Here is a 115,343-nt window from a genome sequence, read left to right as displayed (position 1 = left end):
TTCAATGGCAACCTTAGCGGTTTCAAAGGGCTTTCAAGGTTTATTCATACACCTTATCACCCGGACAAAGAACAGGCAATTGTTTTTAAGGATAGGGAAAACCCATGGCCTGAAATCTATGAAGAAATCACCAACAGAGACTTTGATTCCGATATTCAGTACTTGGCTATTTATATAAGTCCTATTTCCAAGAGTGTTCCGGATAAGTCTCGCAGACTGGTTTATTACAAGCTCAAGGAATTATTAATCAAAAAAGGGGTATCATCTCAGGTAATAGACCCTGACAAAGTGCTTACCAACGACAAGTATCATTTCAGCTTGCCAAACATCGCAATTGCCATTCTCGCAAAGCTCAATGGCACTCCGTGGAGGTTGGACACAAAGCTGAAGAATGAATTGATTGTTGGAGTCGGAGCATTCAAGCACACAGAAGTTGACATCCAATATATCGGCAGTGCTTTCAGTTTCTCCAATACAGGAAAATTTAACCGCTTTGAATGCTTTCAGAAAGACCAAACAAAAGAGTTGGCAGGTTCCATTCTCAGAGCAGTTAAGGATTATGTCAGCGTAAATTCAGAAATCAGTCGCTTAATCATCCACTTCTACAAGGAAATGAATAAAGATGAGGTTGAGCCGATTGAAAAAGGATTGAAGGATTTAAAGCTGAAAATCCCCGTCTTTATCGTAGCAATCAACAAAACAGAATCCTCCGATATTGTTGCCTTCGATATGGGTTGGAAAGATTTGATGCCTGTAAGCGGTACGTTCATCAAATTGAGCTACAATCGATTTTTGCTTTTCAATAATACCAGGTACCCTGATTCGGAATTTAATTCCCATGACGGTTACTCTTTCCCTGTCAAACTGAAAATCAGTTGCTCAAATCCTGAATTGGTGGATGATTACAAAACAGTCAAAGAGCTTATCGATCAAGTGTATCAATTCAGTCGCATGTACTGGAAATCAGTAAGACAACAAAATTTGCCCGTAACAATCAAGTACCCTGAAATGGTGGCAGAAATGCTCCCCTACTTTGAAGGCAACGAGATTCCTGATTACGGAAAAGACAATCTTTGGTTTTTATGAACACCTCACTAGAAGAAAAACTTAGAAAGAAATCCATTAAACCAACGGCCATGCGCCTTTTGGTTTTACAAACCTTAATGGAGCAAAATCGTGCTTTAAGTTTGAATGAAATTGAAGTACTTTTCGAGAATGCTGATAAGTCAACCATATTCAGAACGCTCAAAACATTTCAAGAAAACTACTTGGTACACAGAATCAATGACGGTAGCGGAGCAATCAAGTATGCCCTTTGTGATGATGATTGTATTTGCAGTTTAAAAGATAACCACATCCATTTCCTATGTACTAAATGTGAAAAAACATATTGCCTAAAGGATACCCCTATTGCAACTCCAACTTTACCGAATGGCTTTAAAGCAAACTTTGCCAATTATCTGATTGAAGGCATTTGTTCGGCATGTGCCTAAACTTTGCAATGGCATTGCACTCCCTTTTAGGTAAGTTTGCGGCTGATGAAATTATTTACCTGCATGTTAGTTGGAATTATCTTGATTTTATCAATTACTCCCATAGTAGGTGTTCATTGTAATGTTTCAAATTGGACAACTAATATTGAGATAAATTCAGATCAAGAAGATATTGAAACTGAAGGGGACGAAACTTGCCCCCTCCTTTGCGGTTGCCAATGTGGCCATAGATACCTGATTTCTATTACCAGCAGCAGAATGGTTAGCAATCCGGTTCTAGTTAATAATATAAAGTTCCCAGAAACTTACAGCGAGGGCACTTCTTTTGACTTAATTCATTCTATCTGGCATCCTCCAAAAATTTCTTAACAAGTTATTGATATGCTTTAACCATAGGCTATTAACCCTATGGTTTAACAGCTATTGGTTATCGAACTACAATATCAATAATCATTGATCTCAAACCTTATTATATATCACAGAAGGTCAGGTCATTCATTCAACTAACATTTACCTATGTTAAAAGCATTGGAGCTTTTTCATTCAAAAAGCCTGATAAAAAGTAAAATATGATCAATCAGATAATATCATTCTCAATAAAGAATAAGCTAATTATAGGCTTGCTTACCATTGCCCTCATTGTTGGAGGAATATGGAGCATGACCCAGGTACCGCTTGATGCTGTGCCTGACATTACCAATAACCAGGTACAGGTTATCACACAAGCACCCAATTTGGGTACCGAGGATATAGAACAGTTTGTTACTTACCCGATAGAAGTGGCTGTATCTAATCTGCCTGGGGTCATAGAAATTAGATCCATATCCAGGTTCGGCCTTTCAGTAGTGACCATTGTCTTTGAAGACGACATGGGAACCTATTTGCCGCGACAGCTGGTGAGTGAAAAACTCACTGAATTAAAAGAAGAAATACCCGAAGGATTCGGGAAAACCTCTATGGGGCCTATTACTACCGGTTTAGGAGAAGTATATCAATATACCTTAAAAGTTGATTCCGCTTTTAAGGGCAAATACAGCATTAGTGATCTGCGCACCATGCAAGATTGGATTGTACAACGACAGATGGCAATGGTGCCGGGAGTAATAGAGGTTAATGCCATCGGAGGGACTATAAAGCAATATGAAGTGGCGGTCAATCCCGATGAACTTAAAGCCATTGGCTTAACGATTACAGACATATTTGAAGCGTTGGAGCTCAATAATGAGAATACAGGCGGAGCCTATATAGAGAAAAACCACCAAGCCAATTTTATCCGTGGAGAGGGATTAGCCCGAAGCCTCTCGGATATTGAAAAAATTGTTGTAAAGACGGTAGATGGTATTCCCATTCAAATTAAAGATGTGGCTAAAGTCCAGTATGGTTCAGCGGTTCGATATGGTGCACTAACACAGGACGGAGAAGGAGAAGTGGTTGGAGGTCTTGTAATGATGCTCAAAGGTGCAAATTCCAATGAAGTGGTTGAAAATGTAAAGGAGCGAATGGCACAAATTCAGCAGTCATTACCTGAAGGGGTTGTTATAGAACCGATCCTTGACAGAAGCGAGTTAATTTCTGATACAACTGGTACAGTGGCCACTAACCTTATTGAAGGAGCGTTGATCGTAATATTTGTGTTGGTTTTCCTGCTTGGCAACTGGCGTGGTGGATTGATTGTGGCTTCAACTATTCCATTGTCCTTGCTCTTTGCCTTCATTCTTATGAATATTTTTGACGTATGGGCCAATCTGATGAGCCTTGGGGCAATTGACTTTGGAATAATAGTCGATGGAGCGGTGATCATTGTAGAGGGCACGGTTTTCTTCCTGTATCAGCGGATGCGAAAGGGAAAGGAAATCAACGCCAAAGAGCGTGACGAGACTACTTACACAGCTTCAAGCAAAATGATGAATGCTGCCTTCTTCGGCCAACTCATCATTCTCATTGTTTTCATACCCATACTCTTTCTAGAAGGTGTGGAAGGTAAAATGTTTAAACCCATGGCTTTCACATTCATGTTTGCCATGATGGGTGCCATGATCCTTTGCCTTACTTATGTGCCTATGATTTCCAGTCTTTTTATTCGAGTCCCCCAAAAAGAGAAAAAATCATGGGGCGATAAGATTGTTATTTGGCTGGAAGATAAATATGAAAAAGCACTGGGTGGTGTCCTAAAAAGAACCGCAATTATCATCGGCTCTTCGGTAGTCCTTTTTGCCCTGGCTATTTTCACTTTTACCCGAATGGGTGGTGAGTTCATCCCACAGCTCGATGAAGGGGATATTGCTTTTCATGCTATCCTTAAACCCGGCAGTTCCCTTTCAGAAACTATCGAAACTACTACCAAAATAGAGCGGATCGTAAAATCCAATTTCCCGGAGGTAGAAAAAATCGTGAGCCGAATTGGAGTTGCAGAAGTCCCAACCGATCCCATGCCTTTTGACTTTGCAGATGTTTTTGTGATTCTCAAACCTGAAGATGAATGGGTCTCTGCTAGTTCAAAAGAGGAGCTTGTTGAGAAAATGAAGGAAAAGGTCAGCCTGATTCCTGGTGTAAATTTTGAATTTACGCAGCCCATAGAAATGCGCTTTAATGAGTTGCTCGAAGGCGTCCGGGAAGATGTAGCCATTAAATTGTATGGGGAGGATATAAGTATACTGGCAGAAAAAGCACAGGAAGTTTCTGAAATAATAGAAGGAACTCAGGGCATCGGGGACATGCGTGTGGAGGCGACAACCGGTCTCCCACAGATAACAATCAAGTATGAAAGAGACGAGCTTGCGCAATATGGAATGAATATAAGTTATATCAACAACCTAATCCAAACTGCTTTTGCGGGCGGCAAAGCCGGAGTGATCTTTGAAGGTGAAAAACGTTTTGATCTGGTGGTACGCCTGGATTCGGCACATCGTACCAATATAGATGATCTTAAGAACTTATACATTAACACACCTAATGGCACACAGATACCTTTAAGAGAAGTAGCCAATATCAGCTATGAACCCGGTCCAATGCAGATCAGCCGGGACAATACGAACAGGAGGATTTATGTGGGAGTAAACGTACGTGGCAGGGACGTAAAGTCATTGGTACAGGAAATTCAGCAAAAGCTAAACAATCAGTTAGAGCTGCCTGCAGGATATTACATCAGGTATGGAGGGGCTTTCGAAAACCTTGAAAGGGCAACCGCCCGCTTAAAGGTTGTAGTACCTATTGCTTTGGCATTGATCTTCATCCTGATCTTTTTCGCATTGCGCTCTTTTAAGCAAACGGCCATGATCTACATCGCCATTCCCTTAGCAGCTATTGGTGGTGTATTTTCACTTTGGCTCAGGGACATGCCTTTCAGTATATCGGCAGGGATTGGGTTTATCGTCCTTTTTGGGGTAGCTGTTCTTAATGGATTGGTATTGATCAGTGGATGGAACAAACTTAAAGAAGAAGGGGTAACTGATTTGGGCGAGCGGATAAGACAAGGGGCCAGGCGCAGGATTCGGCCTATTATGCTGACTGCATTAACAGATGTACTTGGTTTTTTACCAATGGCCATTTCCACCTCTGCAGGTGCTGAAGTACAAAGGCCACTGGCCACAGTAGTTATTGGGGGAATGATAAGCGCAACCTTATTGACACTTTTTGTTTTGCCAATTCTGTACCGGTGGACAGAAACCCGGTCTTTCACGCCATCAATTGGCAAGAGTGCGGTTATTGTATTGTTGATCGGTGGGTTTAGCATGTTCGCTGTGCCTTTAAAAGCACAGCAGGCAGATAGCCTGCCTGCTATTACCATAGAAGAAGCGGTAAATAAGGCCATAGCCAATTATCCAAAAATAAAGTCCGCAAGATTGAAGATAGAACAGCAAGAAACCCTTAAAAAAACAGCTTGGAATTTAGGTAACACACAGATATTTACTGAAGGCGAAGAGATCGAAAAAAAAAGCGGCCGGGGCGTTTACACCACCATTGGTATACAGCAGCAGAACATAGATATTTTTAGTATAGCTCCCAAGTTGAAGGTTCAAAAGCAAAAAGTGGTTTTAGCGGAAGCAGCTTTGAACCTCAGTGAACTTGAGCTAATGCAACAGGTAAAACAAGCTTACGCTGCAGCTTACATTGCAAGAAAGAACCTGGAACTATATAATCAATTAGATTCGGTTTACCAGGAATTTCAAAAGGCAGCGCAGATCCGCTATGAAGTGGAAGAAACCTCCAGGCTCGCTTATTTGGCAGCAAGCAATCAGGTGAAACAGGTAACCCTGCAAAAAGAACAGATGGAATATGAATATATCACTGCTGTGGGCAAGCTTAACCTTTGGCTGGTGAGTGATACCTTATACACTGTTACCTCTTCCGGACAAGAGTCTTTAACTATGCCTCTCCTGTTAAATGATTCGATAAGTACCCATCCCATTCTTCAAATAGCATTACAACAGATCAAGGTGACGGATGCAGAAAGAAAGGCCGCTATAGCAAACCTCCTGCCAAAGTTAAACGCTCAGTATGGAGCTCAGAAGATAGAAGGGCAATCAGGATTTTATCAGTTCCGGATTGGTGTTTCCATTCCTTTGTCCTTTTTACCACAACAAGGCAGGCTACAATCTGCTAAAATCCAACAGCAGATCGCAGAGCAGGAATACCGACAGACACAGTTTGAGTTGCAGGCAGGATACCAATCGCTGCTGCAGCAATATCGGAAATGGCTGGCCTCCTGGCGTTTTTATGAAGACGAAGCCTTGCCACTGGCCCGTGAGCAAAGGCAGGGAGCTGTTCTGGCTTACAAAGAAGGGGCGATTGATTATGTCTCTTTTATTCAAAATCTGAAGGAAGCCGTGCAGGTAGAAGTAAAGGCACAGGAAGCCCTGAATCAATACCTGGAATCAAAGTTTCAATTGGAGTACTATCTCAATACATCTAACAAATAAAAAGCATAAAAATGAAATTTAATATAACGCAATTTATAATAGTCCTCGCTGCAGTTGCTTTCACCGTGGCCTGTGGTGGAAAAGAAGAATCAGGTGAAAAAGAAGCCGCCCATCACGAACACGAAGAAGGTAGTGAAATTGTAGAACTGTCCGCTGAGCAATTTGAAGCACTGGATATGAAAGTGGATACACTGCCACTTAAAAATCTCTCCTCAATGGTGCAGGCCAATGGCCAACTGAAAGTGCCGCCTCAAAATGAAGCTACCGTAACGGCCATTATCGGGGCCAATGTTTCTTCCATAAAAGTGATCGAGGGAGATGAGGTAAAGAAAGGGCAGGTATTGGCTTACCTCACGCATCCAAACCTCACCCGCTTGCAAGGCGATTATTTGGAAACCTGGAATAACCTCCAGTTCCTGGAGCAGGATTATCAGCGACAGAAAAGGCTTTATGAAGAAGAAGTGGGCTCAGGCAAAGCTTTTCAACAAACACAAGCCGACTATCGCTCCACCCAGGGAATGGTAAAAAGCCTGGAATCCCAATTGCGCCAGTTCGGGATGAACCCTGTCCGGATCAAGGAAGGCAATTTTTATGACCAGGTGCCGGTAATAAGCCCGATTGATGGTTCAATAGTAAGCGTAGAAGTTAGAACAGGTCAGTTTGTACAGCCTGAAAAAGTTCTTTTTGAAATTGTAAACATTGACCACATCCTTGCAGAACTTATGATCTTTGAAAAAGATGTGCACAAGGTAAAAGAAGGTCAACGGGTAAGGTTTACTGTAGAGACTTTACCAGGAAAAGAACTTTACGCTGAGATATACTCCGTAGGCAAAAAATTTGAGCAAGATCCCAAGGCGGTACGCGTACATGCAGAGATTGAAAACAAGAGCGGCAATCTAATACCTGGCATGTATATCAAAGGTCAGGTACTAACCGACAGCGCGGAAACGTATGCGCTGCCTGAAAGTGCAATCATACGTGAAGGGGATCAATTCCTCGCTTTCCTGGCCGAACGGAAAACAGAAGGCGAAAGCGGGCGCTGGATTTTTACCCCAATAGAAGTAGTAACAGGCATCTCAAGCAATGGGTGGATAGCAGTGAAGTTCCTTCAGGAAATTCCGGCCGGGGCATTGTTTGCTATGAACAATGCCTACTACCTGATTTCCGAAATGAAAAAGGGGGAAACAGGAGATGACGACTGATAGCTTAAAAGGTAGTACAACATTAAACGAGTAAAGTAATGGCAAATCAAAAAAAAGGGATCACAAAGGCCTGTCAGGAATAAAAGACAATATTCTGTGGCTGCTCGTGGATACAGTTATAACCTTAAAGCAAGGAAAAAATGCAATCGAAAAAAGACAAAAAAATCGCTTTGCCGAAATGGTGAATTACGCACGGGCTAACTCACCATACTATCGTGAATTATACAAACACTTGCCAGTGCATGTTGAAGATACGAAGCTGTTACCCGTTACAAATAAAAAGGAGTTAATGGAGCATTTTAATGATTTTGTTACAGATACAGAGGTAACCCTCGAAAAGGTTCAGGTTTTTGTTGATAAGCCGGAGTTCATCGGAGAGTATTTCTTAGACAAATACACGGTGGCCACTACTTCCGGAACTACAGGAAAGAAGGGAATATTCCTGATTGATGAGAGAAGCTTCAAAGTAGCGGGCGCTCTTGGATTTCGCACTTTGAGTTCCTGGCTGAGTTTTAGTGACCTCCTTCGCATTCTCAAAGGTCGAGGACGTTTAGCTATGGTAAATGCTATGGGCGGCCATTTTGCTTCGGCAATAGCTGCTGTGCGCTTACAAAAGAAACGTAGCAAAAGATTCCTTGTCTTACCTGTAAGTATGCCTATGCATGAAATGGTGGAAAAACTAAATCAATTTCAACCCATCCTTCTTGCTCCTTATGCAAGTATGGGTTCACTTCTTGCCAGCGAACAGGAAGCAGGACGCTTGCATATTAATCCGGCACTTATCGTACTTTCCGCAGAAGGCGTTCCTGAAAGAGAGTTCGTGCGTATTTCTGAAGCATTTAAAGCAAAAGTATATGATAGCTATGCCGCTACTGAGTGCCCTTTTCTAAGTTATAGATGCAGATATGGCTGGCTGCATGTTGACAGTGATTGGGTAGTGGTTGAACCTGTTGATAAAGACTACAAGCCCGTTTCTCCTGGGAAACAGTCGTACACGGTACTGATAAGCAATCTTGCTAATAAAATACAGCCCATACTTCGCTATGATCTTGGAGATAGTGTTTTGCAGAAGCCCGAACCCTGTAAGTGTGGTAACCCGCTTCCGGCTATTCGTGTACAAGGCCGCTCTTCTGATGTGCTTACTTTTCCTAAGGATGGAGAAAAAGTAACTATTGCGCCTTTGGCATTCAGCGCTGTAGCTGCACATATTTCCGGAATTGATTTGTTCCAGCTTGTGCAGACCAGTCCGACAAATCTCCGTGTACGTCTGAAGCTTTCGGCAGGTGCAGAACCTGAGCTGGTTTGGCAAAAAGTACTCGCAGAGCTAACTGGTGCGCTAAAAGAGAATAGACTTGATAACATCACCCTGGAACAAGCTGAAGAACTGCCTGAACAGACATCCGGTGGCAAGTACAGGGAGGTCATACCATTAAAAAACATTTAAAACACCGCTTGATAGTTTTTAAATCAACGTAGGAATTAAGCTAAAACTTTAGGATGATGCAAAGGACAATATTCAAAATCCAAAAAATGGACTGCCCAAGTGAGGAGCAAATGGTGAGAATGAAACTTCAAAATTTTGAACAGATAAAAACTCTTGAATTTGATATTCCCAACCGAAAATTAGACGTATATCATAGCGGAAACCCAGAGCTGATTTTATCGGCTTTGGAAACACTAAATCTTAATACCACATTGATTTCAACCGAAGAAACCAATGCAACTATTGAAGCAGACACCAACAAAAGCCAACGGAAAGTACTTTGGATAGTCCTAATAATAAATTTCGTTTTCTTTGGATTGGAAATGCTGTTCGGTATTTTTTCCAATTCAATGGGATTAATAGCAGACAGTTTAGATATGCTTGCCGACAGCATTGTTTACGCATTAGCCTTATTCGCTGTAGGTGGAACAATCGCCTTAAAAAATAACATTGCCAAATTTGCAGGTTACTTTCAAATAATTTTAGCAATTATTGGCTTTGTAGAAGTCATCAGGCGTTTTATCGGAATAGAAGCGATGCCCGATTTTAAAACAATGATTGTTGTTTCTGTTCTGGCATTAATTGCAAACGTATTTTGTCTTTACCTCTTGCAAAAGCACAAAAGTAAAGAAGCCCATATGCAAGCGAGTATGATTTTCACTTCAAATGATGTAATCATTAACACAGGAGTAATAACAGCAGGACTTTTAGTGAATTGGCTCAATTCATCCTATCCTGACTTAATCATAGGAGCAATTGTATTTATCATTGTAGCAAGGGGAGCATACAGAATATTACAACTTGCTAAATAGCCAACCCTCATAAGCACACCCATTTTGCAGCCACTCAATTCTACCCACGAACCAAAGCTGCATAAAGAGTGTGCTTATTTCCAACCCCAAAAAATTGAATTAAAAAATTTCCTTCCTTTCTGAAAATAAAAAAATACCGAGCAATAGCAGGGCTAAAGTCTAATTTGATTTTACCTCCCCACCCTTTTGCCATTGGTGGTATTGTTTTCGCCTTCGTAATGCGAGGAGCAGTCAGGATTTTGAAATTTGCGTATTAGATTTTCCATAACCCTCCCTGCACCCATGTGCTTCCAGTAGGTTCATTCCGTTCGTTCGTGCCTCACTCTCTTCATTCACCCACTTCCAGCACCGCACAGCAAGAGTAGCCCGTTATTCCATTCCGCTACGCTGCATTCCATACCGTGCCACACTTGCTTTTCCCAGCGCACACCCCAACGCAGGTAAAGCGGTGTTCGTCAGTCGTTCCGTTTTGTTCCGCAAAAACATATCTGCAAGGGTGTAATAAACTCCCGGAGTTTATGCCGATTTTTATCGGTGGTCGCCCTTGCATATACCGTTCACTTACCAGTTCGTTTGCGCTCCAGTAGGTGCTCACTCACTGCCGTTCACTTGTTTTGCTTCACACACTCTCTCCATCCTCACTCGCAGCTATTTCATCCCCCCAAACCCCTTCTAAGGTGTTCGCTACTCTCACAATATTTTTTATTGGGGGTCTGCCGCTGCTTATTGTTTTTGCTCGCCTGCGGGTCGCTGCGGGCTGATCGGGCTGTCATGCTTTTTGCTTTCTGCCATGTGCCTCCAGTCGCTTCATTTCAGTCACTCGTTCCTCATTCCTTTCATTCAGCCACTTTCAGCACCGCACACAAGAGTAGCTCATTCACTACACTACACGAGCTAACGCAAAGTCATTCCGCAATCTGCCTGCAATTCTCCTTCAATGTATTTGTATGGCAATTGAAATCTACAAATACTCCCCATGCTATTGCAGTCAGTTATTGCTCCATTCCTTCCCAACAATCGTTTCGTTTCGTTCAATCGCTACCCTTGCCTTTGCCGACCCTGATGCAAAAAATCACGCCAGCCATGCCGTAAACGGTAGGCGTCTGCCGCCCTCATTCTTCGGGCTTTTGCAGCCACCACCCTTGCTCCGCTCGCAGGCGGCTCGCAGAAATGGCTTCGCCTTGGTTTACCTGCGTTCACACACCTATCGTAATGAAGCTTATCTCTGATTGATATATTTAAGTATTTGCTTAAATATTAAACTCCTTTTCCTTTCTTTGTATTTATTTAAGTAATCTCTTAAATACGATTCTATATGACGAAAACTTGTATTAGGGTTTATGCTGATGAACAACAGATCAAACAGTGTAAGACAGCCATTGAAACAGTAGATGATGAAGTAATCCGAATAGCAAGGGCACTCAACCTTGCTGGTAATGAAGTGCGCCTAAAAATTCTGTTTCTATTGGACAAGGAATCCAAAATGTGTCCATGTGATCTTAGCGATATTCTGGATATGACAGTTCCTGCAATTTCTCAGCATTTGAGAAAGCTCAAAGATGCAGGGCTGGTTGAAACAAACAAAGTAGGTCAAACAATATTCTACTCTATTTCCGAATCCAACAACCTCATTCTAAATCCAATATTGGAGCTATTAACATCAGAAAAAGAATCAACAATATGACGAACAAGAAATCAAGCTCATTAGTAATTACAAGCGTATTGACGGCTATTAGTGCATCACTTTGTTGCATTACACCAGTGTTGGCACTACTTGCAGGTTCAAGTGGAGTAGCTGCAACATTTTCTTGGTTAGAACCTTTTCGCCCTTGGTTGATTGGAATAACAGTAGTCGTTTTAGCATTTGCATGGTATCAGAAATTGAGGCCAAGAACGGAGGAAGAAATTGCCTGCGTTTGTGATGAAGAAAAGCCCTCTTTTTGGCAGTCAAAGAAATTCCTTGGTATAGTGACGGTATTTGCAGCGATCATGCTTGCATTCCCTTATTACTCAGATACTTTTTACCCCAAAACCAAACTATCAGAATCAGAAAATGTCAATTTCGAATCAACCTACGAAATCAATATTGTTGGAATGACCTGTACGGGATGCGAAGAACATGTAAAACTTGAAATTGGTAAGCTTCCTGGTATTTTAGGATTAGAGGTTTCTTATGAAAAAGCAAATGCAGTGGTAATGTTTGATGAATCTAAAACAGACATTGAGCAAGTAAAATCAGCTGTTAACAAAACAGGTTACAAAGTAGAATCGGTAAACAAATCAAAATGAGTGAAGTAGTCCTTAAATCAACAATTACTTGTCCTAAATGTGGACATGAGAAAGAAGAAACCATGCCTACAGATGCGTGTCAGTATTTCTATGAGTGCGAAAATTGTATGGAGATACTTAAACCGTTACAAGGTGATTGTTGCGTTTACTGCTCTTATGGTACAGTGGCATGCCCACCAATCCAAGAAGGTGGTAACAGTTCATGCTGTCGGTAAATCAGACAATAAATAACTCAAACATAAAGCAAAGTTACAGGCGTGCGGATGCGAGAGCTGCAAGGGTTCGCTACGCCTGTTTGGTAAAAAAATCTCCACCCTACGGGTAGTATTTTTTTCCCACAGCCCTTGCATCAATCGCACCGTCCTGTTGTGTGAGGGCATTATGTTTAAGTTATTATTCAGAGTCCGTTTCGGCAGCCGGTGGTTGTTGGCGGGCGTTCGCACCTCAGGTCATCCGTTCCATGCAGGCATTCAGCGTTGTGGCATCACAGATTATACGCTTCGTGTCTTTTGGTTCGAGTTGTGCCTTTCAGAGCTTCCTTTTTAGGGGGCTCTTTTTTTTACTCGTTAAGGGAAAATTTTAAAAAGAGAAAAGCAAAGATAGGCGGGTTCGCACATGCCCACCGCACTTTCGGACAGTCAAGGTCAAGCCCTACGGGTTTTGGAAAAAATCTCCACCCTGCGGGTAGTATTTTTCTCAAAAACCTTGACAGCCGAGCCTCACCCGCCTGAAAGACAGCTTTCTCTTTTCTTTTTTTCCCTTTTTTCTTTTCTCTTTTAAAAAAATCTATGCGAAATGGAGCGAAGCGTAATTCGCGAACACCATTGATAATAAACAATGAAGTGAGCAATCGCAGCGAGCAAAACTTTAATGGCTCACTGTATGAAATCGTTTCGTATCAAAACACACCGACTGGAAAGCAGCTACCAACAGCCGCACTTCTTTATCCTGAATAAAGGATTGAACAGCGGGAAACCGCTCAACAACGCTTGCCCGAATTGCTTTGTTTGCCTCACCGACAACCAAGAGGACAGGGAATTTCTCTTTTGGCTTTGCTTTGGATTGTGGAGGTCAAAATCATTTCACTATCTCCTGAAAGGCTCCGTGATTCCATTTGTGACTATTGATGAAATCCGAAAGCTGATCCGGGAAAGCTCTACCAAAGCAAGCTGCAAAGCTCAGGCATTTCAAAAGGCAATTCACGCCCTTCAACTACTCGATACCAACGAGCAAAAAATCAAGGTCACACTAAAGATGATTGATACTGCCAGACAAGCCATATTTTATGACATGATGAAAGAAACAGGCGCAGGGTAACTTCCTGCCCTGCCAAAAGAACAGGATAACAAAAGCAAAATAAAGCACACAAACGCAACAGCAACCAAGAGAGAACTACTGCCTAATTCTTGAAGTAATTTAGTTGGCGAAGGGCAAATCCATGGTAAGTCCGTGTCAAGTCCAAGCAAATGTTTAACCCTCAAAAAATCGTAAAGAGATGGGAAAAATTAATCAAGGTATTCTCGGTGGTGTCTCAGGACAGGTTGGGAATGTAATCGGTGGAACTTGGAAGGGCATCGATTACCTGCGCATCAAACCTTCCAGTGTAGCGAACCCAAGAACTGAAGGTCAGGTTGACCAACGTTCTAAATTCTCAACTGTCTTGCAGTTCTTGCAACCAATGACAGATTTCCTGAGAGTCGGTTTCAAGTTGTATGCAAACCGTATGACCCAATTCAATGCGGCCATGTCTTACAACCTGAACAATGCAGTTACCGGAGCTTATCCAAACTTCATGATTGACTATGCAAGTGCATTGGTTACTCGTGGTAACTTAACAGGTGCGGCAAACGGTGCAGCCACTTCTCCAAGTGCTGGAAACGTAGAAGCAACCTGGACAGACAACTCCGATAGTGGAAGTGCAAGAGCGACAGACAAAGCTCTGATTGTTCTTTTGAACACTACCCGAGGGGAAGCAGTGTTCACCACTGCGGGACCAGCAAGGTCTGCCGGATCAGCGACCATTCCAGTGCCTTCTGAGTACTCAGGAGAAGACGTTGAAGTCTTCTTAGGTTTTGTATCAGAAGACGGAACTAAAGTCGCCAACAGCGTTTATTTAGGCTCTGTAACAGTTGCGTAAAGCGATTGGTGTTTTCCTTGAAAACCGCTTCCTTTGTGAAGCGGTTTTTTTATGCCCGTACCCCTCGATTTTTCCTTTATTATCGCTTAGTTTGACATTCCTAAGCGTTTTTTGTTGCTAATACGTTTCTACCATTTTAGCAACATATTGAAATACAGTAAGTTAAATGCAATTAAAATATTTTGTATCGGAAAGTAAATTAACCACAGATAAACGCTGATAAACACAGATATTGAATTTTTTAACTGCTGATGATTGGGGATGAATAAGGATTTGGATTTTAACCACTGATGAATTAGGATGAACACGGATTTGGGTTTTAAATTCTTTTACCAAAATTTTACAACATCTCAGTTGATTTTGAAAACCCATCGACCCAGAATGGGCAATTTATTTATAGCAAAGCGATCAATGGACCCACACCCTCTACCCTGAATAGGTCGTATATTTTCGCAATATTGTTCGACTCCCTTAGTGGTCGGCAGGTTCATCAATCTAATTTTTTTCTAAAATTCCTCCCCTATACCTTGCTCTGGCCTTAAAATTTCCCAATGGAAAATTTTTTAATGTCCATCCCCTTTTCAGCTTATATGATTATCCGCTTGTATACAAGTAGGGGCAAATGCTCGCAATAACAAGTCTATCAAAGAGTTTTTTACCAAAGTATCTTCGGTTTAGTTTATAACAGAATTCATTGAGATAGTTTTGAAGCATCTTTTCTGAAACCATATGGTACTTCTGTAAATCCCTTTTAAGGTTGCTTATTGCTATATGTGCCCATTTGAGGTTGAACTTGCCCTCTTTTGTGGAAGATAATTCGCTCACGTGAACATCGATACAATCTTCTAGGTTAGCATAAGTCGTACTTTCATCAGTTTGGAGCACGGCTTTTTTGTCAATCAGTCCTTTTATCAGTTTTTCGGCTGTTTTTGCCTTCAAGTTATCTATTTTGACCATCTTGAAATATCTGCAGCTTTTGTCCTTTTCTCCAGTAATTAGGTCTTCAAGAATAGATGATTCAGCCATAACAGCGACAGTAGCTTGTTTTTGGCTTCCACGGCCTTTCTTCAGCTTCGTCTTTTCCGAAGATTTTGTTGCCTTGCTTACAAAAGCCTCATCATATTCAACCATATCTTCTAGTTTATATTGGCTGTCACGTTTACCCATTGCTTCCCGGAGCTTGTGATACAGTCTGAAAACAGTCTCGTATCTGCTATGACCCATCTGCCTCTGTAGTTCAAGGCAGCTAAATCCCTTCTTGGTTGCGCTTACAAGAGTCATTGCAAGCAACCAAGTCCTCAATGGTAACTTGCTGTTTTCCATAATAGTACCATTTTTCAGTCCTGTCCTAAATTTACAATGTTTACATTGGAACATATTGAGAGAATTAAGCCAGTAGTGATCCTTGGAATTACAATTCTTGCAAATGACACCTTCTCTTTCCCTTTGTTCCTTCAAGTAATGGATGCAACTTGCCTCATCAGGATATCTTTCATTGAATTGTAGAATATTCATGGCCTTCTTATTTATTTACAGCCAATTAAACACTTACAATTCAGCCCTGAAAGTTATTGACACTTATTGTCAAAGTATAAAATTTGCCCACTTGTATGTAGGCGGATATTCATATCAGCTTAATTCATAATTCATGATAGATTCGAAAAAATCGATATTTTAGGAGTTACTATTTTCTTTGCCATCTCTAAACCTTATTCAAACCAGATCCAATGTCACTAAAACCAAATTTATTCCTTGCCTTTTTTGTTTTTTTCTTAACCTCCTGCCGCCTATAGTCGCCCAACTGAAGGACAATCATTTGACCCTGGATTATCCAGGGAACATTCAGTTGACCCTCAAATTTGAAGAAAAACCTTCCCCTTCTCAGCTTTGAAATCTTGGAAGCCAAAGGTTTTGACTCCATGGAACTTATCGTCTGGGGCCCCATACCTACCAATATCAACAAGATCATCGGTGAAACTGTCGGGGTAGTCCGTGGGGAGGAATTCGCGATTGGCATACAAGCCCTGAACCCCAAAACGCTTGGAGGTTTTCCATGGCTGGGAAATGATACTACTCCCCAGTTGGATATTTTTGAACAGGATGATTATTCTGATTTGAATGGGGCAGGCAAAAGGGAAACCCTTTACCAGATTTGTCCAGCTTATTGCAGGATTTTAACTGGAATTTGGTTTAGCTTAAGAATTCTTTCGTGGATTTCATATAAAAGTAAGGTCATTAATATTTGATAATTTTAGTGATTTTAGGCATGTAGGACCAAAAAAAATCTGCTCCGCTCTTTTCAATAAAAACAATAACAAATTAAGCTTTGGAAATGTGACATTGGGCACAAATCCAAATAGTTTCACGTAGTATTTTAGTCCGAATTTTCTTAATTTAAATCTATGGAATTAGACATTCAGGTAATCATTGTTTTAGGCATATTGGTTGCCACCGTCATCATGATGGTGTTTGAAATATTTAGGATTGACGTGGTGGCCATTATTACGATGCTGGCCTTAGGTTGGTCTGGTATTCTTACCACAGATGAAATGCTCAAAGGCTTTTCGAGTAACGCTGTAATCTCTATGATAGCCGTTATGATTTTAGGCTATGGAATTACCACAACCGGGGTTATGGAAAAGTTTTCAGAGTTTATCTTGAAAAAAGTTGGTAACGATAAAAACAAAATAATTGGTCTGATATCATCGGCTGTAGGTACCCTTTCTGCATTTATGCAAAACATTGGGGCAGCGGCGCTCTTTCTTCCGGGCACTATTGAAATTTCAAGAAAGACAAAGATTCCTATTTCGCAATTGGTCATGCCTTTGGGTTTTGCGGCCATTTTGGGAGGATCACTCACTATGGTGGGTTCCGGTCACCTGATACTTATCAATGATTTACTGAAAGCTGCAGACCTGGAACCCTATGGGCTTTTTGCTGTGACGCCTATCGGCGCTGTGCTTTTGATTGCTGGTATTCTCTATTTTTTCATTTTGGGAAATGTAGTGCTTCCATCTGTCAGTGGTGCTGGTGCTAAAAAATCCGCCCAGGAAAAGTTGATGGAAACACTTCGCCTTTCTAAGCATATCTGGTATTTATCCATTCAAAAAGACAGTCCCTTGGTGGGATTGACAGCTGAAAGTTCAGGTATTTGGAAAAATTTCCATGTCAATATCATAGCACTTTCTCAAGGACAGGATATCATTTATGCGCCATGGCGAGAAACTGCCTTTCAGGCTGGGCAGATTTTGGCCCTTTTGGGAAAGGAAAATGATGTCAAGGCTTTGGCAGAGGCTTTTGGACTTAAGGCAGAATCTGCCCCTTCCCTGTTCAATAGACTTGACAAGCCCGAAGATTCAGGTTTTGCCGAAGTTATTTTGCCTGCCAGTTCAGAGATCATTGGAAAAAGCCTAAGAGAATATGGTTTCAGAAGGCGTTTTGCACTGGAGCCTTTGCAAATATTTCATAACGGAGAAGAAATAAAAGGTGATTTTTCTGACCATATTTTCCAGCAAGGGGATACATTGATAGTTTATGGTCTTTGGGACAATATCAGGATTTTAAAAGACCAGTCTGACCTTATTGTAGCTACCCCGATTGAGGCGGAACCCAAAAACCAATCCAAAACCGTTCCCGCAGTTGCCAGTTTTGCTCTTGGCATCTTTTTGACTTTTGTAGGTGTGCCGATAGCTCTTGCATTCCTTACAGGTGCATTGGCCATGATTCTTTCCAGGGTTATCAGCATCCAACAGGCTTATGATGCCATTGATTGGAAAGTAGTGTTTCTTTTGGCAGGTTTGATTCCACTGGGCATTGCCATGCAGAAAACGGGGGCAGCTTATTTTCTTGCTGAAAATGTGATGGGACTGATCGAAGGACAATCTCCTCTCCTATTGGTGATTGCCATCACTGTTCTTGCTACCGTATTTTCATTGTTTATGTCAAACGTGGGTGCAGTTGTAGTTTTGGCACCTTTGGTAATCGGTATGGCTGAGATTGCAGGACTAGACCCAAGGCCCTTGACGTTGTTGGCTGCGGTAAGTGTCTCCAATTCTTTTGTTCTTCCAACCCATCAGGTAAATGCCCTGATGATGTCAACAGGAGGTTATAAAAACAAGGATTACATCAAAGCTGGCAGTGGTATGACTGTACTGTTTCTGGTGCTGACCGTAATTGTATTTTATTTCTTCTATCTGTAAACAAGTAAAATCACTAACAAAGGCTGTTTTTTCCTTGCGTTCAATTTTTTAAAGGAACATGAATCAGGATGGAAAAAACAGCCTTTTTTTCTATCTGCTTTTGACTCCCTAACAAGAGGTCAAATGTCTAATCATTGATTTTTGCAAAAAAATCCCTTTTAAGACTGTTCCTTGAAAATTTAGACCACTCAGCAAATAAAAGCCTTCTTTAAGAACAATTGGGCTTTTCTTTGTCTTTAGATATTCAGAGATGATTATCCGCTGGAAATCGTTCTGACATCCTAAAGTTAAACCAATTAAAATCAATGAAATACCTCTTCTTTTTTGTGCTGTTGTGCGGGATTCAGGTCCAGTTGTTTGCCCAAAGTTTTTCAATTAAAGGAACTGTTTTGGAAGAGGGAAAAAAAGAATCCATGCCTTTTGTGAATGTCCTTTTGCTGTCCTCCTCTGACTCTTCTCAAGTCGGAGGTACTGTAACTGATATAGATGGTCGTTTTGAATTGTCGGGTATCCGAAGAGGTGAGTACCTTTTGAAAATCCAATTCATGGGCTACAGGGATTACTTCCAGGCCATTCAGGCAAGCTCAAATTTGGATTTGGGCAATTTGTTCATCATTGAAGAGGCAACAGACTTGAATGAGGTAGTGATTGAGGCAAGAAGGTCTACCGGCATGCAAAAGGGCGACACTACCCAATTCAATGCAGATGCATTCAAAACAATGAAAGATGCCAGTGCCCAGGCATTAATTGAAAAACTTCCGGGTATCAGTTCAGAAAATGGGATACTGCAGGCCCAAGGTGAAAATATTGCCCAAATTTTAGTTGATGGTAAGCCCTTCTTTGGAACTGATGTCACGGCGGCATTGCAAAATATACCCGCGGAAATGATTGACCGCATTGAGATTTTTGACCAAAAGTCAGAAAAGGCACAATTGAGCGGATTTGATGATGGCGAAAGGCTAAAGACGATCAATATTATTACCAAACCTAATAGAAGAAAAGGTCAATTTGGAAAAACGACTGCGGGTTATGGTTCGGATGAGCGATACCTTGCCGGTGCCAGTGTCAATGTCTTTGATGAAGATACACGGCTCACCTTTACCGGTTTGAGCAATAACGTGAACATTCTCAACTATTCCAGCGATCCCAATGTACAATCCAATGAGACACCCCAACAAGGCGTGATCACTACCAATTTAATTGGTGCCAATTATACCGATATGTGGGGGGAAAAAATAAAAGTTACCGGTAGCTATATTTATACGGTTACAGAAAATGTTGGATTGGAAAGTAGGTTTAGGGATTTTGTAACTTCTGATCAATCCAACAAATTTTACACTGAAAACAGCAGGGATGTCCGAATCAACCGAAGACATCAAGCTGACCTTCGATTGGAATACAATATCAATGAAAGGAATAGGATTTTATATATTCCCCGATTCTCCGCAAGATTTGAAAATGAAAATTCAGGTTTCTTTGGTGAAACGTCCAATGGAATTAACCTTATCAACACTGTTGAAAATAGCCGTATTGGAAGATATGAAGATTTTGACCTGTTCAATAGGTTTTTTTACAGCCATAAGTTCAAAAAGCCAGGAAGGAATTTTACTGCAAGGTTGAATTTTAGCAATGGCTGGAATTTGGATAATTCAGAAAGGAATGCCATCAATACTTTCTTTGAGGAAAATGGAGAAAATGTGGAAATCCTGAATCAGGTAACCAACAGGGACAGAAGGGGAAATTCCTGGAATACCAGGTTTTCCTACACTGAACCTATTGGAAAAAAAGGGCAAATGGAACTGGAGTATTCTGTAGGAAACAGGAAAAATGATTCCGAACAATTACTTTTTAATGTACTTTCTGAATCAGGACAAACAGATGTCCTCGCTTTGGATACTGCTTTAAGTAACTCTTTTTTGAGTAACTACCTCACCCATGAATTTGAGCTGGGTTATCAATATCAAACGGAAAAACTCAAGGTTCAGGCTGAATTGGAATATCAAGATGCCAGTTTAAAAAATGATCAATTCTTTCCTGTTAATGAGGTGTTGAACAGACGTTTCCAAAATGCCTTGCCTACGATGCGACTGGAGTATAAGTTTTCACCAAAAACCAATATCCAGCTGGATTATGATACCTGGACCAACGAGCCGCAGGTTTGGCAACTTCAGCAGGCCATCAATAACAACAATCCTCTCCAATTACGCACAGGAAATCCTGATCTTGATCAGGCCTACACTAATCAGGTTCGTATGAGGTTCAGAGGCAATCACCCTGACAAAGACAGAAACTGGTTCATATTTGCACAAGGCCGATTGACCAATAACTTCATAGCCAACAGTATTTTGATTGCCGATGAGCCGGTGGAAGTTGCTGAAGGAGTAGTATTGCAGCAAGGTGCTCAGTTAAACAGGCCTGTGAACCTTGATGGCTTTAAAGACCTAAGGTCTTGGATGAGTTATGGTTTTCCTTTGGGTTTTATGAAATCCAATTTCAATATCAATGCCGGATTGGGGATTACCCAGCGTCCAGGTCAGATTAATGATCAGATTGGATTTAACAATTCCAACCGAATCAGTACAGGTTTTAACCTCAGCAGCAATATCAGTGAAAATATTGATTTCAACATCTGGTCCAGGTCTTCGTTTAACAATGTCAGAAACACACTCAATTCCAACCTGAACTCGGAATTTTTCCAACAGCGGATGAGGGTTAATTTCAACTGGATTATCTGGAACGGTATCATCTACAGGCTTGATCTAAACCATCAGATCAACAGTGGCCTCGCAGCCGGATTTGACACCAATTTCACTTTGGTCAACATGAGCTTGGGTAAAAAAATCTTCAACAACCAAAGAGGTGAAATTTCTATCATGGCTTATGATATTTTAGGACAGAATGCCAATGTAAGAAGAAATATCACTGAGACTTTTGTGGAAGACTTCCAGTCAAATGTTCTTCAGCAATACGTCATGGTAAGCTTTACTTACAATCTTAGAAGGTTTAGTAAAGGTATGGATGAAAAAGCGTATAATGATATGTATTCAGAGAATTGATGGGTTCAGTTCGAATTTATTTTTTCAAGCCCAACTCTTCTCTAATTCCTGGAACAACATGCTAATACATCCAAATCTCCGCTGTACTTAACCCAGATTGCAGCTATCCGCCTGTAAGTAGCTGTAATCTGGGTATTTCTGTTTTTTTGAGTTCAAGTTTGTGTACTACGGATTTTCTTTTTGTAAACGGTTGGTATTTGGTCTGAAGGATGTCGTAGATTTCTTTTAGGTTTTTGTTTGGAACTGTACACTTGCGTGTGGTAATGACTTTATCATAGGTGTTTTTCCCTGAAGTAGTGATGGCCTTTTGTGTGTTTCCTATTCTCACTATTTCACCCCAGCAGCTTTTTATTCCCTTCTGCTTGAGCTGGTACCTCACTGTATTGACTATCCAATATGCAAGGATTCCCAGATGTAGATGTGCCATGGTGGCATCATCGTTTTTATGGTAAATCGGTCTAAGATCCAGATCGGTTTTTAGTGTACGGAAGGCATTCTCTATTTCCCTGATAGTGTTATAGATATTCCAGATGATGTACTCCTCCTGCACGTTCAGGTTTGTCCGTAAAAAATAGATGCCCAGATTATCAGCTTTTGCCTGCTCCCGTTCCGGGTTTTTCTTCCATGACATTGCTGTCGCCTGTTCTGTTTTAGGGTCACTTTCAACAGTGATCTCATAATAATACTGGACTGATGGATACTTTTCTTTGGCCCTCCCGATGCGCTGGTGGACTTTATCGGTTTTTTTCACTCCTCCCTTGCTGTTGAGGGCATGCTGTATTTTTTGCAGTTCCTGTTCAAACCTTTGTTCGAACTGTAGCTTCATGCCTTCCTCTTTCTTCTCTTTGGAAGGGCTTTTGACTTCCAAATAATAGTCTGTGTTTTTTTCTGTGGACACGGCTCTGAGTCTGATGTTCTGCTTTGATTTTGTTTCCAGCAGAGTTGTAAGCCTGTCGGGCACATAGCTATAATCCTTGAGTTTTGTCCTGCTTACACAGAGGTAGCTGTATCCTTTGCTCTGGATAAGATGCAGGTTTTCTTCGGTGGCTATGCCTGCATCGAGTACCACTACCGCAGGTCCTGTACAGGTGTGGACGGAAAGCTTTTCAATCATTGCAGCAAGTGTGTTGCAGTCTGCTATGTTTCCTTCCAGGATAGAGGAGTACTTGATAAACCCTTCCACATTCACTACCAGTGCCAGCACAACAAGTTTTGCGTCTTTTCTTTTTTCCTTGCTCCTCCCGTATTGTGCCAGCTTACTGTTCGGTTTTTCTCCCTCAAAGTAGGTGTTGGTCAGATCATAAAGGATGATCTTATCCTGTAGATCAAAGAGTTCATTGGTACGTTTGGAAAGGTGCTTTTCGAGTGAATCTTTGACTTTGTATAGCTCAAGCGCACTTTTGTACAGCTTGTCCTTGGTTATTTTATCCATATCATAGCCCGTAAGCTCACAGACTGCCGAGTTTTCCTTTATCCAACGGACAGTTTTGAGTTCGGAAGCGGGGTATACCGCACGGGATACAACCTGTGTGGCTGCAAGACTTGCATCTTCGGCGCTGAATCCCGCCGAAAGTAATAAAGGTGTAAGCTGCAGCTTCTCCCATGTCTGGAAAGCAATATTCTCTGCTCCTATTTCTCTGGCATTACTGTGCTGGATGGTATCCATATCCACCATCCGTGACAGTTGCTGTTCCGATTTGATATCCAGCTTCTTGGAAGACACGATCCGACTCCAGAAGTCTTCAACATAGCGTCTGACGATTGGATCTTCCTCCAGGTCAAAAAGAGAAGCCTTGTGCTCATACTTCTCAGTAAGGTGTTTCTGTATTTTGTTGAGCTGCTCGGGCGCAGCATCCTCCATGAAACCTATATTCAGGATAGTGCGATGACACACCCTGTTGTCAGCATTACGGTAACTTTCCACCAGCCGGTAGTATCCGCTGAGTCTTCCCGAATCGGGATGTTTACGTAAAGAGAACTTGAAATACATGGTGTAAAGTACTGGTATTGAACCCCAAGATGCAATACCCCTTGTGTACTACAAACCAAAAAATGGCATTATACAGCCCGTAGAAAAAAAATCACGTAGGGGGGTACGGGTAATCGGAGCTAAAAAAAAGAAAATTTCCCGAAATTTTCTTTTTTAACCCCTAAAAGCTGCAATCTGGGTTAATACTTGGTACAATGTAAATGGTACTTGGTACAATAAAAATCTATCAAAGCCTGTATGCCTGTCTGACAAAAAGCTTCCAGCTTCCCTTTTCTTTTTTCCAAACCAGACAATTTCCGATACGCACTGGATTGACTTCTCCTGCGGCATTTATTCCCTTGGCTGTAAAAATATGGCGTACCACAGCCACATTTCCTGAAACGGTGATCGTCTGGTTTTCGGCCTTTATTTCTTTAAGTTTGACGGGTTTTCCACTCATAATTTCTTCGACAAACTCTGCTTTGTTCTGAATGATGCCAGAAGAATGGCCATAGCTTAAATCATCTGAAAGCAAAGTTACCAATGAAGCTTTGTCAGCTTTCATCATGGAATCAAAAAGGCTTGCCACAGCATGTTCTACTTTCTTTGACTCAGTATTGGAATTATAATTCCAAATAAAGGCTGTGAAGCTCAATAGTACGGATGATAAAAGAATTATTGGGGTTTTCATAGTTTATGTCTTGGTTTGGGTGGGTCATTTAACAGGTTTGCGGTGCCAATAAGAAGCAAGAACTGATCCGGTAATATTCATCAAAGGGCCAAAAACTGCCGGGGCAAGACCTACGGTAGCTATTCTTGCCATTTCTTTGGCAATTCCGGAGGCAAGGCCTGCGTTTTGCATGCCAACTTCCAATGAGATGGTTCTGCAATCACTCTCATTCATACCCAATAACTTGGCAGCCCAATAGCCCAGGGTATAGCCGGCCAGGTTATGCAGGGTTACAAAGAAGATCAGAAGCAATCCAATATCAAGTAAACTGTCCCTTCCTGCCGCTGTAATAATTACAATGATAAAAGCGATGCCGATCATGGATACCAGGGGCATGGCATCATCCAGCCATTTCACTTTACCACTGAAAAACTTATTGAATATTAAACCTGCTCCTATCGGTATGATGACTATTTTAACAATGTCCAGCATCATTTTCCAGACATTGACTTCCACAAACTCTCCAGCTAAAAATCCCATCAAAACAGGGGTGATAAATGGGGCCAACATGGTAGTAATTGCCGTGATGGTAATGGATAAGGCCAAATTGGCTTTGGCGAGGTAACTCATGACATTGGAAGCCATACCACTGGGTGAACAACCGATAAGGATCATGCCTGCTGCGATTTCAGGAGGGAATCCACTGGTCTTGGCCAAGGTATAACCGATTAAGGGCATGATTGAGAATTGACATAAAACTCCAATCAATACTCCTTTGGGCATTTTGACCACTCCCTTGAAATCGGATAAACTCATGGAGGTTCCCATGCCAAACATGATTATCTGCAATAAGGGCACTATCAGGCCACTGAGTTTGTAATCCCCAATTTGGACAAAATTATCAGGATAAAACATGGCCGCTGTTACAGCAGCAAAAATCAAAATGGTATAAGTATAGCCCTTTAAATTTTCCTTGGATCTTATACCGATGGCTAGTGTGATCAGGAATGCCACCCAAAATGGACCGGATGAAGGAAGGTCCATCAAATACCAGAAAATCAATCCCAAAATGAAAAAGGCTAAGGTAAGGAATACAGCGGATGAATAGATTTTATTTTTCAAAATGATTGTCCTTTTAGTTTTGATACAAATAGACTTACATTATTGATTTGAATAGCGGTCAAATCTGGTGCAAAAGACAAGAAAATTCCCAGGCAGTTATACTGCCCGGGATCTTTTTATTAACTCCAGGTACGGTCCCAAGATCTTTTCTCATCCCACTCGGTAGTCGGAGCAAAATAACTGGTATCGGATTTGTTCAGGTGCTGCTTCACGACTTCATCGTTCAGTTCTATACCTAAACCTGGAGCGGTCAAAGGTACATTGGCATATCCTTTTTCAATCATTTTGCCTCCCCAGGTGGTTTTGACCAAATCCTCCCACCATGGAAGATCTACAGAGTGGTGTTCCAGGGAAAGGAAATTCTGGGTTGCTGCTGCACAATGTACATTTGCCATAAATGACACTGGAGTTCCGGCTTGGTGCATGGCCATGGCGATACCGAATTCTTCGGCATAATCCCCTATCCTTTTGGTCTCCAATAAACCTCCTGAACTTGCAAGGTCAGGATGCACAATATCCACTGCATGGTTGTGGATGAGGTCTTTGAAGTTTTCCAGCAAATAAATGTCCTCTCCTGTTAAGGTTGGGGTTTCCAATGCTTCGGTGATGGTTTTATGTTGCTGCCAATATTGCCAGGGCACCATATCTTCCAGCCATGCTAATCTGTATTTTTCAAGTGCCTTGCCTAAACGGATACAGTTATTCATGTCAATATGCCCATAATGGTCGGTTGAAATCGGGATTTCCCAGCCAACCATATTCCGGACAGCTTCTACCCTTTTAGCCAATTCCTCCAGTCCTTTTTCAGTGATCTGAATACCTGTAAAAGGGTGCTTTGTATTGGAATAAGACATATAACCTCCCTGGTAGGCATTGGATCCTTGTTTCATGATTTCAGGATTTACCAAGCAACCAGGAATATTGATGATATCCCTGATAGAGACATCCATTTTCAGCCAGGTATATCCCTGCACTTCGGTTCTGTATTTGATTCTTTCCTGTTGTTCTTTAGGATTGTTTCCTTCAGGTGTATCTGCGTATAACCTGACTTTGTCCCTGTATCTTCCCCCCAAAAGCTGCCAGGCAGGAACATTGTATGCTTTTCCGCAAAGGTCCCAAAGGGCCATTTCTACGGCACAGACACCACCCGCCTGCCTTCCTTGTCCACCAAACTGCTTGATAATTTTGAAAACCCTTTCCACATTACAGGGATTTTCTCCCAAAATCCTGCTTTTCAGCATCAGGGCATACCTGGGATCCGCTCCATCCCTCACCTCCCCCAGGCCATAAATTCCCTGATTGGTATCGATACGGATTATGGCTGTCCGGCCCAACACTGAAGTTACGCAATACCTCATATCCGTGATTTTAAGATCGGAAGGGTTGGAATGGCGGTTGATGTTGGAGGTAGTCTCTGCAAGGGTATCACTTAGGGAAAGCCCCATCAATGCAGACAATGAAATACCTCCCAAAGCGGTTTTTTTCAGAAAATCCCTTCTATTGTCCAGTGTTTTGGGATTATCTATTTCAGCTTGCCTTTCTGTGGCATATTCCTGTTCTCTTCTTTTGTTGTCTTCAATTACTTGTTTTAAATAGGATTTCATGGTTATTTATGGTTAATGTTGAATGGGTTTAGGTTGATGTACTGTCTTTTTTAAGAATATCAGTCCTTTGAAAAAGATTTCTTACCAGTTCCTGTCTTTCAGGAAATTATCCAGTTCCTGCCGGGACATGGGTAGGTCTTTTTTGTTATTGAGCCAGTCGAGAAAATCTTTCACAATAGGTTCAGACCACCGGCTATCAATTTCTCCGGCTGTGTATTTTCCTTCTTTCAGCCTTTGGATGCCAAATTGGTCTCTGAGCATGATAAACTCAGCATTGATCACCAGGTCTGCCAATAAATGGGCAGGGATAAATATTACACCGAATTTATTGGCCAAAACTGCATCACCAGGTAATACTGAAGCCCTTCCTATTCTAATGGGATAGTTGATGGTGGTCAGCATCATTTGTTGGATAAAAGAAGGATCATGTCCTTTGATCCAGCCATTGAATCCTTCAATTTCAGAAAGTCCGGCCATATCGCGTACGGAACCATAAAATACGACTCCTCTTTTGGATTTGGCATAGATGGCGTTACCAAGGTTGTCCCCAATTAGAGTTCCGTCCACTATTTTGGCATAACTGTCCGCCACATAGATATCGCCTTCTACTAGGACATCAATGGGCCATGAATTGGTGCCACCGGCCTGAACCCTGCCTTCATTTTTTCCAATTTCCCTGACAAGATCATTCATATCGGGACGCAAAGGCATATATTGAGCCGTTACTGCTCTACCTGTCATTACCCTCTCATCATCGATAATGATCCAGTCATTTTCAAATTGATTGTGATAGCCTTTGTTCCTTAAGAAGCCCCAAGCTTCTTCCATGGATACCTTTTCCAACCTTTTCAGTAAGCCATCAGGCACTTTTGGCCTTCCGTCAGGAAAACGTTCCCCTGTCCATTGGGAGGTTAGCATTTTGATTTGATCTGCTGTCGGAGAAATTTGTTGGGCCTGCAGGACTACTGGGCAAACAGAGGCCAGGATAAATGCGAGAAATAAATTTTTTTTGAGCATAATGGTTAATTTCGGGTTAAACTTGATTATACAACAGCACCTGATGGATTGAAATTATTTTCAATTATTTCAATCTGATGATGGTGTCTGACTTTATTCGAAAAACGGAACACCTGGAACCGCGTACTTTCTCATGCCTTCTTCATTGATTTCTACCCCAATTCCGGGTTTTTCGGAAACAGTAATGAAGCTGTTTTCTGTCCTTGGGCCATCATAGGTCACGATATCCTTCCACAGCTGATCCGTATCCATATAAATCTGCCATTCCAGGATCTGGAAATTGGGAACAGAGGCACAAACATGGCACGCTGCCATAGCGCCTAAGAAAGAAGCCACCATATGGGGAGAAAAGGGCACGTAGTAGAGATTGGCCAGATTGGCAATTCTTTGGGCCTCACCCAAACCTCCGCACTTTTGAACATCGGGCATTATAATATCCACCGCTGATTCGGACAACAATCTGGTAAATCCATAAGCCAGGTAAATATTCTCACCGGTACAAATGGGGGTGGAAGTCTGGGAAGTGATGGATTTATACACCTCTGGATTATCGGCCGGGATGGGTTCTTCCAGCCACATGAGATTCAAAGGCTCATACATTTTGGCCATTTTTAAGCCGGTCACCGCATCGTACCTTCCATGCATGTCCACACAAATATCTATTCTCGGACCAACAGCTTCCCTAACTGCAGCAATGGCATTGTACATCCTGTCAATTTCTGCCGGACTTGCAGTCCAGTTGAACCTGTCATATTTATTGGGGTCTCTCGCATCATCCACATCGAATTTCACCGCATTGTAACCCCGGGCTACTGCATCTTTTGCAGCCACGGCATAATCATTGGGAGTGGGATTCGTTGAGGTATAAAGTGCCGTATCACAATACACCCGGATTTTATCCCTGAATTTTCCTCCCAACAACTGATATACCGGGACGCCAAAAACTTTTCCAGTAATGTCCCATAAAGCAGTCTCAATTGCGGTCAAGACCGCTACATATACACCTGATTGTGCACCTCCAAAGAATGCTCCTTTTCGGAGTTGTTCAGCCAAACGGTTGGGATTCAATGGGCTTTGGCCTTTGATCTGATTTCCCAATCTTTTGACCAAATGGTAAGTGCCATGAATGGCATCCACTGCTTCTCCACAGCCCCATACATCCTGATTGGTATAGATTTTTACATACAATGCACCCCTGACATAACCACATTTGACATCTGTGATTTTGAGGTCAGAGGGATTGGAATATGGCCGCTGCCTTGATACAGCAGCGCTTAATTCTTGGCCAAATGTTGACAAAAAAGCTCCTCCAGTGAGCCCTGCCACCAGTCCTTTTTGTATGAATGATCTTCTTGTATCTTTTCCTTTCATTATTGTTTTTTTTGGATTTTCTAAAATATTTATGTATTTCAAAATGACGGGGCGTCCTTAACAGCATATTTCTTGATAGCCTCTTCATTTGGCGTTACCCCGATGCCTGGTTTGTCGGTGAGATGAATAAAACCATTTTTGATTATAGGGGCTTCCAATATCAGTTCATCCCACTGTTTCCATTTGGAAAACCAATGGAATTCAAGACAAAGAAAATTTGAAAATGAAGCGCAACAATGACAGGCTGCCATTGCGCCAAAAGGAGACGCTACCATATGAGGGGCCACAGGCACATAATAAAGATTGGCCAGGTTGGCAATTCTTTGGCCTTCCCCCAAACCCCCACATTTGTGAAGGTCTGGCATTATTATATCTGCCGCTTTTTTCTCCAGTATTTTTCTGAAATCATGGGCAAGGTATTGGTTTTCACCTGTACAAATCGGGGTAGTTGTCTGTCTTGTTATTTCCCGAAGACTATCCAGGTTTTCAGCTGGAATTGGTTCTTCCAAAAACATCAGTTTAAACTGCTCCATTTCCTTTGCCATCCTGATTCCTGATGGAAGATCATATCTTCCATGGGCATCAAGGCACAAATCCATATCCATTCCGATAGCTTCTCTGACTGCCGTAATCTGTTTAACCATCCGGTTTATTTCCCCATTGGATGCCGTGCGATTAAACACATCCTGTTTGGCTGGATCTCCTTCCCAATCCAAATCAAATTTTATCGCGGTAAAACCGGCTTTTTTTACTTCAATGGCACTGGCCGCCATATCCTCAGGACTTTCTGAACTGCTGGCACTGTCACAATAAAGTCTGATTTTATCCCTAAACTTTCCACCCATTAACCTATAAACAGGCTGATTCATGGCTTTTCCGGCAAGGTCCCAAAGTGCGATTTCTATGCCTGTCATAACAGCCACATACATGCCTCCTTGGGCACCTCCAAAATGTCCACGTCTTAAAATCTGTTCAACAATTTTATTGACATCTAAGGGATTTTGGCCGATCAAAAACTGGCTCATGTTGTCCCAACCATCAGTTCCGGTAGCCACCCCATAAGTTCCTCTAACCGCATCCATAGCCTCACCATATCCGGTGATTCCCTGATTGGTAGTCAGTTTTACAAACATGTGGGTGCCATGCCCTTTCATGAATGCAGTTTTAATTCCTGTAATCTTAAGGTCAGAAGGATTTGAATATTGGGGACCTTTTTCGATGGCTGCAATGAGTTCAGAACCAAAGCTTGGCAGAAAAACAGATGCCGCGATTCCGGTCATCATTCCTTTTTGAAGAAAAGACCTTCTCTTATTATCCATTTTCATTTGTTTATTGGCTTAAATGATTACCAGGTCCTGTTTTTCAAAATTTCCTGGATCTGCTCCTTGGGAACCGGTAGCTCATCAATGTGGTCATTTAGCCATTTTGAAAAATCCTTTTCGATTTCATCTGACCAACGGGTATCTATCTGACCAGCTGTATAAATTCCTGCCTTGATCTTTTCATGACCAAACATGTCCCTTAAGCGGACGATTTCTGAAGTGACAACTACCCTTTCAGCCAGATGAGGTGGAATAAAGGACACACCGCCATCTCTCCCCAAAACCACATCTCCTGCCATCACCGTCACTTGACGGATTTTAGTGGGTTTATTGATGCCAATCAGCATCGTATTCATATCTCCCTGCTGATTGTGGTGCGAAGGATGGTAGCTGGTGAAAAAAGAAGTAAAGGAACCAATTTCTTTCAGGCCTACTATATCTCTTAGGGCCCCGTCGTAAACTATCCCTTTCCCTGTTTTGGCAAAAATGGCATTGCCCACATTATCCCCAATAGTGGGGCCATTCAAATGAATTCCAAACTGATCGGCCACATAGACATCATCCTTGATTAAAATATCCACTGGCCAGGTATTTTGGCCTCTTTTCCCTTCTTTTTTTCCTCTTTCATCTATGGCGTTATGAATATCGGGTCTTCCGGGCATAAAGGTGGCTGTAACTGCCCTACCAACAAGCACACTATCAGGATTAATCACTTGCCAACCATCGGCATATTGGTATTTATAACCCGCATTTCGCATCACTGCCCAAGCTTCCTCATGGGTCACATGCTTCATCCTTTCCAATATCCCATCCGGAACTTTCGGTCTGCCATCCTCAAACCGTTCTCCCTTCCATTCCTGGGTTAGGAACAGCATTTCCTCTTTTGAAATTTGCTGCGCTTGCACATAAGAAAGGATAAGAAATAATGATAGAATCGATAATGTAATTTTTTGAATCATTTTGGGAAGAATTATTGTTAACACAAAATTGGTTGGATAAAAAAGGCAGGTCCGGACACAAAGCGGACCTGCCTGCTTTTTAAAATTATCTGTTCCACCAGACTTTTGTTTCCAAATTATCCGGACCTTGGGCAGCAATTGCCGCCTGAACTTTTTCGGAGTTCACAGAGATTTCGGAATTTGGATAGGTAAGCCTGTTGATAAAAAGAACTTCTCTTCCAGGGAATGGATTAGGAGCTAATTCAGGGAAACCGGATCTTCTAAAATTGGCAAATGCTTCAGGGCCATTCATAAAGGAGGAAATCCAATATTGCTCATTGATCTGTTTGACAGCTGTGGCCGGATTAAGGGGATTGGCAGCCAAATAGGCATCAATCGCCGCAGGTGCAATCGCCATCAAAGCGTCATAAGAAGCCATTTGGAGCATATGCTCTCTGACGCCTGCATTATAGTACTCCTCAACCGTACCTGCGGTAATCCATCCGAGGTGTCTTGCTTCAGCCAACAACAACAGGGTCTGAGAGGCAGTTACCATAAAACTTGGCGCAGTCAATTTGTTAATCCTTCTCCTGTCCGCTTGGCTGAATTCATAGAAACTTGCCAAACCTTTTTCCGCAGCAGCTCTTACAGCCCCAGCGTTGTCATTGCCCATAGGCATCCCGACTTGAAGAGCTGGATCAAAGGATTGCCTATCGACTGTTTGGGTAGGTCCTGAAGTAGCACCAACATACCTGACTGCAATGGCGCTAAGTCTTGGATCATTGGAGTTTTTCAGGAAATTGACAAAAGGTTCTGTCAAATAAAAGTTTGCGGCTTCCGTAGCATTAAGGGTGTTTCCTGCAGGATTCAGGTAATTGGCGTCGTGCCTTACCGCTGCATTATCCGCATTGGTCAGAATCACACCTCCTGCAAATGCCTTGGCAACAGTCTGTTGTGCCAATGAAGGGTTGGCCTTACTGATTCTCATACCTGCCCTGAGCATCAGGGAATAACCGAATTTTCTCCATTTCTCTACATCTCCGCCAAATAACACATCAGCTGTTTCTCTGCGTCCTGAAGCACTCAGTGCGGCAGATGCTTCTTCCAATTCTTTGATGATATCCGTATAGATGAATTCCTGTGGATCATAGGAAGGAAAGAACACCTGTTGACTAAAACCTACTCCAGCCTCTCTATAAGGTATAGAGCCATAAGTATCTGTCAGAACCATAAAGGCATAGGCCTGAATGATTCTGGTCATTTGCGTCAAATTGCTTCGGGCAGGGTTATTACCAATCCGGCTCAAAACATCTTTGGTGTTTTTGATGACGTTCCTATAATACTGCTGCCAATTGGATTGGGTAGCTGCCCTGTTATCCTGATTGAAATTCGCTCCAGCAAGAACCCCTGAGTTGGGCGATATGATATGCTGTACCGCTCCCACTTCATATACCAGAATACCAAAAGAGGTAGGTCCGGCTGAAATGATTGCCTGGTTGATCTGAAACATTTCATCAATGGCGGTAGCTGCAACCCTATTGGTATTGAGCTCATCAAAATTTTGATCGCATGAGGTGCTATATCCCAAGAAAAGCACTACCCATATGTATTTAAATATCGTTTTCATGATTATGCTGTTTTAGAATTTGACATTAAGGTTGAAACCAATGCCTCTTGTAGTGGGCAGACCTGTAGCTTCCAATCCGACAAGGTTATCAGAGGTATAGCCAAAGGATTCCGGATCAATATTATCCACCCATTTTTTCAGCATGAGAACGTTATTGGCAACAAGGTTCAATCTTACTCCGGTAATTGGCCATCTTTCTGGAATGAATTTGGTGAAGTCATAACCGGCAGTCACCTGTCTCAATTTCCAAAATCCCGCATCATATACCACCGGTTCTACCAGACCCTGAGACCTTACGATTTCCCAATAGGATTGAACGGGCGCCACTACGGTATTTCGTTCACCCGCTAGATTGACTCCATCTCCTACTACTCCACCTTCTCGGCCTTCCAATGTCATCTTATGCAAACCATGTCGGACAGCATTGAAGTTGGTACCTGATATCATCACACCACCTAATCTAAAGTCTACCAAGAAAGAGAAGTTGAAACCCTTGTAATTGAATGTGTTGGTAATACCGCCAATCCATCTTGGTAAAGCACTTCCAAATTCCACTTGATCCGGAGTTCTTAGGGGAAGACCATTGGCACCAAAAATTTTACGGCCTTGATCATCTCTTAAGAAGCCAAACCCGGTTACTTGTCCCATTTCCTTGCCCACCACTTGTCTCAACTCACCGTTGAATACGTGGGTACCTACTGTGATTCTCTCACCTGGGGTATCTGTTAATAGGCTTAGGACCAAAGTTTTATTGTAAGCTGCATTGAAGGAGGCTTCCCAAGTGAAATTGCCAACTTCAACAGGTACACCGGTAATCAACATTTCCACCCCTCTGTTTCGGCTTCTACCGCTGTTGATGGAAGTATTAATAAACCCTGAGGCATCAGAAATCTGTGCCGTCACAATCTGGTCATTGGTGATTTTATTGTAAGCTGCCAAATCCAACAATAATCTACCCTGTAACAAGCGCATTTCCAGACCTACTTCTGTTTCCGATACCCTCATGGGTTTTAGGTTCGGGTTGGGAACGGTATTTCCGATGGGCTGTCCAACTGGTTGTCCGTTAAACAGGTTGGCATTGATACCATAGAACAAAACATTGGAATATGGAGCAACGTCAGAATCACTACCAACTTCTGCGTATGCTAACCTAAGTTTGCCAAAATTGAACCAGTCATTGGAACCTGTATTTTCCGTGAAAACCCAGCTGGTTGAAATGGAAGGGTAAAGAATGCTTCTGTTTGCAGGAGAAAGGGTCGAAAACCAGTCATTTCTTACGGTACCGTTGATATATAAGAATTTCTTGTAGGAAAATTCAGCAAAAGCAAATAATGAATTCACACCTCTTTCCACTTTATCATAAATTGGATCTTTGGCCCTACCGTTTTGTACAGTATATAAATCCCTGATTACAAAATCAGTTACCTGCGTACTATGAAGTTCTGATTCTCTTTTCATGTAGTTACCACCCACATTGGCATCTATTGCAAAATCCCCAAATTCCTTATTTGCGGATAAGATGAAGTCTGCATTGATTTCCCTGAAATTTCTGGCTTCCTGTGTCAAGACTCCATTGACAAAACCTGGAGGGGCTGGTGCCCTGGAAGCCTGTCCGGTTGGGAAATTGTTTACCTTTTGGGTCCTGGACCAATAATCCTGGCCTACCCTTCCCTGAATGTAAAGCCAATCAGTGAAGCGGTAAACTGCTGCAATATTTCCAAAAATCCTGTCCCTTTTTATTTCATTAAACTGTTTTTTAAGGGTAAAATACGGATTGGTCCTATTTCTGAACCTTGAATAAATGGCCTCGTTACCTTCTGCATCAAAAGCATTATCCCTTAGCACATCAAATGGCATAGAATTGGCCATATTGTAAATTGCCGTAGGAATGGAGTTGTCCTGATCAGCGATATTGGGAGGATTGTTGTTTTTCTCAATAGAATAATTGATGTTACCTCTAAAGCTTAATTTCTTACTGAAATCATGGGTAAAACCAAAATTAAATGTTTTTCTATTGAAGGTATTGTTAGGTACTATACCCTTACTATTCAAATCTGCAAATGAAAAACTCATACCGCCTTTATCATTGCTTGTAGCAAGTGAAATTGTATTGGTGGTATTCTGTCCATTTCTGAAGAAAGTTCTGATTCGGTTTCTTACAGGTTCATAAGGAACAACGATTCCATTAAACAATACCTGAGTCATTCCAGGGGCGAATCTTTCACCGAATGACCATTGTCCTGAGGTAGGGTTAGGGGTGGTAGGCCTTACCCCAAATTCCCCTTGGCCATATTCATATTGGTAATCGGTAAAGTCCAAAGGCTGCTCAATGGTGTGGTTAATGTTATAAGTCACTCCTATTCCTTTTGCGGTTCCCTTGGATTTGGTATTGATCATGATCACACCGTCCTTGGCCCTTGAACCATAAAGCGCAGAAGCTGCAGCACCTTTCAGGACTGTCATGCTTTCAATATCATCTGGGTTGATACTGCTTAGACCATCACCACCATCAGCTGTCACACCGCCACCTCTTTGGCCAAAAGAATTATCAGCCCCTTGGTTTCCCGGTCTTGTACCGAAGTTGGTATTGTCAATAGGTATCCCATTTACAACAATCAGAGGGTTGTTTTGACCTCCGATGGAAGACTGGCCTCTTATCCTCACTTTAGAAGTACCGCCAGGTCCAGTTCCAAGGGATGAGATGTTAACCCCTGCAATTTTTCCCTGAAGGGCATTCATAAAGTTGGGTGTCCTGTTGATGGTAACATCGTCAGAACTAACATTGGTAGCCGAATATCCGATACTCCTTGAGGTTTTTTGGATACCTAAAGCAGCAATTACCACCTCTTCCAATGCCTGAGCTTCCGGCTCCATTACTATATCAATAACGGTTCTGTTCCCGATGGCTACCCTTTGAGTCGTATAACCAATATAGGAGAAAACAAGGATGGAACCTTCAGGTACTGAAATTCTGTAATTACCATCAATATCAGTTACGGTGCCGATGGTAGTACCCAAAACAGAAATAGCAACACCGGGAATTGTTTCTCCTGATGAGCTGGTTACTTTACCACGGATCTCTACATTCATATTGTTGATCTCTACATCAACCCTTTTTTCACTGAAATTTTCGGATGTGGACCTTACACTGATCACATGGTTGACCTGCTTAAAATGTAATTGTTTTTGGCTGGCTACCTCAGTTAAAAATTCAGCAACTGTTCCTCTTGTTCTGCTTAACTGAAGGCGCTGGTCATCTTTGATGTTCTTATCTGTGTAGAAGAAACTGAACTCTGTTTTTTGCTCTATGGATTTAAGGATTTCTTCAATGTTTCCTTCCCGGATATCAAGTTTGATAAATACTTCATCAATACTTTTTATCTGGACCGATTCACTTTTGCTTGCTGTTGCTTGAAGACTTATGGTCAGGAAAAGGGCAATGCTGCTTGCCCATTTGAAGACCACAATCATTGTTTGGTAAATATTAGGTTTCATATTTTGGGTTGATAAATTGTACAAACAAATAATTATGGTATTCCCAAGTTGATTATAAATTTGGTTTGAGAGCTTGGGTAATAGGTTTGGAAATGGTTAGTTTTTTTGATGTTTCATAGGCATGTCATTTAAATTCCAGAATTACTTTTTTTCCCTGTATGGTATAGTTGAAATCCACTGAATGTGCCAAAACAGCCAAAACATTGCTGAGGTATTCATTGGGTTGAAATGTTCCTGAACATTTATAAAGCGGAAGGTCCTTTTGATTTTTAACTTCAAAATCCACCCCATACCACCTTTCCAGTGTTTTGATTACCTGAGGAAAAGGGATTTTTTCAAAGTGGAGAATGCCGTTTTTCCAATTCAAAATCTTTTGGATATCCACTTGATCCTTTGTTATATGGGAATCACCCATATTATAATCGACGGCCTCCCCTGGATCTACAAAAACTTCCTGCCCATTCAATTCATGGCTAACTTTGATTTTGCCTGAAGCAAGGGCCACAATAATTTCCAGGTCTTCTTCATAGGCATTGATATTAAAGCTTGTTCCAAGGGCCTGAGTACTTATAGGGCCGGTAACAACAGTAAAGGGTTTGGATGGATCGGATTGAACTTCAAAAAATGCTTCTCCTTTAAGGTGAATTGTTCTCTTGTCTGAAAAATCGGTTAAATAAGTAATGCTGCTTTCAGAATTCAGGTAGACCAAAGAACCATCGGGAAGTTTGATTTTGGTTTTTTTCCCTTTAGGAGCGCTCTTTTGGACTTCAGTGTTCTTGATTTCAGTTTTATATTCCTCCGGAAGATGGCCTTCTTTTCCATTGTAAAGGAGCAGACTGGCAACAATAAAAATTGAAATAATAGCAGCCCAGAGTCTCCATTCAATCGTATTTTTTCCATTTGAACCAGGATTTATTATGGCTGCCTTATCTTCTTGTTTGGGATCTTCTGAATTTTTGACTTCCTCTTCCCATTCCTCTTCTACCCATTGATGAAATATTCTTTCCCCCTCTTTACTTTCCATCCAATGGGAAAATGAGGCTGCTTTTTTGCTGTCCAATTTTCCTTGGATGTAGTCAAGATAATCCTGTTTGGTAAACTTCATATTGGGGAGTTTTGACTTATATAGTCTTCAATACATTCATTTACTCAATTGTCAATGAAAAAAAATTAAATTATATAAATGAACCAGGTCAAAAATAAATTTGGCATTGAATAAAATTGCGAAATGAGGGTAGACTAATGAAATAAAATAAATTAAAAGTGAATGGATCAGGTTGATCTATGAGAGAATAGGCAGAGGTTAAGAAAATTTCACTGCAGGGAAAAGGAGAACTTTTAGGATGTATTAATAAAGGCAAGGAAGCAATATCAAAAAAGCAATTTCTACGTGCAAGGGTTTTAAAGGTAGCCTGAATCTTTTTTCGAGTTCATTTTTTATGGTTTTAGAGGCAAGGTAGAAATGATTTTCGACTGTTCTTTTTGAAAGGCCTAAATGTTCAGAGATTTCACCGGACGAAACATGTTTGATGCTTCTCATGAAAAATATTTCCTTTTGTTGTTTTGGCAGGTTGTCAATGACAGCCTGGGATATGATTTCCAATTCTTCGTACTCGATTTGGTTTTCCGTAGTATTCACGGTTATTCCCTGCTGTTTAAGGGCATATTTTACATATTTCGATTTTCTGACTTCTTTTTTGGCCTGATGGTAGATTTTTGACTTTAAAACAGTAAGCAGATAAGCATTAAAAGAAAGTTCAGGTTTTAAATTTTCTCTGTTTTTCCAAACATTCAAAAAAATATCCTGCGCCATTTCGCGGGCATCTTCTTCTTCTATTCCAAATTTTTTTGCCGTATTAATAATTTTGGGATAAAAAAAATTATAAAGTTCAGTATAGCACTTTTCACAGCCATTTTTGAGGCTTTTCACCAAATGTTCGGTTTTATGAAGGTTTGCTGGTCTCATTTTGGGTCAATGTGCAATGAAATAAAGAAAAAAATTGAGAATAAGCAATTTTTATTCTATAAAAAACTTAACAACAGGAATAAAATTTCTGAAAGTTTAAAATAACAGAATAAATAAGAGTAAAGAGGAAGCAGATCAAAAAAATAAAAAATTATCCCATTTACTATTTTGCCAAAACCATTGTCCAAAATTCCCCTTTTTTTCCTGCTCCAACTTCCAAAAAATCAGCAGCCATCATCAACTCACAATGTCCCGGGCTATCCTTCCAGGCTTGAACAGCCTTGGCTTCATCCATATTTCCACGTGCAATATTTTCCCCTAATGAACGCCATCTGTATCCGATCTGATTGACACGGATTTCCAAGGTCGAATTATCAGAACCTATATGATTAAAAAAATTGTTCTGATGCATGTCATCCGAATGTTTTTGGGCTGCTTTTGCCAATAAATTGTTCCAATTCAAAGGATCAACAGCCGGCATTTCTTTTTGACCGCAGGTACATCCTTTAGTCCTTAATTCATTCACATGAAACAGCAATTTTTGATGATCAAATTCCAAAGGAACCATTACAATTTCTGGTTCGGCTTTTTCGAAGGATTCAGGAAATTCAACGCAGGCGCTCATGGTAAAAACGATGCCAACCATGCAAAATAGCGCCTGCCTTTTGAGTAAATGGGTGATTCTCATAAACCTACTTTTAAACTTTCCTCATTGGGACTGGTAACTGTCTAACAAGGAAAAAAATTATGGGTGATTAACTGTCACTAAAATATGGGCTTTCTTTCTCAATTGCAAATAAAATTTCAAAAAATATTTATTAACAATTTTATATTTTTTACATAAATCTATTTGTGAAGATAAATTTTGTATTACACCATTATTTTTTTTCATTTGATCACAAAATCCTTGCCGATTTTTTTTGAAGCACCTCATCCAAAAAATTAAATGGATTCAAAAAATAGTGTTTTGCATGCCCGATGCATTTTTATAAATTGCTGCATCATCCAAACTTGTATATTTTGAGAATACTTACCATTGACGTAGGAGGTACGAATATTAAAGCCAAATTAGAAGGTCCGGAAGAGAGAAGGAAATTTCCTTCCGGTCCGGATATGACGCCAGATAAAATGGTGGAAGGGGTACTGGAAATGACCAAAGATTGGGACTATGATGTGGTGTCCATAGGTTTTCCCGGCATAATTAAACGTGGAGCTGTAATTACAGAGCCCAAAAATTTAGGGCCGGGCTGGAAGGAATTTGATTTTGTTAAGGCGTTTGGTAAACCTGTAAAAATCATCAATGATGCAGCCATGCAGGCTTTAGGTTCCTATTCTGGCAAAGGTGTTCTATTGTTTTTGGGTTTTGGAACAGGCCTTGGATCAGCCATCGTTGTAGACGGTAAGGTCTTACCCATGGAATTGGCACACCTAACCTATCGTAAAGGAACTTTTGAGGATTATTTGGGAATCAGAGGCCTTGAAAGATTGGGACAGGCAAAATGGGAAAAGCATGTGCATGTGGTAGTTTCCCGTTTCAAAGCAGCCTTTCTTCCTGATGATATTGTTTTGGGAGGAGGAAAGTCTAAATACATCACGCAAGTTCCCGAAGGCTGTAGGCTGGGAAACAATCAGTTGGCCTACGAAGGTGGATTTAAGCTATGGAGAGATAAGCTGTAGTCTTTTATTTCTGGCAATATCGTTTCAAGGTCAGGTATTAATTATCCATATACCTGACCTTTATCATTTTTTCAGCCTTAAGAATTGTCGATCTTTCCTTAATGAAAGAAGAATTTACCTTGACCGGTTTATTTACTGACCTCTACGAGCTCAGTATGGCAGAAGCGTATTTCCTTGGAGGAAAACATGAAGAATTGGCCGTTTTTGATTATTTCTTTAGAAAATTACCATTTGAGGGAGGTTATGCGGTATTTGCAGGATCAGGTACATTATTGACAGCCCTTGAAGACCTGAGGTTCCAGCCCCGGGAACTTGATTATTTAAAAGGTCTAGGCTTTAACAAGAGCTTTTTGAAATACCTCAGGAATTTCAAATTTAGAGGTAACGTTTATGCACCCAAAGAAGGAACCCTTATTTTTCCAACCGAACCTGTTATCCGGGTAGAAGGTGGAATCCTGGAATCTCAGTTAATAGAAACCCTACTTTTAAATATTATAAATTTTCAATCCTTAATCGCCACAAAAGCTTCCAGGATGCGATTGGCCGCAAAAGACCGTTACTTGGTTGATTTTGGATTGAGGAGAGCCCAAGGACTCGGGGGGTATCATGCTGCCAGGGCGGCTATAGTGGGAGGGTTTGATGCCAGTAGCAATACTAAAGCGGCTCTGGATTTTGGCCTCCATGCTGTGGGCACTATGGCCCATTCTTTTGTTCAGAGTTTTGATGATGAGATTTCCGCTTTCAGGGATTTTGCATCCAAAAGACCCAATAATTGTACGCTTTTGGTAGATACTTATGATACGCTCCATTCAGGGATTCCCAATGCCATTACCGTAGCTCAAGAAATGGAAGCCATGGGTAAAAAGTTAGCAGGTATCCGTTTGGACAGTGGTGATTTGGCCTACCTTTCTAAAGAGGCCAGAAAGATGCTGGACATGGCTGGTTTATATTACGTTAAAATTACTGCTTCCAATCAACTGGATGAACAGGTCATCAAAAGCCTCTTGGAACAGGGCGCGCCAATCGATGTATTTGGTGTGGGAACAAGCTTGGTGACTGCTCCTCCCGATGCCGCTTTTGATGGCGTATATAAATTGGCCTATGCTTATGGCAAACCAAGAATCAAGATCTCTGAAAACCTTAAGAAAGTCACCTTGCCCGGTAAAAAACAAACCTTCAGGGTGGTTCAAAAAAATGGGACATTGCTTGGCGCAGATGTGGTAGGATTTCATGAAGAAATCCATTTCGATAAAATGGTTCATCCTTTTGATCCCATGCAGCAGCTTTCTTTTTCGGATGTGGAATTTGAACCGGTAATGCAAGCCGTCATGAAGCAAGGAGAAATCATCAGTGAGCAAATTTCCCTTGAGGAAGCTCAAATCAATCTCAAAAACCAACTAAAACAATTACCAGATGAATACAAGCGGTTTGAAAATCCACATGTGTATAAGGTGGGTCTAAGTGAGCAACTGCATCAACAAAGACTTGAAATCAAAGAAAGGTTTAAAAAATGAAAAAGCCAGGCTGCATTCAACCTGGCTTCTAAACCTTAAAGTTTTCTAACCCAAATATTCCTAAAGCTGACCAAATCTCCGTGATCCTGCAATTTGATGGGAAGTTCATCAGGATGCGCTTTGTAATTAGGAATACCGATATATTCAGTAGGCCCTTTGATTTCAACATTGTTCTGTACAAGTACTCCATTGTGCACTACGGTTACCCTTGCTGGTGAAACCAACATGCCGTCCGCATTAAAACGGGGTGCGGTAAAATAAATATCATAAGTGTTCCACTCTCCTGGGGCTTTCATGGCATTGACCAATGGCGGATGCTGCTTGTAAATACTGGCAGCCTGTCCGTTGACATAGGTTTTGCTCTCATAGGAATCCAGAACCTGTACCTCATAATGGGACATCAAAAAAATACCGGAATTTCCTCTCCCCTGTCCTTCTCCCTTGATGACGGTAGGTGCAGACCATTCAATATGCAATTGCATGTCTCCAAAACCCAATTTGGTCTGAATATCACCTTTTCCCGGTGCTACCGTCATAATGCCGTTTTGCAAGGTCCATTCGGGATTTTGCCCTGTTCTTGAGCTCACAAAATTATTCAAACTGGAGCCGTCAAAGAGCACAATGGCATCTGATGGGGGCATGCTGTTTTCCTTTCCGGGAGTCACTTTCCTAACAGCAGGTTCATAAAATTCTGTTGCCTGGGGCGGTAATTTAAATTCGATTTGTTGTGCGAAAAGCGGGACCGCTGCCAAAACAATGGCGAAAACCGAAAAACTACTCAATATTGTCTTCATAGGTTTATTGGTTAATGATTTGATATCCCAAATTAATTCAATTCCCAAGTATTCAAAAGCCGTTGATGTATTTTCGTTTTTGATGGCCCTTCGAAAATGATATTTTCAGGAAATTTAAAATCCTATGCAGAGACACCTACTCATTTTGCTTCTTGTGTTTTTGACTTTCGGTCAATTGGCCGCTCAACAAGATTATTATTTTCCGGGAGAAAAATTTGATCCCTCAATACCTAGCCCTAAAGAATTCCTTGGCTATGAAATAGGAGAATGGCACACCCGTTATGACAGACTGATTGCTTATTTTGAAAAACTGGCTTTCAGTTCTGAATTGGCTGAGCTTCAGGTTATCGGTCAAACCAATCAGCTTAGGCCTCTGGTGGTACTAATTATCAGTAAGAAGGAAAACATCCAAAACCTGGAAAATATCCGAAAAACTCATATCCAGCTGACTGACCCAAAACAAACAATGCCGGATGTGTCTCAGATGCCAGCCATTATTAACCTTGCCTATAGTGTTCACGGAAATGAACCATCAGGAGGTGAAGCCTCCATCCTGACCGCCTATTGGTTGTTGGCCTCCCAATCCGAATTGGCCAAAGAAATCCGGGAAAATGCAGTGGTCTTAATTGATCCTGCCATTAATCCTGACGGAAGGGACAGGCATACCAATTGGGCCAATATGCATAAGGGGAATCCTCCTGTGGCAGATCCTTTGGACAGGGAACATAATGAAATATGGCCTTCAGGACGTGTAAACCACTATTGGTTTGACCTCAATAGGGATTGGCTCCCATTAGCGCAGGTTGAACTTCAGTCAAAAATTGCATGGTATCATTCCTGGTACCCAAATGTAGTGGGGGATTTTCATGAAATGGGAACAAACAGCACCTATTTCTTTGAGCCTACTAAGCCTTTTGGCAGTGAAAATCCAGTAGTGCCCAGAAAGAACTATGAAGAAATCAACAACAAATTTGCATCCTATTTTGCTAAAGCATTAGATGAAATCGGTAGCCTGTACTGGACCAAGGAAGTGTTTGACAATTCCTACCCTGGTTATGGTTCCACTTATCCTGATATTCAGGGAGGGCTTGGTCTTGTCTTTGAACAGGGTTCGTCTCGTGGTCATGTGCAAAGTTCTCAAAGAGGCGACATTACTTTTGCCTTTACCATCCGTAACCAGTTGAAAACATCTATTGCCACCATGGAAGCCGGTGTAAAGGAAAGGGAATTCATGCACCGGTATCTGCGTGAGTTTTTCCAGACAGCCATCAGTGAAGCTTCAAGGGATAAGGTGAAATCCTACATCTTTGGAGACGAACATGATGCTTCCAGAAACAGACTTTTTCTTCAACTCTTGTTGGATCATCAAATTAAAGTCTATGAAAATGACAGGGACCTGACTTTAGAAGGTAAATCCTTCAAAAAAGGAAAATCCTGGGTAGTGCCGACTTCCCAGCCTCAATACAGGATGGTCCGTAGCATGTTTGAAAAGGTAACTGAATTTGCCGATTCTGTTTTTTATGATGCCTCCTCTTGGACCATGGCCCTTGCTTATGGGATGCCTTATGCCGGACAGACCGCATTTTCTGCATCTAAGGAAATCACCACTTTGGAAAAGCCAGAACTTCATTTTCCTTCAAGTGCAAACTATGTGGCCTACCTTTTGGACTGGTCAGATTACTTTGCCCCTCAATTCTTGCATCAGCTACTAAGTGCAGGTATTCATGTGGAAGTTGCAGCCTTTCCCTTTACATCTTCTACTGATGCAGGCACTAAAGAATTTCCGGCTGGGTCACTGATAATCCCAACCGCATTTCAAAAAACCGGACCGGACGAGTTGAGGAGACAGTTGCAAATTGCTGCTGTCAAAAGCGGTCAACATGTTTTTGCCACTCCAACCGGTTTAAACCTTAAAGGAATTGATTTGGGCAGCAATAATGTATCTGCGGTAAGGATACCTAAAGTACTGATGCTGATAGGTCAGGGTTCTTCCCAGTATGAAGCTGGAGAAATCTGGCATCTTTTGGATACAAAAGTCGGAATGCCGATCACCAAAATGGACATCAGCTTGTTTGGAAGGGTCAATTTGTATGACTACAATACATTGATTCTGCCATCGGGATTTTACAGTGCTTTGAACAGCAGTCAAATCAGTCATATCAAAGATTGGCTTAGCCGGGGAGGAACCATAATCTCTTTAAGGTCTGCCAGTCAGTGGCTTCAATCACAGGAAATAGTAAAAGAAGAATACCTAGCGGATTCCCCGGATCAAGGGCCTGATTTTGCATCATTTGCTTCCAGAAGGGATTTGGAAGGTGCTCAGGCTATTGGAGGAAGTATTTATTTGGCCCATTTGGATATTACCCATCCTTTGGGATATGGATACCGAAACCATGAATTGCCTGTTTACCGTAATTCCTCCATTTTCTTCAAACCATCCAAAAACAGGTACCAGACACCTGTCAGGTACACAGCTAATCCCCTATTGGGAGGTTATATTTCAAAACCAAACCTGGAAAAAGTCAAGCAGAGCGCCAGTGTGTTTGTCTCCCCTGTGGGTCAGGGTCGGGTGATTCATTTTATCGACAACCCTAATTTCAGGGGAACTTGGTTTGGAACGAACAAACTATTTTTCAATGCTATATTCTTTGGGGATAAGATGTAACAGGGAATAAAATCATGGATTAAGAAAAAAGGCAAAAGTGTTTATTACAATATGAATATCCGCCTACATACAAGTGGGCAAATTTTATACTTTGACAATAAGTGTCAATAACTTTCAGGGCTGAATTGTAAGTGTTTAATTGGCTGTAAATAAATAAGAAGGCCATGAATATTCTACAATTCAATGAAAGATATCCTGATGAGGCAAGTTGCATCCATTACTTGAAGGAACAAAGGGAAAGAGAAGGTGTCATTTGCAAGAATTGTAATTCCAAGGATCACTACTGGCTTAATTCTCTCAATATGTTCCAATGTAAACATTGTAAATTTAGGACAGGACTGAAAAATGGTACTATTATGGAAAACAGCAAGTTACCATTGAGGACTTGGTTGCTTGCAATGACTCTTGTAAGCGCAACCAAGAAGGGATTTAGCTGCCTTGAACTACAGAGGCAGATGGGTCATAGCAGATACGAGACTGTTTTCAGACTGTATCACAAGCTCCGGGAAGCAATGGGTAAACGTGACAGCCAATATAAACTAGAAGATATGGTTGAATATGATGAGGCTTTTGTAAGCAAGGCAACAAAATCTTCGGAAAAGACGAAGCTGAAGAAAGGCCGTGGAAGCCAAAAACAAGCTACTGTCGCTGTTATGGCTGAATCATCTATTCTTGAAGACCTAATTACTGGAGAAAAGGACAAAAGCTGCAGATATTTCAAGATGGTCAAAATAGATAACTTGAAGGCAAAAACAGCCGAAAAACTGATAAAAGGACTGATTGACAAAAAAGCCGTGCTCCAAACTGATGAAAGTACGACTTATGCTAACCTAGAAGATTGTATCGATGTTCACGTGAGCGAATTATCTTCCACAAAAGAGGGCAAGTTCAACCTCAAATGGGCACATATAGCAATAAGCAACCTTAAAAGGGATTTACAGAAGTACCATATGGTTGGGACTATGACACAAACTGTGTAAGTTGGTTTAGCTACTTACGAAGTTAAAGTTATACCTCGAAATTCTCTGTGTGATTTAGAAGAAACCGCACAGGGAATTTGAGGAACCCGCGGTAGGCGAATCCCCGGTCTGTGTGTGGACAATTTCTTACCATTATAACACACAGATTACAAAAATGAAAAAATAAGATCTCTTAAATGATGACTTCCTCAAGCAGTTCAGGACTGCCGGGGAGCTCAATTCTTTCCTTCAACAGCTTCAGAAAAGAGCTGTAGAGAAAATGTTTGAAGGTGAGCTGGATGCCCATCTTGGCTATGAAAAGCATCAGAGTTCCGATAATCCCAATTCAAGGAACGGCTATTCCACCAAAACAATAAAAAACACATTTGGAGAGGCTGAAATCAGAGTCCCGAGAGACCGGGACGGCAGCTTTGAGCCTGTCCTTGTGCCCAAACGCAGAAGTATGGCGGAGGGCGTTGAAAACGTGATCATATCCATGTATGCCCAAGGGGATGTCAAACCAGGACATCGAGGAACAGATCCGGGAGCTTTATGATATCAATGTATCCACTTCAACCATCTCAAGGGTTACAGGTGCCGTAGCGGAGGATATTGTTGCATGGAGGAACAGACCGCTTGACCCTGTTTACCTGATCGTCTGGATGGACGGTATATCCTTCAAAGTCAGGGAGAACTCCAAAGTGGTCAACAAGACCGTTTACATTGCCGTTGGGCTCAGGACCAACGGTCTCAAGGAAATACTCGGACTTTGGCTCGGCAAGAATGAATCTTCGGCTTTCTGGATGGGGGTACTCACCGACCTGAAAGCCCGGGGGGTTGAAGATATTCTCATAACGGCAACTGACAACCTGAACGGGTTTACTGATACAATAAAGGCCTCCTTCCCCCAGTCGGTCACCCAGATATGTGTTGTGCACCAGATCAGAAACGCATGCAGATATGTCGTATGAAAAGACCGCAGGGCCTTTACAAGGGATATGAAGGAAATTTATACTGCCCCTACCAAGGAGGCCGCATGGGCTGCACTTAACGATTTTGCCAAAAAATGGGAACCCAAATACTCCTATGCCATCAAAAGCTGGAGGGACAACTGGGACGGACTCACCGCTTTCTTCGATTACCCGGTAGAAATCCGCAAAATCATCTATACCACCAACCTGATTGAAAATCTCAATGGAAAGATCAGAAAATACACCAAAAACAAGCTCTCTTTCCCGACAGATGATGCCGTAATGAAGTCTGTTTTCCTGGCTGCAAGAGAAGCATCGAAAAAATGGACTATGCCTATCAGAGACTGGGGAGCTATTCTTAACAGTTTCCTGCTTATATTTGGTGATAGGGTCAGGCTTCTTGAAACCTGACAATAAAACCATAATTTGAAGTTTACACACTTATCGGGATAGTGTCATATGGTTTCAGAAAAGATGCTTCAAAACTATCTCAATGAATTCTGTTATAAACTAAACCGAAGATACTTTGGTAAAAAACTCTTTGATAGACTTGTTATTGCGAGCATTTGCCCCTACTTGTATACAAGCGGATAATCATATATTACAATTTTGCCTTTTTTCTTTTCAACTGCATTTTTTATTCCTGTTCTCCACAAAAAATCACCAAATTTGTCACAAATTCAAATTCAGTGTCCAATTCGATCCTTCTCCTTACTCCTCCCTTTACCCAGCTGAATACCCCCTATCCTGCTACTGCCTATATCAAAGGTTACCTCAATACTTTAGACAAAACTTCTTTTCAGGCGGATTTGGGGATAAAAGTGATCCTGAGGATTTTTTCAAAACCCGGGCTTAGGGAGCTCTTTACTGAAGCAGAAAAAAAGAAAATCCATTCATTTGGCTCCAATGCAAAAAGAATTTTCAAATTGAGAGAGGAATATATTGAGACGATTGAGCCTGTAATCAAATTCCTCCAGTTTGAAAATCCAACTTTGGCCTATAATATATGTGAAGGAGACTTTTTGCCCCAAGCCTCCAGGTTTGACCAATTGGATGATTTGGAATGGGCATTTGGAACCATGGGAATACAGGACAAGGCCAGACATCTGGCGACTTTGTATCTTGAAGATATAGGTGATTTTATCCAAGAGGTCTTAGATCCCTATTTTGGGTTTAGCAGGTATGCAGAACGCCTGGGAAGGTCAGCGGTTTCATTTGATCCCCTTCATGAAGCCTTAGAGGCTGAACCATCTTTTGTTGACCGCTATTTAATAGAAGAGCTTGAAAAAGAAATAAAGCAAGCCGATCCCTGTTTGGTCTGCCTTTCTGTGCCTTTTCCCGGAAATCTTTATGGAGCATTGCGCTGTGGAGACTATATCAAAAAGCAGCATCCCCATATTAAGGTAGCTATGGGTGGTGGCTATCCCAATACAGAACTGAGGTCACTTAAAGAACCTAGGGTATTCCACTACATCGATTATATTACCTTGGATGATGGGGAAAGGCCCTTGACCTGTCTTTTGGAATTCTTGGAAGGTAAGCGGGAAATCCACAACCTCAAACGGACCTTTGCCCTTGAAGATGGGAAGGTCCGCTATTTTAATGGATCCAAGGAAAGTGATATTCCTTTCAGCAAAACCGGAACGCCGGATTATTCGGGTTTACCTTTAAAACAATACCTTTCTGTCATTGAAATAGCTAATCCCATGCACCGGCTTTGGTCAGATGGCAGATGGAATAAGCTGACCATGGCACATGGCTGTTATTGGAAAAAATGTACTTTTTGTGACATTACACTGGATTATATCAAAAATTATGAACCCATCAGTGCATCCATTATCTGTGACCGCATTGAGGAACTGATAGCCCAAACAGGGGAAACGGGCTTCCATTTTGTGGATGAAGCTGCCCCGCCTGCCCTGATGCGTGAGTTGGCGATTGAAATCCTTAAAAGAAAACTGAAAATCAGCTGGTGGACCAATATTCGGTTTGAAGAAAGATTTACCAGGGATCTTTGCCGTTTATTGAAGGCTTCAGGCTGTATAGCTGTATCTGGGGGCCTGGAAGTAGCTTCCGACCGTTTGCTGGAATTGATGCAGAAAGGTGTTACAGTGGCGCAGGTTGCCCGCATTGCCAGGAATTTCACCGAAGCAGGTATCATGGTCCATGCCTACCTGATGTATGGATTTCCCACCCAAACAGCCCAGGAAACTATTGATAGTCTGGAAATGGTCAGGCAATTATTTGCCAACCATGTCCTTCAATCTGGTTTTTGGCATCTTTTTGCCATGACCTCCCATGCGCCTATTGGCTTGGATCCTAAAGCTTATCAAGTGGTAAAGACAGGACCTGAGCCAGGAGATTTTGCGGACAATGACCTAAGCCATGATGATCCTTTGGGTACAGATCATGAGCAGTTCAGTTCTGGATTGAAAAAGGCCCTGTTCAACTACATGCATGGAATCTGTTTTGATTTCCCCTTGCAGGAGTGGTTTGATTTTAAAATTCCAAAAACAAGTGTACCTGCAAATTTCATTTTCAAAGCTTTGCAGGATGAACCCCCAATGGCTTTCAAACCTAATGCTAAAGTGGTATGGTTAGGGGGAAAACCGGATTTGTTTGCTTATACCTATCAAAAAAAGGGGAAACAACGACAGGGGAATAAACTGATTTTTGAACATAAAAGAGGAAGTTCCCAGCTCAAATTGGGAGAAAAAGAGGCCCGATGGCTGATGGAAATCCTGCCTTTGATTCAGCCTGAAAGAGATAAAAAAGAGTTGACATTTTCCCAGCTAAAAGAATCATTTGAAAATTTTGGTCTGGGGGATTTCTTGGAGTTTTTCCAATCATCTACTTGGATTTCCCTGGAAGAGGAAGGACTTGTGCTGGTATAAAATGAAAAACCCAGCCTAGAAGGCTGGGTTTTCACTCACTTTAACCACTAACAACCATAAAACAAATTCATCATGCTCAAAGCAATCCGAACGATGAAAAACATCAATTTGTCGTAGTCCATACGGGAATCGAACCCGTGTTTCATCCGTGAAAGGGATGCGTCCTAACCCCTAGACGAATGGACCTTTCAAAAAGAAAACACTGAAGATTTTCCAGTGTTTTCAGTAGTCGATACGGGAATCGAACCCGTGTTTCATCCGTGAAAGGGATGCGTCCTAACCCCTAGACGAATCGACCATTTTGGTTTTGGGGAAAGCCGTTTTCGAAACGGTGATGCAAATATAGAGGGTTAAATCTACAATCCAAAACTTGACAAAAAAATATTTGGTTACCTCTGTTCAAATTGCTGAAAATAAGTAGAAAAAAATATTTTTAGTCTTTGCCAAACAAATTCTTAATTTCGCTTTTCATTTATAAAGACTAACCAACTTCATGAAAAATAAACGTGTTGCAGTCAATGGTTGTGGAAGGATTGGCCGCCTTACGATAAAATTGCTTTTGGAAAAAGAAGGGATAGACCTGGTGGCCGTCAATGACCTAACAGATCCTAAAACCCTTGCCCACTTACTTCAATACGATTCCGTTCACGGTAGGTATCCCCATAAAGTAAGTGTAGAGGACGGTCATATCTTGGTCCGGGATAAAAAAATCAGAATTTTTGCTGAAAAAGATCCTTCCAATATTCCATGGGCAGACCTGGATGTGGACATTGTCCTAGAATCAACCGGCAAATTCACAGACAAGGTTTCGGCTTCAGGTCACCTCCAAGCAGGAGCCAAGAAAGTTATCATTACTGCTCCCGCTAAAGATGATGATGTACCTACGGTGGTTTTGGGTGTAAACGATCATATCCTCAAAGGCAATGAGCGTATCATTTCCAACGCTTCCTGCACCACAAATTGCCTGGCGCCTATGGTCAAATTGTTGGATGAAAATTTTGGGATTTTAAAAGGATTTGTTTCCACGGTTCATTCTTACACCAATGACCAAAACTTACATGATGCCCCGCACAGGGATTTGAGAAGAGCTAGGGCAGCGGCCTATTCCATCATTCCTACCACTACCCATGCTGCCAAAGCAATGGAAATTGTATTACCTCACCTCAAGGGAAAGATTGAAGCCTCTGCCATGCGGGTCCCTGTGCCGGATGGTTCTTTGACAGACCTTATCGTGCAACTTCAGCGGGAAACAAACACTGAGGAAATTAATGAGGTATTCCGTAAAAGTGCGATGAATGAAATGAAGGGAATCATAGAATATGTAGAAGACCCTATCGTTTCTATTGATATTATCGGTAATCCCCATTCCTGCATATTTGATTCGGGACTTACTTCCGCCAAAGGAAATCTGGTGAAGATTGTGGGTTGGTACGATAATGAAGCAGGTTATTCTAACCGATTGGTAGACTTAGTAATGAAATAAGGGACAGCGTTTATTCTTCTGTCCCTTCAATTTTTTTGAACTCAGGTTCGAGAAAATCTATCGCCTCTTGAACCGCATCTAAAAATTTTTCGAAATGGTCTAAGAATTCAGGGCCGAAACCATGTGACTCAATGATATCCTTTCCTTCTGAGAGAATATCATTCAAAGGATTGATCTCAAACATGACCAAAGATGGCTTGACTTTATGCCGGATTTCCTGAATGGTATTTTCATCCTCCATGGAGGCCCCTTCGATATAAGTGTTTCTCAATTCAACCAATGAGGTATAAATGGCAGAAATGAGTTCAGCCTTGAAATCGGCATCACCATCGGTCATCTCATGGATCTTATCAAAATTAACAGGCGGTGTATTGTACATGCTCAAAATTTATTCACTTGCATTTATACCGGCCAGATACCCTGTACTCCAAGCAGCCTGAAAATTAAAACCACCTGTAATTCCATCAATATCCAGCACTTCTCCGGCGAAAAATAAACCCTCGAACAGTTTACTTTCCATGGTTTCAGGATTTACCTCATTCAAATTTACCCCCCCGGCAGTTACAAATTCTTCTTTGAATGTAGTTTTGCCTTTTACGGCGACAATATAGCAAAAAAGATTCTGAACTAATTTATGGAATTGTTTTTTTGGTAAATTTTGCCAGACAGTTTCTGTCATGATTTCAGATTGATCACAAAGATGAACCCACAATCGGGAAGGCAGACTGAAAAGTGGATTGCCACTGATTTTTTTCTTAGGATGCTCATTTTTGAAATTGTTAAGGTCACGGATTAATTGATCCTCAGTCCAATGCTGGTTCCAACGGATATGGGCCTTCGCTTCATACTTTTTATCATAAAGCCATTTGGCACCAAAAGCAGATAGTTTAAGCACAGCAGGACCACTGAGTCCCCAGTGGGTAATCAGTACCGGGCCTTTATAGGCCAATTTTGTCCCTTCTATTCTGACCAATGCATCGGGAACCGAAATGCCCATCAGTTTTCTTATAGGCTCCTGAGGGGTATTGAAGGTAAACAAAGAAGGTATCGGATCTACGATGGTATGCCCCAACCCCTTGATAAACGCAAATCCATCAGCCTTAGGAGATCCCCCACTGCATATAATTAACCTGTCAAATAAAAATGTTTTTTCCTTTGTCAGTACTTCAAAATGCCCCGCTTTTTTTTGAATTTTATCTACTCCATGATTCAAATAGACCTTGACCCCTACTTGACGGGCTTCTTTTTGTAGGGCATTAATGATGGATTGGGAATCATCGGAAACTGGAAACATCCTTCCATCTGCCTCTGTTTTTAAAGGAACTCCCCTGCTCTCAAACCATTCAATGGTATCTTTGACTGAGAAGTTTTTAAAAACCCTTTTTAGAAACTTTTCTCCCCTCGGGTAATTTTTAACCAAATTGGAATTTTCAAAAGCTGCATGGGTTACATTGCACCTTCCTCCCCCTGAGATTTTAACCTTGGCAAGAGGTTTGGAAGTTTTTTCTAAAATCATTACTTCAGCCCCTGCTTTTGCGGCATGAATGGCTGAGAAATATCCGGCTGCTCCGGCGCCTATAATTCCAATTTTCATCCTAAGATAGGTCCAAATAATCTATTTCCTTTTTCCAGAAAATCCACCCAAGATGCCACGGGCCAGCTCGCGGAAAATTGTCCTCCCAACCTGTCTGACCATGGTGTTTTTACTTAATTCCTCAATAAGTGTCGTTTCTTTTGCAGGTCGTCCAGGACTCTTCCTTTGGGCTGTTGGAACTGATTTTTCCTTTTCAGATTCGATTTCTGCGCGGGTAATCTTTTCATCCAAAATTTCAAAGGCACTCTTCCTGTCTATTTCCACATTATATTTTCTTACTAAAAATGAATTCTTTACCAAACTATCTATTTCTTCAGAACTCAGGATATTCATCCGGGTGATGGGTGACCTTAACAGGGTGTGGGCAAGTGGTGTTGGAATACCTTTTTCATTTAAAGCGGTAACCAAAGCCTCACCAATCCCCATAGAAGTCAGTACTTCTGCAGTATTGTAAAAGGATGTTATCGGATAATTTTCAGCGGTTTTCTTGATGGCAGTTCTGTCCTTTGCTGTAAATGCCCTTAGCGCATGCTGAATCTTTAAACCCAGTTGTCCCAGTACCTTTTCGGGAATATCAGTAGGGGTTTGTGTACAAAAATATACCCCAACTCCTTTGGACCGGATCAGTTTGACTATGGCTTCGATCTTATCAATGAGGTCTTTGGAAGCATTGGAAAATACCAAGTGGGCTTCATCAATGAATATACAGAGCTTTGGTTTTCCGGTATCGCCCTCTTCAGGAAATGTTTCATAGATTTCAGAAAGAAGTGATAACATAAAAGTTGAAAACAGTTTAGGTCTGTTTTGAATGTCAGTCAATCTTATGATCGACAAGACGCCTTTTCCATTTTCTGTCCTTACAAAATCATTCACATCGAAAGAGAGTTCTCCGAAAAAGCTTTCTGCCCCTTGCTGCTCTAATTCAATGATTTTCCGCATGATGGTATTGACAGTAGCGGATGAAACGGCACCAAACTCTTTTTGGATACCGTCTTTACCTTCATTTATCACGTACTGAAGGACTTTCTTCAGGTCTTTTAGGTCCAGCAAAGGCAAATGATGGGTGTCGCAATATCGAAAAACCAATGCAATCACCCCTCTTTGAGTATCATTGAGTTCCAAAATCTGGGAGATCAAAACCGGTCCAAACTCAGAAACCGTAGCCTTCAATTTCACTCCCCGTTCTCCACTGATAGACATCAATTCCACAGGCAAACCGGAGGGTTCATATGGAATCCCGATCAAGTCACATCTTTTTTCTATGATAGGGTTAAGTTTTCCAGGCATGGCAAGGCCCGAAAGGTCTCCCTTTAGGTCCATTAGCACACTGGGAATCCCATTCAAAGACAATTGCTCTGCAAATACCTGAAGGGTTACCGTCTTTCCAGTTCCTGTGGCTCCGGCGATCAAACCATGCCGGTTGAGGGTTTTGAGCGGAACTTTGATCTGGGCATGTGGTACCGGCTCTTGGTCCAAAACCGCTGTACCTAAAATAATTGAATCACCCTTAAATGTGTATCCCTGTTCAATATGGGCTTTGAAGTCATCGATTTTCGCCATGACAAAAATGGTTTTTGCTAAACATTACCTTACAAATTAATGAAACAAATCCATTCCTGCTCAAAAAATATTCCTTTTAGATTCAAGAATTTTCAATTTATCTTGAGCAAAGTTTGTTCGCTAACTGATTATGAAAAATTTTCTGTATCTCCCCTTTATCATACTTCATGTACTTGGATGTCAAAGTTCTGCCATCGAACCTTCCGGTTCCCCTCAATCTGAAAGCTTCAAATTGACTTTACAGGAAGCCAACCGATTGGCGGAACTGCCTCTGCACTGCATGCAGGTCGAATATCCAAATAAATTGAACCAAACCCTTGAAAATGAATCTTACCTTAAGGGCCCAAAAGCGCTGCATCCTGCTTTTTACGGTTGTTTTGACTGGCATTCAAGTGTGCATGGGCATTGGATGTTGGTCAGTTTATTGAGGCAGTTCCCAGAATTGGACAAAAAGGAAGCAATCAGAACCAAACTTTTGGAGAATATCAGCAAGGAAAATATTGCTGAAGAAGTAGCCTATTTCCATGCTCCCCAAAACAGCAGTTTTGAAAGGACTTATGGATGGGCCTGGGTACTCAAATTGGCAGAAGAAATCCATTTATGGGATGATCCTTTGGCCAGAGAACTGGAAATAAACTTGCAACCATTGACGGATTTGATGGTTGAAAAATACCTGGAATTTTTGCCAAAGTTGATATATCCTATCCGGGTGGGCGAACATACCAATATTGCGTTTGGGCTTTCTCTTGCTTACGATTATGCCGAGACGATGCAGCATGAAGAATTGAAAAATATGATCAAAAACCGAGCAATGGACTGGTTTCAATATGATGAGAACTGTCCGCTCCATTGGGAACCCAGTGGCTTTGACTTTTTATCCCCTTGTTTTCAGGAGTTGGATATCATGCGCAAAATCATGGAGCCTAATGAGTTTCTAGCTTGGTTGAACCGGTTTATGCCCGAATTGGCGAGGCCAGATTTTCATTTGGAGCCGGGAAAAGTCAGTGACAGAACAGATGGGAAATTGGTACATTTGGATGGACTGAACTTTTCAAGGGCATGGGTTTTATATGGTCTGATCAAGCAATTTCCGGAAAACTATGGTCATTTGATGCAGGTCGCCAATGCACATGTAAACTATTCCTTGCCCTCCATAGTGGATGATAATTATGAGGGGACACACTGGTTGGGGTCTTTTGCCATTTATGCCCTGCAGCAGGCCCCATGAAAGGAAATTGGAAAAAGTATCTGGGGCCGGGTCCATTGGTAGCTGCGGCCTTTATCGGTCCCGGTACAGTCACTGTTTGTACCCTTGCCGGGGTGAATTTTGGGTATGATTTGCTTTGGGCATTGGCGCTTTCAGTTTTTACCACCATTGTATTGCAGGAAATGGCTGCAAGAATTGGTTTGATTACCCAAAGAGGATTGGCCTCAAACCTATCTGTAACCATCCAAAAATCAGTTTGGCGCTTTTTTTCTTTGACTTTAGTGCTTCTGGCCATCGTCCTAGGAAATGCGGCATATGAAGCAGGAAATATCAGCGGAGGGGCATTGGGTGCTGAAATTTTTCTGGATCTTACGAAAATAGAATTGGGGAAACTTCAAATCAATCCCCTCAATGTCTTGATAGGTGTTTTTGCCTTGGTACTTCTTTTCAGTGGCAGTTATACACTTATTATCAGATTTCTGACTGGTTTGGTTATCCTGATGAGTTTGGCTTTTGTAGTCAGTGCAATTTTGGTGCAGCCACCTCTCTCCGCTCTTTTACAGGGATTTGTTCCAAGAATTCAGGGAGATCAGATCATCACCATCGTGGCCTTAATCGGAACCACTGTGGTGCCTTACAATTTGTTTTTACATTCTGGGTTGGTGGCGAAAAGATGGCAAAACCTGGAAGACCTTAAATATGTCCGTACGGACACCATGATAGCGGTAGTTTTGGGGGGATTGGTTTCCATGGCCATAGTAGTGACGGGAGTGGCAGGTGCTTCTATAGAAGTTAATAGTGCAGTGGATTTGGCTAAAGGGCTCGAGCCTTTGTTGGGCGGTAAATTGGCGAAATATTTCATTGCCTTTGGTCTATTTGCGGCTGGAATTACCTCAGCAGTTACTGCTCCTTTAGCGGCCTCCATGGTGATAACCGAGAGCTTTGGTTGTTCCAGTGATATCAAAGGAATGGGCATGAAGGGAAGTATTGGAATCGTTTTGGGGCTCGGATTGGTGTTTTCCTCTTTAGGAATCCGCCCCGTTCAGCTCATTACCTTGGCGCAATTGGCCAATGGAATCCTTTTACCTCTTCTTTCAGGTTATGTTATCTGGTTGGTCAACAGGAAATCTTTGATGAAAGGATTCGAAAACTCATTGGGTATGAACCTGCTCAGCATGATCATTTGGCTGATTACGCTTTTGTTAGGTTTTCTCAGCATCCTGAAAGTTTTCGGAATTATCTGAATTCTCCTGGATATATTAGATAAATCTTGTTATTTTTAGATACATGTAAATACAACATTATGAAAAAGTTATTTATTCTCGCCGCATTTGTTTTTGGTGCGTTTTTCTTTCAGGAAGTGAAAGCTCAGATTCCCAGTATACCTAAAATGGATCTTCAGACCCAGGTATTGGGAGCCTTGAATACCTTTGATGGCCTGGGCCTGAGTGCAGATCATGAAAGCAAGCTTAAGGCCAATAACCAAAGTTTTACGGATGATATTTTTAAAGTCCTGAACAGTTCTGCAACCGATGCAGTCAAAAAGAACCAGTTTTTGGATCTGAAAAAAACCAGACAAAATTTTCTGATGGGTTTATTGGGTCAACAACTCCTTGGAAATTATAACAAAAGTGTAACCAATCTGATAAAACCTTTTAAAAAGCAACTGGGGCTTGCTGCTCTTGCCTTTTGATAGGCTTTAACATTTAATTTTACCCAGCACCTTGAGCAGGCCATGGAAATTTTATTTAATTTTCATGGCTTAATCATTTCTGGCCCTTCATGAAAAATCAATTTATATTCTTCCTAAAATCCGCAGGATTTTAGTTTGGAGATTTGAATCTGCTTGTTTGTGTTCATTTTTGGTCTAGTTCGGGAATTTCTTCCCTTTGATTGAAGAGTGTTCATAGTTTTGAGACAATGGATTTTAGGTTTGAGGATAAAATGGACGGTTTTTTTCCTCAATTTTAATGGAAAAGGCATACCTCTTCCCTGTAAATCTTTATTTTTTGAGCTCCTGAGGGGTTTTTATCTGAATTTAGTTCAAAATCGGCTTGTAATCCTTACTCGTGAACAGTTTGAGCACTTCTCTTCTTCCCGTTCTTATCCACTTGGCTGAAACAGTGATAAATCTGAAGATAAACTTCTTGAGCCTGTCGGTAGGCTTAAGCCAATCAACTTTTCTGGAATACTCTCCAATGATATAGGTGTAAAAATTGGCATACATAGCCGTCATAAGCATAAAGGAGGTATTCTCTGCAAGGAACGAACAGGGCAACTTAGACCAGCCAAAGTCATTGTTGAGTACATCAAACAAGCGTTCGCTTGCACCCCGGGCGTTATAAAACCTTACAACAGCTTCATTGGACGATGTATGTTCATTGGTCAGAATAGCCCTGTAAGTAAATGCATCTCCACTAAACACATCTGCCTGCCCGTCTTTACGCCTGATTCTGGTAATGACCAGCCTGTAAGACCTGTCTTTACCGAAAGGTTTGTAGTCGGATAGGTCAGTAACTTCCATTTCCTGTACACCCAAACGTATTTTCTGCCACTTCTCAGGGGCTATACTTCCAAGGATATTATCCAGTTTGGCACATCTGTTTGCCCGTATATAAAAGCTTTCGGTATGTGCTTCCAGTGTGCGGAGAACTTCTTCCTGATAGGATGCTGAATCGGCTCTGAACCTTCCGATACGGATATTTTCATTGGTAAGCTGCCCAAACATGCGTGTAAGTGTATCAGCCTGCAAATATTTGGCCTGACTGTTGCCATTTCTGCCCTCTACGTACACAGGAATGGCCTGTGAAAATTCAGGATGTGCTATGGAAGCTACACCTGGCTGATATCCATAGACGTGTTTATATGTCTTTTTTGAATCGTACTTTTCAGTTGGAATGACGGTGTTGTCATAATCGAGGTCGTAAGCAACACCTGACTTGAGTAATCCGGTCTTACAAGCTGATTTTAACAACAAGCTGTTGAGTTTTCCATTGATATTAAATTCATGGCTTACTCCACTGGACGGATTTATAAAGAGTTCTGTATCAACAGCAAGCTCTTTGATACCTCTCAGAATTGTATCGGCACTGCATACTGAAAATGAAGGGACCTGTTCAAGTGCGTCTCTCAAGTGAACATTGATATCTTCAGTACAGTCGCCACCATTAAAGAAAATAGCCATATGATTGGCGAAAATGTCACTGTATGAAAACCCTCCCCTTAAGGCTCTAACCCCCAATTGATTATCAATGAGTTCTGGGAGACCAGAATTTTTGAAAGAGTTAAAAACAAAATTAAAACCTCCGAAAGGTGTGATTTTTTCTGTCGAATTCGTAATTTTCATACCGCTTATCTAGTTTGAGTGGTATCATCTAAATAAGTGAAAAAAAACGAGCCGGAAAAGCCTGAATTGAATAAATTCAGCCACTTTTTCGGCTTTTTTTAAATCCGCCCTGCGGATTTAAGGTTCTTATTGGCAATTTTATTTGCTGGCTGTTCCCAAGTTGGATTTGAAGCACGGGTATGGTTGACCGATCCATCAAAAAACATTTTATTTCAGCAACAGGAAAAAATTCCATTTTCAAGTGCAACGCATTTAGGTAAGGTTATTGAGATCAATCCAGAAATGCAATATCAGGAAATGGATGGCTTTGGCTTTACCTTAACCCAAGGGTCTTCCATGCACCTTTTGGGAATGAGCAAAGAAGCCAGAAAAGCAATTTTGGAAGAGTTATTTGGATCGGGTGAAAAAAGCATACGGATCAATTATCTGCGACTTTCCATAGCTGCATCTGATTTGAATGAAACAGTTTTTTCCTACCATGATTTGGAAGAGGGGGAATTTGATCCTGATCTTGAAAAATTTGATTTGGGTCCCGATAGAAATGATGTCATTCCAGTGCTAAAGGAAATTTTACAAATCAATCCTGACATCAAACTGATGGCCTCACCTTGGTCTCCCCCTGCCTGGATGAAAGATAATAAAGATACCCGTGGGGGCAAATTGCTGCCTGAAAATTATGATGCCTATGCGCTCTACTTTGTCAAATATATACAGCAGATGGCAGAAGAAGGCATAGTGATTGATGCCGTGACCGTACAAAATGAACCTTTACATCCAGGCAATAATCCCAGTTTATTGATGCTTGCCGAAGAACAAAGGGATTTTGTCAAAAACCACCTTGGGCCCAAATTCAAAGAATATGGGATTTCTACCAAAATCATCATCTATGACCACAATGCGGATAGGCCTGATTACCCGATCAGTATTTTGGATGATCCGGAAGCCAAAAAGTGGATAGATGGCTCTGCCTTCCACCTTTATGGCGGGAAAATAGAAGCGCTTTCAGAAGTCCACCGGGCCCACCCCGATAAAAATATCTATTTTACTGAGCAATGGATCGGTGCTCCCGGGAACTTGGCAGGTGACTTCGCCTGGCATATCAAAAATTTGGTAATTGGGGCAAGCAGAAACTGGGCAAAAACGGTCTTGGAATGGAATTTAAGCTCCGCTCCTGATCTCAAACCCTTTACAGATCGTGGTGGCTGTAATCAATGTTTAGGTGGCATTACCATCTATGGAGATGAAGTTTTCAGGAATCCTGCTTATTATGTGGTGGCTCATGCCTCAAAATTTGTTGACCAAGGTTCAAAGAGGATTGATTCTTCTGAACCTGATGGTCTTCCGAACGTGGCTTTTTTAAGACCTGATGGGAAAGTTGTATTGATTGTTCTGAATGAAGCTAAAGAATCCTCGGAATTCCATATCCTTTATAAGGAACATGCAGCCTCAATGGAATTAGAACCAGGTGCAGTGGCCACTCTGCTTATTGATTGATTTTCAAACTGGAATGATATTACGGTAATGGATTTTGGGAAGAAATGCCCTTAAGATATATTTTGTCTCAGGAATGTGTTTAACTTTAATTAGTCTTTGAAGGATATCTTCATTGTGAACCAAGCATTCCTCTTGAGTTATAAAACCATAGGCAGTAAGTATTCCGTTTTCGAAGAGCAGGACACAAGTTTCCTGAACTGATCTTCCTTTTTCTTTGATCAATACGGATCCTTTTTCAGTTTGGATAGAGGCTATAAATTGCCGTGCTCTTTGGTTATATTCATGTACTTCTTCCTTGCCACAACAGGCTCCATGGCATTTGTTGATTTGGTGGTCATAGCAGGCTTGGACGGTTTTTTGAATACCGGTCAATTTGGGGCAAAGTTCAAATAGTTCGGTTTGATCCATGATATATTTCCAGCCTTCTGAATGCGAGTCAAATTCCATAAGGGTTGGGATTTTACCGGTATTTTTACTCACTTGAAAACGGATAAAACCCTGACTGTCTTCGTACTGAAACAAAGCCCAGTTACTGCTTTGGTTTTTCAATGCCCTATTGTATTTGGGCCAAAGTCTTTTTATTTCCATGGTTTCGAGCAAATAGGCCAGAAATTCGGATCCTGTCAATTCCCAACTGATATCGTGGATTTCGGATTTGAGCTGAAATTTTTCCTGACTGTTACCGGAAAAGTGGCTTTTGAACCTGCTTTTGATATTGAGTGCTTTACCTACATAAATGACCTGACCATTTTTATCATGGAAGAAATATATTCCGGTAGCTTCGGGAATCTGCTGGTATTTTTCCTGGGAAATATGGGGAGGAAGAAAGCTTTCCCCCTTTCCTTTTTTGAGGCTTTGGAGAATGATATCCGATTGATTTTGGTAAATTTTTCTAAAAAGTACCTCAGTGGCTTCTGCATCTCCATAGGCCCGGTGTCTTGCACTTATTTTAATGGAAAGTTGCTCGCAGATCCTTCCCAAACCGTAGGATCCCAAGCCCGGGAATGCTTTCCTGCTTAGTCTGACGGTGCATAATTTGGGAACATTGAAATCCAAACCACAAGCTTTGAAGGCTTCTCTGAGAAATGAATAATCAAAATTGACATTGTGGGCGACAAAAATCCTGTCTTTTAAAAATTCATATAGTTCACCCGAGACTTCTTCAAAGGTCGGCGCTGATTCCACCATTTCCTGGTTGATTCCTGTCAGGCCTGTAATAAAATTGGGAATGAATCTTTGTGGATTGATCAGGGTGTGGAACTTTTCCAGGACCTTTTGGCCATCAGAGACAATGGCGGCAATTTCGGTAATGCTCCCCTGTGTGGGATTGCCTCCTGTGGTTTCTATATCGACAATGACAAATTCCATTTCATTTCCTCAGGGCAAGATTATAGAAGCTTTTTGAATAAACCATTTCCCTTTCAAAATAGTGTCAGAAGATGTCTGACTTTATATGATTTTTCCAATCTTGACCTAAATTTTAGCGGTTATCAACTGCCCCTGTTCAGGTTTCAAAAATTTTAATAAATTACGAAAATTAAACCTAAAAAAGACCTAAATACCTTGAAAAGAAGAGATTTTGTCAAATTGAGTTCCCTTTTGACGGCAAGTGCAGCACTGCCTTTCGGCAGTCTTTCAGCCTGGCCAAAAGGTAAAATATACCATATCGGTATTTTGGGATATGGTGACAGAGGATCGGGATTGCATAAGGTCCTGAATAATATGCCGGATAAATTTTTGGTAAAAGGGGTCTGCGATGACCTTCCCCTGAGACTGGAAAATGCAAGGAAAAACTATCCTTCAGGAGTCCAATTTCATCAGGATTACAGAAAGCTTTTAGAGCAGAAAGACCTGGATATCATCCTGGTGGCTACGCCGCTTTATCTTCATTTTGAACATGCGAAGGCTGTTTTGGATGCAGGAAAACATCTTTTTTTGGAAAAAACCATGGTTTTTAATGTGGATCAAGCCATAGAACTCAATTCCCTCAAGAAAAAACACACGAAACAGGTCATCCAGATTGGCCATCAATACAGGTATTCCCCCCTTTATTTTAGGGTAAAAGAAATGATCCAAAATGGTTGGTTGGGAGATGTGACCCAAATTGAAGCCAGGTGGGACCGAAACCATAACTGGAGAAGACCTGTTCCAAATGCGGACTTAGAAAGAAAGATCAATTGGAGGATGTACAGGGAATATTCAGGTGGACTTGTGGCTGAGTTGCTATCCCATCAGATGGATTTTATCCATTGGGCTTTTGAAACCCAACCCAGCTCTATTTATGGTGTTGGTGGTATTGATCATTTCAAAGATGGAAGAGAGACTTTTGACAATGTGCAGGTGACCCTTCGTTATGAAAAAGAAGGCATGGTGGGAAATTTTGGGGCTACTTGTGCCAATCAACATGATGGCTATTCTTTCAAGATCAAAGGAAGCAGGGGAATGGTCTCTTTATTGACGAATGAGGGGATCTTTTATCCCGAACCGGATACCCGGAGCGAATTGGAAGAAGTAGATGGTGTTTCCGGAGCAACAAGGTTGGTCTGGTCCAATGACAAAAAGGGTGTCAAAATCCTGGACCAACCCACCCGGGACGGTTCCTATTATGCCCTGGAAGATTTTTACCGCTGTTTGGTGGAAAAGGACCTTCCCCATTCGAATACAATCAATGGTGGTAAGACGGCCATTGCCGTCGCCTTGGCCAATGAGTCAATTTACACGGGCAAAAAAATGGAATGGAAACCAGAATTTGACCTGGTATAAATTCTTTTTTGCCCAGGCCTGTCAGGTTTTCAATACCTCAAAGCTTTGAAAATAAAAAAAACCGGATCCCAAGGGATCCGGTATGGTTAAGTGTAAGTTCAAGTAAAAAATGCTGGTTCTCTCTAGGTTAAGGGAAAAAGTTTTTCTGAGAAATGACATTGATGTAAATTTCTGTAATTCTTGGGTCACAAAAAATACCACTTTTGTGGTATTTTTTAGTCTCTGCGAAGCCCCAATGCAAGCTATTTAGTGTTTTTTACTTTAAAGGTTTATCCTTTTACATTTTGCTTTTTCCCTTAACTCTTTTTCCTCTCCTTTATCCCGGACCCTCCCTAAATCAGTCAACTGGACTGATTCTCAACTCTAGGTTCATTCCTCATTTTCCATTCTACATTCAACATTCCTCATTATTACCCTCAATCCTAAAGGCTAATGGACTCTGGCATACTGTTCAATCAATTTTTCCGCACACCTCTCGCCATCCATGGCTGCAGAAACGATACCTCCTGCATAACCAGCCCCTTCCCCACAGGGATACAATCTTTTTACCTCAGGATGCTCAAAACTTTCTCTATCCCTTGGGATCCTGACCGGGGAAGATGTCCTGCTTTCCACGCCGATAATTTGGGCTTCATTGGTCAGGTAGCCTTTCATTTTTTTCCCAAAAGCCACAAAGCCTTGCTTCAACCTTTCTGCAATGAAATCAGGCAGCACTTCATACATATCCACTGATTTCAAGCCGGGCTGGTAAGAGGTGTCCAAAAGCGATGGACTGACTTTTTTATTTACAAAATCCACCATACGCTGTGCAGGGGCAGTTTGGGTTTTGCCTCCAAGCAGCCAGGCCTTTTGCTCCACTTCAGCCTGGAACATCATGGCTGCCAGAGCTCCATATTTTTGGTATTGGGGCAAATCTTCAAGTTCTACGGCTGCAACCATCCCTGAATTGGCAAACTTGCTGTCACGCCTGCTGGGACTCATTCCATTGACTACGATTTCTCCCGGAGATGTGGCTGCAGGAACAATAAAACCACCAGGGCACATACAAAAAGAAAAGACTCCCCGCTGTTTTCCCTGAAAGTAAGTCTGTTGAACCAAAGCATAAGAAGAAGCCGGTAAATACGGCCCCCTATCCATTTCGCAATGGTATTGAATCCTATCAATCAGGTTTTGGCTATGTTCTATCCTTACCCCCAAGGCAAAGGGTTTGGCTTCAATCAGGATATTTTTATGTTTCAGAAGATGAAAAATATCCCGCGCAGAGTGACCCGTCGCAAGGATCACCCCAATGCCCTTGATTTTTTCCCCCTCTTGGGTTACAACACCTTTCATTTCATTCCCCTCCAAAATAAAATCCACTACCTTCGTTTCGAAAAGGACCTCCCCACCTGCCTGCAGGATACTTTCCCTGAGTTCTGCCACCAATTTGGGGAGTTTGTTGGTTCCGATATGGGGATGGGCATCCACAAGGATTTCTTCGGTTGCCCCATGGGCAACAAGGATTTCCATTATTCTCCTGATATCACCGCGTTTTTTTGAACGGGTGTATAATTTTCCGTCCGAATAAGTACCGGCACCACCTTCTCCAAAACAATAATTGGATTCGGGGTTGACGATATGATCTTTATTGATAGCGGCCAGGTCCCGCCTTCTTGCCCGTACATCTTTGCCTCTTTCAATAACAATAGGCTTGATGCCCAATTCTATGGCCCTTAGTGCGGCAAATAAGCCTGCAGGACCAGCGCCAACAATGATGAGTTGCTCCTTATTGGAGACGTTTTGATAAGCTTTTGGTGTTTGAAGCAGAGGAGTCGGCGCTTCATTGATAAAAACTTCAGCAGTGACATTGACCCGTACCTGCCTGCCGCGGGCATCAATGGATCTTCTGATCTGGCGGGCTATGGCCTGGGCATTATCAGCCGATAAACCTGCTTTTTTCAGGGCCACATGCTGAAACAATCGGTCATCGTAAGCCTCTTCCGGGCTTAGTTGTAATTGTAGTTCTTTTTTCATTGGGTAAGGTATTTATCCTTAAAATTTAGAGGCGGGATGCTGGAGATTAGAGACTAGACTCAAGACATAAGACGCAAGATTTTTGATGTCGGAAGTGGGAAGGCGGATTTCGGAGTTTCCGACCTACGCCTTTCGAAATCAGAATTTTGAATCGACACTATCCCGATAAGTGTGTAAACTTTAAATTATGATTTTATTGCCAGGTATCAAGAAGCCTGACCCTATCACCAAATATAAGCAGGAAACTGTTAAGAATAGTACCCCAGTCTCGAATGGGCATCGTCCATTTTTTCGATGCTTCTCTTGCAGCGAGAAAAACAGACTTCATTACGGCATCATCTGTGGGGAAAGAGAGCTTGTTTTTGGTGTATTTTCTGATCTTTCCATTGAGATTTTCAATCAGGTTGGTGGTGTAGATGATTTTACGGATTTCAGCGGGGTAATCGAAGAAAACGGTGAGTTCATCCCAGTTGTCCTTCCAGCTTTTGATGGCATAGGAGTATTTGGACTCCCATTTTTTGGCAAAATCGTTGAGTGCAGCCCATGCGGCATCCCTGGTAGGGGCGGTATAAATTTCCTTCATATCCCTTGTAAAGGCCCTGCGGTCTTTCCATACGACATATCTGCATGCGTTTCTGATCTGGTGGACGACACATATCTGGGTTACCGACTGGGGGAAGGAGGCCTTTATCGTATCAGTAAACCCGTTCAGGTTGTCAGTTGCCGTTATGAGAATATCTTCAACCCCCCGGGCTTTCAGGTCGGTGAGTACCCCCATCCAGAAAGCCGAAGATTCATTCCTGCCGAGCCAAAGGCCGAGGATCTCCTTGAGACCGTTGGTCCTGAGGCCAACGGCAATGTAAACGGTCTTGTTGACCACTTTGGAGTTCTCCCTGACTTTGAAGGATATACCGTCCATCCAGACGATCAGGTAAACAGGGTCAAGCGGTCTGTTTCTCCATGCAACAATATCCTCCGCTACGGCACCGGTAACCCTTGAGATGGTGGAGGAGGAAACATTGATGTCATAAAGCTCCCGGATCTGTTCCTCGATGTCCTGGTTTGACATTCCCTTGGCATACATGGATATGATCACGTTTTCAACGCCCTCCGCCATGCTTCTGCGTTTGGGCACAAGGGCAGGCTCAAAGCTGCCGTCCCGGTCTCTCGGGACTCTGATTTCAGCCTCTCCAAATGTATTTTTTATTGTTTTGGTGGAATAGCCGTTCCTTGAATTGGGATTATCGGAATTCTGATGCTTTTCATAGCCAAGATGGGCATCCAGCTCACCTTCAAGCATTTTCTCAACGGCTCTTTTCTGAAGCTGTTGAAGGAAGGAATTAAGCTCCCCGGCAGTCCTGAACTGCTTGAGGAAGTCATCATTTAGGAGATCTTCTTTTTTCATTTTTGTAATCTGTGTGTTATAATGGTAAGAAATTGTCCACACACAGACCGGGGGGCGCCTACCGCGGGTTCCTCAAATTCCCTGTGCGATTTCTTCTAAATCACACAGAGAATTTCGAGGTTTAACTTTAACTTCGTAAGTAGTGAAACCAACTTACACAGTTTGTGTCATAGTCCCTTTGAATCCCAAAATCTTAAAGTTTTTTATTCATTTCAGCTGAAAGCTCAACAATTATCGTACTGAGCAGAAAGCTCTGGACAACCCCAAATTCTTAATGAAAACCTTAATATTCTTAACTTCTTAATGGTTCAAATTTCCACTTCCCAACTCCACCTTTCGAAATCCGACTTTCATTCCTCATTCCTCATTCCTCATTCTCCATTCTCAATTCTTCATTCCTCATTCTTCATTCCTCATTTCCATCCCTACATCCTGGCCCCTCGCTAAAAAGCTTTACCAAAGCTTTTTTTTTTACGCTCTGTCCTCATCATTCCCAAAAACTTCCTTCACCACCCATCCTTTGCCCCATTCCTCCATTTCTTGCTGGCTCCAAAGTTCGGGAAAGAAAATGACTTTTTGGAAGCGCGGGGGTAGGTATTTCTGCCAGTTGGTACCTCCGGTGGCTGCGATGTCCTGCGGATCCCGTTGCAAATACCTCACAGCAGATTTATAATGCGCCAAAGGCCAAAACACATTGGCTTTCAAATCCAAAGACCTCATCAACTGTTTCAACTCTTCGTCCTTATCAGTACATTCCTGATACTTTTTCCAGATATTTTTATCCTTATAGGTTTCAATCAATTCCTTGAGCGCTTTGCCATATTTTTTCTCAAATGACTTCAATGTTAGGGTCTTTTCACCGGTTGCAAGTTCCTTGGCCCCATGCTGCCAATACAGATTGTCAAAAATCACTTCTGTATCTTTTTCATATTTCAGGGCCTCCCTCCTGTCCAAATGAATGAGTTGGTGCACATCAGTAGACAGGATTTCAATCACCCTGTACTGGGCACTTTGAAATCCGCTGGAAGGCAATAGGGACATGCGGAATTTCAGGAACTGCTCTTTTTCCATTCCTTTCCACATGACTGCAAAGGAGGAAATCAGTTGGTCAAAATACATGATCACCCTTTCCAACCTTTCCTTAAAGAATTTGGCCTCGATGGGCTTTTTATCTGCTATCTGTTCCAATTCCCAGATGATCAGTTTGAAGTAGAGTTCCGTAATCTGGTGGTAGATGATAAAGATTTTTTCATCCTTAAAAGAAGTCCTGGGTTGTTGGAGGGATAGGAGAATATCCAGGTTGATATAATCCCAATAGGTCATATAATCCGCATAAAGCAGACCTTCCAGGTAAGAAGAAAGATCCTGTCCGGAAGCTTTGAATTTTTCCTGAAGCAGCTCTATTTTATCTAAAACGTCTTTTGGGTATTGTGCTGGGCTCATGTGTTAATTTTTTGCAAGATAAGGTAGTTTTTTAAGCGGGTTCTTATTTATTTCAGGCAGGAATTCAGCTTTCCGGCTGTAAAATTCCGTTTTAATTAGCAATAAACCAAAACAGTTATGGAGCATACTTCCACAATTCAGAAATCTATGAAGCAGGACCTTTTTGAGGGGGTGGATTTTTATGGTGTTGATGACCTTTTGACCGAGGAACATAAACTGATACGTGCCTCGATCAGGGATTTTGTCAAAAAAGAAATCAGTCCTTATATAGAAGACTGGGCACAGAAAGCCCATTTTCCATATGAAATCGTCAAGAAGTTTGGAGATGTAGGTGCTTTTGGCCCTCAGATACCGGCAGAATATGGCGGCGGAGGCCTTGATTATATTGCTTACGGTCTTATCATGCAGGAGATCGAAAGAGGTGATTCAGGCATGCGTTCTACCGCCTCTGTTCAGGGATCCCTGGTCATGTACCCCATCTATAAATTTGGATCGGAGGAACAAAAACGAAAATACCTTCCCAAGTTGGCTTCAGGAGAAATGCTGGGTTGCTTTGGGCTTACAGAACCTGACTTTGGGTCAAATCCGTCCGGCATGGTGACCAATTTTAAGGATATGGGCGATCATTATCTGTTGAACGGCGCTAAAATGTGGATTTCCAATTCCCCAAAAGCAGATATTGCCGTGGTATGGGCAAAAAATGAATCAGGCAGGATTCATGGATTGATCGTAGAGAGAGGGATGGAAGGATTCTCTACCCCTGAGACCCATGGAAAATGGTCCTTGAGGGCTTCGGCTACTGGTGAACTGGTATTTGACAATGTAAAAGTGCCCAAAGAAAACCTGCTTCCTGGGAAAAACGGATTGGGTGCTCCCATGATGTGTCTCGATTCTGCCCGTTATGGCATTGCCTGGGGTGCAGTGGGTGCGGCCATGGATTGTTATGATTCAGCTAGAAGGTATGCCCTGGAAAGAATTCAATTTGACAAGCCTATCGGTTCTTTCCAGTTGATCCAGAAAAAGTTGGCAGAGATGTTATCTGAGATTACCAAGGCCCAGTTGCTTAACTGGAAACTCGGTATGATGATGAATGAAGGCAAGGCCACCACGGCACAGATTTCCCTGGCAAAGCGTAACAATGTAGCCATGGCTTTGGACATTGCGAGGGAGGCCAGGCAGATTCATGGTGGGATGGGCATAACCGGTGAATATCCGCTTATGCGCCACATGATGAACTTGGAATCTGTGGTTACCTATGAGGGCACCCATGATATCCATTTGTTGATTCTGGGGCATGAGATTACGGGGATACCGGCGTTTAAATAAGACTTAAGACACAAGACTTAAGACACAAGACTCAAGACTGTTGTTCTTCCCTGAATAGCGTTGACCGTTTGGTTCAACATTCATTAAATATTTCCATCGGGCAATCATGAGCCAGAGGTTCTTCTCTTGGGCAAACTTCGAAGGGGCTCGATGCCCCTAAGAAGTTTTTTCTTCCTTCGGTATAAACAATCACCGTCGGTCTTTCTTGGGCTTTTAAATTTAGTATATTTTTATAAAATCCCATGGGGGTGTATTTCATTTTAAATCCCCTGTGTAGTCTTATGCTGTTGTAGTTGGCTACAGCTTTCGCCACTTTTCTTTTCAGGTCGCTGAAATCTTTGATTATCCACCTTTTGAGGTATTCATTTTTTATGATTCCATTGATTCGTTCTGCGTAGGGGTTTTCCCATGCGATATTTCCCATACTGATATGGATATTGTTTTTGTTGAGCAAGGAGGTGTATTCTTTACTACTGTACTGGGAACCTTTATCTGAGTGGTGGATCAGGCCCCAAGGCTGGTATCTCAAAGTACTGAGGGCCATTTTCATAGCTTTGATATTACCTTCTGTGCGCAAGTTGTCGTTGACCGAATATCCCACGATGATCCTGGTATAAACATCAATAATGAAGACCAAATAATAGAATTCACCATTGAGGTAAAAGTAAGTGATATCGGTTTGGATGACCTGAAAAGGTCTGTTTATGGCCATACCTTCGATAAGGTTTGGATAAGAATAAAGGCCTGCGTAAGTGGTTTTCTGGTAGTTTTTTATTTTTTTGATACCATATCCCATTTCCATGAAAATTTCACAGAATTGATCCCTTCCCATGAATTCGGGTTTCAATGTATAATACATTTTTTCGACCCCACATCCTGGATGGTCTTCCCTGAGCTCATCGGCCAGGATTACCAGTTGGGCAATTTCAAGATCGAATGCTTGCTGCCTTTTTTTGGCTTGTTGAACGGCCTGCTTGGTTACTCCAACAGTCCGATAAAGTTCATTGAGCGAATGGTTTATCATACTTTTGTTGGATTGGAACCACCAGAGTGTGGGGTTTTGGAGTTTTTTTTAATATCGATTGAGTAAGTTTCTTTGGCCAAATCAATCATTTTTTCCAAATAATCAATCATGATCTGTTTTTGGCCAACGGTACGCTCGAGATCTTTGACCTTTTCTTCGAGTTCTTTGAGCCTATTGGTTTGACTGTCTTTCATCTCAATTATCCTGATATTTTTTTCATTATAGGTCGAATACTTATAAATCCAATGATAAATAACTGAGTTCACAATTCCATAATGTCGCTCCATTTGCTGAACTGTCATGATTCCTTTCTCAAAATCATCAACCAACTTACGTTTAAATTCCTCTGAAAATCTACGCTGAGAATTAATCCTTTTTCCTGTTTTTAACATCTTTTTTCTCGGTTAAAAACGGTCAACCTATTTCAGGGAAGGACATGTGACCGCTGAGGGATAGAAAACCTTGGCGGTTTTTTTTTAAATTTGTTCAGAAATGCTAGGATTGGTAACGGAGAAACTATCCCGTCATAAGGGACAGGTTGTGGGCTATGCTATCTTTGTGGTGAAGAAAAAAAATTACCACTACCTGTCCCGTATTCAAATCGGGATAGTGGATATAGAAAACATAGTTGAGGGAGCCCCAAACCTTTGTTCTTGAAATCAGAGGTTTGAATCCGGTAGAAAATAATCCCATTACCCCGGAATGTTTTGTGCTGATTTTCTAGGTGGTAAAATTATAATCTAAATAGTTTAAAAACGATGTAATCATACCAATCAACACCCCGATTGGATATTGACGTATTGTTCCAGCGGCACAATCCATCGGTAGCCCACAGAACATCAGCAATTCCCCACCGTCCTGTAGGGACGGCCCGAATATTAGGGAAAGGGTATATTCAGATCAAGCCATAGGCAATCCCGCTGGGATTGGCGGGCATTGGGATCCTATTTTTGCTAACGATAGGCAATCCCTAGTGGGATTGGTTCTGGAATCATTGATAGAAAAAAATGGAAAGACACAGAAAATATAGTTTTGCAAAGTCCTAAGCAAAATTTATTATGTAGCCTTTTTAAGCTTGTTAAACTATGTCTAACAACCAAATTGGTTATTGACGTATTGTTCCAGCGGCACAACCCATCGGTAGCAAAAGAACATCAGCAATTCCCCACCGTCCTGTAGGGACGGCCCGAACATTGGGAAATGTAATATTCGAATCTAGCAATAGGCAATCCTGCTGGGATTGGTGGGGATTGGGACCCTATTTTTGCTAACGATGGGCAATCTCTAAAGGGATTGGTTTCATATATCCCGGGATAAGGGTTTAATAGATTCATGTTTAAGGCTTAAAGGGATTAAAACAATTTCCACCTCCTTCCCTTCCCAAGACCGAAAAATTACAACCAATACAACCACTTTTATCCTTTTAAAGCCCGAACCAACACAATAACGATAACAAATACGACCATAATACCTGACTGTGGTGGAACCTGACAACCCGACAATAAAAACAACAAAATAATTACCCTCTCCCTCCTTCCAACTCCACTTTCAACAGACCCACAATTCCCGCCATATTGTGGACTCCAAATTTGCGGTAAATATTCTTTTTATGGGTCCTGACGGTCTGGGGACTTAAAAAAAGGGCATCGGCAATCTCTTTGTAATTTTTCTGCTCCAACAATTTGTCCAGGATCTTGATTTCCGAACGGGAAAGTTTGTAATCCCTGCATATCCGCTCCATGGCATTTTCTATCAATGCTTCCGGTTCTGTTGCCATATTTTCAGGAAAATGATCTTCCCCCTTCAATACGGATTCTACGGCATGGATCATTTCCTTAAGAGAACTGTCTTTTCTAAGAAAGCCTCTTGCCCCCAATTTTCTGCAAAGGATAATATTCGATAGGGAATATTGCATACTCACCACCAAAATGCTCAATTTGGGGAAAAGACTTTTGACCTTCTCTAAAAATTCGATCCCATTCATTTCAGGCATATATAGGTCCAATATTACCAGGTCCGCACCTTTTCCGCGCTGGAAATAATCCATGGCCGATTTGGCATTGGGAAAATGGATGCTGGATTCCAATCCCAGGTTGCTGAATAAAATCCGCTTCAAGCCATCGGCAAAAATCTCATGGTCATCCACGATGACTACCTGTATTGTTTTGTTGTCCCCGTTCATATTCATTGACTTTGTATGGCACGCATATAAGAATAGTTGTTCCCTGTGGTCCGCTACTTATTTCATAAGTTCCGTTGAGGAAGAACACCCTGCTTTCCAAGTTGTTCAGGCCCATTCCCTTTTTTCCGGATTTTACCTGTTCTAAATCAAATCCCCTTCCATTGTCTGCTACAATAAGCTTGATTTCCACATCTTCTTCATCATAGAACAATTCGAGTTCCCCATCAGTAGCCCCGGAATGCTTGAAGATATTATTGAGCAGTTCTTTGATGATCCTAAAAAGGTTGGCCTTGACATGTGTAGGCAAAATGGGGAGCTCACCAATATTATTATGAAAACGGATTTTTTCTTGGTTTTCAAGGTTTAGGAACAGTTCTTCTACCAATGTGGAGAAACGCTTTTGGCCAAGCTCTTCGGGAAGGAGTTCATGTGCGATAAACCTTACCTCTTTGGTTGCCTTGTCCAATAACCTGACAGACTCCGCAATATTCTCCCGAATAGGACCATTGACATGGTCTAACTTTCCTTCCACATTTTCCACTTTCAACCTGATCATGGCCAATAGGGCTCCTAAGTCATCATGCAGGTCTCTGGCTATACGCTGACGCTCCTCTTCCTGTACGCGGAATTTATCTTCAATAAACTCTTTTTCCCTTTCGGCAATCTGTACCTTCAACAGTTGTTTTTCTTTTCTTTCACTGTATTGCAGGTATCCAATGGCTATAGTAAATGCCAGGACGTTGACCAAAGCACCCACAACAAGACCATTGGGGAAAAAGGGATTGAGAGAGGTGATACCATGGCTATTGAGGAAGTAAAATACCAAACCAATTACTAAAAAAATATTGGCGAAAAGGATGTACAAGGCCTTTTTATCAGTAATATTCAGGATATTTCCTATTAAAACCAGACCCACACAGCCAAAAGACATATACAATGAGGTGAGATTAAAAGCATAAAGGAATTTTTTTTCCTCAATAAGAAAAATGCTCAACAACAAGACTATGCACCAGGTCAAAGTCACATAGTACGTGGATTTGGCAATATGGAAATACATATGGCTTCTTATTTGGTTTTCCATGAAAAGCAGGTTGAACTTTAAAAATAAGGAACAGGTCAAAAGACCAAATAAGGGAACGCTGACCTGGGAAAGCTCGGGGAAATGCTGACCATAAAACCAATCAAAAGCATAACCATCCTCTTCAAGAATCAACAAAAGACAGGACAATATATAGGCCAGGAAAATCAAGTAAATCCTTTCCCTATTGTATAAAAACAGCAAAAAAGCAAACAAGGAGGCAAAAGCCATTATGGTACTGATGCCTCCGAAAAGCGCTGCCCTATTGACTTCATACTCCCAATAAGAACCTGTACTGTCCATATAAAAGGGCATGTACATATTTCTTCCTCTGGTATCTATTCGTAATAATAAAAGGCTTTTTTGAAAGGGTTCAAGACTGATTTTAAAGGAGTTCAATCGGGTTGCCATGTCCCTTTCATCATCTTTTAGCAGGTAACCTGAAACCTGCTCCCTGCTCAGTTTTCCCGATCCATCAAAAGTGTAAAGCCTTGCTTCTTGTAGAGAAGCTCCAGCAGGGCTTAAAATCAAGGTGTTGTCTTTTGCAATTCCGTTTTCAATTGGCAGGGCAAACCACCAAATGGAATTGCTATATCCCCTATTGAAAAGATAAGGATGACCGATAGGCGCAAATTTTCCCTGCCTGTAAAACTGATACGCTTGTTCAGCATCCATATTGCCAGGATCTTCCCAATAAAAAAGATAGCTTTCAAGGGAATAGTCAGCCTCCTCTCCTACCAAAAGGTAAAATTCAGGGAAACCCGATATTTGGGCTTTAGAAAAGCCTATTTTTGAAAAAATCAAGACAAAAGAAAAAATCAAAGAAAACTGTGCCATATACAACTAATTATTCTAAAAATAATACTAAGTGCTTTAGTAAAAAATACCCTATGCAGGGTATTTTTTACTATTAAAAAAAAGCCACCCCAACTGGGGTGGCTTTTTGTACACAAGAGCTTATGTTATTTTACTGCTTGACCAACCTGCCCTGTATGTATTGATGGTTGACTTTTACCACTACATGGTACAGGCCTTGGCTCAATTGATCCAGGTTGATGTTTTTCACAAAACTTTCTTTCTGGAAAGAATCTTCTGTGAATACCAATCTGCCGGCAGCATCGAAGATGCGGATTTCTATGTCTGATTCCTGAGCCAGGTTGACCAGGAGATTGGTTTCCTTCATGGCCGGATTCGGATAGATCAGCAGGCTGTTTGGCCCTGTTTCTCTGAATAGCTGGATATCCCTACTGATGGTCTGTCCTGCACGGTCGGTGCTGGAAACCCTCAATGTTACCTGAGGATCAGGGGTTCCTATTCCTCTCCATACCAGGTTATTATTCTCTATCACAAAGAAAGGATTTTCCTCTATGCTATAAGTATGGATATTGTCGACTGCATCCACTGTACTGAACCTTCCGACTACTGTACCCGCTTGAAGATCCTTGCCCATAAGGTTGTTATCGATAAGAATATCCTGAGCCATGGCTTTGTTCAATACCATTACCGGTACAGGTATGATTTCATTCCTTTCAAACCAAGGGTTGTTTTCAAAATAGCCACCTACTTGATAGAAGCCTGGCTCCAATGGGTTGTAATCTACCGGATCCAAGGTGATGGCAAATTTTTCACCCTCAAACCAGCTTGAAGCCATTTGCTGCAATTCTTTTTCAAGTACTTCTACTGGTGTATTCCAAGGAACTTCAATCATGCTTGCCATTACATTTTTATTTGGACCTTTGCCTTTGACTTCATGGATTACAATGGATCCACCGCCAGTGCCATTATTGCCCAATACGGTAGCATCATCTGTATTTTCAGCTTTACCTATTTGGTTATCATAGATCACCGTTCCGTTGGTGGTGGTGATTTTGATCCTAAACCTGTCAGGGTTTCTTTGCCCGTTCCAGTCACCGTCAATTGCCACTACCATAAACCTGAATCCTGGCTGACCGTTGATGGTACCGGTACCTCTATAAGTAGCTCTTGCTCCAGAAATTACCAATGAACCGGATTCATGTAGGGTAGATTTAAAGTTCAAGTCACCTGCCTGGAATTGGAATTCAGTGTTTCCGTCCACCTCATTGGTGCTCAAATTGTTTCTTCCTTTTTTGTATCTGGAAACAAATCCAAAGTTTGCTCTACCTTCAGCATCAGGCCTATCCGGCATGGCGCCTGCTGGAGAATTGATCCAGCCACCACCTGTCACGAAGCTATCTGAAGGATCAAATACGGTAACATAGGCTTCCATTTTTGCATCACAAGCACTGCTTCCTGCCATCACATCCACTTTATATACCCCGATTGTTCCAGGAGCAGTCCAACTGACAGTGGCCACACCCGAAGCATTCGTATTGCCTACAATATTCCTCAAAACTGTCACATTATCATCATGATAGATGGTAAACGTCACCGGAACATTTGCAACTGCCGGAGAAATAGTAGCTGACAATTGGCCTGTATTATTGATCTGAATATTCACAAAAGTTTGCGTTGCATCTAAAGATGAAATTGCATTGATAGTGAATTCCCCTTCAATAACGGTAAGGTCATAATTGGTTCCCAAGGTTAAGGAGCCTTGGCTGATTTTATATGTCCCGGCAGCATCACCGCTTTCTCTTTCCAAACTTCCTGTGAATCCGTCTCCATTGACCAAAGTACCACTGGTAATCTGATAGGTCAATTCCGGATCATCTTGACCGCAGTATTTGGACTTGTCATCCGCAGTGACGGTCAGGGCTTTTTTGCCCACCGCGAATGAACCAGGCACATAGGTGATGTCATAGTTTGACAGCCCTGTACCGGTTGCCGCGGAGATGTTGATCGCATAAGGTGCTCCGTCCACTGTTGCGGTAGCCGCAGCGCCGTCGGAAGTGATGGTTGCTGAACTCACCGCATCGCTGTTCACAAGACCGCTGGCGGAGAACTCGGTGCCGTCAAAGCTGAAGGTGTCACCGTAGGTCTTGCTCTGGTTGTCAGCGGTCACGGTCAGGGCTTTTTTGCCCACCGCGAATGAACCAGGCACATAGGTGATGTCATAGTTTGACAGCCCTGTACCGGTTGCCGCGGAGATGTTGATCGCATAAGGTGCTCCGTCCACGGTTGCGGTAGCCGCAGCGCCGTCGGAAGCGATGGTTGCTGAACTCACCGCATCGCTGTTCACCAGACCGGCAGTACTGAACTCGGTGCCGTCAAAGCTGAAGGTGTCACCGTAGGTCTTGCTCTGGTTGTCGGCGGTCACGGTCAGGGCTTTTTTGCCCACCGCGAATGAACCAGGCACATAGGTGATGTCATAGTTTGACAGCCCTGTACCGGTTGCCGCGGAGATGTTGATCGCATAAGGTGCTCCGTCCACTGTTGCGGTAGCCGCAGCGCCGTCGGAAGTGATGGTTGCTGAACTCACCGCATCGCTGTTCACCAGACCGCTGGCGGAGAACTCGGTGCCGTCAAAGCTGAAGGTGTCACCGTAGGTCTTGCTCTGGTTGTCAGCGGTCACGGTCAGGGCTTTTTTGCCCACCGCGAATGAACCAGGCACATAGGTGATGTCATAGTTTGACAGCCCTGTACCGGTTGCCGCGGAGATGTTGATCGCATAAGGTGCTCCGTCCACGGTTGCGGTAGCCGCAGCGCCGTCGGAAGCGATGGTTGCTGAACTCACCGCATCGCTGTTCACAAGACCGGCAGTACTGAACTCGGTGCCGTCAAAGCTGAAGGTGTCACCGTAGGTCTTGCTCTGGTTGTCGGCGGTCACGGTCAGGGCTTTTTTGCCCACCGCGAATGAACCAGGCACATAGGTGATGTCATAGTTTGACAGCCCTGTACCGGTTGCCGCGGAGATGTTGATCGCATAAGGTGCTCCGTCCACTGTTGCGGTAGCCGCAGCGCCGTCGGAAGTGATGGTTGCTGAACTCACCGCATCGCTGTTCACCAGACCGGCAGTACTGAACTCGGTGCCGTCAAAGCTGAAGGTGTCACCGTAGGTCTTGCTCTGGTTGTCGGCGGTCACGGTCAGGGCTTTTTTGCCCACCGCGAATGAACCAGGCACATAGGTAATGTCATAGTTTGACAGCCCTGTACCGGTTGCCGCGGAGATGTTGATCGCATAAGGTGCTCCGTCCACTGTTGCGGTAGCCGCAGCGCCGTCGGAAGCGATGGTTGCTGAACTCACCGCATCGCTGTTCACCAGACCGGCAGTACTGAACTCGGTGCCGTCAAAGCTGAAGGTGTCACCGTAGGTCTTGCTCTGGTTGTCGGCGGTCACGGTCAGGGCTTTTTTGCCCACCGCGAATGAACCAGGCACATAGGTGATGTCATAGTTTGACAGCCCTGTACCGGTTGCCGCGGAGATGTTGATCGCATAAGGTGCTCCGTCCACGGTTGCGGTAGCCGCAGCGCCGTCGGAAGTGATGGTTGCTGAACTCACCGCATCGCTGTTCACAAGACCGGCAGTACTGAACTCGGTGCCGTCAAAGCTGAAGGTGTCACCGTAGGTCTTGCTCTGGTTGTCGGCGGTCACGGTCAGGGCTTTTTTGCCCACCGCGAATGAACCAGGCACATAGGTGATGTCATAGTTTGACAGCCCTGTACCGGTTGCCGCGGAGATGTTGATCGCATAAGGTGCTCCGTCCACTGTTGCGGTAGCCGCAGCGCCGTCGGAAGCGATGGTTGCTGAACTCACCGCATCGCTGTTCACCAGACCGGCAGTACTGAACTCGGTGCCGTCAAAGCTGAAGGTGTCACCGTAGGTCTTGCTCTGGTTGTCGGCGGTCACGGTCAGGGCTTTTTTGCCCACCGCGAATGAACCAGGCACATAGGTGATGTCATAGTTTGACAGCCCTGTACCGGTTGCCGCGGAGATGTTGATCGCATAAGGTGCTCCGTCCACTGTTGCGGTAGCCGCAGCGCCGTCGGAAGCGATGGTTGCTGAACTCACCGCATCGCTGTTCACCAGACCGGCAGTACTGAACTCGGTGCCGTCAAAGCTGAAGGTGTCACCGTAGGTCTTGCTCTGGTTGTCGGCGGTCACGGTCAGGGCTTTTTTGCCCACCGCGAATGAACCAGGCACATAGGTGATGTCATAGTTTGACAGCCCTGTACCGGTTGCCGCGGAGATGTTGATCGCATAAGGTGCTCCGTCCACGGTTGCGGTAGCCGCAGCGCCGTCGGAAGCGATGGTTGCTGAACTCACCGCATCGCTGTTCACAAGACCGGCAGTACTGAACTCGGTGCCGTCAAAGCTGAAGGTGTCACCGTAGGTCTTGCTCTGGTTGTCGGCGGTCACGGTCAGGGCTTTTTTGCCCACCGCGAATGAACCAGGCACATAGGTGATGTCATAGTTTGACAGCCCTGTACCGGTTGCCGCGGAGATGTTGATCGCATAAGGTGCTCCGTCCACTGTTGCGGTAGCCGCAGCGCCGTCGGAAGCGATGGTTGCTGAACTCACCGCATCGCTGTTCACAAGACCGGCAGTACTGAACTCGGTGCCGTCAAAGCTGAAGGTGTCACCGTAGGTCTTGCTCTGGTTGTCGGCGGTCACGGTCAGGGCTTTTTTGCCCACCGCGAATGAACCAGGCACATAGGTGATGTCATAGTTTGACAGCCCTGTACCGGTTGCCGCGGAGATGTTGATCGCATAAGGTGCTCCGTCCACTGTTGCGGTAGCCGCAGCGCCGTCGGAAGCGATGGTTGCTGAACTCACCGCATCGCTGTTCACCAGACCGGCAGTACTGAACTCGGTGCCGTCAAAGCTGAAGGTGTCACCGTAGGTCTTGCTCTGGTTGTCGGCGGTCACGGTCAGGGCTTTACGATCAACTGTCAAGGTAGACCCAGTGCTACTTGTTTGCGGAACTGGCAATAATTCGGAATCCCCAGCAAATGAAGTAGTGATGTCATAAGTTCCAGCATTCAGTTTACCTAAAGTTGGAACATTGGTCAGATCAAGTGTCAAAGATGCCACACCTCCCGTTTGCGTATTTACTGTACCAACTGCTGTTCCATTGATGTAAAAAGTTATGGGTTTACCAACAATTCCAGTTGATGTTTGATAATTGGAATAAAAGCTAGATGTTAAAGTGACTGAACCTCCGTAAGTGGCTGTTTTGTTGGTTGAAATTAAAACTCCATAGTTAGCAGTAACAGTTCTTGCACCTGAAGGAGATTGAAATTCATATTGGTAACCTTCAGTTCCTGTTGAAAGGGATCCAGCATCTATTCCAACATTAGATAAATGATAATTAATTCCGCCAGAAGTAGAAACTGTTTGATAAGAAAATTTTACCGGGGAATTATTTCTTGCTCCAATTGTAAATGTAGTTTGTTGAGAAGAGGTAGTGCTGTTGGCATCATTATTTGCACCTGTGGGATTTCTAAATTTATATGAAACTGTTACACTGTGCGAAGGCGGGATTCCAGATACACTAAAAGTCACATTCCCATCCGTAAAAAACGTCTCAGCAAAATAACCGGAAGACTGACCTCTGGCCATTAAATGAAAAGTAGTTCCCAATTCCTGTTCATCCACATACCACTCAAAATAAATATTCCCGCTTTCATCCGCGGTCACATATTTGGTGACATGGACATGGTCGGGAATATTGGGTTCGATATGCTCAAAATCAAGCTCTACCGTTTCTCCGGGCCACCATCCGGTGCCGGTAATAATGGCTGTCTCACCCGGAGCATAGTCGTCCTTGTCCGTGGTGATCGTGGCAGAAGAAGTTTGTGCCACAATTTGATGGCTGTACATCAGCAGCAACCCCAATAAGGGAAGCAGGCGGACCATAGCCATGATGTCGGGTAAAATTTTTGGTTTCATAAAATTACTAGGGCTAAAACTAACTAAATAATTTCCTTTTTAGGGACCTGCTTTCTGGTTTTCTAAAATCTTAGGTAAAACAGATTTATTGCATCAATAACAAATTAAATGTATTTCAATTACAAAAAAAAGTATTTTAAATCATTTTTTAACGAAAGAATATTTTTCAGCACCTTAGTTTAAAATGATTTTTGTTTTATTTATTTACAAAATTTTTATATAATCATAATTAATTTTAATTATCCTCTTAAATATGCTTAAAAATGCTTAGCAAATTTTTTTCAAAAAATAACATCCTAAAGAGTTTTTTTCTTTGTTCATACCAAATATTTGTTGCTACAAGGCAAGAAAAAAATTATTAAATGCTGTTTGGTAAACTACAAATAATTAAAAATTTTTAGAGACTTAGTTGTTAAATATAAAATCCTCGGAGTTATTATTACCGCTTTTGACCCTTTCCTCGCAACTATGTTTTTTGAAAAATCTTGCAAACTCTTTTTCAACAATTTCCAGACCTTCCTGATCATTTTGAATGGCCCTCAGCTGCTTCCTGACCAAAAGATTAAAAATGGGCAAGCCATTTCTGGACAAGGGATAAATATTTTGATTGGGGTGTAAGACAAAATTCTGAAGCAGGATATCTGTCCCTTTGGTGGTAAAAACAGGAATAACCAAACTAATTTTTCCGCTTACCCAGATGTGATGAATTCCCTCTTGAGCGTTGATCACATAAGGTTTGTCAAATGATTCAATATAAATGGATTCTTCTTCCAGGTTGTTTCCTCCCAAATACAGATCAAAAGGCTTCCCCAAAGGTATTCCAATACAAAGGCTGTTTTCATACATTGGGATTTGAACAGGACTTTCAAACTCCCCTTTAAAATGCAGAAAGCCTGTAATGAATTCACTTAAGGTAGAAGAAGCTAATAAAAAGTCCTGGTCTGTCATTTAAAGGCTGGGAATGAAATTGTTGATGCCTTAAAATTAGTTATAAATACCTGTAGTGTAAATACCATAAAAAGGGTATTTTTCAAATTAATATCTTCTTATATTGAGCATGAAAATCTATGCCATTACAACAAATGATTTCATTTGTCCTAAACTTGATAAAAAAAGGAATTTTCAGGTTATTTTTAATCTTATCTGGCATTTGTTCTTTTTCTTGCAGTTCCCCCAATTCTCTTGAAATACCTTATGCCACCATTCCCTATCAGAATGAACCTGTTCAAAAAATCTGGGAATCTGTAGATACGCTTTCTTTGAATACCGGGATTATCAACAAAGGTATAAGCAAGTCACCCTGGTGGATCTACCTAAAATTCAACAATGAAAAGCCATTTGCAGAAACCTATTACCTAACTGTCAGAAACCCACATATCAATACCCTTGAAGTGTATTTTAACGGTGACTCAATTCCAGAGTTTGTACTTGGTGACAGGTTTCCTTTTCAGGAGAGGCCTATTGCCAATAGAGATTTAATCGTTCCTTTGGCCATGAGTGCCGGAGAAAACAGGGAAATTTTACTTTGGGTTGACAAATCAGGAGAGACACTGTTGCTACAACCTGAGATTCTTTCTGAATATGAATTTTTCAACAACATTTCCAGGGAAAATCTGCTCATGGGATTTATGATCGGCTGGATGTTGATCATGTTGGTTTTTGCCTGTTTCACTGCGGTACAACTCAAAGAGGCCGGTGCACTTTTTTATGCCCTCTTTATCATCAGCATCCTGTTTTGGTTTATCAGCCATTGGGGTATTGGTTTTCAATTCCTATGGCCGGAACAGACTTCCTGGACAGGTAAATCAAGGCCTTTTTTCAATCTGTTGACCAATGTTTTCTTTTTATTGCTATTGCTTAACTTTTTCCCGCCCCAAAGGAAAAACAGTAAACTGGTCTGGCTGCTCAAAATCTCCATTTTCCTGCATTTATACCTGATATGGGAGGTACTTACAAAAAATGAACTGGAAGTTCCCATAGTCAACAAAATGATTTTTCTCCGTTTAACTTTTGGCTTTTCCATTTTCCTTATCTTTCTGGTACTTATTTATTTATTGCGTCAGATCAAATTGAAAGTACCTTATGCTGGGTATTATCTAGCGGGAATTTCCATTTTGGTCCTGTCCAGTATTTTGACGCAACTCCATCAGTCAGGATTATCCCTTGGCCTGCCCAGCTTTATGTTTGATTTCGGTGGAGCCTTTGCCCTTCTTGGGGAAACCATCTTCATTACAGCCGCTTTTGCTAGCCGTACAGCCGATTTAAAGAGAGAAAAAGAAAGCTTAATGCTCAAAGTAGTCCAAAAAGAAAAAGAGCTGGCGGACCAATTGATTGAAGTTCAGGAACAGGAAAGAACACGCATAGGAAGGGACCTCCATGATACTTTGGGAGGGCAATTGGCCAGTATTTTTCTTTTGACTGACAAATTGTCTCAGGAGGTCCCTGCCGCTCAAAATCTGCAAAAATTGAGGTCCATGCTTAAAGAAAGTATTAAAGAAACAAGAGGACTAAGCCATGACCTGGCCCCTTCCCATTTGAATGAACTGGGCCTTCAGAAAGTATTGCAGAACAGATTGAGGTTTTTAGAGGAAAATCAAGGCCTATCCACCAATTTTTATTACCAAGTGGACACTAAGCTTTCCGAACAATTTGCCTTAATGATTTACCGCATCTGTGGAGAACTGCTGCACAATATCACCAAACATGCGAAAGCATCGGAAATTATGCTTCAGATTATCCAAAAAGATAATATATTGGAGCTTATTGTAGAAGATAATGGTGTAGGCATGAATAAAGAGGAAACCGATAAAGGAATTGGCTTGGCCAACATCAAAAACAGGGTGGCTTACATGAAAGGAAAAATGATTATAGATTCCAATTCCCATGGCACGACCATTATTATTGAATTACCTCTTGAATTGATTTAAAAAAATGGAAGAAAAAATCCGCCTGATACATATAGATGACCATTTGATTTTTCTTCAGGGACTAAGGTCCATGCTTGCTGAGAATCCTAAAATAGCGTATTTGGGAAATGCAGGAACTTTAGCAGATGGATTGAAACTGTTCCGCTCCATTAATCCTGATCTTGTACTCTTGGATTATTTCCTGCCAGATGGAAAGGGCCTTTCTTTAGCCCAGGAGTTTCTTTCTATTAATCCCGATATAAAAATTGTCATGCTGACCATGGAAGATCATCCTGACCTGATGGAAATATGCCGCTCTTTTGGCGTATTGGGCTTTCTCTCCAAAACAGTCGATAAACAGGAACTTTTTAAGGCAATTGATGAGGTCATGCAAGGAAAACCTTTTTTCCCCGAATCCCAAACCACAGGTTTGTCTTCTGCTGGAACAGGTGCCGAAGAAAAATTAGCGCTTCTCAGCATTAGGGAAAAACAGATTGCCTATTTGATTACAGAGGGTTATACATCAGCTGAAATATCCCAAAAATTGTTTTTGAGTCAGTTTACCGTCAATACCCATAGAAGAAATGTTTTGCACAAACTTGGACTGAGCAATACAGCCCAATTGGCAGCATTGATGGCTAAATTCAACAGTTGACCTTAAACCCAATCAAGGAATCACAGGAAAATCCCCATTGTCCTCTAGATCAAGATCCACTTCAGCCTGATGGCTTTCTTCAATATCGTGACGTCTAAAAAACCTGATCAATTCCTGTTCTACAAGCTGTAATGCTGACTGATCATCTCTATTCAGGCGCAGTTTTCTTCGGACTATCAGATTAAAAATTGGAACTCCCAATCTGCTGAGCGGAAATATTGGATCTTTGTAATCCGGTTTTTTTTCATTCAAGAGTATTTCCAGTCCCAAATCTGTAAATACAATAAAAAGAACCCTTGCATTTCCCTTGACACTTAAACATTCAATCGATTTACTATCCCAAAACAGTAAGGGTTTATCGAAAATCTCAAATGGCACCTCTTCAAATTCATCAAGCGCTCTTCCTGCATAATACAAAAACGGTTTTCCTAAAGGAATACCCAAAGAAGGGCCACTTTCATAAGTCCGGAGGCTTATTTCCTCATCTCTGTTATCAATATCCACCAAAAAATACCCCGATACAAAGGAAGCTAATTTATTGCTGGGTAAAATTACTTCTGATTGCATAATTTAAAAAGGGTTTGAAATTAGGATAAAAACAGCTTCAAGATAAGGATAATTTAAGATGCAAAAAATACCCCATACAGGGTATTTTTTTGTATGTCGAATCAAATATTCGGCAATTAAAAAAGGGAGACTTTCGCCTCCCTTTATCACTTTTTTCTGATGATCAATGGGTCACTTTGTTGACTTCAGCTTTTGCTTTTCTTGCCAGCTTGTCTACTTCATCGCTGACATCAGAAACCCTTTTGGTCAGGTTATCGAAGAAGCCATTGAGCTTTCCAGTAATATCATCAAGATATTCACCACCTTTTTTGGTGATTTTTTTCCTTGTATTTTCACCCTTGTCAGGGGCTACGAGTATACCGATTTGAATACCTACTGCTGCACCTACCAAGGCGCCCAAGATAAATTTAGTAGCGTTCATAGTTGTAATTTTTTTAAAGTGAACAATTAAGTAAAGATGTGGAGTACAGCGAGATTTTTCTCTCTGCTACCAGTTGAATTATATCAACTTCTATACCATTTATACGAAAAAATCAACCGTTCAGTTTTATTTTATGCTACTTTTTATGGTAATTGTTCTTACCGGATTGATCGGGTCATTGGAGAAAATAGTGATATGTTTATGGTCAATTCCTTTCCTTCCTTTGGTATCGAATTCAAAATCCAGATTTACCCTTTCACCAGGACGGATCAATTGGTTGGAAAGGTTCAGCTTCAAACAATCGCAATTCCCCATAATTTTTCTGATAACCAAATCCTCTTGCCCTCTATTGCTGACAGTCAGGCTTCTGTGTACTTTTCTACCAGAAGGAACCTCTCTAAAATCCACTTCATTTTCTGAGATGAAAATACGGGGAACGGTGTTTTCCATACTTTTGGGAACTGGTGAGAAATACTCGTACACCACTGATAGAATCCTCAAATCCAAGATTTCCCCTTCTTTTAGGTTTACCTTTACGCTTTCATCAAAAAAACCCAGGTCATGTTTTTTTTGCCCATCGTATTTTACCACCATCACCCCTCTTTTACCAGAAGGAATTTGCTCTGGCTCAAGCTGGAAATTTAAGTATTCTGGTACCTGGGGCTGTAAAGAGGAAAGAGATAGGACACCGGACCCAAAATTATGCACTTCAACATACCTTATTTTGGGTTCATTGGTAAAGACATTACCCATATTGATGCCCGGAAGTCTGAACCCAACCTTTCCAATTCTATAGGGGTATGCCATCTCTACGTTTTCAGGAACTGGCATATTCACACCTTCCAAAAACAGCGTATCCCCATAAATATCCTGATTGGTCCTAACAATGATCACCTTGGAAAACTCCCCCCCTCGATGGTCGGGGTCAAACCGAACCTGTATGTTTGCTTTTTGGGTATTTCCCAAAGTATCCTTGGTATAATCCACAGTGGTGCAGCCACAGTCAGTGATCACATCTGTAATAAAAATCCTGTCATCATTGAGATTGGTTGCCCTGAAAACTGCTTCAACCGGTCCGTTTTCTTCTAATACCGCACCAATTTGAACCGTTTTCTGATCCCAGGTCAAGAGTTTCCTTTCAAGTGTTTGTGCTTCAACCACTAAAGACCAGGAAATTAAAATAATTGTAAATAGACTGAAATTTCGGTACTGCTTCATAGGACAAATAACGTGAATTTTTGAGCGATTTATACCCTGAATTATTTATTTTGCGCCAAATTTTAAAAGAATGGCTAGAGTACTTACGGGAATACAGAGTTCGGGAAGACCCCATCTGGGAAATATCCTCGGGGCAATTGTCCCTGCTATTGAACTGACCAAAAAAGACAACAATGAGTCTTTTATTTTTATTGCGGATTTCCACTCCCTCACGACAATCAAAGACGGTGCATTGAGAAGGGAAAACACCCTTGCAGTAGCTGCAGCTTGGTTGGCTTTTGGCTTGGATATCAATAAGACAGTTTTTTACAGACAATCCATGATTCCAGAAGTGGCGGAACTTACCTGGTATTTGAGCTGCTTCACCCCCTTCCCCATGCTGGCCAATGCCCATAGCTTCAAGGACAAATCTGACCGCTTGGCGGATGTCAATGCCGGGCTGTTTACATATCCCGTTTTGATGGCTGCAGATATCCTTCTTTATTCTGCTAATATTGTTCCCGTGGGAAAAGACCAACTTCAGCATCTTGAAATCACCAGGGATATTGCCAATTCTTTTAACCATAAAATGGAGGAGGATATTTTTACCATCCCTGAAGCCAGGATATCTGAAGAGGTGATGATTATACCAGGAACAGACGGGCAGAAAATGAGTAAATCCTACAATAATTACATTGATATTTTCCTGCCTGAAAAAGAACTGAAAAAAAACATCAATAGCATCATTACGGATTCCACACCTTTGGAAGAACCTAAAGACCCTGATACTTGTAATGTCTTCAAGCTTTATGCGCTGGTGGCAGATCCTGAACAGACAGCTGAACTCAGGTCCAAATACCTCGCGGGCAATTTTGGTTATGGACATGCCAAAAAAGAATTCTTGGACCTGATCTTATCCAAATATGCAGAAGAAAGAAGGTTATTCGATTATTACATGTCCCATCCGTATGAGCTGGAAGCAAGATTAGCAGAAGGAGAAGCAAAAGCCCGTGTTATTGCCAAAGACATTCTTCATAAAGTAAGGGAAAAGTTGGGCTTTTTATAAAAAAATAAATGTCTTGGTTGTCATTCTTTTTGATTGATCAACCAAGACAAATTACCTTATCCGTCATGCTGAGATTTTAAAATTTGGCACCCTGTTCTGAAAACATAAAATTTTAAAATCTCAGGCTGAGGTAAATTCGGTTATTGACACCATGTAGACTATTTTTTTGCCACCCAAAGATCTTTCATGGATTTTCCGTTGATCTGAAGGACAAACCTTGCCGGATTGGGAATCAGAACTACGCGTACATCCATTTTGTCAAACTGTTCGGATTCTACTGGTACACCTTCCCTGCCAATTACTTCATAGGTTACTTTTCCTGAGGCATCAGGCATCTTGGTATGGTATTCATTGGCCAGGTAGGCCGATGGTAATAATACCTCGTTATCGGATTTTAATTGCGTATAGATTTTATCAAGAATGGCCTCTAATTCATCTCCATAATCATCATTAAAATCATCTTCAAGATCATGCATTTCTTCCTCGATGTCATCATAGGAAGCATCATCATAAGAAATTTTACTCAAAGCAATTCTTTTCTCTACAATGGCCGCTAGGTCCTCTTCCAGTTTTTTATAATCCATTTTACTTATTGGTTAAAATACGAAGGTATAGATTCTAAGGCCTTATTCCAAAAACCTAGCCCTATTCTGCCTTGATCGAAACACTTCCGCTTTTTAGCAAATAAGGGTAAATGACATATCTACCGTCCTTATCCTCAACTGATTCAAAAGTCAGCAATTTTCCATTTTGGGAAACCTGGATTTGAGTCCAGTTTTTTGGCAAGTAGGTTTTTAAATACAAGGTTTGGTCATACCAAAAGGGATCAAGATCGGATTGCAGATTGATTTCAACCAATTTGGCACTGGCAGACATGTGTACGGTGGAGGCCATTCTTTGTCTAAGGTATTTCGTCACTTCTGCAAAAGTTGCCACCCAAATATCATCTGATTTTGAGGCGATATACTGAAAATAATCCCTTATCCGTGTTTCGGGTATAGCTTCCCAACCGATGCCTTCAATACCATGAAAGACCAAAACCAACCAGGTATCATTCCTAGTCAGGATATCATCCACCCATGATTTCATCAGTTCAGGGCTGGTCTGGGACAAGGGCCCCCTCTGCCATTGGACGTACTCGGTTTCATAATCCTTTTTAGGATCAAATCTTCCTGAGCGGTTGATTTCTTCCAGCCAGGGTTCGGGCATCCTGTTGCGGGTAGCTGGAAACAAATCCAAAGCATATTCCATCACTCTCTCATTTTCTGTTCCAAAAGGACACTCAGCAGAAAACAAGAAGTCTTTGCCCAGTTCCCTTTCAATATCTTCCGCACACTTTTCCAGTTCAAACAAAAGGTTTTTCTCATCTAATACCGCTAGTCTTGGATGGGAAATGGTGTGGACACCAAACTCATGACCTCTGGCAGCATAGGATCTCAATTCATCCCATCCGATCATCGGACCATCAATAATCTGAGGGGCTTTCAATGTAGATATTTTCCCTTCCCTTGCCTTAGCAAATCCTTCATCAATCAATTGAAAAGCAGTTTCCTTTCTCCCTTGTTCAAATGCAGCCCCTGCCCTGTCGTGATAAGAAACCGCACCGGGCATATCCAAAAACCTAATTAATCCCGCCCTCTCAAATAAATTTTCCTCTGAAGTAGGTATTTGGGCTGTTTCTGCTATGATTGCCATAGGGTCTCTGCCCAGAAATTTTGCTTCCTGTTTTTGGCCGGGAATTTCTCCAGTATTGATATAAAATGTTCCCCTCATGCCAAACTCTTCCATGATGGGAAGCGCTACTTTAAACTGATTGTAGGTGCCGTCATCATAGGTCATGGAAATGGCAGCTTTCTTCCCCTGTGGCCATTTGAGGATTTGGGTAGAAAAACTGAGTTCCTGGGCATGAAGATCAAATGAAATGAGCAAAAGGATGAAAGAAGGGATAAGGAATTTCATTTTATTAAGGTTGTTAAAGGTTAATAATCTCGGATTCTAATTTATTGAGAACTACCTATCGATCTTCGAAATTAAAAAAAATGTGGCCCTGTTGACAATCTTTTTGATAGATGGAGAGTTTTGACTTAAATTGAGAATGTAACTTATCCTATTACCATGCAGAACTATAAGAACCATATCCGCTACTATCCTTTTCACCATTTTGTGATTACGCCTTTGACTTTGGTTTATTTGATATGGACTATAGTGAATGTTGTAAAAGCCCTTGGTTCTGGATTTGGGGTCAACGATCAGCTTTATCATCTGATAGGAGCCATTATTTTATTTCTTCTTCCGCTTTTGGCAAGAATCTATGCCCTGAAAAACCAGGACCGGATCATCAGATTGGAAATGAGGCAGCGTTATTTTGAATTGACAGGCACCTCGTTCCGTGAAAAAGAAAGGAAATTACGGCTTTCCCAAATCATTGCCTTAAGATTTGCAGGAGATAAGGAGTTACTGCCCTTAATTGATAGAGCCATCAAGGAAGGTATGAGATCCAAAGAAATCAAAAAATCAATAGAAAACTGGCAGGAGGACAGAAGACGTGTTTAAGTTTTTAATGGGGATTTTTTTTCTTTTCTTAATTGAAAGTGTGACAGCTCAGGAAGACATTGAAAAAATAGCAGTAAGACTGGCACAGGAACAGCTGGACGCTTACAATAACCGGGATATTGAGGCCTTTATTATTCCTTATGCGGAAGATGTAAAAGTATTCAACTTCCCCGATCAATTGCTCTATCAGGGAAGAGATGAAATGTATGGACTCTATGGCCGCATGTTTTCCCGTACTCCTGATTTACATTGTAAACTTGTCAACAGGATGGTGATGGGAAATACCGTAATTGATCAGGAAGAAGTGACCATCAACAAGGAAGAACCTCCTTTTAAAGCTATTGCCATTTACAAAATCAGAGGGAATAAAATTGCTGAAGTATACTTTATAAGGGATGAGCAATAGACTAAGGGAATGAGGAACGGATAGGGTGTCATTGGGAATGTAGAATTTGAAATGAAGAACTATGAATGAGGTATAAGGTGGGACTTAGAAAGAAATTTCACCTTATTCCTCAAGATCTCCCAATACTTTAATCGAATGGGCCATTGCCCTGAACTGATGGTAATTGGCTTTCCAGATATGTCCTTTGTCAGCAGTTTTCATTTGTGGTTGTTTGTCCAATCCGCCTGGATACCAATCCCCATGCTCATGGTCTATCAGGTACTTTTGGATATAATCCCATTGTTGTCGGAATTTGCCGAAATAATCCTTTTCATCATCAGGAAAATAGGTAGATAATACCAGAAGTGCATTCATACCCTCGGCCTGTGCCCACCAGTTTTTGGAATCCTTGATAATCTCAGGGAATTTTTCTCCTTTAAAATAATAGCCTTCGTCATAAAATCCTCCAAGATCATTGTCCCACCCGTAATTCAAAGCATGGTCTATCATTTTCTTGGCTTGTTTGATGGTCTTTTCATCATCCCCCCAACCAAGAGCATGGGCACTTTCAATCAGGAGAAAACCCGTCTCCACATCATGCCCAAAGGAAACATGATCCAGATTTTTATGCCTGAGAATGGTTTCCCTATCAGCATCCTTAAATGTTACTGGTGTCCAATCAGGTTCAAAGAACAGAACCAAATAGCCCTTTTCATGGGTTATGGTATCCCTTACCAATAAAAGCATTTCTTCCAGCCTTTCTTTTAATAAAGGGTCTTTCCAAACATGGTAAAGTTCGGTAAAGGCTTCCAAAAGATGGATGCTGCTGTTCTGGTCTTTGTATCCCAAATCAGAAGTAGAAGGGGTATCGGCTTTCCGCTGAACCGGATTTCCCCCTTGGTCCAGGTGCTGAAAATAGCCTTTATGAACAGGATCATGGCTATGGTTTTCCATCCAACGGAAAGCCTGTATGGCAAGCTCCAGTCCGGCAGAGTCCCCTGTGGCCTCAAAATAGGCAGCCAGGGCATAAATACCAAAGCTGTTCCCATAGGCCGTCTTCATGGTCGATTTTTCCAATAAAGGGTTTCCATACCGATCTACCAATTGAAAAAAAACGCCATTTTCCTTATCCCACATCTTATCCTTTAGAAACTTAAAACCATGCTCTGCAGCGAATTTAAAATGCTCATCTTCAGGATACCTCAGTGCAGCCTTGGAATTGGACCAAAGGTGTCTGGCCTGTGTCACGATCATTTTTTCCTGAGGACTGTCTTTTAATTGAAAATCATAGGTAAAATCACTGAAATATCCCCCAGCCTCCCAATCTACTGCTTTTGGATACCAAGTATTCAATAAGTTCTCTTTAAGGGATTTTTCCAAAGCGGATTTCAGCAGCTGGCTTTCTGAGGATGTATCCGCTGCCTTATTACATCCAAATAAAAAGAAAATGGCCAAAAAGTTTGGGAAGAAAAGGTTATGTTTCATTGCTTTGCTGTTTATTGGATTATTTATTGGATTCCAGGATCATGGATGCGGCTTTTTCACCAATCATAATACTGGCAGCATTGGTATTGCCGGAAATAATGGTCGGCATGATGGAAGCATCTGCAATTCTGAGGCCTTCAAGCCCATGCACCTTTAATTTACTGTCCACAACTGCCATATTATCCTGTCCCATTTTGCAGGTGCCAACAGGATGATACAAAGTTTCCAGGCTTTTTTTGATGTGCTCTTCCAAATTTTCATTGTCAAACCTTTTTGGAAAGTAGACATTACCCTGAAGGTATTTTTGAAAGGCTTTAGCTTCCAGTACCTCCTTGGCTTTTAATATTCCTTTTTTGAGGACTTCAAGATCCCGTACATCGGACAATACATTGGGCTGAATTAAGGGAGCATCAAGTGGATCTGCTGATTTTAGCCCAACATATCCCCGGCTTTCTGGCCTGATCAAAATAACCAATATTCCCACCCCGCTTTTTTTGGGATAGGTAGAAACATCATAGATATCTGTGCTGTAATCCTCTTTGACACCGGAAGGCGCAAAATGAAATTGTAAATCCGGCCGTATCAATCCTTTATTGCTTGCCAGAAAAGCATTCGCTGTCAAGGGACAATTTCCCAATGCTCCTTTTTTGAAAAGTAAATGCTGGAAGAGCGCCAGGACTTTATTCATTGGTTTGAGCACATCATTATTGGTAGGTACATTGACCCATGCCGTAACCCCTGACCATACATGGTCTATAAGGTTAAGTCCCACTCCACGAAGTTGATGTTTGACATCAATCCCAAAAGTTTTGAGGTAAGCACCATCACCAATCCCTGACAACAATAAAATCTGTGGAGATTGAATGGCACCTGCACTGATTACAATTTCTTTTCTGCAGTTGAAAACTTCCTTTTCTCCATTTTTCAAAATCACTTCAACCCCAGTGGCCTTTTTGTTTTCAATCAGTATCCGGGAGACTCGGGTTGAGGTTTTGACTTTAAGATTTTCCCTTCCAAGGACCGGGGTCAAAAAAGCTGCTGCAGTGCTGTGCCGTATGTTGTTTTTGATGGTAAACTGTAACAAGGAAGCCCCAAATTGCTCTGCCCCATTGTATTCTTCATTATGCGGAATCCCTTTTTCATTGCAGGCCTGTATAAACACATTTCCCAAAGGATGGGGCTGCCTGGAATAGCTTACGTGCAAAGGCCCGTTTTTTCCATAAAACCTCCCCTGAAAATCCTCATTGTGCTCTGATTTGATAAAATAGGGTAAAACCTCTTCATAAGACCATCCTTGATTTCCAAGGGATGCCCATTCATTGAAATCTTCCTTATTTCCTCTGACATAGGCCATCGCATTGGTACTGCTGCTTCCGCCCAAAACCTTTCCCCTGGGAATAAAAAGCCGCCTGCCATCCAAGTGTTCCTGAGGCTCTGTCCAAAAAGCCCAGTCAACCTCTGAGCGGTGCAATTGGGAATAAGCTCCGGGAATATGGATTTCGGTTTTTTTATCTTTTTCACCTGCTTCAAGAAGCAGCACCGTATTTCTTCCATTTTCGCTAAGCCGGTTGGCCAAAACGCAGCCTGCTGAACCTGCACCTATAATGATGTAATCAAAAGTCATAAAAGGAAATGGGTTTATTTCCTCTGAAAATAGAAAATATGGTTGGAATAATAAACTTTTGCCGAATTTTTAGGGAATTGGATGTGAATGTTGGATATAAAATTTGTAAGAATTGAAAAAAAAGCTCCATGAAATCACTTCCATGGAGCCTAATACCTATTTTCTTCTTGTCGATGAAAAAAATTCGGTTTATAATTAAAACAGATCAATTAGCCTTGACCCAAAGACTTCTCATGCATTTCTTTGATTTTCCTTCTTAGGATTTTTCCCACGTTGGTTTTGGGCAGTTCGTCTGCAAAGTACACTTCTCTTGGAACCTTGTAATTGGTCAGTTCATTACGGCAATGGGCAATGATTTCCTCTGCCGTCACAGACTTATCCTTAGGAACTACATAAGCCACCACCTTTTCTGTTGATTTATCATCCGGCATACCAATCACCCCTGTTTCCAAAACTTTAGGATGCATAGCAATGGCATTTTCTACTTCATTGGGATAAACATTAAAACCAGAAACAAGGATCATTTCTTTTTTCCTGTCCACAATTTTCACAAACCCATCCTCATCAATTACAGCAATATCCCCGGTCTTGAACCATTCCCCATCCATGACCTTAGCAGTTTCATCCGGCCTGTTCCAATATCCGCGCATTACCTGAGGCCCTTTGATACACAATTCACCTTTTTCTCCTGTGGGCAGGTCATTTCCGTTATCATCGATTACTTTGACGTCTGTATTGGGAAGTGGTATACCAATGGTTCCAATCCTTTCTGTCCCATCAATCGGGTTACATACCGCCACTGGAGATGTTTCCGTCAGACCATAGCCCTCGGCAAGCGGAGTACCTGTGACTTTCTCCCACTTTTCAGCAGTAGCTTTCTGTACGGCCATTCCACCTCCTACAGCGACTTTCAATGAACTGAAATCCAGCTTTGTAAATGCTTCCTGATTGAGCAATCCGTTGAACAAGGTATTTACGCCGATGATTACTGTAAATTTATGTTTCTTTAATTCTTTAATAAAAGCAGGCATATCTCTTGGATTGGTAATTAGAACATTATGCGCTCCGATGTTCATCATGGCAAGACAATTTACCGTCAGGGCAAAAATATGATAAAGAGGTAATGCTGTGATGACAATTTCTTCCCTGTCTTTGAGTTTGGGTTTCATCCAGGCTGATATTTGCTGCATATTGGCCACAATGTTGCCATGCGTAAGTTCAGCGCCTTTGGATATACCCGTGGTACCTCCTGTATATTGCAGGAAAGCAGTGTCTTCCAGTTTCATTTCTTCCCTTTTGAATTTGGAAGCATCGGCGGATCCCATCATTTTTTTCCAGGAAATGGCCCTTGGAAGGTTATAGGGAGGGACCATTTTCTTGATTTTCTTGACAACAAAATTGACAATGCTACCTTTTACAGCGCCCAACATATCCCCAAGTTCGGTTATGATCACATGTTTGGCCTGGATTTCATGCCTGATTTTTTCCAGGTTACTGGCAAAGTTGGCCACAATGACTATGGCATCCACTCCTGCATCCTCAAACTGATGCTTCATTTCCCTTGGGGTATAAAGTGGATTGGTATTGACCACCACCATACCTGCTCTCAAAGTACCAAAAAGTGCCACGGGATATTGAAGGCAGTTTGGCATTTGAATGGCTACCCTATCCCCTTTTTTCATATTCAGGTCATTCTGAAGATAAGAAGCAAATTTCTTGGAAAGTTGGTCCACCTCATTGAAAGTGATGGTCTTGCCCATGCATTCATAGGCTATGGCATCTCCAAACTTTTTAACACTTTCTTCAAAAAGGTTAACCACAGAGCTATATGCCGTAACGTTAACTTCAGGATCCACTTCAGATGGATAAAATTTAAACCATGGGAAATTATGCATAAGCGTTGATATTATAGGTTGATTTTGGATTTTCTATTAACGGGACTAAATATAAAGCATAATTGTTTGTTTCTAAAAACAAAAAACCACTTTCCATGAACTGAAAAGTGGTTAATTTGGTACATGAGCTACTTTTTTAGCTTAATAATTTTCTCACGATCAGTTCTTTCATGATTTCGTTGGTACCTGCATAAATTCTTTGTACCCTGGCATCTGCAAAAGCCCTCGCCACAGGATATTCCCACATATAACCATAACCTCCGTGCAATTGCACACATTCATCAGATACCCAACACTGAAGCTCCGTCAACAGGTATTTCGCAGAAGAGGCTATGGCAGAATCCACTTTTTTATCATTGTGCAGCATGACTAACTGATCGGCATACATTCGGCCCTGCTCCAACTTTGCCCCCATCTCTGCCAATTTGAACCTGGTATTCTGAAACTCAGAAATACTTTTCCCAAAAGCTTTACGCTGTTGCACATAATCCAAGGTTGACAAAAACGCAGATTCTGCAAGCGCAACCGCAGCTAAACCTACAATCAATCTTTCCTGGGCAAGTTCGGTCATCAAATATTTAAATCCTTCCCCAACTTTCCCCAAAAGATTTTCCTTGGGCACTTTGACATCTTCAAAAAATAGCTCACAGGTATCCTGTGCATGCAACCCTACTTTTTCAAAGGGGACACCTTTAGAAAAACCCTCCATGTCCTTATCCACTATGAATAAACTTATTCCTTTTGCCCCTTGGCTTGGGTCTGTCTTTGCAGCCACCACCACCACATCCGCCAAATAGCCATTGGTGATGAATGTTTTGGAGCCATTGATCAGGTAATGATCTCCCTTGTCCACAGCAGTGGAGCGTATGGCTTGAAGGTCACTACCCGCTCCAGGTTCTGTCATGGCTACAGCCGAGATCAGGTCCCCACTGATCATACCCGGAATGTATTTCGCTTTTGCTGCTTCTGTACCATAGTGAAGGATATAGGGAAAAACAATATCATTGTGCAGAGGATAGCCAATGGCAGGCCCGGAGCAACCGCTTAATCCCAATTCTTCTACAAAAATAGCGTTGTACCTGAAGTCTTGTATATTTAATCCCCCGTACTGCTCAGGTGCCTGAATACATAAGAATCCATTCTCTCCGAGCTTTTTCCAAGATTCACGGGAAACCATCTTATTTCTTTCCCATTCCGCATTATAAGGCGTGATTTCTTTGGCAATAAAATCTTTTAAAGATTGACGGAACATCTCATGTTCCTCATTGAAAATTGTACGGATTACAGAATACATCTTATTTGGGTTTATATCAATTCAAAATTTAATCCTGTAAACCAACAGGATAACTCTAATGATTGGCTTAAAATTAATAAAATCATACCTGTATACCAATAAAAATTTGGAAAACCAAAACCTATTAAAATAAAAAAAGAGGGGTTGATGTTCCCCTCTTTTTTTTGAATTGAAAGGTCAATTCCAAGGCTTTCTGGGTAATTTTTCGTCCCTTTGGGCCGTATGGTATACCATGGAAGCTATAATCACAGCGGCCTGGGTCATGTCTGAGAACTGCATCCTTTCGTAAACATCCATATTGGTATGGTATCCTTTACCATAATCAATTGGATCCTGAATAAACTGGAACCCAGGTATTCCCACCGCATCAAAGGGAACATGGTCAGTAGATCCGGTATTTCTTCTTGTCACCGTATTCGCACCCATTTCATGGAAAGGCTTGAACCACTCCTCGAAAATAGGAACCAGCATATCATTTCCTTCCAGGTAAATACCACGGATCTTTCCTGAACCGTTGTCCAAATTATAATAGGCAGAAATCTTATCCCATTCAGCTTTTTTCTCTTTGGTATTCCTGTCTGCTACATATTTCTGAACATATCCTCTGGAACCGTATAGCCCTTGTTCTTCTTCACCCCATAAAGCAATGCGGATAGTTCTTTTCGGTTGAACACCCAATGCTTTTAAAATCCTGATAGCCTCCATCATGACAGCTACACCTGCAGCATTGTCATTGCCGCCTGTACCGGCATGCCAGCTGTCCAAATGTGCGCCCAACATGACAATTTCAGAACGGAGGTTTCTGTCTGTTCCGGGGATTTCAGCCAATACATTGTACCCTTTATAATCATCATCCAACCATTCCACATCCACTTCGGCTTCGATTTTTACAGGTATCCCTTTCTTGATCAACCTATAAATCCTTCCGTAGTGCTCAGAGGCAATCTCCAACTCAGGAACGGTTGGCTGCTTATCTGTGCTAAAGGAACCTGCTCTGGTATGAAAGACGGTTCCAAAATTCCCTCTGGTTCCGGTAATTCTCAGTCCAACTCCTTCGGCCAATAAAAATTCGTTGAGTTTTTGGTCAAGGGCTCGCTGTGCGCGTAATTGGGCCAACATTTCAGGGGTATACCTTCCTGTTCTTCCTCCGATGGTAATATTCTTCCTTTCTTCCAAATCAGCATCGGTCAGTCTTCTTGCCTCCGGTTCAAAAGCAGGGCCCGATTCCAAGTTGGCAGGTGTCATGACCACTTTACCCTTCAATTTTCCTTTGTAAAGATCAAAATCTGCTTCTGAGTTAATTTCCAACAGCATAACTTCTTCTTCAATTAAGCCATTGGTGCCATTAGTCCAAGCCTTTGGATAACCAATGATCTGCGCATAGTAAGGTGCCTTCATGGCGATGTAAGATTTTTTCACATTCCAGCCCCTGCCAAAATCCCCGTAGGAATCAATGCGGACATTGCTTAAGCCCCATTCCTGGAATTTCTCAGCTGTCCATTGTCTTGAATTGCGCAGGTTGGTAGAACCAGAAAGTCTGGGACCTAAGAAATCTGTCAGATAAAAAGAAAGTTCCTGAATTTGGGAATTTCCAATGCCTTCGGATTTGATCCGGTAAACCATTTCCAGATCCAACTTTTCCTGCGCAAAGACAAGGGAAAAGCCCAAGATCCAGATTAAAAAGAAAGCAGTCAGTTTTTTCTTTGGATTCATCATAAAACTTTGTTTGGGTTTTGATTCCGATTTGATGGATCAAAAATGAAAAAGAAACTGAAAGAAAACATGCCACCTGTATAAAAAACAAAAAAATCCGGCCAAAAGATCAGCCGGATTCTGGTTAAAAGTGGTTTAGGGAAAATCAAAAAATTCTTGACTTACCTTTCGCATCGGTCACTTGTACCGAAACATCATTGGCTTTAAAATTCCTGAAAGAATAGATTTTGGAAAAGGCTCCTGTCTGCATGATTTTTTCTTCAAAAATCTTCTTACCGCTGCGGTCTGCTATGGCAACTGTCACACCCGGTTCATCCAATCCAATCACCGTAAGTTTGATGGAATCATCATCAAGGTTTTTACGGTAAGCCATCAAGGGTATTTCCTCTTTAGTCAATTTCCTTTCCAAATCAAAGACAGCGACCTCTGGCTCCAAACCTTTGTTGTTGGCCTCAATTTTCAACTGATATTGTCCTACCGGTAGCTCGGAAAGGTTGTAAGGTACCATCACATCATTTTTCACAAAAACAGTTTGCTGATGTAACTTCTTACCTTGCAGATCCAAAACTTCCAGTCTGACTTTTCCCAATCCTTCTTTCAGGATTACCTTTACACGGTTGTTGCTATTGCTGACCTCGGTCAAAGCTTCAACACTTTCATCTCCTGCATTGGCAAAACCGCTCAAACCTAGTGTTGCGATCAATGCCATAGTTAAAATCTTTTTCATATTGTGGTTATTTAAGTTGGTACTATCCTTTATTCATGATCTGTACCAATTCAAAAAGTGGCTTTGAACAGGTAGCAAAAAAAATCCTCGACCATCTCAAAAAACACTTATTCATTATTTGCAGGAAGTTTTCAAAAAGTGAAAAACCCAGGTAAACTTGTTCCGGGAACGAACAATCTTTTATTCTTTTGTTTGACCAGCGGACAAATTGATCCAGATTCCTTCATTTTTCAACACCCCTTTCAGGTTGCATGCTTATTCCAGATTTGTAAAAAAATAATTTTGATTTTTTTTTTTTTTGCTGATGCCAAAAATCAAACTCAAAAAATAACCTGTACGGTAGCGCACAGGTTGTGTATTGTATCGGGCATCTTTTCAAGCTTCCAAGAGTTTTTGCTTCAGGGATTTAACCCTTTCTGATATTGTCAAATTGGCAATATCAAGATTTTCTGAAGTAGCCCTAAGAAAATCAAGAACAGCCCCTGAGTGGTCAGTAGATTTCCCTTCTTTGATGGTCACATAACGCATTGTGGTCCATAACACCGTTTTGAGTTCTTTTTTCGTATCATCTGTCATGTAATACTCCAATACCACCGTATTGTGATTATACCAAAGCAGGCGGCTCATGATCCGGACCCATTCACCAACCCTTGCCGGTCTGACATAAGAAATGTTGTGATTGTACACCACCCAAGCTGCTTTATATTTATGGATCATATCAATCATTTCCAAGCCATAGAGTTTGGGGACCTGATCCTCCCTGGCATTAAAAAAATAATCAAAGTATTTGGCATTGTTCAGGTGTTGAAGGGGATCGCAATCCTGAAAGCGGATGACGACCCTGCTTTCTGTCTCTTTTGGATAGTGTTTTTCCGGGTTGTATTCAAACATGGCTGGATAAAATTTTCCCAAAGTTAATCAATTAAAAGTTTCGATTAAAAACTCAAGTTTGCCAGCTATTGGATAAATTAGCAGGTAATGGAAAAAATGAATTTGGATATCAATTGTGATTTAGGGGAAGGATTGGATAATGATGCCTTACTTATGCCCTTGATCCAAAGTTGTAACATTGCCTGCGGAGGCCACACGGGAGATGAAGACAGCATGGTGGCCACTCTTTTATTGGCTAAACAATTCAAAGTCAAACCAGGCGCTCATCCCTCCTATCCTGACCGGGAAAATTTTGGTAGAAAAGTAATAGACATATCATTGAAAGATCTCAGAGAAAGCCTTTCCCAGCAAATCAGAAGTTTTCTGAATATTTCCCTTTGCATTCATCATCCCATGCACCACATCAAACTGCACGGAGCCTTGTACAATGAGGCTGCAAAGCACCCTGAATTGGCTGAAATGGTTACGGAATTGATAAAATCTAGTTTCTCAAATGCCATTTTGTATTGTCCTCCTCATTCAATACTCGAAAAAATGGCCAGGGAAAAAGGATTAGCTGTCATGCTCGAAGTATTTGCAGACAGGAATTACCTTCAGGATTATAGCCTGGTTCCCCGTAGCCATCCCCAAGCTATAATCACCGATCCCAATTTGGCTTTGGCCCATGTTGAAAACATGGTCATTTACAAAAGGATAATAACCCTGGACGGCGCAGCAATCCCCATCCAGGCAGACACCCTGTGTATTCACGGTGACAACCCGAATGCCTTCGAAATCTTGAAAAGCCTAAGAAAAAACCTTACCTTTTAAGAATGGATATCCGTTTTTTTAGAACACATAGCAAGTTGGTAGAATTTATCTGGCCCCCTTTGATTTCTGAGGAAATATTACGGGCTTTGATCAAGGTCCAATATTATCTGGAAAAGGAATATGGGGAAGGAATAAAGGAGATCAGAAAAGGATACCATACCCTTTCTTTAAGGCTTCAAGAAGATATTTCGGAACAGGACTGTCAAGACTTAATTGAAGAGTTTAAACGTATTCCTGCTGAGCCGCAAGATGAAGATGCTGCCAAAACCTGGACAATACCCGTATTATATGGCGGTGAATTTGGGAAAGACCTGGATCAGCTGGCAAAGATCCATAAACTCAAAGCAGAGGATGTGGTTCAAATGCACAGTGAAAATGTCTATACTTTACATTTCTACGGATTTCTCCCGGGCTTTATGTACTTGGGCGGACTGAATCCCCATTTGTACACCAAAAGAAAAGAAAGACCAGAAAGATTGATTCCCAAAGGAACTGTGGCCATTGGAGGACAGCAAACTGGAATATATCCACAGGAAAGCCCCGGAGGATGGTATGCCATAGGTTCATGCCCGATCCCTCTTTTTGATATCCAAAAAAATCCTCCGGTATTTGCCAGAGTGGGTGATTTGATTAGGTTCAAGCCAATCGATTTGGATACTTACAGGCAAATTAAAGAACAGGTTCAACAAGGGAATTATAAACTGAAAAATGATTAAAATCCCCTCTTATATCCATTTTACGAAGCCCGGACTAATGACGAGTATCCAAGATCTCGGACGTTTCAATCTTGCCCAGTTCGGAATCCCTTATTCGGGAGCCATGGACCGGTATTCCCTTGCCCAGGTAAATTTCTTATTGCAAAACAAAAAAGGGGCATCAGTCCTTGAAATGGCCAATTTGGGACCTGAAATGGTATTTGAAAGACCAACCAGAATTGTTTTTGCGGGCGCTGAAGCGGAAATCATTTGGAATAAAAAGAAAAACATCAAAAATGGGCAAATCCTTGAAATTGAAGAGGAAGATGTGATCAAAATCAAAAACTTCAAGAAAGGACAATGGCTATATATGGGGATTCAAGGCGGCTTTGAGACTGAAGAAGTGGCAGGGAGCAAAAGCTGGTACCCAAATATCACCCCTAGGGACAAAATCATCAAGAATGATTCCATTTGCTACCTATCAGAAGAAGAAAGGTTTTATCCTTCAGTGGAACCCAAAGCTAAAGTTAGATCCGATTGGTATGGAAACCACCAGATCCATGTTTACCCCGGACCAGAATGGCATCTGCTTCCCCATCTCCTACAAAATCGCATCCTGAAAAAATCGTTTACCATTTCTGATCTGATCAATAGAATGGCTTATCAACTCAAAGAAGAAATAGCCAATGATTTACCCCAGATATTGACTGCTCCGGTCTATCCCGGAACAGTTCAGCTTACCCCAGGAGGTAACCTGATCATCTTGATGCGGGACGCACAGGTCACAGGAGGTTATCCCAGGATATTGCAGGTGGACAATTTTTCATTGAATGTCCTGAGCCAAAAAAGAGCTGGTGACAAAATAAAATTTAGCATTTTGTAATATATTAAGGCTTTTAAATGAAAAAAATCACTTTAACCATGAATCAGGAGCTTGAAAAGCAGATTACAGCGCAGGGTATGTCCCTGGAGAATGTCAAGGAACAATTAAAAAACTTCCGGGAAGGCTTCCCATTCCTTCCGATTGTGGAAGCTGCCACCATTGGGAATGGCATAAAAGTTTTCTCAGACACGGAAATTAAATATTACCAGGATACTTATCCTTCAAAAATCGCAAAGAAAAAAATCGTGAAATTCGTTCCGGCAAGCGGTGCGGCTTCACGAATGTTTAAAGACCTATTTTCCTTTTTGGAAGGTGACGGGGATATTTCCAAAAGTGCTTTTGTTCAGAAATTCATCCAACAAATAGACCGCTTTGCCTTTTATGATGACCTGGACGCAAGTCTTCAAAAAGCTGGCTCTAGTCTGGCAAAAGCATTGGGTAATAAACAATATCAATTGATTATCAAACATTTACTGAGTGAAGAAGGCCTTGGCTATGGGCAACTTCCAAAAGGACTACTTAAATTCCATCATTACGCTGACCATGACAGGACTCCAACTTATGAGCATTTTGTAGAAGGGTATCTCTATGCTTTAGGTGCAGGAAAAACCGTCAGGTTACACTTCACAGTTTCTCCGGAACATGAAGAGAAATTCAAAGCAGAGGTGGCGTCCATTCAGCCCAAGCTGGAAAGGGAATTTGATGTGAAGTTTGATGTGTCCTATTCCCAACAAAAAAAATCAACTGACACCATTGCGGTAAATATGGACAATACCCCATTTGTGGATGAAGATGGTTCGGTACTTTTTAGGCCAGCAGGCCACGGGGCATTATTGGAAAACTTAAATGACATCGATGCTGATATTATATTCATCAAAAATATTGATAATGTCGTACCTGATCGTCTCAAACCAACAACAAAAGACTATAAAATCGCTATTGGGGGATTATTGTTGGATGTTCAGGAAAAAGTCTTCGGTGCCCTCAAAAGACTGGATGCTTCCAAAGATGAATCCGCTGTAAAATTGGCAGAAGAGGTCTTCACAAAAGATTGCAGTGGCAAGCTTCCTGAAAGCTATCAAAAAATGAGCTGGGATGAAAAGGCTTGTTTCCTTCATGGTAAGTTAAACCGCCCCCTTAGGGTTTGTGGAATGGTGAAGAATACGGGGGAACCCGGAGGAGGACCTTTCTGGGTGAAAGAAGATGATGGTTCACTTTCTTTACAGATTGCCGAAACCGCCCAAATAGATCTATCTGACCCAAAACAAAAACAGATTTTGCAATCTTCTACCCATTTCAACCCTGTGGACCTGGTCTGTGCCACGAAGGATTATAAAGGTCAGAAATTCGACCTTTTGAAATTCAGAGACATGAGGACAGGTTTTATCACAGAAAAATCAAAAAGTGGAAGGGCCTTGAAAGCCCTGGAATTGCCAGGCCTTTGGAACGGATCCATGGCAGGATGGAATACCATATTTGTAGAGGTGCCACTGATTACTTTTAATCCCGTAAAAACTGTCAACGATTTATTAAGAGATGAACATCAGAACTAAAGGTAAAGTTTCAACAATCTGGCATTGGTAGGCAATACGGATACAGCAAAAATCAAAATCCCACAAGTTCATTTTTGTGGGATTTGTTTTTTGAGGAAATCAGATGTTTAAAACATACTATCCAGCTTTTTCAATTGTTCCTTGAGGTAATCCTTCAACTCCTCTCCTTCCAATACCTTGATTTCTCCGGGAAGTCCCAAAATGAATCTGGCCAAACCCGGAAGCTGAGGAATTTTGCCCTCAAAAAAGTATTGGTTTCTATTTTTTGTATAAGTAAATGGCTTGGCATCAGGATATTCTTCCATCATCAATTGGAAAGCTTTTTTGCTTAATTTGAGATGGACCGGAAACTGGCTTTTGCCAGAAAACCCGAATAAACCCTGTTCTAATGGCTGGTGAAGGGATTGGTATTTGAAGGGCTTAGATGTTAATAGCACCTCGCCTATCCTTTCGATTTTGAATAACTTCATTTCCTTACTTTCTACTTCAAGGGCATAAATGAAATCAAAATTGGTGGTGAATGCCACCGGTTCGATCAACCTGTCTGACACAGAATCAGAGCTCAGAGAATAATAATCATGTAAAATAACCTGGTTTTCATCCTTGATGGCCTTGGAAAGCAAGTCTACAGAAATACCCAATTTGGCATTGAACAGCTGGTCCACGCTTTGACGAAAATCAGAGCGGATATTGATTTTTTGAAGGATGGATTCTTTTAATAAGTTCTTTTTTCCCGATTTACTGATGACCTGGTTCAAAAATTCAATCTCCTCATCATTGAAAGTACCGAATGAAAAAGCTTCAGGATGCTCTACACGGTCCACTATCCGAAATTTGGAATGCTTCTTTTCAATCTCAAAACCCAATGCTTCCAATAATTTAAAATATCGGTAAATTGTCCTGGGATCCGTGTCTAAAGATTCTGCCAATTTATGTACGGGCTTGCCTATGTTCCCTCTCAATAAGTTGATCAAGCGGAAATCCCGTAAAATTTTCTGTTGATCTATGCTGTTTGATTTTGCCATTTTCTATATCAATTGGCAAAATATAGGGAATTTCTGAGTTGCTTGGAAAATTTAAGACACAAAATGTCTTGAAAATTTCACCAAGAAGATTTTCTCTTTCCGGTCGCGAATACACGGTTTACATTAAAACCCAATCTAAACTGATCACCTGGGGCCCCATTTCCCCCGGCCAATAAGTATTGCTCATTCAATAGCTGAGAGGTTACAAAATACATTTGAAATACATGTCCGCCAGCTTCCAGATCAATTCCAAAACCTATATTGTTTCTTAAGTCATTGTTCAAATTAGGTATCCATTGCATGGTAAGGGAGCTTTTTCCGCTGATTTTATACTTCCCGCTCAGGCCTAGGGCCAAGTAAAGGTTTTGATCACCTTCAATTAAAAATATGGGATTGGGATCGACAAAATAGGCCATCAACGGTGAAACCTGCAGGCTCAGTTTTTCAGAAAATTTCCTGGCAGCCATTACCTGAAAGGCAAAACTGCTTCGCTCACTAAAACTCGGATTCTCTGATTGTAAAAACCTGTAATCGGCAGTATTTACCCCAGCTCCTCCCATAAAAGACAAGGAAAGCGGCATTTTATTGTCCTGGGTCTGCTTGAGCATATGACATCTACCATAAAGGTTATACACTTTGTCTCTGCTTTGCCTGGTTGCTCCCAGTGAAAATTTCTCACTAAAAGCATATTCAAAACTCAACTGGATTACTGCCCCATTATCCAGACCAAAAAGATTTTGGATGCCACCCTCCAGGGGACCAAAAGTATGCATAATGGAAAAATGAAGTGTATTGTTATCCAGCGGTTCTACGGTCAAAAGATTGATATTTCTAGGAGCATGAAAAACCAGCTCCACTTCCTGGGATTCCGTGGCTAATTTTCTTTCCAATTGAGCCTGTGCGCCAAAAGAAAGCCCAAATAAGCAAAGGTTGAAGAGTAAAAACTTGTTCATATTGTGGTTGGGTTATTTCTTCTTGAGGACAGCATCGATTTTGACTATCTGCTCTTCAGCCAGCTCATAAAACATTACCTTAGGGATAGATATTTTGTAATCGCTAAGCAATACTTTAAAATCTGCTGTGAGGCTCAGTTCCTGTGAAGAAATCATTTTAAGCTTTCCAGGAACTTCTATTTCCCGCTCAACTCCATGTATTTTGAATTTTCCTTTAGCAAGGACTTGTCTTTCCTGACCAAGCTCCAAACTTGGAATCTCCTGTATTTTTCCTGTAAACTCAGCAAAAGGATACTTTTTTGTTTCCAAGTAATTCTCCCTCATATGCCTGTCCCTCAATCCAATACCGGTTTTTAAGGTGTTGAGATCCAGATAAAAGTCCAACAAGTTTTTATCTAAATCAATTAGCCCCTGCAGTAAATCTGATTTTCCTTCAAATTCGCTCAGTGAAGCCTTGGAAATAAAAACTACATTGCCTTGTTCAGTCAAAAATTGTTGGGCATAAATTTTTGATAAACCAAAAAGGGCAAAAAAAAAAATATGTGTATCCGCATTACTGCACGTAAGGATGAACAGCTGCAACAATCAGTCTGTCAAATAACCTTTCTCCAAAATATCTTCGGTTAAGCTTATAGACAAATTCATTGAGGTAGTTCTGTAAATATTTATACGTGATCATGTGATGTATTCCCAAGAGATTTCTTTTTAGGTTACTGATTCCCTTATGTACCCATTTTAGGGTTTCATTGACACTTACTTTATCTGAAACGACCATATAATGTGTGTCAACAATATCTGCAATGTCAACATAGGCTGTGTTTTTGTCGGTAAACAGGACGATATCTCCAGCTGCATTCTTCTTAATGAATTTGTTGACATGATCTGCATCCACTTTTCCGATTACTTCCATTTTATAATAGCCACATGCCCTGTCCTTCTTTCCAGTTTTGGGATCTTCAAGAGGGGTAGATTCAGCAGCAACAGCTACTTTTGCCTGTCTTTGGCTACCTTTTCCTCGTTTAAGATGCTGTTTTACCTGTTTTGGAGTTGCAACTTCTACAAAGCATTCATCAAACTCAATCATGTCATTTAAGATATACAGGGAATCCCTTTTACCCATCATGGCACGTATCTTATGCATCAGTCTGAAGGCAGTGTCATACCTTGACAATCCAACCTGCCTTTGGAATTCAAGACAGGAAAAGCCCTTCTTAGTAGCTGACATGAAAATAAAAGCCAACATCCAGGTGTGAAGAGATATCTTACTGTTTTCCATTACTGTTCCACTTTTTAGGGAGCTCCTCCTTCTGCATTGACTGCACTCAAAGAATTTTCCACCACTGAACCAGTAATGCTTGGTAATGGATTTGCAGCTTTTACAGCATATGCCTGCCTTTTCTCTGCTCTCTTTGATATAAATTTCGCAGCTTTCTTCATCTGGAAAGTATTGTAGAAATTGAAGTATCGTCATAATGTTTCCTATTTTTATACAAGAAACAACAGCGGATGCCAATCTACAACTATTTGACACTTACTGTCAAATTTTGTCACGTGCATTCAAGCGGATACACATAAAAAGAAATGAGCAGGATTTTTTTTGGCAAGAATCTCATCCAAAATCAACGGTAAGTGTCCGGCCGTTTAAAGTAGTAGGAAAGCTTGTAAGAGGTCGGATAGCGGGACCATTCACCACTGATCCATCCGTATTGAACCTGGAACCATGACAGGTACATGTAAAAACATTATTGGAGAACGTCCAATTTCTATCACAATTGCTATGTGTACAAACAGAAGTCAAAGCACTGAAACGATTGTTACCTATATTCACGATAAGCACTCTGGCAGAAGTAACCAAAGCCCAGCCTCCCTGATTGTTCAATGCTGTAGCCTCATCCAGGTTTACAATCACCTGATTCCCTTGTACACTGATACCAGTACTCGGTGCTTGCGGTAAACCAGGGGTATCATCATCTTCTGAACATGAAGTAAAAAGGGTCTCTTGTTTAATTCTTAATTGACTGAAAGTCAATTAAATAAATAACAAAAACATAACACAAAAACCACGAAATCGGCTGTTTTGAGCTTTTTTCGGGGTTTTCTTTTTTGTATTTTAAGGTTGCAGACTTAAATACGATTAAAGATATGGCTCAGCTTCCTCTTTTCAAAGATTTCGATGGATATTCTCCAAAATATCACTTTTTCAAGAATTCATTGTTAGGTCAGGTTCATGACAGTATCCCTTGGGATGAACTTGTTTCATGTCTCCCAAGAGAACTTTCGGGAAGAGGTGCTCCAAGCTGGTTTGGTCCCAAGGGTATGTTTGCACTTATGTTTTTAAAAGCATATCTGAATGTCAGCGACCGGCATCTTCTGGAACGCTTCAATACTGACTGGTCTCTCCAGTATTTCTGCGGGAAAGTATTGGCAGAAAATGAGCAGATTAAAGACATGACCATTATGACCCGTATAAGGGCTTATATTGAAACCCATTGTGAATGGGAGAAGCTTCAGGAGATTCTTATCCTGCACTGGAAACATGATGTCAATAACAGCCATGTACTTCTGATGGATGCCACCTGCTATGAGTCGTACATACGTTTTCCAACTGACGTAAAGCTTCTTTGGGAGTGCTGTGAATGGGTTTTTGAAGATCAGCTATTCAGGATCTGTTCAGACCTGGGTATCAAAAGGCCAAGATCCAAATTCAGGGAGCAGAAACTCGCCCAAACGACTTATTCGAGAAAAAGGAAAAACAGTTTTAAGGAAACACTCAGAAGAAGAAAAGCATTGGTGTATCTTCTCAACAAAGGCATAGAACAGCTTCAGGAGGTTTTGGACAAAAACAAAGGAGCGGGCCTTGATCTGAAAGACTTTTCAAGGTTTGGGGTGGTAAAAAAGATATGTCAGCAACAGGAGTTCCTGTTGGACAATCCTCCTTCCAAACTCAAGGATAGGATTGTGTCACTTCATAAACCATATCTCCGACCAATAGTGAGAGGGAAGGAGAATAAGCCTGTAGAGTTTGGTGCCAAAGCCCATATCTTACAGGTGGATGGTCTTGCTTTTATTGACAAACTGGATTTTAATGCATTCAATGAATGTACAAGACTGAAGCTGTCAGTAGCAAAGCATAAAAGATTTTTCGGTCCTGCCAGACAGCTTGGAGCGGACAGAATATATGCAACAAACAAAAACCGTGTATTCTGTACCCATCAGAAGATCTTCACCTGCTTCCCAAAAAAAGGCCCCAAACAATTAAGCAAAGCAGAAAAAGTACTAAGCTCTGAAATCTCCAGACAGAGAGCTACTGTAATGGAAGGTGTTTTTGGGACAAACAAAAACCATTATGGGCTTGGCAAAATCAAGGTGAAAGGGGAGAAAAGAGAAAAACTGATGATATTTTTTGGGATTATGTCAGCAAATGCGGTTCTGATAGCAAAAAGAAGGGCAGCAAAGGAAAGCCCACCCCTACAACGATCAGCATAAAAATCACCAAAAAAGATCTTCATGGGAGCAGTGTGCCCATACTGCAAATCATGGCCCAACGCATCCAAAACCGAAGCCTAAATTGTACTTTTCCGTACTCAAATTGACCGCAAATTAATGCCCAAAGTCTCCAAAAAAAAGAAAGTAGAACTTAGTTTAAGCTCTACTCCCTAATTCCGAAGGAATTTTCCAAGAGGCCCTAAAAAAACCTACACCAAAAGCTGACATGATTGCAAGCGCACCGGATTTTTTTAAAAAATCCCTTCTCTCCGCAGAGAGAATGCCCGTTTGTACTTTTTCCAAGGTTTTCATAGGAGAAGTTTTTATGTGAATTAAAAGCTTATTGTGGATAACATAAGCTATTAACTTCAACTAAAACAATATTGTTTTTGACCGGAAATAAACGGTTACAAACAAAAAATGAACAGATTAAATCGAGTGATCAAAAGTGTTTTCTGGTCAATACTTCGCTCAAAACCACCGCATCCTTAACTGACCTGGGATCTTTAAGCAACTGACGATATCTGTTTTCTTTCCTTTCTTTCTCCACGGAATCGGATCTCAATGATGATTTGATCCCCTCAAGGGAAGCTTCAAGGGATATCTGTTCATTCAAGGTTCTCAACTTGGGCATTTCCCTCTCAGAAATTTCCCCTTGAAATTGTTCGTATGCCTTTGGCTGTTTGATTTTTTGTGGACGGTAAGCAGGCTGTCTGTCCTGAAAAGTTTTTTGAGGCTCTGATCTTTCTTCTGCAGCCCTTCCCTGACCTGTTTGTTCCAGATCCCTTTTCATTTCTTGCTGTCCTGCCCTTATCTCTTTCAGCAATTCCTCAAAAGATACAGGTCTCCTCTGCTCCTTTCTTTCCTGAGCCATATCCGGTCTTTCTATTTCTTCTTCCGGTTTCGCCTTTTTTAATGCCGTGTATATGAAATAGATAATAATTGCTACGAGATAGATGATATTTCCTGCGTCCACTTTGTTCGAATTTTAAATGCAAGATAACTAAAAAAGCCATCTCTTGCACATCCTTGGTATATTTCTGAAATAGGTTAATTTTGTTCGTTATTCAATTTCAAAGGTTGTAGGATGCTGCTGAGTAAGCTTGAGATCAAAGGTTTTAAGAGTTTTGGAGACCGTATGGTTATCCATTTTGATAAGGGAATCACTGGTGTGGTAGGACCGAATGGTTGTGGTAAATCCAATGTAGTGGACGCCATCCGGTGGGTTTTAGGAGAGCAGAAGTCCCGCATGCTTCGGTCCGATAAAATGGAAAACGTGATTTTTAACGGAACCAAAAACCGCAAGCCAACCAATATGGCTGAAGTTTCTCTGACCTTTGAAAACACCAAAAACCTATTACCAACTGAATACACCCATGTGACCATTACCCGTCGCTATTACAGAAGCGGTGAAAGTGAATATCTTTTAAATGGAGTTGCCTGCCGTTTAAAGGATATCACCAATCTTTTCATGGATACGGGAATCAATTCGAATAGTTACGCCATCATTGAACTGAAAATGATCGATGAGCTTCTCAATGACAAAAACAATTCCCGAAGGGAATTATTTGAAGAAGCAGCTGGCATATCCAAATTCAAGACCCGAAAGAAAGAGACCCTGCGCAAACTCGAAGATACTGATGCCGACCTGGAGCGTGTGGAAGATGTGCTTTTTGAAATTGACAAAAACCTCAAAAGCCTTGAGAAGCAGGCCAAACAAACTGCCAAATATTTTGAAATCAAAAAGGAATACAAAGAGGCAAGCATCAATCTGGCCAAGCGCTCGGTAGGAAAACTTACCGATGCCCTTATAGGACTCCACCAAAAAATACAGGAAGAGCAGGACAGAAAAATGGGCATCAATACAAAAATCGCCCAAAAAGAGGCCCAATTGGAAGAGAATAAGGCAGAACTGATCAATAAGGAAAAGTTGCTTGCCTCCCGACAAAAGACACTCAATGAGCATGTGAACAAAATCCGTCAGTTTGAGAGTGATAAAAAAATCAAAAATGAACGGCTTAGATTTTTAGAAGACAGGGCCCAAAAGCTACGTGAGCAGATTGATGCGGACAGAAAATCCAATGACAGGGCAGGATTCAGTATCAGGTCCTTAGAACAGGAAAAAGAGTCTGCAGAAAAAATTCTGAACGAAAAGGAAATCATTGTTGAAGAATTGCGGGCTGCTTATGAATCCCAAAAAACCGAACAGGCACATATTCAGGAAAAGCAAAAAACCCTATCAAGGGATTACTCTGTAAAAAAAGACCGATTATACCAGCTCACCAAGGAGCTGGAAATCAAACAAATTCAACTTTCAACCTTAAAACAAGAATTGGAGAAGACGGCTTCGGATGATAGCAGTCAGGTATCAAATCTTGCGGAATTTGAAGATAAAATGCTTCTTCTCAAAGAGGAATTGGATGCTAAAACACAGGACTTGGCGGCCCTGAAAGCTAAAGAAGAAGACCAATTGAACAAAATCGAAGAGGCCAACAGAATCATTGAAATGATCAGGGAGGAAGTAACCCAAAACTCCCGAAAATTGGATGCCAAGCAGAATGAGTTCAACCTTACCAAATCCTTGGTGGAAAACCTTGAAGGATTTCCTGAAGCCATTAAATTCCTGAAAAAAAGTCCCAATTGGGCTAAAGACACTCCTTTGCTTTCTGACATCCTGACGACAGAAGAAAAATACAGGGTCACCATAGAGAATTATTTGGAAAACTACATGAACTACTATGTAGTAGAAACAGAAGCTCAGGCCATAGCCGCTGTCAATTTATTGAGTGATGCCGCCCGGGGCAAGGCCAATTTTTTTGTTTTGGAACATTTTAACAGTTTCCATCCTACCCAGACCAAATTATTTCCCAATGCCCTACCGGCAACAGAAATCATCGAATACGATGAGAAGTATGCCAAATTGATCGGTTTTATACTGGATGATGTCTATATCGTCCGTGGTGAATATCAGGACTTTCCAAAAGATCAAAGCGCAATTTTCATCACGGAAAGCGGAAAATTTACCAAAAGGAAATTCAGCATATCCGGTGGCTCTGTGGGACTTTTTGAAGGAAAAAGGATCGGTAGGGCGAAGAATCTCGAAAAACTGGAGAAAGAAATCAAAGAGCTGAACAAAAAGGTTTCATCTACCCGCTCTAATCTGGACGAAAAACTGAGTGATCTCCTTAAATTGAAGGAGGTGTCGTTTAAATCTTCCATCGAAAAATTACAACAGGAAATCTCTGAAATCAATCAGGAATACGTTTCTGTCAGAACCAAAAAAGAACAACTGAGCGAATTGCTTTCTTCCAATGCCAATAAAAGGGAAGATATATTGGACAGGATAGAGACCTTGCAGTTTAGTTTGGAAACCATAACCCCTGAATTGGAGGAGGTAAAAATTGCCTTTGAACAATTGGAACTGGAATTGGAAGAGGTAAATGTCAGACTCCAATCGGAAAGTGAGATGCTCAGCCAAAAATCAGCAGCATTCAACCAGGAAAATATCCTTTTCCATCAGCAAATGAACAGGGTCAATTCCTTAGAGCAGGAAATTGAATTCAAGCAAACAGCATTTGAAAGCAGTAAAGAGCGTATAGAGAAATCACAGCAGGAACTGGGCGGAATTGACCAGGAAATCAAGACATTACTGGAAAACAAGGAAATCAAAGATGATGAACTCATTGAACTGTACGCTGAGAAAGAAAGTATTGAAAAAGGAGTAAATGAGGCGGAAAAAGATTATTACGCCTGCCGGGGTGAAATTGATGAAACCGACAAACAAATCCGTGAACTTCAAAAATCCAAGGAATCTTTGGATACTTTGATCCAGGAGATGCAGCATTCCATGAATGAGGTCAAATTGAAGTTGGCCAGCATGAAGGAAAGGCTGAGCGTGGAATTTGAAATCGATTTGGATCAACTGATGGAAGAAAACCCTGAATTGGATCAGGATTACCTTGAATTAAGTGAATCCGACATCAGGGAAATCGTTTCAAGAGCCAAGGAAAGATTAGAGAAAATAGGTCCCATCAATCCTATGGCCATGGAGGCCTATGATGAAATCAAACAAAGGCATTCCTTTATCCAAACCCAAAAAGAAGACCTGATCAAAGCTAAAAACTCCTTGATGGAAACCATTGATGAAATTGATCAGGTGGCCAAGGATACCTTCTTAGAGGCGTTCGGAAAGATTAAAGAAAATTTTGTTAAAGTATTCCGGTCTCTGTTTACTGCTGAAGATGACTGTGATCTTAAATTGGTGGATCCAGAAAATCCATTGGAAAGCCCGATTGAAATTATGGCCAAGCCAAAGGGTAAAAGGCCATTGACCATTAATCAGCTGTCCGGTGGTGAAAAAACATTGACTGCGACTTCCCTCCTATTTGCTATCTATCTATTGAAGCCTGCACCATTCTGTATTTTCGATGAAGTGGATGCACCATTGGATGATGCCAATATTGATAAGTTCAACAATATCATCCAGACATTTTCAAAAGATTCCCAATTTATCATTGTTACCCATAACAAACGGACAATGGCCAGCACAGATATCATCTATGGAATCACCATGATAGAAGCGGGAGTTTCCAGGGTAGTCCCTGTGGATTTAAGGGAACTGGCCTGATCGCCCTTACTCCATGGATCAGATTTTAATCACATGAATTGTTTTCCTCAACTGGGCTGTGCGTATCTGAATAATATACCTGCCCGGAGGATAGGTGACAAAATCTATCATTTTATTGAAAGGCCTTCCGGGAGCTTCTCCCTGATGGATGATGGATAAAACCCTTCCATTGACATCTATCAGGTCAACTTTAACATCCCCATCAGCATTGAAACTCAAAGTGGCAAAATCCCTTACCGGATTGGGATAAAACTTAGCTTCCAACCTTTCCATAGGACTGAGCGGATTGGTCAAAGTGTTCCTGATTACAGGAACCTGTTCAAAGGTCCTTCCTGCATTCCTGGACATTTGTATTTGCTCGTTGGATTCAAACCATTGGCTCAGCAAAGAGGTATATATCTGCCTGAAATCGAACTGAAGAGGTAAATTATCATCATAAACTTCACTCCCCCTTATCCTTGGTGCTTCTCCCAAAAAAGTACCCTCTGACATATTTCCAAAAACGAACATGGGAGCCGCTGATCCATGGTCTGTCCCCCCGCTGGAATTGGAAACTATTCTTCGGCCAAATTCCGAAAAAGTCATTCCCATTACCCTATCGACGGTTTTGTGGTATTCAAGATCCTTCATAAATGCCATGATTGCATCATTTAGTTCTTTTAGAAGATTAGCATGCCTCCCGACAGTTCTATCAGAATCGACTACCTGATTGTCATGCGTGTCAAATCCGCCCAATCTTACAAGATACAAAGGTGTCTTTAGCCCTCCCGCTATTAACCTAGACACAATTTTTAGCTGATTGGCCAATCGGGTATCTGGATAAGGTCTTTGAAAATTGATCTTTTCGGCTACTTCCTTTACAATTCTCCCATATTTCTGGGACTGCTGGGCCATGATTCTGATGTACTGGATTTTATCACCCACTGGCCCATCGGGCACTTCATCCAACTCCTTATCCAACAATTCATAAAAAGAGTTGACATTATTGATCACCATGCTGAACCCGATTCTCTCACCTTGAAACAACATGGAGGCTCC

At 41.6% G+C, this 115,343-nt stretch carries 87 protein-coding genes, 2 tRNA genes and 3 pseudogenes (2 of these 92 cut by a window edge); 40 read left to right on the top strand and 52 right to left on the bottom strand.

The window, feature by feature from the left end:
- The 12 genes from BC751_RS15220 to BC751_RS15170 form a co-directional block, all read left to right on the top strand.
- On the top strand, nt 1–1,086 hold the 3' portion of the coding sequence (locus tag BC751_RS15220) for a Piwi domain-containing protein (protein ID WP_130276396.1). 1,014 nt of this gene lie to the left of the window's left edge; the window shows 1,086 of its 2,100 coding nt (coding positions 1,015–2,100); the start codon falls outside the window, past its left edge; it ends in the stop codon at nt 1,084–1,086.
- The gene (locus BC751_RS15215; protein ID WP_130276395.1) at nt 1,083–1,493 is read left to right on the top strand and encodes a Fur family transcriptional regulator; all 411 of its coding nucleotides are present in this window, start codon (nt 1,083–1,085) and stop codon (nt 1,491–1,493) included. The genes BC751_RS15220 and BC751_RS15215 overlap by 4 nt, the downstream gene beginning before the upstream one ends.
- A gap of 45 nt (nt 1,494–1,538) precedes the next feature.
- Entirely contained in the window at nt 1,539–1,862 is a 324-nt protein-coding gene (locus BC751_RS15210; protein ID WP_130276394.1) for a hypothetical protein, read from the top strand.
- A 200-nt stretch (nt 1,863–2,062) separates the two neighbouring features.
- Nucleotides 2,063–6,412, top strand: a complete 4,350-nt coding sequence (locus BC751_RS15205) for a CusA/CzcA family heavy metal efflux RND transporter (RefSeq protein ID WP_130276393.1) — start codon at nt 2,063–2,065, stop codon at nt 6,410–6,412.
- A gap of 11 nt (nt 6,413–6,423) precedes the next feature.
- A complete protein-coding gene (locus BC751_RS15200; protein WP_130276392.1) occupies nt 6,424–7,614 on the top strand; it encodes an efflux RND transporter periplasmic adaptor subunit in 1,191 nt (396 codons plus the stop codon).
- A gap of 106 nt (nt 7,615–7,720) precedes the next feature.
- The gene (locus BC751_RS15195) at nt 7,721–9,058 is read left to right on the top strand and encodes a phenylacetate--CoA ligase family protein (RefSeq protein ID WP_242617494.1); all 1,338 of its coding nucleotides are present in this window, start codon (nt 7,721–7,723) and stop codon (nt 9,056–9,058) included.
- Nucleotides 9,059–9,114: 56 nt separating this feature from the next.
- The gene (locus BC751_RS15190) at nt 9,115–9,909 is read left to right on the top strand and encodes a cation diffusion facilitator family transporter (RefSeq protein WP_130277604.1); all 795 of its coding nucleotides are present in this window, start codon (nt 9,115–9,117) and stop codon (nt 9,907–9,909) included.
- 1,315 nt (nt 9,910–11,224) lie between these two features.
- Nucleotides 11,225–11,593: an ArsR/SmtB family transcription factor gene (locus BC751_RS15185; protein WP_130276390.1), complete on the top strand. Its 369-nt coding sequence runs from the start codon at nt 11,225–11,227 to the stop codon at nt 11,591–11,593.
- The gene (gene merTP / locus BC751_RS15180; protein WP_207226901.1) at nt 11,590–12,198 is read left to right on the top strand and encodes a mercuric transport protein MerTP; all 609 of its coding nucleotides are present in this window, start codon (nt 11,590–11,592) and stop codon (nt 12,196–12,198) included. Before BC751_RS15185 ends, merTP begins: the two co-directional genes overlap by 4 nt.
- A complete protein-coding gene (locus BC751_RS22080; protein WP_242617493.1) occupies nt 12,195–12,413 on the top strand; it encodes a GDCCVxC domain-containing (seleno)protein in 219 nt (72 codons plus the stop codon). Before merTP ends, BC751_RS22080 begins: the two co-directional genes overlap by 4 nt.
- Before the next feature lie 667 nt (nt 12,414–13,080).
- Nucleotides 13,081–13,515 (top strand): DUF6943 family protein, encoded by a 435-nt coding sequence (locus tag BC751_RS15175; RefSeq protein ID WP_130276389.1) that lies wholly within the window; start codon nt 13,081–13,083, stop codon nt 13,513–13,515.
- A 178-nt stretch (nt 13,516–13,693) separates the two neighbouring features.
- Complete coding sequence (locus BC751_RS15170; RefSeq protein WP_130276388.1) at nt 13,694–14,335, top strand: DUF6266 family protein; 642 nt, start codon at nt 13,694–13,696, stop codon at nt 14,333–14,335.
- A gap of 594 nt (nt 14,336–14,929) precedes the next feature.
- Here the strand turns inward: BC751_RS15170 and BC751_RS15165 are convergent.
- Nucleotides 14,930–15,850 carry an IS1595 family transposase gene (locus tag BC751_RS15165; protein WP_130274191.1) on the bottom strand — a complete coding sequence of 307 codons (921 nt, stop codon included), beginning with the start codon at nt 15,848–15,850 and terminating at the stop codon, nt 14,930–14,932.
- A 344-nt stretch (nt 15,851–16,194) separates the two neighbouring features.
- Here BC751_RS15165 and BC751_RS15160 point away from each other — a divergent pair, with 344 nt between their 5' ends.
- The 3 genes from BC751_RS15160 (at nt 16,195) to BC751_RS15150 (ending at nt 21,590) form a co-directional block, all read left to right on the top strand.
- Nucleotides 16,195–16,581, top strand: coding sequence for a hypothetical protein (locus tag BC751_RS15160; protein WP_207226897.1), 387 nt, complete (start codon nt 16,195–16,197; stop codon nt 16,579–16,581).
- A gap of 156 nt (nt 16,582–16,737) precedes the next feature.
- On the top strand, nt 16,738–18,534 hold the full coding sequence (locus BC751_RS15155) for an SLC13 family permease (protein WP_130276387.1): 1,797 nt from the start codon (nt 16,738–16,740) through the stop codon (nt 18,532–18,534).
- Between the two features lie 305 nt (nt 18,535–18,839).
- Nucleotides 18,840–21,590 (top strand): outer membrane beta-barrel protein, encoded by a 2,751-nt coding sequence (locus BC751_RS15150; protein ID WP_130276386.1) that lies wholly within the window; start codon nt 18,840–18,842, stop codon nt 21,588–21,590.
- A 103-nt stretch (nt 21,591–21,693) separates the two neighbouring features.
- On the opposite strand, the gene BC751_RS15145 is transcribed toward BC751_RS15150, so the two are convergent.
- The 13 genes from BC751_RS15145 to BC751_RS15085 form a co-directional block, all read right to left on the bottom strand.
- A complete protein-coding gene (locus tag BC751_RS15145; RefSeq protein WP_242617492.1) occupies nt 21,694–23,580 on the bottom strand; it encodes an IS1634 family transposase in 1,887 nt (628 codons plus the stop codon).
- A gap of 226 nt (nt 23,581–23,806) precedes the next feature.
- A complete protein-coding gene (locus BC751_RS15140; protein WP_130276385.1) occupies nt 23,807–24,250 on the bottom strand; it encodes a nuclear transport factor 2 family protein in 444 nt (147 codons plus the stop codon).
- A 24-nt stretch (nt 24,251–24,274) separates the two neighbouring features.
- Nucleotides 24,275–25,273, bottom strand: coding sequence for a bile acid:sodium symporter family protein (locus BC751_RS15135; RefSeq protein ID WP_130277602.1), 999 nt, complete (start codon nt 25,271–25,273; stop codon nt 24,275–24,277).
- A 197-nt stretch (nt 25,274–25,470) separates the two neighbouring features.
- Nucleotides 25,471–26,955, bottom strand: a complete 1,485-nt coding sequence (locus BC751_RS15130) for a mandelate racemase/muconate lactonizing enzyme family protein (protein WP_130276384.1) — start codon at nt 26,953–26,955, stop codon at nt 25,471–25,473.
- 81 nt (nt 26,956–27,036) lie between these two features.
- Nucleotides 27,037–27,972: an RraA family protein gene (locus BC751_RS15125; RefSeq protein WP_130276383.1), complete on the bottom strand. Its 936-nt coding sequence runs from the start codon at nt 27,970–27,972 to the stop codon at nt 27,037–27,039.
- Nucleotides 27,973–28,065: 93 nt separating this feature from the next.
- Nucleotides 28,066–29,343, bottom strand: coding sequence for a mandelate racemase/muconate lactonizing enzyme family protein (locus BC751_RS15120; protein WP_130276382.1), 1,278 nt, complete (start codon nt 29,341–29,343; stop codon nt 28,066–28,068).
- 38 nt (nt 29,344–29,381) lie between these two features.
- Complete coding sequence (locus BC751_RS15115) at nt 29,382–30,668, bottom strand: mandelate racemase/muconate lactonizing enzyme family protein (RefSeq protein WP_207226895.1); 1,287 nt, start codon at nt 30,666–30,668, stop codon at nt 29,382–29,384.
- Between the two features lie 20 nt (nt 30,669–30,688).
- Nucleotides 30,689–31,624 (bottom strand): RraA family protein, encoded by a 936-nt coding sequence (locus tag BC751_RS15110; protein ID WP_130276380.1) that lies wholly within the window; start codon nt 31,622–31,624, stop codon nt 30,689–30,691.
- Between the two features lie 85 nt (nt 31,625–31,709).
- On the bottom strand, nt 31,710–33,230 hold the full coding sequence (locus tag BC751_RS15105; RefSeq protein WP_130276379.1) for a SusD/RagB family nutrient-binding outer membrane lipoprotein: 1,521 nt from the start codon (nt 33,228–33,230) through the stop codon (nt 31,710–31,712).
- 12 nt (nt 33,231–33,242) lie between these two features.
- Complete coding sequence (locus BC751_RS15100; protein WP_242617490.1) at nt 33,243–36,725, bottom strand: SusC/RagA family TonB-linked outer membrane protein; 3,483 nt, start codon at nt 36,723–36,725, stop codon at nt 33,243–33,245.
- Between the two features lie 124 nt (nt 36,726–36,849).
- Nucleotides 36,850–37,830 (bottom strand): FecR family protein, encoded by a 981-nt coding sequence (locus BC751_RS15095; RefSeq protein WP_130276378.1) that lies wholly within the window; start codon nt 37,828–37,830, stop codon nt 36,850–36,852.
- A gap of 243 nt (nt 37,831–38,073) precedes the next feature.
- A complete protein-coding gene (locus BC751_RS15090) occupies nt 38,074–38,691 on the bottom strand; it encodes a sigma-70 family RNA polymerase sigma factor (RefSeq protein WP_130276377.1) in 618 nt (205 codons plus the stop codon).
- A 163-nt stretch (nt 38,692–38,854) separates the two neighbouring features.
- Nucleotides 38,855–39,379, bottom strand: coding sequence for a CAP domain-containing protein (locus BC751_RS15085; RefSeq protein ID WP_130276376.1), 525 nt, complete (start codon nt 39,377–39,379; stop codon nt 38,855–38,857).
- A gap of 332 nt (nt 39,380–39,711) precedes the next feature.
- Between BC751_RS15085 and BC751_RS15080 the strand changes: the two genes are divergently transcribed.
- Both BC751_RS15080 and BC751_RS15075 read left to right on the top strand, forming a co-directional pair.
- Nucleotides 39,712–40,368 (top strand): ROK family protein, encoded by a 657-nt coding sequence (locus tag BC751_RS15080; RefSeq protein WP_130276375.1) that lies wholly within the window; start codon nt 39,712–39,714, stop codon nt 40,366–40,368.
- Between the two features lie 101 nt (nt 40,369–40,469).
- On the top strand, nt 40,470–41,882 hold the full coding sequence (locus BC751_RS15075; protein WP_130276374.1) for a nicotinate phosphoribosyltransferase: 1,413 nt from the start codon (nt 40,470–40,472) through the stop codon (nt 41,880–41,882).
- 35 nt (nt 41,883–41,917) lie between these two features.
- Here BC751_RS15075 and BC751_RS15070 read toward each other — a convergent pair whose 3' ends face one another.
- Nucleotides 41,918–42,676, bottom strand: a complete 759-nt coding sequence (locus BC751_RS15070; RefSeq protein WP_130276373.1) for a 3-keto-disaccharide hydrolase — start codon at nt 42,674–42,676, stop codon at nt 41,918–41,920.
- A 124-nt stretch (nt 42,677–42,800) separates the two neighbouring features.
- On the opposite strand from BC751_RS15070, the gene BC751_RS15065 reads away from it, so the two are divergent.
- The 5 genes and pseudogenes from BC751_RS15065 to BC751_RS15045 all read left to right on the top strand — a co-directional run bounded on the left by BC751_RS15065 (nt 42,801) and on the right by BC751_RS15045 (nt 50,165).
- The gene (locus BC751_RS15065; RefSeq protein ID WP_130276372.1) at nt 42,801–45,341 is read left to right on the top strand and encodes a M14 metallopeptidase family protein; all 2,541 of its coding nucleotides are present in this window, start codon (nt 42,801–42,803) and stop codon (nt 45,339–45,341) included.
- A 164-nt stretch (nt 45,342–45,505) separates the two neighbouring features.
- Nucleotides 45,506–46,297: pseudogene (locus tag BC751_RS15060) on the top strand (IS1595 family transposase); the annotation flags it as partial.
- A 190-nt stretch (nt 46,298–46,487) separates the two neighbouring features.
- A pseudogene (locus BC751_RS15055) lies at nt 46,488–47,682 on the top strand (IS256 family transposase); the annotation flags it as partial.
- A gap of 60 nt (nt 47,683–47,742) precedes the next feature.
- A pseudogene (locus BC751_RS15050) lies at nt 47,743–47,865 on the top strand (IS1595 family transposase); the annotation flags it as partial.
- Nucleotides 47,866–47,960: 95 nt separating this feature from the next.
- Nucleotides 47,961–50,165: a B12-binding domain-containing radical SAM protein gene (locus BC751_RS15045; protein ID WP_130276371.1), complete on the top strand. Its 2,205-nt coding sequence runs from the start codon at nt 47,961–47,963 to the stop codon at nt 50,163–50,165.
- Between the two features lie 114 nt (nt 50,166–50,279).
- On the opposite strand, the gene BC751_RS15040 is transcribed toward BC751_RS15045, so the two are convergent.
- Nucleotides 50,280–50,351 (bottom strand) — tRNA-Glu (locus tag BC751_RS15040).
- 40 nt (nt 50,352–50,391) lie between these two features.
- Nucleotides 50,392–50,463: transfer RNA gene (locus tag BC751_RS15035), tRNA-Glu, on the bottom strand.
- A 195-nt stretch (nt 50,464–50,658) separates the two neighbouring features.
- Between BC751_RS15035 and gap the strand changes: the two genes are divergently transcribed.
- Nucleotides 50,659–51,648 carry a type I glyceraldehyde-3-phosphate dehydrogenase gene (gene gap / locus BC751_RS15030; protein ID WP_130276370.1) on the top strand — a complete coding sequence of 330 codons (990 nt, stop codon included), beginning with the start codon at nt 50,659–50,661 and terminating at the stop codon, nt 51,646–51,648.
- A 10-nt stretch (nt 51,649–51,658) separates the two neighbouring features.
- Here gap and BC751_RS15025 read toward each other — a convergent pair whose 3' ends face one another.
- From BC751_RS15025 to BC751_RS15015, 3 genes are read right to left on the bottom strand one after another with little or no spacing between them, the layout of a single operon-like run.
- Entirely contained in the window at nt 51,659–52,027 is a 369-nt protein-coding gene (locus BC751_RS15025; protein ID WP_130276369.1) for a hypothetical protein, read from the bottom strand.
- Between the two features lie 9 nt (nt 52,028–52,036).
- Nucleotides 52,037–53,242: a BaiN/RdsA family NAD(P)/FAD-dependent oxidoreductase gene (locus tag BC751_RS15020; RefSeq protein WP_130276368.1), complete on the bottom strand. Its 1,206-nt coding sequence runs from the start codon at nt 53,240–53,242 to the stop codon at nt 52,037–52,039.
- Nucleotides 53,243–53,263: 21 nt separating this feature from the next.
- Complete coding sequence (locus tag BC751_RS15015) at nt 53,264–54,802, bottom strand: helicase HerA-like domain-containing protein (protein WP_130276367.1); 1,539 nt, start codon at nt 54,800–54,802, stop codon at nt 53,264–53,266.
- A gap of 130 nt (nt 54,803–54,932) precedes the next feature.
- Between BC751_RS15015 and BC751_RS15010 the strand changes: the two genes are divergently transcribed.
- Genes BC751_RS15010 through BC751_RS15000 form a run of 3 tightly spaced genes read left to right on the top strand, consistent with a single transcriptional unit; the run spans nt 54,933 to nt 57,702 of the window.
- Complete coding sequence (locus tag BC751_RS15010) at nt 54,933–56,030, top strand: DUF2891 domain-containing protein (RefSeq protein WP_130276366.1); 1,098 nt, start codon at nt 54,933–54,935, stop codon at nt 56,028–56,030.
- Nucleotides 56,027–57,253 (top strand): Nramp family divalent metal transporter, encoded by a 1,227-nt coding sequence (locus tag BC751_RS15005; protein WP_130276365.1) that lies wholly within the window; start codon nt 56,027–56,029, stop codon nt 57,251–57,253. Before BC751_RS15010 ends, BC751_RS15005 begins: the two co-directional genes overlap by 4 nt.
- Nucleotides 57,254–57,312: 59 nt before the next feature.
- Nucleotides 57,313–57,702: a hypothetical protein gene (locus BC751_RS15000; RefSeq protein WP_130276364.1), complete on the top strand. Its 390-nt coding sequence runs from the start codon at nt 57,313–57,315 to the stop codon at nt 57,700–57,702.
- A gap of 345 nt (nt 57,703–58,047) precedes the next feature.
- On the opposite strand, the gene BC751_RS14995 is transcribed toward BC751_RS15000, so the two are convergent.
- The gene (locus tag BC751_RS14995) at nt 58,048–59,355 is read right to left on the bottom strand and encodes an IS1380 family transposase (RefSeq protein WP_130273823.1); all 1,308 of its coding nucleotides are present in this window, start codon (nt 59,353–59,355) and stop codon (nt 58,048–58,050) included.
- A 129-nt stretch (nt 59,356–59,484) separates the two neighbouring features.
- On the opposite strand from BC751_RS14995, the gene BC751_RS14990 reads away from it, so the two are divergent.
- Nucleotides 59,485–60,849, top strand: coding sequence for a glycoside hydrolase family 30 protein (locus BC751_RS14990; protein ID WP_242617489.1), 1,365 nt, complete (start codon nt 59,485–59,487; stop codon nt 60,847–60,849).
- Between the two features lie 3 nt (nt 60,850–60,852).
- Here the strand turns inward: BC751_RS14990 and BC751_RS14985 are convergent, their stop codons facing one another.
- Complete coding sequence (locus BC751_RS14985; RefSeq protein WP_130276362.1) at nt 60,853–62,217, bottom strand: exonuclease domain-containing protein; 1,365 nt, start codon at nt 62,215–62,217, stop codon at nt 60,853–60,855.
- Between the two features lie 195 nt (nt 62,218–62,412).
- Here BC751_RS14985 and BC751_RS14980 point away from each other — a divergent pair, with 195 nt between their 5' ends.
- Nucleotides 62,413–63,612: a Gfo/Idh/MocA family protein gene (locus tag BC751_RS14980; RefSeq protein ID WP_130276361.1), complete on the top strand. Its 1,200-nt coding sequence runs from the start codon at nt 62,413–62,415 to the stop codon at nt 63,610–63,612.
- A gap of 429 nt (nt 63,613–64,041) precedes the next feature.
- Here the strand turns inward: BC751_RS14980 and BC751_RS14975 are convergent, their stop codons facing one another.
- The 3 genes from BC751_RS14975 to BC751_RS14965 all read right to left on the bottom strand — a co-directional run bounded on the left by BC751_RS14975 (nt 64,042) and on the right by BC751_RS14965 (nt 68,473).
- A complete protein-coding gene (locus tag BC751_RS14975) occupies nt 64,042–65,625 on the bottom strand; it encodes an NAD(P)/FAD-dependent oxidoreductase (protein WP_130276360.1) in 1,584 nt (527 codons plus the stop codon).
- Between the two features lie 193 nt (nt 65,626–65,818).
- Nucleotides 65,819–67,030, bottom strand: coding sequence for an IS256 family transposase (locus BC751_RS14970; RefSeq protein WP_130276359.1), 1,212 nt, complete (start codon nt 67,028–67,030; stop codon nt 65,819–65,821).
- A gap of 471 nt (nt 67,031–67,501) precedes the next feature.
- On the bottom strand, nt 67,502–68,473 hold the full coding sequence (locus BC751_RS14965; RefSeq protein ID WP_130276358.1) for a tryptophan 2,3-dioxygenase family protein: 972 nt from the start codon (nt 68,471–68,473) through the stop codon (nt 67,502–67,504).
- 117 nt (nt 68,474–68,590) lie between these two features.
- Between BC751_RS14965 and BC751_RS14960 the strand changes: the two genes are divergently transcribed.
- Nucleotides 68,591–69,799, top strand: a complete 1,209-nt coding sequence (locus BC751_RS14960; protein WP_130276357.1) for an acyl-CoA dehydrogenase family protein — start codon at nt 68,591–68,593, stop codon at nt 69,797–69,799.
- 73 nt (nt 69,800–69,872) lie between these two features.
- Here the strand turns inward: BC751_RS14960 and BC751_RS14955 are convergent, their stop codons facing one another.
- The 7 genes from BC751_RS14955 to BC751_RS14930 all read right to left on the bottom strand — a co-directional run bounded on the left by BC751_RS14955 (nt 69,873) and on the right by BC751_RS14930 (nt 81,842).
- The gene (locus BC751_RS14955; protein ID WP_242617320.1) at nt 69,873–70,823 is read right to left on the bottom strand and encodes an IS3 family transposase; all 951 of its coding nucleotides are present in this window, start codon (nt 70,821–70,823) and stop codon (nt 69,873–69,875) included.
- Nucleotides 70,820–71,215, bottom strand: coding sequence for a transposase (locus BC751_RS14950; protein WP_130273830.1), 396 nt, complete (start codon nt 71,213–71,215; stop codon nt 70,820–70,822). Before BC751_RS14950 ends, BC751_RS14955 begins: the two co-directional genes overlap by 4 nt.
- Nucleotides 71,216–71,339: 124 nt before the next feature.
- Complete coding sequence (locus BC751_RS21945; RefSeq protein ID WP_165389847.1) at nt 71,340–71,516, bottom strand: hypothetical protein; 177 nt, start codon at nt 71,514–71,516, stop codon at nt 71,340–71,342.
- An 826-nt stretch (nt 71,517–72,342) separates the two neighbouring features.
- A complete protein-coding gene (locus BC751_RS14945) occupies nt 72,343–73,005 on the bottom strand; it encodes a response regulator transcription factor (RefSeq protein WP_130276356.1) in 663 nt (220 codons plus the stop codon).
- On the bottom strand, nt 72,962–74,920 hold the full coding sequence (locus BC751_RS14940; protein WP_130276355.1) for a sensor histidine kinase: 1,959 nt from the start codon (nt 74,918–74,920) through the stop codon (nt 72,962–72,964). Before BC751_RS14940 ends, BC751_RS14945 begins: the two co-directional genes overlap by 44 nt.
- A gap of 130 nt (nt 74,921–75,050) precedes the next feature.
- On the bottom strand, nt 75,051–80,894 hold the full coding sequence (locus BC751_RS14935) for an MBG domain-containing protein (RefSeq protein WP_130276354.1): 5,844 nt from the start codon (nt 80,892–80,894) through the stop codon (nt 75,051–75,053).
- Nucleotides 80,895–81,299: 405 nt separating this feature from the next.
- Nucleotides 81,300–81,842 (bottom strand): hypothetical protein, encoded by a 543-nt coding sequence (locus BC751_RS14930; RefSeq protein ID WP_130276353.1) that lies wholly within the window; start codon nt 81,840–81,842, stop codon nt 81,300–81,302.
- A 119-nt stretch (nt 81,843–81,961) separates the two neighbouring features.
- On the opposite strand from BC751_RS14930, the gene BC751_RS14925 reads away from it, so the two are divergent.
- Both BC751_RS14925 and BC751_RS14920 read left to right on the top strand, forming a co-directional pair.
- Nucleotides 81,962–83,821 carry a sensor histidine kinase gene (locus BC751_RS14925; protein ID WP_130276352.1) on the top strand — a complete coding sequence of 620 codons (1,860 nt, stop codon included), beginning with the start codon at nt 81,962–81,964 and terminating at the stop codon, nt 83,819–83,821.
- A 4-nt stretch (nt 83,822–83,825) separates the two neighbouring features.
- Nucleotides 83,826–84,455, top strand: coding sequence for a response regulator (locus BC751_RS14920; protein ID WP_130276351.1), 630 nt, complete (start codon nt 83,826–83,828; stop codon nt 84,453–84,455).
- A gap of 12 nt (nt 84,456–84,467) precedes the next feature.
- Here the strand turns inward: BC751_RS14920 and BC751_RS14915 are convergent, their stop codons facing one another.
- The 3 genes from BC751_RS14915 to BC751_RS14905 form a co-directional block, all read right to left on the bottom strand.
- Nucleotides 84,468–85,022 (bottom strand): hypothetical protein, encoded by a 555-nt coding sequence (locus BC751_RS14915; RefSeq protein ID WP_130276350.1) that lies wholly within the window; start codon nt 85,020–85,022, stop codon nt 84,468–84,470.
- A 163-nt stretch (nt 85,023–85,185) separates the two neighbouring features.
- A complete protein-coding gene (locus tag BC751_RS14910) occupies nt 85,186–85,443 on the bottom strand; it encodes a YtxH domain-containing protein (protein ID WP_130276349.1) in 258 nt (85 codons plus the stop codon).
- A 126-nt stretch (nt 85,444–85,569) separates the two neighbouring features.
- Nucleotides 85,570–86,661, bottom strand: coding sequence for a DUF1573 domain-containing protein (locus tag BC751_RS14905; RefSeq protein ID WP_130276348.1), 1,092 nt, complete (start codon nt 86,659–86,661; stop codon nt 85,570–85,572).
- A 70-nt stretch (nt 86,662–86,731) separates the two neighbouring features.
- Between BC751_RS14905 and trpS the strand changes: the two genes are divergently transcribed.
- Nucleotides 86,732–87,706: a tryptophan--tRNA ligase gene (trpS, locus tag BC751_RS14900; protein ID WP_130276347.1), complete on the top strand. Its 975-nt coding sequence runs from the start codon at nt 86,732–86,734 to the stop codon at nt 87,704–87,706.
- Between the two features lie 158 nt (nt 87,707–87,864).
- Here trpS and BC751_RS14895 read toward each other — a convergent pair whose 3' ends face one another.
- On the bottom strand, nt 87,865–88,290 hold the full coding sequence (locus BC751_RS14895; protein WP_130276346.1) for a hypothetical protein: 426 nt from the start codon (nt 88,288–88,290) through the stop codon (nt 87,865–87,867).
- 61 nt (nt 88,291–88,351) lie between these two features.
- Complete coding sequence (locus BC751_RS14890; protein WP_207226893.1) at nt 88,352–89,665, bottom strand: polysaccharide deacetylase family protein; 1,314 nt, start codon at nt 89,663–89,665, stop codon at nt 88,352–88,354.
- A gap of 156 nt (nt 89,666–89,821) precedes the next feature.
- Between BC751_RS14890 and BC751_RS14885 the strand changes: the two genes are divergently transcribed.
- Both BC751_RS14885 and BC751_RS14880 read left to right on the top strand, forming a co-directional pair.
- Nucleotides 89,822–90,259, top strand: coding sequence for a DUF6526 family protein (locus BC751_RS14885; RefSeq protein ID WP_130276345.1), 438 nt, complete (start codon nt 89,822–89,824; stop codon nt 90,257–90,259).
- The gene (locus tag BC751_RS14880) at nt 90,252–90,665 is read left to right on the top strand and encodes a nuclear transport factor 2 family protein (protein WP_242617488.1); all 414 of its coding nucleotides are present in this window, start codon (nt 90,252–90,254) and stop codon (nt 90,663–90,665) included. Before BC751_RS14885 ends, BC751_RS14880 begins: the two co-directional genes overlap by 8 nt.
- A 102-nt stretch (nt 90,666–90,767) precedes the next feature.
- Here BC751_RS14880 and BC751_RS14875 read toward each other — a convergent pair whose 3' ends face one another.
- From BC751_RS14875 to BC751_RS14845, 7 genes are all read right to left on the bottom strand, one after another.
- Nucleotides 90,768–92,129: an AGE family epimerase/isomerase gene (locus tag BC751_RS14875; RefSeq protein ID WP_130276344.1), complete on the bottom strand. Its 1,362-nt coding sequence runs from the start codon at nt 92,127–92,129 to the stop codon at nt 90,768–90,770.
- 19 nt (nt 92,130–92,148) lie between these two features.
- Nucleotides 92,149–93,753: a GMC family oxidoreductase gene (locus BC751_RS14870; RefSeq protein ID WP_130276343.1), complete on the bottom strand. Its 1,605-nt coding sequence runs from the start codon at nt 93,751–93,753 to the stop codon at nt 92,149–92,151.
- A gap of 209 nt (nt 93,754–93,962) precedes the next feature.
- Entirely contained in the window at nt 93,963–95,648 is a 1,686-nt protein-coding gene (locus BC751_RS14865) for an AMP-binding protein (RefSeq protein WP_130276342.1), read from the bottom strand.
- A gap of 136 nt (nt 95,649–95,784) precedes the next feature.
- Complete coding sequence (locus BC751_RS14860) at nt 95,785–96,942, bottom strand: acyl-CoA dehydrogenase family protein (RefSeq protein ID WP_130276341.1); 1,158 nt, start codon at nt 96,940–96,942, stop codon at nt 95,785–95,787.
- Between the two features lie 177 nt (nt 96,943–97,119).
- The gene (locus BC751_RS14855) at nt 97,120–98,658 is read right to left on the bottom strand and encodes a M20/M25/M40 family metallo-hydrolase (protein ID WP_242617487.1); all 1,539 of its coding nucleotides are present in this window, start codon (nt 98,656–98,658) and stop codon (nt 97,120–97,122) included.
- Between the two features lie 142 nt (nt 98,659–98,800).
- Nucleotides 98,801–99,382, bottom strand: coding sequence for a DUF3244 domain-containing protein (locus BC751_RS14850; protein ID WP_130276340.1), 582 nt, complete (start codon nt 99,380–99,382; stop codon nt 98,801–98,803).
- A gap of 375 nt (nt 99,383–99,757) precedes the next feature.
- Complete coding sequence (locus BC751_RS14845) at nt 99,758–100,273, bottom strand: acyl-CoA thioesterase (RefSeq protein WP_130277597.1); 516 nt, start codon at nt 100,271–100,273, stop codon at nt 99,758–99,760.
- An 87-nt stretch (nt 100,274–100,360) separates the two neighbouring features.
- On the opposite strand from BC751_RS14845, the gene pxpA reads away from it, so the two are divergent.
- The 4 genes from pxpA to BC751_RS14825 are packed head-to-tail and all read left to right on the top strand — an operon-like array spanning nt 100,361 to nt 104,214.
- Nucleotides 100,361–101,083: a 5-oxoprolinase subunit PxpA gene (gene pxpA, locus BC751_RS14840; protein ID WP_165389845.1), complete on the top strand. Its 723-nt coding sequence runs from the start codon at nt 100,361–100,363 to the stop codon at nt 101,081–101,083.
- Nucleotides 101,084–101,085: 2 nt separating this feature from the next.
- A complete protein-coding gene (pxpB, locus tag BC751_RS14835; protein WP_130276339.1) occupies nt 101,086–101,799 on the top strand; it encodes a 5-oxoprolinase subunit PxpB in 714 nt (237 codons plus the stop codon).
- Entirely contained in the window at nt 101,792–102,661 is an 870-nt protein-coding gene (locus BC751_RS14830) for a 5-oxoprolinase subunit C family protein (protein ID WP_130276338.1), read from the top strand. Before pxpB ends, BC751_RS14830 begins: the two co-directional genes overlap by 8 nt.
- A 38-nt stretch (nt 102,662–102,699) precedes the next feature.
- Complete coding sequence (locus BC751_RS14825) at nt 102,700–104,214, top strand: DUF4301 family protein (protein WP_130277595.1); 1,515 nt, start codon at nt 102,700–102,702, stop codon at nt 104,212–104,214.
- A 107-nt stretch (nt 104,215–104,321) separates the two neighbouring features.
- Here BC751_RS14825 and BC751_RS14820 read toward each other — a convergent pair whose 3' ends face one another.
- The 5 genes from BC751_RS14820 to BC751_RS14800 all read right to left on the bottom strand — a co-directional run bounded on the left by BC751_RS14820 (nt 104,322) and on the right by BC751_RS14800 (nt 108,221).
- Nucleotides 104,322–105,239 carry a helix-turn-helix transcriptional regulator gene (locus BC751_RS14820; protein ID WP_130276337.1) on the bottom strand — a complete coding sequence of 306 codons (918 nt, stop codon included), beginning with the start codon at nt 105,237–105,239 and terminating at the stop codon, nt 104,322–104,324.
- Nucleotides 105,240–105,316: 77 nt separating this feature from the next.
- Nucleotides 105,317–106,192, bottom strand: coding sequence for a DUF5777 family beta-barrel protein (locus tag BC751_RS14815; RefSeq protein WP_130276336.1), 876 nt, complete (start codon nt 106,190–106,192; stop codon nt 105,317–105,319).
- Nucleotides 106,193–106,204: 12 nt separating this feature from the next.
- The gene (locus BC751_RS14810) at nt 106,205–106,681 is read right to left on the bottom strand and encodes a YceI family protein (protein ID WP_242617486.1); all 477 of its coding nucleotides are present in this window, start codon (nt 106,679–106,681) and stop codon (nt 106,205–106,207) included.
- A gap of 64 nt (nt 106,682–106,745) precedes the next feature.
- Nucleotides 106,746–107,663 (bottom strand): IS1595 family transposase, encoded by a 918-nt coding sequence (locus tag BC751_RS14805; protein WP_130273971.1) that lies wholly within the window; start codon nt 107,661–107,663, stop codon nt 106,746–106,748.
- A gap of 138 nt (nt 107,664–107,801) precedes the next feature.
- Nucleotides 107,802–108,221 (bottom strand): QcrA and Rieske domain-containing protein, encoded by a 420-nt coding sequence (locus tag BC751_RS14800; protein WP_130276335.1) that lies wholly within the window; start codon nt 108,219–108,221, stop codon nt 107,802–107,804.
- 113 nt (nt 108,222–108,334) lie between these two features.
- Between BC751_RS14800 and BC751_RS14795 the strand changes: the two genes are divergently transcribed.
- Nucleotides 108,335–109,678 carry a transposase gene (locus BC751_RS14795; protein ID WP_242617407.1) on the top strand — a complete coding sequence of 448 codons (1,344 nt, stop codon included), beginning with the start codon at nt 108,335–108,337 and terminating at the stop codon, nt 109,676–109,678.
- A 156-nt stretch (nt 109,679–109,834) separates the two neighbouring features.
- Here BC751_RS14795 and BC751_RS14790 read toward each other — a convergent pair whose 3' ends face one another.
- Together BC751_RS14790 and BC751_RS14785 are read right to left on the bottom strand one after the other, a co-directional pair.
- A complete protein-coding gene (locus tag BC751_RS14790; protein ID WP_130276334.1) occupies nt 109,835–109,990 on the bottom strand; it encodes a twin-arginine translocation signal domain-containing protein in 156 nt (51 codons plus the stop codon).
- A gap of 130 nt (nt 109,991–110,120) precedes the next feature.
- Nucleotides 110,121–110,654: a hypothetical protein gene (locus BC751_RS14785; protein ID WP_130276333.1), complete on the bottom strand. Its 534-nt coding sequence runs from the start codon at nt 110,652–110,654 to the stop codon at nt 110,121–110,123.
- A 111-nt stretch (nt 110,655–110,765) separates the two neighbouring features.
- Between BC751_RS14785 and smc the strand changes: the two genes are divergently transcribed.
- On the top strand, nt 110,766–114,305 hold the full coding sequence (gene smc, locus BC751_RS14780) for a chromosome segregation protein SMC (protein WP_130276332.1): 3,540 nt from the start codon (nt 110,766–110,768) through the stop codon (nt 114,303–114,305).
- Nucleotides 114,306–114,323: 18 nt separating this feature from the next.
- Here the strand turns inward: smc and BC751_RS14775 are convergent, their stop codons facing one another.
- A protein-coding gene (locus tag BC751_RS14775; RefSeq protein ID WP_130276331.1) for a DUF1501 domain-containing protein crosses the window boundary here: on the bottom strand, nt 114,324–115,343 show its 3' portion. 531 nt of this gene lie beyond the right edge of the window; only the last 1,020 of its 1,551 coding nucleotides appear in the window; its start codon lies beyond the right edge, outside the window — the gene reads right to left on this strand; the stop codon is at nt 114,324–114,326.

The sequence above is a fragment of the Cecembia calidifontis genome, assembly GCF_004216715.1.
GTDB lineage: Bacteria > Bacteroidota > Bacteroidia > Cytophagales > Cyclobacteriaceae > Cecembia_A > Cecembia_A calidifontis.
The sequence above is the reverse complement of the archived record's forward strand: the minus strand, read 5'-3'. Positions and strand labels throughout refer to the sequence as shown.

What these genes read in the sequence shown, in the direction of transcription:
- BC751_RS14875 (WP_130276344.1), bottom strand. Translation starts at nt 92,129, where the DNA reads ATGAAACATAACCTTTTCTTCCCAAACTTTTTGGCCATTTTCTTTTTA.
- BC751_RS14985 (WP_130276362.1), bottom strand. Translation starts at nt 62,217, where the DNA reads ATGGAATTTGTCATTGTCGATATAGAAACCACAGGAGGCAATCCCACA.
- BC751_RS15105 (WP_130276379.1), bottom strand. Translation starts at nt 33,230, where the DNA reads ATGAAAACGATATTTAAATACATATGGGTAGTGCTTTTCTTGGGATAT.
- BC751_RS15155 (WP_130276387.1), top strand. Translation starts at nt 16,738, where the DNA reads ATGGAATTAGACATTCAGGTAATCATTGTTTTAGGCATATTGGTTGCC.
- smc (WP_130276332.1), top strand. Translation starts at nt 110,766, where the DNA reads ATGCTGCTGAGTAAGCTTGAGATCAAAGGTTTTAAGAGTTTTGGAGAC.
- BC751_RS15150 (WP_130276386.1), top strand. Translation starts at nt 18,840, where the DNA reads ATGAAATACCTCTTCTTTTTTGTGCTGTTGTGCGGGATTCAGGTCCAG.
- pxpB (WP_130276339.1), top strand. Translation starts at nt 101,086, where the DNA reads ATGGATATCCGTTTTTTTAGAACACATAGCAAGTTGGTAGAATTTATC.
- BC751_RS14830 (WP_130276338.1), top strand. Translation starts at nt 101,792, where the DNA reads ATGATTAAAATCCCCTCTTATATCCATTTTACGAAGCCCGGACTAATG.
- BC751_RS14905 (WP_130276348.1), bottom strand. Translation starts at nt 86,661, where the DNA reads ATGAAGCAGTACCGAAATTTCAGTCTATTTACAATTATTTTAATTTCC.
- BC751_RS14795 (WP_242617407.1), top strand. Translation starts at nt 108,335, where the DNA reads ATGGCTCAGCTTCCTCTTTTCAAAGATTTCGATGGATATTCTCCAAAA.
- BC751_RS14935 (WP_130276354.1), bottom strand. Translation starts at nt 80,894, where the DNA reads ATGAAACCAAAAATTTTACCCGACATCATGGCTATGGTCCGCCTGCTT.
- BC751_RS14865 (WP_130276342.1), bottom strand. Translation starts at nt 95,648, where the DNA reads ATGCATAATTTCCCATGGTTTAAATTTTATCCATCTGAAGTGGATCCT.
- BC751_RS14890 (WP_207226893.1), bottom strand. Translation starts at nt 89,665, where the DNA reads ATGAAATTCCTTATCCCTTCTTTCATCCTTTTGCTCATTTCATTTGAT.
- BC751_RS15010 (WP_130276366.1), top strand. Translation starts at nt 54,933, where the DNA reads ATGAAAAATTTTCTGTATCTCCCCTTTATCATACTTCATGTACTTGGA.
- BC751_RS15190 (WP_130277604.1), top strand. Translation starts at nt 9,115, where the DNA reads ATGCAAAGGACAATATTCAAAATCCAAAAAATGGACTGCCCAAGTGAG.
- BC751_RS15135 (WP_130277602.1), bottom strand. Translation starts at nt 25,273, where the DNA reads ATGGACCTTCCTTCATCCGGTCCATTTTGGGTGGCATTCCTGATCACA.
- trpS (WP_130276347.1), top strand. Translation starts at nt 86,732, where the DNA reads ATGGCTAGAGTACTTACGGGAATACAGAGTTCGGGAAGACCCCATCTG.
- BC751_RS15210 (WP_130276394.1), top strand. Translation starts at nt 1,539, where the DNA reads ATGAAATTATTTACCTGCATGTTAGTTGGAATTATCTTGATTTTATCA.
- BC751_RS15110 (WP_130276380.1), bottom strand. Translation starts at nt 31,624, where the DNA reads ATGATTCAAAAAATTACATTATCGATTCTATCATTATTTCTTATCCTT.
- BC751_RS15125 (WP_130276383.1), bottom strand. Translation starts at nt 27,972, where the DNA reads ATGCTCAAAAAAAATTTATTTCTCGCATTTATCCTGGCCTCTGTTTGC.
- BC751_RS14825 (WP_130277595.1), top strand. Translation starts at nt 102,700, where the DNA reads ATGAATCAGGAGCTTGAAAAGCAGATTACAGCGCAGGGTATGTCCCTG.
- BC751_RS15065 (WP_130276372.1), top strand. Translation starts at nt 42,801, where the DNA reads ATGCAGAGACACCTACTCATTTTGCTTCTTGTGTTTTTGACTTTCGGT.
- BC751_RS15140 (WP_130276385.1), bottom strand. Translation starts at nt 24,250, where the DNA reads ATGAAAACCCCAATAATTCTTTTATCATCCGTACTATTGAGCTTCACA.
- BC751_RS15075 (WP_130276374.1), top strand. Translation starts at nt 40,470, where the DNA reads ATGAAAGAAGAATTTACCTTGACCGGTTTATTTACTGACCTCTACGAG.
- BC751_RS14925 (WP_130276352.1), top strand. Translation starts at nt 81,962, where the DNA reads ATGCCATTACAACAAATGATTTCATTTGTCCTAAACTTGATAAAAAAA.
- BC751_RS14790 (WP_130276334.1), bottom strand. Translation starts at nt 109,990, where the DNA reads ATGAAAACCTTGGAAAAAGTACAAACGGGCATTCTCTCTGCGGAGAGA.
- BC751_RS15205 (WP_130276393.1), top strand. Translation starts at nt 2,063, where the DNA reads ATGATCAATCAGATAATATCATTCTCAATAAAGAATAAGCTAATTATA.
- BC751_RS15015 (WP_130276367.1), bottom strand. Translation starts at nt 54,802, where the DNA reads ATGGCGAAAATCGATGACTTCAAAGCCCATATTGAACAGGGATACACA.
- BC751_RS21945 (WP_165389847.1), bottom strand. Translation starts at nt 71,516, where the DNA reads ATGGGATTATTTTCTACCGGATTCAAACCTCTGATTTCAAGAACAAAG.
- BC751_RS14850 (WP_130276340.1), bottom strand. Translation starts at nt 99,382, where the DNA reads ATGAAAAAGATTTTAACTATGGCATTGATCGCAACACTAGGTTTGAGC.
- BC751_RS14815 (WP_130276336.1), bottom strand. Translation starts at nt 106,192, where the DNA reads ATGAACAAGTTTTTACTCTTCAACCTTTGCTTATTTGGGCTTTCTTTT.
- gap (WP_130276370.1), top strand. Translation starts at nt 50,659, where the DNA reads ATGAAAAATAAACGTGTTGCAGTCAATGGTTGTGGAAGGATTGGCCGC.
- BC751_RS15145 (WP_242617492.1), bottom strand. Translation starts at nt 23,580, where the DNA reads ATGTATTTCAAGTTCTCTTTACGTAAACATCCCGATTCGGGAAGACTC.
- BC751_RS14965 (WP_130276358.1), bottom strand. Translation starts at nt 68,473, where the DNA reads ATGAGCCCAGCACAATACCCAAAAGACGTTTTAGATAAAATAGAGCTG.
- BC751_RS15200 (WP_130276392.1), top strand. Translation starts at nt 6,424, where the DNA reads ATGAAATTTAATATAACGCAATTTATAATAGTCCTCGCTGCAGTTGCT.
- BC751_RS14975 (WP_130276360.1), bottom strand. Translation starts at nt 65,625, where the DNA reads ATGAAAAAAGAACTACAATTACAACTAAGCCCGGAAGAGGCTTACGAT.
- BC751_RS14915 (WP_130276350.1), bottom strand. Translation starts at nt 85,022, where the DNA reads ATGCAATCAGAAGTAATTTTACCCAGCAATAAATTAGCTTCCTTTGTA.
- BC751_RS14950 (WP_130273830.1), bottom strand. Translation starts at nt 71,215, where the DNA reads ATGTTAAAAACAGGAAAAAGGATTAATTCTCAGCGTAGATTTTCAGAG.
- merTP (WP_207226901.1), top strand. Translation starts at nt 11,590, where the DNA reads ATGACGAACAAGAAATCAAGCTCATTAGTAATTACAAGCGTATTGACG.
- BC751_RS14855 (WP_242617487.1), bottom strand. Translation starts at nt 98,658, where the DNA reads ATGATGAATCCAAAGAAAAAACTGACTGCTTTCTTTTTAATCTGGATC.
- BC751_RS14845 (WP_130277597.1), bottom strand. Translation starts at nt 100,273, where the DNA reads ATGTTTGAATACAACCCGGAAAAACACTATCCAAAAGAGACAGAAAGC.
- BC751_RS15100 (WP_242617490.1), bottom strand. Translation starts at nt 36,725, where the DNA reads ATGAAACCTAATATTTACCAAACAATGATTGTGGTCTTCAAATGGGCA.
- BC751_RS15095 (WP_130276378.1), bottom strand. Translation starts at nt 37,830, where the DNA reads ATGAAGTTTACCAAACAGGATTATCTTGACTACATCCAAGGAAAATTG.
- BC751_RS14910 (WP_130276349.1), bottom strand. Translation starts at nt 85,443, where the DNA reads ATGAACGCTACTAAATTTATCTTGGGCGCCTTGGTAGGTGCAGCAGTA.
- BC751_RS15170 (WP_130276388.1), top strand. Translation starts at nt 13,694, where the DNA reads ATGGGAAAAATTAATCAAGGTATTCTCGGTGGTGTCTCAGGACAGGTT.
- BC751_RS15120 (WP_130276382.1), bottom strand. Translation starts at nt 29,343, where the DNA reads ATGAAAGGAAAAGATACAAGAAGATCATTCATACAAAAAGGACTGGTG.
- BC751_RS22080 (WP_242617493.1), top strand. Translation starts at nt 12,195, where the DNA reads ATGAGTGAAGTAGTCCTTAAATCAACAATTACTTGTCCTAAATGTGGA.
- BC751_RS15000 (WP_130276364.1), top strand. Translation starts at nt 57,313, where the DNA reads ATGAAAAAGTTATTTATTCTCGCCGCATTTGTTTTTGGTGCGTTTTTC.
- BC751_RS14940 (WP_130276355.1), bottom strand. Translation starts at nt 74,920, where the DNA reads ATGGCACAGTTTTCTTTGATTTTTTCTTTTGTCTTGATTTTTTCAAAA.
- BC751_RS15070 (WP_130276373.1), bottom strand. Translation starts at nt 42,676, where the DNA reads ATGAAGACAATATTGAGTAGTTTTTCGGTTTTCGCCATTGTTTTGGCA.
- BC751_RS15085 (WP_130276376.1), bottom strand. Translation starts at nt 39,379, where the DNA reads ATGAGAATCACCCATTTACTCAAAAGGCAGGCGCTATTTTGCATGGTT.
- BC751_RS14895 (WP_130276346.1), bottom strand. Translation starts at nt 88,290, where the DNA reads ATGGATTATAAAAAACTGGAAGAGGACCTAGCGGCCATTGTAGAGAAA.
- BC751_RS14805 (WP_130273971.1), bottom strand. Translation starts at nt 107,663, where the DNA reads ATGACGATACTTCAATTTCTACAATACTTTCCAGATGAAGAAAGCTGC.
- BC751_RS14870 (WP_130276343.1), bottom strand. Translation starts at nt 93,753, where the DNA reads ATGACTTTTGATTACATCATTATAGGTGCAGGTTCAGCAGGCTGCGTT.
- BC751_RS14945 (WP_130276356.1), bottom strand. Translation starts at nt 73,005, where the DNA reads ATGAACGGGGACAACAAAACAATACAGGTAGTCATCGTGGATGACCAT.
- BC751_RS15115 (WP_207226895.1), bottom strand. Translation starts at nt 30,668, where the DNA reads ATGAAAATGGATAATAAGAGAAGGTCTTTTCTTCAAAAAGGAATGATG.
- BC751_RS14930 (WP_130276353.1), bottom strand. Translation starts at nt 81,842, where the DNA reads ATGACAGACCAGGACTTTTTATTAGCTTCTTCTACCTTAAGTGAATTC.
- BC751_RS14820 (WP_130276337.1), bottom strand. Translation starts at nt 105,239, where the DNA reads ATGGCAAAATCAAACAGCATAGATCAACAGAAAATTTTACGGGATTTC.
- BC751_RS15090 (WP_130276377.1), bottom strand. Translation starts at nt 38,691, where the DNA reads ATGAGACCAGCAAACCTTCATAAAACCGAACATTTGGTGAAAAGCCTC.
- BC751_RS14955 (WP_242617320.1), bottom strand. Translation starts at nt 70,823, where the DNA reads ATGATAAACCATTCGCTCAATGAACTTTATCGGACTGTTGGAGTAACC.
- pxpA (WP_165389845.1), top strand. Translation starts at nt 100,361, where the DNA reads ATGGAAAAAATGAATTTGGATATCAATTGTGATTTAGGGGAAGGATTG.
- BC751_RS14920 (WP_130276351.1), top strand. Translation starts at nt 83,826, where the DNA reads ATGGAAGAAAAAATCCGCCTGATACATATAGATGACCATTTGATTTTT.
- BC751_RS15020 (WP_130276368.1), bottom strand. Translation starts at nt 53,242, where the DNA reads ATGAAAATTGGAATTATAGGCGCCGGAGCAGCCGGATATTTCTCAGCC.
- BC751_RS15165 (WP_130274191.1), bottom strand. Translation starts at nt 15,850, where the DNA reads ATGAATATTCTACAATTCAATGAAAGATATCCTGATGAGGCAAGTTGC.
- BC751_RS14970 (WP_130276359.1), bottom strand. Translation starts at nt 67,030, where the DNA reads ATGAAAAAAGAAGATCTCCTAAATGATGACTTCCTCAAGCAGTTCAGG.
- BC751_RS14960 (WP_130276357.1), top strand. Translation starts at nt 68,591, where the DNA reads ATGGAGCATACTTCCACAATTCAGAAATCTATGAAGCAGGACCTTTTT.
- BC751_RS15185 (WP_130276390.1), top strand. Translation starts at nt 11,225, where the DNA reads ATGACGAAAACTTGTATTAGGGTTTATGCTGATGAACAACAGATCAAA.
- BC751_RS15025 (WP_130276369.1), bottom strand. Translation starts at nt 52,027, where the DNA reads ATGTACAATACACCGCCTGTTAATTTTGATAAGATCCATGAGATGACC.
- BC751_RS14995 (WP_130273823.1), bottom strand. Translation starts at nt 59,355, where the DNA reads ATGAAAATTACGAATTCGACAGAAAAAATCACACCTTTCGGAGGTTTT.
- BC751_RS14885 (WP_130276345.1), top strand. Translation starts at nt 89,822, where the DNA reads ATGCAGAACTATAAGAACCATATCCGCTACTATCCTTTTCACCATTTT.
- BC751_RS15130 (WP_130276384.1), bottom strand. Translation starts at nt 26,955, where the DNA reads ATGAAATCCTATTTAAAACAAGTAATTGAAGACAACAAAAGAAGAGAA.
- BC751_RS15175 (WP_130276389.1), top strand. Translation starts at nt 13,081, where the DNA reads ATGAAATCGTTTCGTATCAAAACACACCGACTGGAAAGCAGCTACCAA.
- BC751_RS15215 (WP_130276395.1), top strand. Translation starts at nt 1,083, where the DNA reads ATGAACACCTCACTAGAAGAAAAACTTAGAAAGAAATCCATTAAACCA.
- BC751_RS14860 (WP_130276341.1), bottom strand. Translation starts at nt 96,942, where the DNA reads ATGTATTCTGTAATCCGTACAATTTTCAATGAGGAACATGAGATGTTC.
- BC751_RS15005 (WP_130276365.1), top strand. Translation starts at nt 56,027, where the DNA reads ATGAAAGGAAATTGGAAAAAGTATCTGGGGCCGGGTCCATTGGTAGCT.